Here is a 110,599-nt window from a genome sequence, read left to right on the forward strand (position 1 = left end):
TGGTCGTGGTCGTGGTCGTGGTCGTGGTCGTGGTCGTGGTCGTGAGCATGATCCTCGCCGTGGTCATGGGCGGCGAAGGTCGCCCCCTGGCGAAAGTCATGACGGACCAGCCCCGGCGCATCGAGCAGCTCGATCGTGGTCGCGTCGGCGGCCAGGGTGCTCAGCGATTTCGCCAGCCAGGGCGTCAACGCATCGCCGACCCAGAACACCACGTCGGCCCGGTCCAGCGTCGCGGCCTCCGAAGGGCGCATGGAATAGCCGTGAGGTGACGCACCGGGCTGGATGACCGGCATCGGCGTGCCGAGATCACCCATGACCTGGGCGACCAGCGACTGGACGGGCGGAATGTCCACCGCGACGCGGGGAACATCGGCGGCCGCGAAGCCCGGGACGGCCAGCAACGAGAGAAGCCAGGGACGGCGATTCAGGGGCATGGGGATCTCCTTTCAGGTCTCTTTCAGGTCACGAATGAAATGTTATATCATAACGTTTTTAGCAAGTCCCCTGTCGAGGCTGCCCCTGGCGGAGCAACGACGACCTGATGGAGCCGCCATGCCCCTACTGAGCCTGAGCGACGTCGGCGTCACCCGACGTGGCCATACCATCCTGGACGGCATCGACCTGTCCCTGGAAAGGAACGAGATCGTCACCATCGTCGGGCCGAACGGGTCCGGCAAGACCACGCTGCTACGCGTGATCATCGGCGCCCTGGCACCGAGCCGGGGTCGGGTATCCCACGACGCCTCGCTGACCATCGGCTACGTGCCGCAGCGCCTGCACATCGATCCCACCCTGCCCATGACCGTGTCGCGCTTCATGGCCCTGCCCCGGCGCCACTCCAACGACGCCGTGCGGCGCGCGCTGGAACGGGCCGATGCGGCCGGGCTTGCCGACAGGCAGATGAGCGGCCTGTCGGGTGGTCAGTTCCAGCGCGTGCTGCTGGCTCGGGCTCTGCTGACCTCTCCGGACCTGCTGATCCTCGACGAGGCCAATCAGGGGCTCGATCACCGCGGCACCGCGGAGTTCTACCGCCAGCTCGCACGGGTGAAGCGGGAGCTGGGCTGCGGGGTGCTGATGGTCAGCCATGAGCTGCATGTGGTCATGCGTGCGTCGGATCGAGTGGTGTGCCTGAACGGGCGGATCTGCTGCCAGGGACCTCCCGACACGGTGGCCGGCTCATCGGCCTATCGCGATCTGCTCGGCGTCGACGAACGCGATGCCGTCGCCTTCTATCGCCACGATCACGCGCCCGAGGAGGCGCTTTCCTGATGCTCGATGACTTCCTCGTTCGCGCCGCGCTGGGCGGCACCGGCGTCGCCCTGGCGGCCGCACCGCTCGGCTGCTTCGTGGTGTGGCGGCGCATGGCCTATTTCGGCGATGCCACCGCCCACGCGGCCATCCTCGGCGTCGCCCTTTCCCTGGTCCTGTCCACCTCCCTGTTCGCCGGGGTGCTGACGGTCTCGCTGCTGATGGCGCTGGCCGTGTCGCTGCTGAGTGGCCGGGGCTATGCCATGGATACGCTGCTCGGCGTCACTGCCCATGCGGCACTGGCCTTCGGGCTGGTGGCGGTGTCCTTCGTCTCCGGCGTGCGCATCGACCTGATGGGCTATCTGGTCGGCGACATCCTCGCCGTGAGCCGTCAGGATCTCGCCATTATCTGGGGCGGCGCGCTGATGGTGCTGGGACTGCTGAGCTGGCGCTGGCCGGCGCTGCTGACCTCGACCCTGAACCCGGACCTCGCCCATGCCGCCGGGATGGACCCGAAGCGCGAGCAGCTGGTGCTGACGCTGTCACTGGCACTGGTGGTGGCCGTCGCCATCAAGGTGGTGGGCGTGCTGCTGATCGCCGCGCTGCTGGTCATCCCCGCGGCCACTGCCCGGCCGTTCAGCCGCACGCCGGAGCGGATGGCGATCGCGGCGGCGGCGGTCGGCATCTTCTCGGCCAACGGCGGCCTCATGGCCGCCTATCGCTTCGACACCCCTACCGGCCCCACCATCGTCTGCGTCACCACGCTGCTGTTCCTGTGCGCGAGCCTGGCCAGTGCGTGTCGCTTCCGCTCCCGGTCGGCACGGTCCGACCACTAGGCCCGCACCCCGGGGAGGACCTCAGCCCTCGACCTCGGGCCAGTTCCACTGGCTGCGCGCCACGGCGTCGTGGGCATGCAGGCTCTCGGCGTGCACCACCCGCAGACGAAAGCCGGCCACGCCGGGCTGCTCGCGCAGGGTCCGATCCAGGCGCCGGGCGGCGTCCTCGCAGAACATCAGGTTCTGGCCGTTGGCCAGAGCGAAGGCCTGCTCGTCGACGCGCTTGACCGCCGTCTGCAGCGCAGTGCCGAGGCTGGCTTCCGCCCGTTCGATGACCTCGACCACCGGCAGGGCCTCGAGCCCGCCATCGAGGCGCAGCTCGAGATGCGCGCGACTGCGCTGGCTGTGCGGCGTGGCGACGATGCCCTGTTCGCTGCCGAGCCAGCGGCGCACCGCCTTGTGGTCGAGCGCCGTCTCGTCCTCGAAGTCGCGGTCGAACCGCTCCTGGATCAGCTGTCGCGCCAGCCCCGCCGAGCAGGGGCAGGTCGAGGAATAGCCGATCTCGAGCGACAGCCTCAGCGCGAAGCCGTCGGGCCCGAGCCGGCCGCGCAGCGCGAAGGGATAAGCCTTCCACCCCGCCAGCGGGCTGACCAGCGCCGGTCGGCGCAGCATGGCCTCGCCCTCCAGGTCAAGAAAGGCCTCGCGCGAGAGGTCATGATGGCTGTCGAGGAAGTGTGCCAGCACCTCCTGAAGCCGCCCGGGGGTGATCTCCCGGTCGACCAGACGCTCGAGGGCCAGATAGAGCCGGGACATGTGAATGCCTCGCGCCTCGGCGGCGTCCAGGCTGACGCCGGCATGAGCGCGCGCCTGGACCGGCCGACCCGCCAGGGTCAGCGGCAGATCGATGCCCTCCATGCCGACCCAGGACAGCCGCCCCGGCTGATCGGCGGCGCCGTCGGCGATATCCATCAGCGGCGTTGTCATCAGGCCTCCTCGGCATCGAGCTCGGCGGGCGCGAAGTCGGCGAAGGGATCGGGCAGCGCGCGCCAGAACTCGTGCCCGGCCAGCAGGGTCTCGTCATCGAGCAGGCAGCCGTCCAGGGCCTCGCGCATGCGCGCCTCGTGCATGCCCTGGCCGATGAACACCAGCTCCTGGCGCATGTCGCCGAAGGGCTCCTCCCAGACCTGCTCGATCGCCTCGAGATAGCCGGGATCCGTCGGCCAGTCGACCTCGGGCACGGCCTTCCAGAACAGGCCCGCGAAGCCGTAGTGGGCGACGCCGCCGGCCTGGCTCCACTGCCCGGCGAGGCGCGGGCGCGAGGCCAGCCAGAAGAACCCCTTGGAGCGCAGCAGCCGTTCGCCGAACCAGTCGGCGTGCAGCAGCTCGAAAAACTTCTGCGGATGGAAAGGCCGCCGCGCCCGGTAGGTGAAGCTGGCGATGCCGTATTCCTCGGTCTCCGGCACGTGCTCGCCGCGCATCTCCCTGAGCCAGCCCGGTGCCCGCTGGGCCCGCTCGAAGCTGAAACGGCCGGTATCCAGCACCTCTTCCAACGGGACCGCCCCCTGGGCCATGGCCAGGATCCGCGCCTCGGGATTGAGGCTTCGCAGCACCGCCTCGAGCTCGGCGCGCTGGCGCTCGTCGATCAGATCGGCCTTGCTGATCAGCAGCACGTCGCAGAACTCGATCTGGTCGACCAGCAGGTCGGCGACGTTGCGCTCGTCGTCCTCGCCCAGGCTCTCTCCGGCCTCGGTCAACGACCGGGCCTCACGATACTGGGTGAGGAAGTTGGCACCGTCGACCACGGTGACCAGGGTATCCAGGCGCGCCAGCCGCGACAGGCTCTCGCCGTTGTCGTCCTCGAAGGTGAAGGTTTCGGCCACCGGCAGCGGCTCGGAGATGCCCGTGGACTCGATGACCAGCTGGTCGAAGCGTCCCTCGCGGGCCAGGCGGGCCACCTCGATCAGCAGATCCTCGCGCAGCGTGCAGCAGATGCAGCCGTTGCTCATCTCGACCAGGCGCTGCTCGGCGCGGTTGACCGCGACGTCGGGGACGGGACCGCCGTTGCCCTCGTCCTGCCGCAGCAGGGCCGCGTCGATGTTGACCTCGCTCATGTCGTTGACGATGACCGCCACCCGACGCCCCTCGCGATTGGCCAGGATATGGTTGAGCAGGGTCGTCTTGCCGGCGCCGAGAAACCCGGACAGCACGGTCACGGGCAGGGGATGAGGTTCACTCATCGGTCTCTCCTTGTTGCCTGTTGGTCACGGTCATCGCCCGCCCTCGAGAGAGCGTGGCTTTCAAGGGCAGAAAAGATACGTTATAACGTAACAAATTGGCAAGACGCCCAAGCCCGCTAACCGCCTCATGACGGAGACTTTCATGCCGCACCCCACGCCCCTGCCCTGCCCCGACTTCGCCGCCTCGGCACCACGCCCGCTCTCGACGCCTCACTGGGCGGAAGGCGGCGGCATCGAGGTACTGCCGCGCATCTTCGAGGACGCCATCACGCTGGCCGTGATGCGTCGCCCGGTCGGCAGCGACCTGCTGGCTGGTGCCCTGGCCCAGGTGGAAGCCGGGCGTCCGCTGTCGTTCAACTGGCGCGGTGCGCCCGGCGTCGAGCTGCGCACCGCGCTGTTCGAGACCCTGGCCGCGCCCGCGGCGTCCGTCGCCCTGGTGGAGGATGTCGTGATCCTGGCCGAGGCCATGGCCTTCCTGTTCGACACCGACACGGTGGGCCTGCGGCTGAGGCTGATGGACGCGCCCATGTGCCCGCGCTTCCACTGCGACAATCTGCCGGTGAGGATGATCACGACCTATCTGGGCCCGGGCAGCGAATGGCTACCCGAAGCGGCGGTGAATCGCGCCGGACTCGGGGCACCGAGCGCCGCCAAGCCGGAGATCGTGCGCGACGACGGCGCCATCCGCCGGCTGGAGTCCGGCGATGTGGCGCTGCTCAAGGGCAGCGGCTGGATCGGCAACGAGTCGCACGGCCTGGTGCACCGCAGCCCGGCCCTGGCGGAGAGTCAGCCGCGGCTGCTGCTGACCATCGATCCCGGTTGAGGCGGATAAGAGGGCCTATTCGAACATCCAACGCGCCACCAGACGCACGACACGCGGCATGACCACGTAGATCACCAGTGCCACGACGGTGGCCGCGATGAGGCCATGCCGTATTCCCCAGGTAGCGAGCACCGGCTGAACGGCAAACAGCGGCTGCCAGAACAGCGGCACCAGCATGGTGAGCGGCCAGATCACGGCAGTGGTCACCAGCCACTGCTTCCAGCGCACCGGCTGCTTGGCCTTCGAGGTCGACGGCGTGAACCAGTAGTCGATACCGCTGTGGATCTCGACCGTTTCCTTGCGCTGCAGGGAGGGCAGGATCTCGTCAAGCAGCCGGCGACGCTCGTCCGAGTGTCGCCAGTGATCGGCTTGCTCCTCGGAAGCGAAACGCACCGCGATCTCGTAGTCGCAGCCATCCGCCGTAGGCCTAAGCACGTGCACGCCCTGATGACCGCAGTATCGCCCGGCCACTTCGATGATGCGACGCAGCCAGCCCTCGTAGTGATCTCTCGCCTCCGGCCGCACGCGATGCTGAATGCGAATGGTGACGCTAGCGCCCGACGGGGTCTCGGTCATGGGACTGCCTTCTACTGAAGAGTGACACGGGGCCAATCAGGCCTTCCAGGGCAGCGGCGGCGGCATCAGCCGCTCACCATCGTAGTCGGGAATGCTGCCGAAACGCTCGCTGCCGGCCTCCCAGTCGCGCTGGGCCTCGGCGATCTCGGCCTTGCCGTGGCCGACGAAGTTCCACCAGATCAGGATCTCCTCGCCCAGCGGCTCGCCGCCGATCAGAATGGCTCGGCCGTCGGCGGGCAGCGTCAGGGTGACGGCGTCGCGCCCACGCCCCAGGTAGGCCAGCTCATTGGCCGCGAACGCCTCGCCCTCGATGTCGATCTCGCCTTCCAGGGACAGCACGCCGTACTCGAAGTCCTCACGCAACGGGAGTTCGACGGTATTCGCCTCTCGGCTGGCAAGGTCCAGTCCGACCAGTTCGGAAAAGGCCAGCGTCGGCGCGCGGCGTCCGGCGAACTCGCCAATGAGCAGCGTGAAGGCGACGCCCTGCGCTTCCCAGCCCGGCAGATCGGGATAGTGATCGAAGCGCGGATCGGTGCGCCGATCGGCCTCGGGCAGGGCGATCCACAGCTGGGCGGCATGCAGATGCGTCTCGCCGGGCACCGATTCCTCGGTGTGGCTGATGCCGCGGCCGGCGGTCATCAGGTTGACCTGGCCGGGGCGGATCACCTGTTGGTTGCCGAGGCTGTCCCGGTGCAGCACCTCGCCCTCGATCATCCAGGTGAAGGTCTGCAGGCCGATATGCGGATGAGGGCCGACCCGCAGTCCGCGGGCATCCCCCTTGAAGACGCTGGGTCCCGCATGGTCGAGGAAGCACCAGGCGCCCACCAGGCGACGATGGCGAGACGGCAGCACCCGGTTGACCGGAATGCCGCCGACGTCCGCGGTGCGGGGCGGCACGTGCTGGACCCGGCGCTTGCCGTCGACGATCGGGCAGTCGAGCGAGGACTGCGGTTCAGGATCCTGGATCAGGCTGCTCATGGGCGGTCTCTCCTGCGTGGATAGCGGAACGGCTCGGCCCCGAGGCCGAGCCGCACGACTCAGCTGCGTGCCTGCTGAGCATAGCTCTGCATCAGGTTCGAGTAGGCCGGCAGATGACCGGCCAGCAAGCCGCCGAAGCCTTCGATGTCGTTGCGCCAGTCGCGATGCAGCTCGCCACCGACGGCGAACCAGGTCATCAACTGGGCGCCGGCCTGGGACATGCGATTCCAGGCGGCGTCACGGGTGATCGGGTTGAAGGTGCCCGACGCATCGGTGACCACGAACACCTCGAAGCCTTCCTCCAGGGCGGACAGCGCCGGAAAGGCCACACAGACCTCGGTGACCACGCCGGCGATCAGCAGCTGCTTCTTGCCGGTGGCCTTGACCGCGGCGACGAAGTCCTCGTTGTCCCAGGCATTGATCTGGCCGGGGCGCGCGAAGTACGGCGCATCCGGAAACGCCTCCTTGAGCTCCGGCACCATGGGCCCGTTGGGGCCATCCTCGAAGCTGGTGGTGAGGATGGTGGGAATGTCGAAGAACTTGGCGATGTCAGCCAGCGCCAGAACGTTGTTCTTGAAGTCATCCGGGCTGAAGTCACGCACCAGGGACAGCAGGCCGGCCTGGTGGTCGACCATCAGCAGCGCCACGTCGTCCTTGTCCAGGCGGTTATAGGTGAAGGACATGATCGCTCTCCTTTTGCATCAGGGGGAAATCCGGTGGCCTTGGCCACCGGGGACGAACGCCAGCGGATATCCGCCCGCTAGCCGTTCAAGGCGCCGTACTTCCCGTTCTGGAAGTCGACGAAAGCTTGCTGGAGCTCCTCTTCACGGTTCATCACGAAGGGGCCATATCCAGCCACCGGTTCGTCGATGGGCTCGCCGCTGAGCAGCAGCAGCTTGGCGTCGTTGTTGGCCTCCAGGTACAACTCCTGGCCTCGACGCTCGAAGGCCACCACGGCCTCATCGCGCACGATGGTCTCGCCATTGACCTGGACGGTGCCCTCCAGCACCGCCAGCAGAGTGGTATGACCGTCCGGCACCGGCAGCACCGCGTCCCCGCCCGAAGCGAGACGCACGTCCCACAGATTGATCGGCGTAAAGGTGCGAGCCGGTCCCTCGTGTCCAAGATAGCTTCCTGCCACGACCCGCACATGGCCTGCATTGTCGTCTAACGACACGATGGGAATATCCGCATTGAGTAGCGTCTGATAGGCGGCCGGAGTCTCCTTGTCATCAGCCGGCAGGTTGACCCACAGCTGCACCATTTCCAGACGACCACCCCGCTCGGTGAAGGCTCGAGAGTGGAACTCCTCGTGAACGATGCCGGCCCCGGCGGTCATCCATTGCACGTCTCCCTCACCGATCCTGCCGCCGCTGCCGGTGGAATCACGGTGCTCCAGCTCTCCTTCGTAGACCAGGGTCACCGTCTCGAAGCCACGGTGCGGATGCTGCCCCACGCCCCGTGGTTTTCGGGCCGGCTTGAAGGTATGGGGACCGGCGTGATCCAGCATCAGGAAAGGGCTGAGATGCTCGGCGCCCATGCGGTCGTAGGTGAACAGGGAACGTACCGGGAAGCCGTCGCCGACCCAGTGACCGTGGGGGGCACCGTATATGGCTTGGATCTGCTTCATCGTCAGGCTCCTGCTGGCAGGGAGGGCACGCTGGCCCCGTTGCAGAAAGCCTATGAGAGGAACGCTGGATCGGCTAGGTGGTAGAATCCGCACACTGCGTTCCCCATACAGGACGATAGAATGCGAGACCTCAATGACCTCTACTACTTCGTCCAGGTGGTGGACCACGCGGGATTCGCGCCCGCGGGCCGCGCCCTGGGCATTCCCAAGTCGAAGCTGAGCCGACGCATCGCTCAGCTGGAAGAACGCCTGGGAACGCGCCTGGTGAACCGCTCCACACGCCACTTCTCGGTGACCGAACTGGGCCAGGCCTACTACCGGCACTGCCTGGCCATGCTGGTGGAGGCCGAAGCCGCCGACGAGCTGATCGAGCGCCATCGCGCGGAACCCCAGGGCAACGTGCGCCTCAGCTGCTCCCCCAGCGTGCTGCACTACCTGATCACGCCGCTGCTGGTACGCTTCATGGCCCAGTGTCCCAAGGTCAACGTCCAGGTGGAGGCCACCAGCCGACGCGTCGACGTGGTCAAGGAGGGCTTCGACCTGGCTATCCGCGTTCGCTTCCCGCCGCTGGAGGACAGCGACCTGACCATGAAAGTCCTGGCCCAGAGTCCTCAGCGGCTGATGGCCGCCCCCGAGCTGTTCGAGACCCATCCCCGGCCGAGGGTGCCCGCCGACCTGCCCCGCCTGCCGAGCCTGGACTTCGAGCAGTACGCCGGGCAGCACTGCTGGGACCTGGTCGGCCCGGACGGGGCGAGCGCCCGGATCCAGCACCGCCCGCGCCTGGTGACCGACAGTGCCGAGACGCTGCACGAGGCGACCCTGGCGGGCATGGGCGTGGTCAAGCTGGCACTGCTGGTCGGCGGCTGCGACCTGGCCGATGGTCGGCTGATCGACGTGCTGCCGGGCTGGGCGCCGCGCGGCGGCATTCTCCACGCGGTTTTCCCCTCACGGCGCGGGCTGCTGCCCTCGGTGCGGGCCCTGCTGGACTTTCTCGATGCCAATATCGCCACGCAAGACGTGACGAATCGCTTCCCCGAGCTGAACGACGGGCGGCAGAACCGGACGCCCTGATGCCAGCCTTGTCGGCTCAGCCAAACGCGCGGATATGCGCGGCCAGTTCGGCCAGCGCACTATCGTCGGCGCGTCGGTAATCGTGGGACGAGAGATATCCCTCGTAGCGGTCGAAGTACTTGTCGACCCGTGACTCCACGGGCTGGAAGGCCGAGTCACTGCCGGTGCCGTGCATGGGAAACAGCTTGGCGTGCAGGTGATCGACGCCGTAGCCCTCGAAGAACATGCCGGTGCGGGCGACGCCCTCGAGCGAGGCGTCGAGCAGCCGCGCGACCCGCTTGGTGGCCAGCATCAGTCCGGTCAACACCTCGTCCGGCTGGTCGAAGGCGTAGCTGGGGTGGTGGGCCTTGGGAATGACGACCGAAAAGCCCGGCGTATTGGGGAAGATGGACAGAAACGCCAGGTGTGCCTCGTCCTCCCAGATGACATGACACGGCGCCCGGCCGGCGACGATCTCGCAGAAGATGCAGCTCACGTTCGATGCCTCCCTGTTGACGACGACGCGCCGGAAAACGCCGGCCGCAACGGTTCCTCGGCGCCGGCGGCATGCTATTCTCCCCGCTCGTTCAGAGCCTATCCCATCCGCGAAGGAGATTCCCATGACTCAGGCCACCGCCCGCCATATCCTCGTGCCCAGCGAAGAACAGTGCCTGGCCCTCAAGGCCGAGATCGAAGGCGGTCGCGACTTCGCCGAGGTCGCCCGTGAACACTCCCAGTGCCCGTCCGGCCGCCAGGGCGGCGAGCTCGGCAGCTTCGGTCCGGGCCAGATGGTGCCCGAGTTCGACAAGGTGGTGTTCTCCGCCGACCTGAACCAGGTCCAGGGCCCGGTGAAGACCCAGTTCGGCTACCACCTGCTGGAAGTCACCAGCCGCGGCTGAGTGGCTGCAGAGGTAGACAAGGGCCGCGTCGGATATCGACGCGGCCTTTTTCATGACACGCCCTGCTCGGCCATCGGCCCGGCGTCACGCGCGTCGAACACCACCCGCACGCGATGGCCCGTCGCCTCGGGCAGGTTCTCGTAGGGCCAGCCCAGCCGCTGCGTCAGCTGCGCGGTGAGCCGCAGCCCCAGGCCGAAGCCGACCTCGCCCGGCGCCTCATCGGCCTCGGCCGTCTTCGGTGACGCCTGGTGGTTGTCGATGCGCACTTCCGAGCCGCGCTGGCGGATCACCACCCGCCCCTCCCAGGTATGCACGAAGGCGTTGCGAATCAGATTGCCCAGCACGATCCGGGTCGGCGCCTCCGGCAGGGTCAGGTGACACGGCGCGGTATCGAGCTCGACGTCGACCGCCTTGTCGCGCAGCAGGTAGCGCAGCTCGGCGACCTGGGCATCGAGCAAGGCCTCGAGATCGACGCGGACGCCAGGGGGCGCAGGGCCCTCCTCACGGCTCAGCCACAGCAGGGTCTCGGTCAGGTGCTTCATGGTGGTACCGGCCCGCTCCATGCGCGCGAATACCTGGCGATGACGCGGGCTCCAGGTCTCGTCATGCGCCTGCTGGAAGCGCCGCAGCAGCTCGAGATTGTGGCGCAGCACGGTGATCGGCGTACGCAGCTCGTGGCTGGCATGGGCCAGGAAGCGCTGCTCTCGCGCCAGGCCCTCATGGGCCGAGCACAGGCTCTCGCGCAGCAGGCCGGCCAGCTCGTTGAGCTCGGGATAGCCGAAATCCGGCGTCGGCTCGGCCAGGCGCTGCGCATCGAGGCCGCGTGCCCAGTCGCCCAGGGCATTCACCGGGCGTGAGACGTGGCGCAGCCACCACAGCAGTGCACCCAGCAGCCCCACGGCGATGATCATTCCCAGCCCGAGCAGCGTCATCAGGCTGTTCAGCGACTCGTTGGCCGGCGAGATGGCGGGAGGCGACGAGGCGATCACGTCGGCCACGAACAGCGATCCCTCAGGGGTCGGATGGCGCATGGCGACATAGAAGGTCTGCGGCCGCTGGAGCCCGTTGCCGTCGTCCTGCTTGTAGAGCCGCCCGGGCTCGCCGGGCGCATCGCGGAAGACACGTCGGACGGCCTCGGGCATGGCCTGCCAGTCACCGCTCAGATGGTAGCCGGCCACCTTGCGCAGGTCTTCCGGTAACGCGCCGCCCTGCCGGCCGGCGACGTCGTCGGCGACCCGGGCCATGTGCGCCCGCGTCATGTTGTCCATGCCGCGCAGGAAGTAGTGGGCGCTGAGCACGGAGTAGCCGACCGCCAGCAGCAGGCCTACCACCAATCCGCCCAGGATCAGCTGCCCCTTGAGGGTATCGGGTCGCCTCACGTCGCGGGCCTCAGCGCCACGCCATGGCCGGGCACGGTCTGCACGAGGGGGAACTCGAAAGGCACGTCCACGGCCTGGCGCAGGTGATAGAGATGGACCTTGAGGCTGTTGCTGTCGGGCACGTCCTCGCCCCACAGCGTGGTCTCCAGCGCCGCGCGCGACACCACGTTCGGCGAGGCTCGCAGCAGCGCCTCGAGCAGCCGCCAGCCGGTGGGCGAGAGATGGATCGGCCGCCCCGCACGCGTGACACGTCGCTCCCCCAGGTGCATCTCCAGGTCGGCACAGCCGAGGCGCTGGGACTGGCCGCTGCGGCGCCTGGCCAAGGCATGGACCCGCGCCGCCAGCTCGCGCAGCTCGAAAGGCTTGACCAGATAGTCGTCGGTGCCGGCCGCGAAGCCGGCCAGCTTGTCGTCCAGGGCATCACGGGCGGTGAGCATCAGCACCGGGATGTCGCGCCCGGCCTCGCGCAGGCGCTCGCAGACCCGCAGGCCGTCCAGCCGCGGCAGGTGCAGGTCGAGCAGCACCAGGTCGGGCGGCTGGCGCTCGACCAGCTCGAGGCCCGCCACGCCGTTGGCGGCGTGGTCGCAACGCATGCCCTCGAGCGCCAGATAGTCGATCAGCGTCTCGGCCAGGTCGATGTCGTCCTCGATCAGCAGCACGCTCAGCATCGGCTCTCCTCGCTCGATTCACGCCCGTGCCGTCGCAGCATGTCCCGGCATGGGTTCAGGAAAATGAGCAGAATATGATGCCACAACCCGGCGCGACCGAGTCGACCGACGACGACGCCCGGCCCCCCTCGACGCCCGGAACCATGGCGGCGGCGATGGGAGACAAGCACCACGCCCGGCGACGACCGGGACCATAAAAAAACCGCCCGGTACGGGCGGTTTGAAGAAGAACAGGGAATATCGCCTCAGTGAGACCCAGGCAGCTTGTACCCGAAGGGGTTAGGGAAGCGTTAAGGTATGGCCTCAGAGACGCCGACTCGACGAGGGGTGTCGCCGGCAGGCCAGCGGCAGGATCCGAACAGCCAGGGAGGTACGGGAAGGTGAGTGAACAAAGCGTGATCCGCGTCGAGGCGCTGTCGAAGACCTACGACAGCGGCTTCGAGGCCCTCAAGGGGGTGGACCTCGAGATCCGACGCGGCGAGATCTTCGCCCTGCTCGGCCCCAACGGCGCCGGCAAGACCACCCTGATCAGCGTGATCTGCGGGCTGGTCAACGCCTCCGCGGGTCGCGTGCTGGTGGCCGGTCACGACAATGTCATTGACTATCGCCAGGCGCGCCAGCTGATCGGCCTGGTGCCCCAGGAGCTGACCAGCGAGGCCTTCTCCACGGTGTGGGACACGGTGAGCTTCAGCCGCGGGCTGTTCGGCAAGCCGAAGGATCCGGCCCACATCGAGCGGGTGCTGAAATCGCTGTCGCTGTGGGACAAGCGCCGCAATCGCCTGATCACGCTATCCGGCGGCATGAAGCGCCGGGTGCTGATCGCCAAGGCGCTGGCTCACGAGCCTCAGATCCTGTTCCTCGACGAGCCCACCGCCGGCGTCGACGTGGCGCTGCGCCGCGACATGTGGGAGGTCGTGCGCCAGCTGCGCGACAGCGGCGTGACCATCATCCTCACCACCCACTACATCGAGGAGGCCGAGGAGATGGCCGACCGCATCGGCGTGATCCGCTCAGGCGAGCTGGTGCTGGTCGAGGACAAGCGCGAGCTGATGCGAAAGCTCGGCCGCAAGGAGCTGACCCTGCAGCTCCACGAGCCCCTCGAGCGCCTGCCCGGGGAACTGGACGCACATGGCCTGGAGATCGCCGAGGACGGCCAGGCACTGATCTACACCTACGACGGCCGCACCGACGGCGACGACTCGAGCGGCATCGCCGAGCTGCTCGCCGATCTGGACGCCGCCGGCATCCGCTTCAAGGACCTCCACACCCGACAGAGCTCGCTGGAGGACATCTTCGTCAGCCTCGTCAGGGAGGACGCATGAACCTCGAATCCGTGAAGACCCTCTACGTGGCCGAGATGTCGCGCAGCCTGCGCACCGTGTTGCAGAGCATCGTCTCGCCGGTGATCTCCACCTCGCTCTACTTCGTGGTCTTCGGCGCCGCCATCGGCACCCGCATCAGCGAGGTCGAGGGCGTCAGCTACGGCGCCTTCATCGTGCCCGGGCTGATCATGCTGATGCTGCTGACCCAGAGCGTCTCCAACGCTTCCTTCGGCATCTTCTTCCCGCGCTTCTCGGGCTCGATCTACGAGATCCTCTCGGCGCCGGTCTCCTACTTCGAGGTGGTGCTGGGCTTCGTCGGCGCGGCGGCCACCAAATCGGTGATCCTGGGGCTGATCGTGCTCGGCACCGCGAGCCTGTTCGTGCCCTTCACCATCGCCCACCCGCTGGTGATGCTGCTGTTCCTGGTGCTCACCGCCCTGACCTTCAGCCTGCTCGGCTTCATCATCGGCATCTGGGCCGACGGCTTCGAGAAGCTGCAGCTGGTGCCGCTGCTGGTGATCACCCCGCTGACCTTCCTCGGTGGCACCTTCTATTCCATCGACATGCTGCCGCCACTGTGGCAGGCGGTGACGCTGGCCAACCCGGTGGTCTATCTGGTCAGCGGCTTCCGCTGGAGCTTCTACGGCCTGGGCGACGTCAGCATCTGGGCCAGCCTGGCGGTGATCGGGCTTTTCCTGGCGGTGGCGCTCGCCGTGGTCAGCTGGATCTTCCGCAGCGGCTACCGGCTCAAGCCCTGACCGTCCCGCCAGGATACCCGCCGCGCTATCGCCGCCGCGCCGCGGCGGGTATCATCGCCAGCCCCGATCACCGAGGCCGAGGGAGGTCCCCATGCCGATCCTGCACAGCATCATCCACCGCATCGACAAGGGCGACGGCGAGACCCCGGCCCGCCTGGTGCCCGCCGAGGCCCCGCTCGCGGCGTCCACGGCCCTCGACGACCTGGTCTCGGGGCTCAACGACGCCTATCACGGCAAGGCCAAGAACTGGGGCCGCTTCTCCGACGACGAACCGGCCGCCTTTCCCGCAGCGCTGAGCGCCTTCCTCGACGGCGAGCGCGACTTCCCCAGCCTGACCCGGGCGCTGGCCGAACAGATCGTGCCACTGGTCGACGACCACCTGCCCGTGGGCGGCCACCTGCTGATCGTCGACCATCGCCAGGGCGAGGCCCGCTACCTGATTCTCGCGCTGCTGCATCACCGCGACGGCTTCGGCATCGACGATGCCCTCGGCGTGGTGCCCGCCCGCCAGCTCAATCTGGCCCAGATGACGCTGGCCGCGCGCCTCGACGTCAACCAGTGGCAGAACGGCTCGGCCTCGCATCCGTATCTCTCCTGGACCCGCGACCGCGGCGGCAAGAAGCTGTCCGAGGCCTTCGCCGAGGCGCTGGGCGCCCGCGAGCAGCGCGACGCCGGCGAGGAGACCCGCACCCTGCTCAAGGCCTTCAGCGACTTCGTCGAGAACGAGGACCTGCCGGAAGAAGCCAGCCGCGAGAAGACCGACGCCCTGGTCGACTACGCCAGCGACCAGGCCAAGCTCGGCGAGCCCATCACCCTCGAGGACCTCTCCGAGCTGGTCGACGAGGAGCGGCCCAAGGCCTTCTATGAACACATCCGCAACAGCGACTACGGGCTGAACCCCGAGATCCCGCCGGACAAGCGCACCCTCAACCAGTTCCGGCGCTTCACCGGCCGCGCCGCCGGCGTCTCGATCAGCTTCGACTCCCACCTGCTGGGCGCCGCCGTGGAGTACGACGAGGACGGCGACCGGCTGATCATCAAGAAGGTGCCGAACGGGCTGCGCGACCAGCTCAAGCAGCGCCAGGGCGACTGACCCCAGCCGCCCCGAGCGTCATCGTCTCTCAGCCCAGCTGCGCCGCCAGCCACTGGCGCAGCTGCGGCCCCTGCAGCAGCCCCGGCTGGCGGGCCGCCTCCTGGCCGTTCTTGAACAGGATCAGCGTCGGGATACTGCGGATGCCGAAGCGGCCGGCCAGAGCCTGCTCGGCCTCGGTGTCCAGCTTGGCGAAGCGCAGGCGCGGCTCCAGCTCGCGGGCCGCCTCGGCGAAGATCGGTGCCATCGCCTTGCACGGCCCGCACCAGCTGGCCCAGAAGTCGACCACCACCGGCAGCGAACTGCGCGCCACCAGCGACGCGAAGTTGGCACCGGTCAACGTCAGCGGCTCACCGGTGAACATCGGCTGTTGGCACTTGCCGCAGCGCGGGCCGGCGGACAAGCGATCGGGGCGAACCCGGTTCATGGCATGACAGTGGGCACAGCCCAGCAGCAGGGCATCGGACATGATGGGACTCCAGAGGGGGGAAGACCCGAGAAACTATGTCGCCTGATGCCGGCGCCATCAAGCGCGCCGCGACGATCGGACACGGCGAAGAGAGTCGGGCTCAGAACAGCCCGAGCTGACGGTCGATCAGGGTCGCGAAGTCGTCTCCCACGAACGGCAGGATGGCATCCGCCACCGGCTGCAGCTGACGGGTCAGGTAGTGATCGGTGTCGATGGCCGAACACTGCTGTTCCAGCGGCTCCGGCCCCGCCACCGTCATCACGTAGCGAATCCATCCGCCGTGCTGATAACGGCGCGGCCGACCGAGCCGGTCGCTGGCCTCGTCGGCGAGCCGCGCCGCCCGCACATGGGGCGGCACGTTGCGCCGATAGTCGTCCAGGGAACGACGCAGCCGCTTGCGATACACCAGCCGATCATCGAAGTCGCCGGCCAGGGTGCGACGCACATAGTCGCGGATGAAATCCCGATAGGGGTCGCCGTTGAAGATGCGCCGATAGAGCTCCTGCTGGAAGTCCTTGGCCAGGTCCGTCCAGTCGCTGCGCACGCTCTCCAACCCCTTGAAGACCATCCGCTCGTCCCCGGACGCGTCGCGCACCAGTCCGGCATAGCGTTTCTTGCTGCCCGCTTCGGCCCCGCGAATGGTCGGCATCAGAAAGCGTCGGTAATGGGTCTCGAACTGCAGCTCCAGCGCGCTCGCGAGGCCATGTTCCCGGGCCAGGTGGTCACGCCACCAGGCATTGACGTGTGCCACCAGGCGCCGGCCGATCGCCTCCGCCTGCTGCTCGGGATGCTCGCGGCCGAGCCACACGAAGGTGGAGTCGGTGTCGCCGTAGATGACGGTATAGCCTTCGGCCTCGACCAGCTCGCGCGTGCGTCGCATGATCTCGTGCCCGCGCATCGTGATCGACGAGGCCAGGCGTGCATCGAAGAAGCGGCAGCCCTTCGATCCCAGCACGCCATAGAAGCTGTTCATGATGATCTTCAACGCCTGGGAAAGCGGCGCGTTGCCCGCGCGCTTGGCGGCCTCACGCCCTTCCCAGACCCGCGCCACGATAGCCGGCAGCGCGTGCTGAGTCCGCGAGAAGCGGGCCCCGCGAAATCCCGGCACCGAGGCCGCGTCCGTGGGATCGGCGAGCCCCTCCACCAGGCCCGCCGGGTCGATCAGGAAGCTGCGGATGATCGAGGGATACAGGCTCTTGAAGTCCAGCACCAGCACCGAGTCGTAGAGGCCGGGGCGGGAATCCATCACGAAGCCGCCGGGGCTCTCGGCGGCTTCTGCCTCGCCGAGATTCGGCGCCACGAATCCCAGGCGGTGCAGGCGTGGCAGGTAGAGATGGGTGAAGGCCGCCACCGACCCGCCGCTGCGGTCGGCGGACAGCCCGGTCACCGTGGCCCGCTCCAGCAGAAAGCCGAGGAGCTCGGTCTCGGCGAAGATCCGCGTCACCAGCTCGCAGTCCTTGAGGTTGTAGCGCGCCAGCGCCGGCTTGTCCTCCACGAACATGCGCAGGATGTCATCCAGCCGCTGGTAGGGGTTGTCGATGGCCTTGCCCTCGCCTAGCAGCGCCTGGGCCACGTGCTCCAGGGAAAAGGAAGAGAAGTGCCAGGTGGCCGAGCGCAGTGCCTCGATGCCGTCGATGATCAGCCGCCCCGCCGCCGAGGCGACGAAACGATTGGCCTGATGGCCATGGGCACGCCACTCCATCACGGCACCGCCGCGCCCCAGTCGCAGGGCAACGCCGAGCCGCCGCGCATGTTCGTGGAGGATGCGCAGGTCGAACTGCACGAGATTCCAGCCGATGATGGCATCCGGGTCGTGCTCGGCGAACCATCGGTTGAGCCGCTCCAGCAGGTCCGAGCGGCTATCGCAGTATTCGAGGGAGAAATCGAGCCCATCGGCCACACCGTTGGGCGGGCCCAGCATCAGTACCCGGCGTTCTTCCCCGCTTTCCAGGGCAATGGAATACAGCTCGCCGCTCCCGCTGGTCTCGATGTCCAGCGACACCACCTTGAGTCGTGGACGATAGTCCGGCGCCGGCCTGAGCCGCGTCGCCATCAAGCCGCCCGCGCCGTCGGGCTCTCCCTCGACGCTCACCGGCGCGGTGATGAAACGCTCCATCAGATAGCGTTCCGGCGGCCGGATATCGGCCTCGTAGACCTCCACGCCGGCGTGCGTCAGGCGCCGTTCCAGGGCCGTCAGGCGGTGATGCGGCCGACAGTAGAGTCCCAGCACGGGGCGTCGATGAAAGTCGCGCAGCGCCAGGGAGCGCAGCTCGACGTCGCGCTCGCCATGCAGCACGGCCTCGGCGTGTCGGCACTGCTCCACCGGGATAAAGGCCACCGACGGCCGCGGCGGCACGCGCACGCGCAGCGGCCCCTCGTCGGTCGCCAGCCAGAACTCGCCCTGGGGGCCTTCGGACGTCTCCTGCCAATCTCGAGTCAGGATGAACCCCTGCCGCACCACTACCGTCGCTCCTCGCTTGCCCATGAGGCTCCATCATATCGCGGCGGCAAGACACTCACGGGTCACGGACATAAAAAAAGCCTCCCCGAAGGGAGGCCAGTTGGAGCACGCCAGCTCACTCGTCGGGTCGGTCGTCTCACTGCGACGCAATGACGACCGGCAGACAATCGGAGCAAAGCCCAGACAGGAAAGGCTCCGACCGCCGACACCCATATCAAAGCAATATACAGGCCAAAAAATAAATAGCTCTTTAAAATCAATTAAATAATAAAATATAGCGCCGTGTCGGAACGAGACCGCGTGGAACGGCCACGCTGCGGCGCACCATCATGAACCGCCTAATGGATGCGATGCGTCACTTCGGAGCACCGGACGCCGGTCGCGACGCCCGGCGGCACTTGATGGAAATCCCTTCCATCGCGCATTCTGATGCTTATCTTCATTGCCACCGGAGCATCGCCATGCCCTCTCCCCGCCTCGGCTTCATCGGCATCGGCCTGATGGGCGACCCCATGACCCGCCGTCTGCTGGCGGCCGGCTTCGAGGTGACGGCCTGGAACCGCTCGCCGGACAAGACCGCCGGCGTGGCCGAGGCCGGTGCCCGCGTGGCCGGCTCGATCGGCGAGCTGGTCGCGGCCTCGGACGTCATCCTGCTGTGCCTGGCCAACACCGCCGTGGTCGAGGCCGTGGTGTTCGGCGAGGACGGCGTGGCTGCCCATGTGCGCCCCGGCCAGCGCCTGCTCGATCTCTCCAGCAGCGACCCCGACGCCACGCGCGACATGGCTGCGCGGCTCGCGGACGCCTGCGGCGTCGCCTGGGTCGATGCCCCGGTCTCCGGCGGCGTGGCCGGCGCCGAGGCCGGCGAGCTGGCGGTGATGTGCGGCGGCACCGACGCGGACGTCGACGCGCTGCGCCCGGTGCTCGCCCCGCTGGCCGCCCGGGTGACGCACATGGGTCCGGTGGGCAGCGGCCAGGTGACCAAGGTCTGCAACCAGATGATCGTCGGCTGCCAGGCGGCGGTGATCGCCGAGACGGTCGCCCTGGCGGAAGCCAGCGGCGTGGACGCCACCCGGCTGACCGAGGCGCTGGCCGGCGGCTTCGCCGACTCCAGGCCGTTTCGCATCCTCGCCCCGCGCATGGCCGAGCGCGACTTCGCCGCCCCGCCCTGGCACCTGCGCACCCTGCTCAAGGACCTGGACATGGCGGTGGCCCAGAGCGGCCGCGCCACCAGCGCCACGCCGATGAGCGCCCTGGCCGCCCAGCTGATGCGCGGTCATGCCGCTCGCGGGCACGGCGAGGCGGATCCGGCCACCCTGGTCGAGGCCTATCGCTCGCCGGGCTCGGGCGAGGCGTGAGGCGTGAGGCGTGAGGCGCCCAGATATAGCCATATGAGGCTATTACATTGAAAAATAGCCTCGAGAATCTATCCTGAGGCATGACCGCCGTCCTCGGGAGCCCCCATGGCCACACGCCTCGCCGTCATCACCGGAGACATCATCGACTCGCGCCGCCTCGAAGAGGGCCCACGCCTCCACCGAGTGCTCGAGACGACCCTGGCGGGCCTCGCCGAGCGCCACGAGGGCGACTATCAGCGCTATCGCGGCGACGGCTTCCAGCTCGCCATCGCCCGGGCCGAGGCGGCCCTGGACGCGGCCGTGGCGCTGCGTGCCGCCCTGATCGCGCACTCCGAGACCGGACACCGCTGGGATGCCCGGCTCGCCGTCGCGGTGGGGCACGACGACTGGCGGCCCGGCGAGGCGCTGGCCTCCGCCGATGGCCCGGTCTTCGTCGCCTCCGGCCAGGCACTGGACGCGCTGAATGCGTCGGAGACGCACCTCGCCCTGCGGCATACCGACGTCGATGAGGGCTCCTGCGAGGCACTGCTGATCCGCCATCTGGATGCCCTGCTGGCCGACTGGTCGCCCCGCGCCGCCGAGGCGGTCGGCCTGCGTCTGACCGAGGATCTCACCCAGCAGGCGCTGGCCGAGCGGCTGGGCATTCGCCAGCCCAGCGTCCACAAGCGGCTGCGCGCCGCGCGCTGGGCCCTGCTGGCCGACACCCTGACACATGTCCGCGCCTCGCTCGCCGATGAGGAGGCGACGCCATGACCGCCACGGCCCTGACGACGCTGTTCGCCCTGATCATCGCTCACCTGGTGGGGGACTTCCTGCTCCAGCCGCGGCGCTGGGTCGAGGCGCGCCAGCGCGACAAGGCCCGTGCCGGCGTGCTCTACCTGCATGCCGGGATCCATGGGCTGCTGGCCCTAGCGGTGCTGGTCGTCGCCGGCATTGATCCGCTCGCCGCCGTGGCCTGGTCGGTGACCATCGCCGCCAGCCACGCGCTGATCGACCTGGGCAAGGCGCATCTGGACCCGCGGCGACTGTGCTGGTTTCTGGTCGATCAGGCCCTGCACCTGGCCGTGCTGGTCGGCGTCTGGCTGGCCTCGCTGGGCAGCCTGGCGCCGCTCGCCGCGGCGGCCGACTGGCTGGCCCGACCCGAGGTGATGGCTCACGGTCTCGCCTACCTGCTGGTCACCCGTCCCATGGCCATCGCCATCGCGCTGGCCATGCGCCCCTGGAGCGAGGAGGTCACCGACCCCGGCACCCTGGTCGCCGCCGGGGCACGCATCGGCATGCTCGAACGGCTGCTGGTGCTGACCCTGGTGCTGCTCGACGAACTGACCGCGGTGGGCTTTCTGCTCACCGCCAAGTCGGTGCTGCGCTTCGGCGATCTGAGAGCCCGCCGCGACCGCAAGCTCACCGAGTACGTGCTACTGGGCACCCTGCTCAGCGTCACCGCCACCCTGGCGCTGGGGCTGGCGGTGCGGCAGCTGCCCTGGACGGCCTGAACCATGCGATCCATGACACTGTTCTACATTTCGCTCGCCCTGCTGCTGGGCGGCTGCGCCGGCGGCGAACGCCTCGTCGAGTCCACCGGCGTGGCGATCGACGACAGCCATTCGTCCCGCGCCCACTCCAGCCGGGTACGCTTTCTGGTGCTGCACTACACCGACGAGGACGAGGCGACCTCGCTCGAGATTCTCACCGGGCCCCGCGTCAGCGCCCACTATCTGGTGGCGCGCCATCCCGACCGGGAACTCGGCGCGCCGCGCGTCTATCGCCTGGTCGACGAATCGCGCCGCGCCTGGCACGCCGGTGCCAGCGCCTGGGCGGGCCGCACCCACCTCAACGACAGCTCGCTGGGCATCGAGCTGGTCAACGCCGGGCCGGATCGCCCGTCCATCGAGACCGCCTCGAAGGTGAGCTGGGCGCCCTTCCCCGACGACCAGATCACGGCGCTGATCGTCCTGCTCAAGGACCTGATCGCGCGCCACGACATCGCCCCCACCGATCTGCTCGGCCACGCCGAGATCGCGCCCACGCGCAAGATCGATCCGGGACCGGCCTTCCCCTGGCGGCGCCTGTATGCGGCCGGCATCGGCACCTGGCCGCTGGAAGCCGACCTGGCCCGCTACCGTCGGCTCTTCGCCGCGGGTCCGCCGCCGCTCGCCACCCTGCAGCGGGCGCTGGCGGCCTGGGGCTATGCGGTCACACCGAGCGGCAAACTCGATGGCGCGACCCGAGGCGCGCTGCGAGCCTTCCAGATGCGCTATCGGCCAGCCGACCATCGCGGCCGTCCGGACGCCGACACTGCCGCTCGGCTGTGGGCGCTGCTCGCTCGCTACCGCCCCGAGGCGCTGTCCGATCCCAAGCTGGCCTCGCCAATCCCGTCGCCCGGAGAGACACCAGAACCGCGGGGATAGTGGATGACGTCGTGGAAGCGCGCCGCCCCCTGGCCCGGGTTGCGATAGGCGTGGGGCCGATCGGCGGCGAAGCGCAGCCCCTCGCCCGCCGTCAGACGCCGCCAGACGCCGTCCACCCGCACCTCCAGCTCGCCCTCGACCACCACCAGATGCTCCACCACGCCCGGCGCGTGGGGCGCCGACTCGCTGACCGCGCCCGCGGCCAGGGTCACCACCAGCAGCTCGAAGTCGAGCGCGGGGTCGAAGGGAAACAGCGGCACGGCCGCCATGCCGGCGGCATCGCCCTCGGAGGCCGGCGCGGCCTGACGCGCGGCGCCGGTCGCGTCATCACCCTCGCCGACGGCCTCGGGTTCGAACAGGCTCGAGAACGGCACGCGGAAGCCGCTGGCGATCTTCCACAGCGTCGCCACCGTGGGGCTTGATTCACCGCGCTCGATCTGGCCCAGCATGGCCTTGCTGACGCCGGTCTCCCGAGCGGTGCGATCGAGGCTCCAGGCCTCGGCGCGGCGCAGCGTCCTGAGCCGCTCGGCAATGTGCTGCGAGATCTCCTGCATCGGCCTCTCCCGGTCGCGTTCGGACAGTTCTAATAGATCGTTCTGATAGATCGTTCGAATGGATGGAAAGGCGCCATTGTAGCGCGGCCGCCGTGGCGTGCCTGCCCATTTGTGCGTTATAGCGCACGGTGCTAGGGTGACGCCATCGTACGTTATAGCGCACACGTTTCCGGAGCCCCAGTCATGTCCACGCCAAGCCGGCCGACGCCGAGCCCCGCCACCGCCGAGCGTTCCTCGCTGTGGCGCGACAGCAGCCTGTCGACCCTCACCGCCGGCTTCATCGCGGTGCTGATCGGCTATTCCAGCTCGGCGGCGATCATCGTCCAGGCCGCCGAGGCGGCCGGCGCCAGCCAGGCCGAGATCGGCTCCTGGCTGTGGGCGCTGGGCATCGGCTCCGGCGTCACCACCCTGGTCTTCTCGCTGCGCTACCGCATGCCGCTGCTCACCGCCTGGTCGACCCCGGGCGCGGCGCTGCTCGCCACCAGCCTGCCGGGGCTACCCATGAGCGAGGCGATCGGCGCCTTCCTGTTCTCGTCGCTGCTGATCACCCTGTGCGGCGTGACCGGGCTGTTCGAACGCCTGATGCACCGCCTGCCGCGGGCACTGGCCTCGGCCATGCTGGCCGGCGTGCTGCTGCGCTTCGGGCTCGACCTGGTGATGACCGTGGAACACCGGCTGGTGCTGCCGCTGGCGATGGGGCTGACCTATCTGGTGGCCAAGCGGCTGTGGCCGCGCTATGCCATCCCGCTGGTGCTGGCCGTGGGCGGCCTGGTGGCCCAGGCTCAGGGCCTGCTGGATCTGGGCGCCATCACCCCGGCGCTGGCGGTGCCGGCGTATACGGCGCCGAGCTTCGACCTCGGCACGCTGATCGGCGTCGGCATCCCGCTGTTCGTGGTCACCATGGCCTCCCAGAACCTGCCCGGCGTGGCCGCCCTGCGCGCCGCCGGCTACCAGCCACCGATCTCGCCGCTGGTCGGCGGCACCGGGCTGGCCGGCCTGGCGCTGGCCCACTTCGGCGGCTTCGCGCTCAATCTGGCGGCGATCAGCGCCGCGGTCTGCCAGGGCCCGGAGGCGCATCACGACCCGCGGCGACGCTACGCCGCCGGGGTCGCGGCGGGCGGCTTCTACCTGCTGCTGGGGCTGTTTGGCGCCACCGTGAGCTCGCTGTTCGCCGCGCTGCCCGGCGAGCTGGTGGTCGCCATCGCCGGCCTGGCACTGCTGCCGACCCTCGGCGCGTCGCTGGCCGACGCCCTGGGCGATGTCAGCCAGCGCGATGCCGCCCTGCTCACCTTCCTGGTCACCGCCTCGGGTATCGCGCCGGGCGGCATCGGTTCGGCCTTCTGGGGCCTCGTGGCCGGCCTGGTCGCCCTGGCCATCGGTCGCTGGCGCGCCGCGGGCAACGTCGCCTGAGCCATGTCGCGCTCGGCACCGCTGGCGTCGCCGCCGCACTGCGTCAGCCCGGGCGCATCTGCTAGGGTGCCGCGACCCAATAACAATTTTCCTCCCTGGAGCAAGCCCATGGCGAACCCGACCCTATCCATCTGCCGGGGACGCGACATCACCCCGCACCTGCCGGCCCTGGCCCAGCTGCGCATCCGGGTCTTCCGTGACTTCCCCTATCTCTACGACGGCGACGCGGCCTACGAGGCCAGCTACCTCGAGCGCTATGCCGCCAACCCGGAAAGCTTCTTCGTGCTGGCCTTCGACGGCGACACCCTGGTCGGCGCGGCCACCGGCCAGCCGCTGGACGACGAGGTCGACGACTTCCGCGCACCCTTCGAGGCCGCCGGCTACCGCCCCGAAGGCGTCTTCTACTACGGCGAGTCGGTGCTGCTGCCCGAATACCGCGGCCGCGGCATCGGCAAGGCCTTCATGGAGGCCCGCGAGAGCCACGCCGAAAGCGAGGGCTTCGGCCATGCGGCCTTCTGTGCCGTGGAGCGTCCGGTCGACCATCCGCTCAAGCCGGACGACTATCGACCGCTGCACGACTTCTGGAACGCCTGGGGCTATCGCCGCACGCCGTCGCTATCGACCACCTTCAGCTGGAAGGACATCGATGCCGACGAGGAGACCGCCAAGCCGATGATCTTCTGGCTCAAGGCCCTGGATTCATGAGCGAGAACCACCGCCCGACGGTGACCGTGGCAACCGCTCAGTACCCCATCGACCGCTTCGCCACCTTCGCCGATTTCCAGGCCAAGGCGGCACGCTGGGTGCATGACGCCGCCAACCGCGGCGCCGAGCTGCTGGTGTTTCCCGAGTACGGCGCCATGGAGCTGGCCTCGCTGCTGCCCGAAACCGAGCAGGGCGACCTGGCGGCCCAGCTGCACGGCCTGCAGCCTTGGCGCGATGCCGTCGTCGAGACCTGGCGTGAGCTTGCCCGCGAGCATGGCGTGACCCTGCTCGCGCCCTCGCTGCCCTGGCGGCTCGATGACGGCCGCTTCGTCAATCGCGCCTGGCTGTGCGGCCCGGACGGCGACCTGGGCCATCAGGACAAGCAGGTGATGACGCGCTTCGAGAACGACGAATGGGGCGTCGAGGCCGGCCACGGCCTCAAGGTCTTCGACACCCCGGCCGGGCGGCTGGGCGTGCTGATCTGCTACGACAGCGAGTTCCCGCTGCTGGCCCGGGCGCTGGTGGACGCCGGCGCCGAGCTGCTGCTGGTACCAAGCTGCACCGACACCGAGGCCGGCTATCAGCGGGTGCGGCTCAGCGCCCAGGCCCGCGCCATCGAGCAGCAGGTGGCGATCGTGCAGTCACCCACGGTGGGAGAGGCGCTGTGGTCGCCGGCGGTGGACATCAACGTCGGTCGCGCTGGCATCTACACGCCCTGCGACCACGGCTTTCCGCCCGATGGCGTGCTGACCCGGGCCGCGGATGCCACCCCGGGCTGGCAGATCGCCCGCCTCGATCTGGCCGCGATCCGCGCCCTGCGCGACCACGGCCAGGTCAACAACCACGCCGACTGGTCCCTGCAGGACGCCTGCCTGGCCACGGGCATCACCCAAGAGACGTTCACCTAACGTCTCAACCGCCCGCCTCGAGGCGCGGCGACAGCCGCTCGCGCCGCGCCATCAGGTCGTCGACGAAGGCGGCGACCTTGGAAGAACGCAGCCGGTGCTCCGGAAAGATCAGGTGGATGGCATCCAGCCGCCGCCACCCGGAGGCGGGATTCGCGCGCGGCGTCAGGCCGAACGCGGCTCGACCTGTTCGATTAGCGAGCGCATGTGGCCGTCACGCTGGGCGGCCACATGCCAGGACAGCGCCGATTCCAGGCAGTGCGGCGTGTGCCCGCCGCGCGCGCAGGCCCTGGCGAAGTAGTCCCGCAGTGCCGGGCGATAGCGGGGATCGGCGCAGTGCTCGATGATCACCTCGGCGCGCTCCCGCGGCGCCAGCCCCCTCAGGTCGGCCAGGCCGTGCTCGGAGACCAGGATATCGACGTCATGCTCGGTATGGTCGACGTGGCTGGCGAAGGGCACGAAGCTCGACAGGTCCCCACCCTTGGCCACCGACTTGGTGACGAACACCGACAGCTGGGCGTTGCGGGCGAAGTCGCCGGAGCCGCCGATGCCGTTCATCATCTTCGAGCCGTTCACGTGGGTGGAGTTGACGTTGCCGTAGATGTCGGCCTCCAGCGCGGTGTTGACGGCGATCACCCCGAGCCGGCGCACGATGCCGGGATGGTTGGAGAGCTCCTGGGGCCGCAGCACCAGGCGGTCGCGGTACTCGGCCAGACGCGGCCAGACGCGCTCGCCGCAGGCCTCGGAGAGGGTGATCGAGCAGCCGGAGGCGAAATCGAGCTTGCCGGCGTCCAGCAGGTCGAAGGTGGAATCCTGGAGCACCTCGGAGTACATGGTCAGGTGCTCGAAGGGGCCCTCGGCCAGGCCGCACATCACCGCGTTGGCCATGCTGCCGATGCCGGCCTGCAGCGGCAGCAGCGAGGGCGTCAGGCGCCCCGCCTCGACCTCGTCGGCGAAGAAGCCGATCAGGTGCTCGGCGATGCGCGCGGTATCGGCATCCGGCGGCAGCACGGTGGAGGGGCTGTCCTGGCCCTCGGTGACCACGATGGCGGCGATGCGTGACGGGTCGACGGGAATGGCCGTGGTGCCGATGCGCGAGTCCGGCGCCACCACCGGGATCGGCGGGCGCGTCGGGCGCATGGCCGGCGCGAAGATGTCGTGCATGCCCTCGAGCTCGGCGGGCGCGGCCAGGTTGAGCTCGACGATCACCTTGTCGGCCAGCAGCGCGTAGCTGGCCGAGTTGCCCACCGAGGTGGTCGGCACGATGCCGCCGTCCTCGGTGATCGCACAGGCCTCGACCACCGCCACGTCCAGATCGGCGAGCTGATGGTTGCGCAACAGCTCGACGGTCTCGGACAGATGCTGATCCATGAACATCACCCGCCCGTCGTTGATCGCCCGGCGCAGGGTGGTGTCCACCTGGAACGGCATGCGCCGCGCCAGCACGTTGGCCTCGGTGAGCAGGCGATCCAGGTCGTTGCCGAGCGACGCCCCGGTCATCAGGGTGATCGACAGCGGATCGCGGGCGGCCCGCTCGGCCAGCGCCAGCGGCACCGCCTTGGCCTCGCCGGCCCGGGTGAAACCGCTCATCCCGACCGTCATGCCATCCTCGATCAGCGCCGCGGCCTGTTCGGCCGAACGGAGCCTGTCATGCCATTGCGGCCAGCGGCAGCGCTGCCGGATGCGATCGTCGTCGTACACGCCTGCAATCTCCTCGTCGGTGGGGAAGGAACCGTCGGAAGTGACCGGCGGCCTGCCTTAATCATTCCACGCTAATAGATTGCCAGCTACACATGTCCGCCCGCCTTCGACCAAAGGCGTAGCCGCGCCGGCGCCTCGCGTCGCTTTTGCCGCCACTCGCGCTTGGTCGTACAATGCCGTTCAATTCGGGCCGCTCATATCCGGTCGGCCCATCCCCTCTATACGACGCTTTCGAGGATATCCGCGACCCATGCGCGCCACGCAACTGTTGATCTCCACCCTCAAGGAAACGCCCGCCGACGCCGAAGTGGTCAGCCATCAGCTGATGCTGCGTGCGGGGATGATCCGCCGCCTGACCTCGGGGCTCTACACCTGGCTGCCGCTGGGCCTTCGCACCCTGCGCAAGGTCGAGCGGATCGTCCGCGAGGAGATGGATCGCGCCGGTGGCCAGGAAGTGCTGATGCCGGCCGTGCAGCCCGCCGAGCTGTGGCAGGAATCCGGCCGTTGGGACCAGTACGGGCCCGAGCTGCTGCGCCTCAAGGACCGCCACGAGCGCGACTACTGCGTCGGGCCGACCCACGAGGAAGTGATCACCGACCTGGTGCGCCGCGAGATCGCCAGCTACAAGCAGCTGCCGTCGAACTTCTATCAGATCCAGACCAAGTTCCGCGACGAGATCCGCCCACGCTTCGGCGTGATGCGCTCCCGCGAGTTCGTGATGAAGGACGCCTACTCCTTCCACATCGACGAAGCCTCGCTGATGGACACCTATCAGGTGATGTACGACACCTACGTGCGCATCTTCACCCGCCTGGGGCTCGACTTCCGCCCGGTGATCGCCGACAACGGCTCCATCGGCGGCACCGGCTCCCACGAGTTCCACGTGCTGGCCGACTCCGGCGAGGACGACATCGTGTTCTCCACCGAGTCCGACTACGCCGCCAACATGGAGAAGGCCGAAGCGCTGGCGCCCCAGGGCGAGCGCGCCGCCCCCGCCGAGGAGCTGCGCCTGGTCGACACGCCGGACGCCAAGACCATCGCCGCGCTGGTCGAGCAGCACGGCCTGCCGATCGAGAAGACCATCAAGACGCTGATGGTGCACGCCACCGAGGGCGGCCTGATCGCGCTGCTGGTGCGCGGCGACCACGAGCTCAACGAGGTCAAGGCCGAGAACCTGCCCGAGGTGGCGAGCCCGCTGACCATGGGCACCGAGGAAGAGATCCGCGCGGCGGCCGGCGCCGGCCCCGGCTCGCTGGGCCCGGTGAACCTCGACATGCCGGTCGTGATCGACCGCAGCGTGGCGATGATGAGCGACTTCGGCGCCGGCGCCAACGTCGACGGCAAGCACTACTTCGGCATCAACTGGGAGCGCGACCTGCCGCTGCCCAAGGTCGCCGACCTGCGCAACGTGGTCGAGGGCGATCCTTCCCCGGACGGCCAGGGCACGCTGTCGATCAAGCGCGGCATCGAGGTCGGGCACGTCTTCCAGCTGGGCCAGAAGTACAGCGAAGCGATGAATGCCACCGTACTGGACGCCAACGGCAAGGCCGCGCACCCCTGGATGGGCTGTTACGGTATCGGGGTGAGCCGGGTCGTGGCCGCCGCCATCGAGCAGAACCATGACGACGGCGGCATCATCTGGCCGGACGCCATCGCGCCCTTCCACGTCACCGTGGTGCCGATGAACGCTCACAAGTCGCAGCGCGTGCGCGAGGAAAGCGAGCGTCTCTATCAGGAGCTCAGCGCCGCCGGCTTCGACGTGCTGCTCGACGATCGCGACCTGCGCCCCGGCGTGCGTTTCGCCGACCAGGAACTGATGGGCATTCCCCATCGCCTGGTGGTCGGCGACCGCGGGCTGGACAAGGGTGAACTGGAGTACAAGGGACGCCGTGACAGCGACGCCACCATGGTCCCCGCCGGGGACATCCTCGCCTTCCTGCGCGAGAAGATCGACGCCCGGTAAGCGGTACCTGACGGCCGCCCTGGCGGCGGCCGCCTCCCTGCTGCTGGCGACGCCGCTCGTCGCCCAGCCGCTCGAGGACCAAACGGGCAGCGACTTCCTCGATGCCCTCTCCGTGCGCCCGGTCCTGGACCGGGCGCCGGTGGTTCAGGCCCTGCCGCCGCCCCCCGCCACGCTGCGCCCGACCCTGGACGGCGCCCGGCAGACGCCGCGCTCGCCCGCCGAAGTGTGGGCGGCCCGCCAGTGGATCAACGACATGGCACCGCGCCTGGCGCGCTACGTGCCCGATGCCGATCGTCGCCAGACGCTGCTGGCCCGCATCCATCAGGAAGCGAGCCTGGCCGGCCTTCCGCCTTCGCTGGTGCTGTCGGTCATTCAGGTCGAGAGCGCCTTCCGCGCCGAGGCGGTATCCTCAGCCGGCGCCGTGGGGCTGATGCAGATCATGCCGTTCTGGATCCGGGAGCTCGGGCTGCCCGCCGACGACCTCAAGGACCCCATCCGCAACCTGCGCTACGGCTGCACGATACTGGCCCACTACCTGGCGGTGGAGGACGGCGATCTCACCCGCGCCCTGGCCCGCTACAACGGCAGCCTGGGCAAGACCTGGTATCCCGAGCGAGTGATGCGCGCCCTGGCCCGACGCTGGACGCCCGCGGCGCCCGGCCTGCCGGAACGCCTGACCGCCGACCGTTGAGCAAGCCTCTCCCCGGACGACGCACAAAAAAAAGCCGGCCCCGAAGGGTCGGCCTAGTGGGGGGAATCCCCCCTCCCCTGACGACGGTGGAACGGTGGATCAGCGCTTCTTGTTGCGACGATGGTGGTCGCGGATGACGAAGGCGATCCAGCCGCCCATGAAGGCGATCATCATGCCGACGGTGGCAAGCCCGAAGATCACGGCATCATCCCAGTACATGGTGCTTGCCTCCCGTCGCGATGTGATGACTCCACTCTAGCGGCACGTCCCGGGCGATACGCTGATCTGCGTCAAGTGCGCCGCCCGGTGCGCACCTGCCGGCCGCACGGGCTTGATCCAGGTCAGTTCCACGACCGCACGACGCGCCCGAGGAAAGATCATCGGCCCCGGAAACGGTGCCGCATCGCGCTGAAGGGCAGCAAGAAGGGAGGACGGGAGGAAGGAAGACAGGAAGAAAGGGCGGAAAAGAAAGACAGGGCGGGAGAGAAAGAGAGGGGACACGCGGCCACGCCGATGAGGACGCGGCCGGCGCTCTCGGGTCCAACGCTCAGATCACCTTCTTGTCTTCCACCTGGTCCGGCGTGGTGCCTGGCGGCAGCGGATGGCCCTTGGCCAGCTCGGCACGAGTGGCCTCGCGCACCTCCAGTACCTCAAGCCGATAGTGCAGGGTGCGTCCGGCCAGCGGATGATTGGTATCGATCCGCACGCCGTCGTCGCGCACCTCGAGCACGGTGACGATCTCCGGGCCGTCGTCGCCACGGGTCTGGAAGCGCATGCCCGGGGCAAGGTCGGGCACCGGGAAGGCATCGCGGCCGACCTCGCGCACCAGCGCCTCGTCGCGCCGACCGTAGGCCTCGTCGGGAGACAGCGTCACCTCGAGCTCGGCGCCGGCCTCGCTGCCGGCCAGGGCGCGCTCCAGCCCGGCCATCAGGTTATCGTGGCCGTGCAGGTATTCGAGCGGTTTCTGACGGGCACGGGAATCGTCGAGGATCTGGCCGTCCTCGTCGCTCAGCACGTAGTGCAGGATCACGACCCGCTGGGGGGCGATGGTCATGGGACCTCCGGTACGGGGAAATGAAAGGAAGGGGGAATCGTATCAGTCGCGGCGGCGCAGCCGGGAGACGGGCATTTCCAGGCGCTGCTGCTGATGCAGCATGTTGAGCAGCACGATGGCGCGCTCCTCGCCCTTGTGACTGGCGAAGACCGCCTGGAGGTCCTTGAACGGCCCCTCGGTGATCTCCACCGTCTCGCCGGCGCGGAAATAGACGTGAGCGACGTCGTCGTCATCCTGGCTGGCCTGGCGGCGCAGAGCCTCGATCAGCCCGTCACCGACCGCCACCGGCATCTCGCCGCCGAAGGTCACGAGCTTGAGCACGCCCCGCGTCGAGCGGATCGGTCGCCAGTTGCTGACCAGCCGGTCGAGGCGGATGAACAGGTAATAGGGGAAGAGCGGCTCGCTCACCCATTCGAGCTTGCCTCGGCGCTTCTTCTGCACTTCTAGAACAGGATGGAAGACCTCGTAGCCCTGGTTGCCCAGATGCTCGGCGGCCCGGAAGGACTCGCCGCCCTTGCACTGGATCGCATACCAGCGCGGCACCGCGTCCTCGGCGCCCTCGAGAGAAAGGTCGTCATCTCGCATGTCGTCGATCGTCTCTGGCTGGTGTCGGCGCCGGGGCTCTGCAACAATCGGCGGCGCGCGCCGCCGGCGTCACCGAGCCCCGTCGTGAGCGACATCTTAGCATCGATGGCCCGGCGCGTGACCTGACCCATCGCAAGGAGAGCCCCGCCATGCCGACCCCCACCGCGCACCGCAGCTGGCGCAGCGCCCTGTCGGTCTATCTGCGCGCCCCGGTACTGACCATGCTGTTCCTGGGCTTCTCGGCGGGCCTGCCCTTCCTGCTGGTGTTCTCCACCCTCTCGGCCTGGCTGCGCAGCGACGGCGTCGAGGTGGCGGCGATCGGCTTCTTCGCCTGGATCGGCATCCTTTACTCGATCAAGTTCTTCTGGGCGCCGGTGGTCGACCGCCTGGCGCTGCCCGGCCTGACCCGCTGGCTCGGCCAGCGCCGCGGCTGGATGCTGCTGGCCCAGGCGATGATCGCCATGGGCCTGGTGGGGCTTTCCAGCCTCGACCCGCCCAGCCAGCTGCCGCTGGTGGCGCTGTTCGCGCTGCTGGTAGCCTTCGGTTCGGCGACCCAGGACATCTCTATCGACGCCTTTCGCATCGAGTCGGCGCCGGAGGATCTGCAGGCGGCCATGGCCTCGACCTACATCATCGGCTATCGCGGCGGGCTGATCGCCGCCGGCGCCGGGGCGCTCTACCTGGCCTCGCTGGCGTCCTGGCACGTCGCTTATCTGGCGATGGCGGCACTGATGGCAGTGGGCATGCTGACGGTGCTGGTGCGCCCGGAACCCGAACGCCAGGCGCTCGCCACCCAGCTGATCCACGAGCCACGGGTACGGGCCTTCCTGCGTGCCAGCCGCGGCCGGCCGGCCTGGCTGCGCCGCCTGGGCGCCTGGGTGATCGGCGCGGTAGTCTGCCCGTTCACCGACTTCTTCGGCCGGCACGGGCTCAAGGCACTATGGCTGCTGGCCTTCGTGGCGGTATTCCGGATCAGCGACCTGGCCATGGCCTCCATGGCCAACCCGCTCTACATCGATCTGGGCTTCAGCCTCGAGGCCATCGCCAACGTGACCAACGTGTTCGGCATCGCCATGAGCATCGGCGGCGGTCTGCTGGGCGGCCTGCTGGTGGCACGCTACGGCGTGGGGCCGATCCTGATCCTCGGCGCCACCGCCACCGCCCTGACCAACCTGCTGTTCGTGGCCCTCTCGCTGGCCGGCGACAGCCTGCCGATGCTGGTGGTCACCATCGTCGGCGACAACCTCTCCAACGGGCTGGCCAGCGCGGTGTTCATCGCCTTCCTCTCGGGACTGACCTCACGCGCCTACACCGCCACCCAGTACGCACTGTTCTCCTCGCTGATGACCCTGCCCGGCAAGTTCCTGAGCGGCTTCGGCGGCCTGGTGGTCGAAGCCCACGGCTATGCGGACTTCTTCCTGGCGGCCTCGGTGCTGGGTCTGCCGGCCATCGCGCTGGCGGTCTGGGTCAGCCGAGACCGTCGTCTGGCGCCGGCACCGACGACGGCCTGAGGCCGCCCCTCTCGGCCCCGCCGCTCAGTCCAGCCGACCGGCGAGCCATTCCAGCGCGCCCGGGGTGGCGCGCCACTGGTCACGCATCAGGGTACGGTACTGCCAGGCCTCGGCCCGCGAACCGGGTGCCGCGGTGCCGTCGCCCGACGGGCTGGGCGGACGCGGGTTCTCGGCGCACAGCAGCGCCAGGGCGTGCCCGTTATGGCGCCGAGACTCGCTCAGCGCCTCGATGGCCTCGTCGACGCGATCCAGGCGGTACAATGCCAGCACGCGCCCCATCAGCAGCCCCAGCACCGCCTCGTCCTCGGACGGCTTGGCCAGCGCCGACTCGCTGAGCGCGAGGGCCTCGGTATCGCGACCCTCGCGCAGCAGCTGGTCGAGCACCAGTTCGCGCAGCCCCAGGCTGTCACGGTCGTCCAGCTCGAGCAGCCGCTCGGCCAGGTGCCGGGAGCGCTGCCGTGCACCGCGTTCCATGCCCACCACCAGCGCCAGGCCGGTGCGCAACAACACCGCGTTGTCGGCGGCGTCCCAGCCCAGTGCCGCCTCGCCGGCGGACTGCTGGCTCGCCTCTCGAGCCTGCTCCAGCCAGTCCTCCAGGCGCGCGGACAGCGGCTCGAACAGGCTCGGCGCCATCCAGGGCAGGCTGCCGAAGCGGCTCGTCATCGCCAGCGCCAGCGACTGCACCACCGCCGGCGAATCGAGCCACTCGGGATGGGCGCACAGCGCCGGCAGCCACTCTCCGGCGGCCTGCCAGGGATCGTCGTCGAAGCCCAGCGGCGCCTCGTTCTCGACCTCGGCGGGGAACACCGCGCGGAAGGCGGCATAAAGGGTGTCTTCCCGGGCACTGCGGTGATAGGCCAGCTGGCCCTCCTCGACGCGCAGATCCAGCGTCGGCGCACCGTCCAGCGACTCGAGCAACGCCTGCAGCGCCACCAGCGGCTCGGCCAGGTCCTCCTCGGCGTTGAGCAGCTGCTCGGCCAGGGTGGCGCCGGGATTGTCGGCCAGGTCGGAGAGGAACTGCAGCTGGTCGGGGGCGAGCTCACCCTGGCGGGACAGGCGGCGGAACCAGAAGCTCGAACGTTCCCGGGCCTCTTCCTCGTGCCCTTCGTGCAGCAGCAGCATGGCCTCGATGTAGGCCAGGGTCGGCGAGTCCGGCAGCGCCTGCTGGGCGCGCACGAAGGCGGCCCGGGCGCTGTCCAGGTCGTCGTTGTCCAGATGCATCAGGCACAGTCGCTCCAGGGCCACGCCGCGCAGGAACAGCGGGCCGCGATCGAGCACCGCATCGAGCAGCGCCTCGCGCTTGCGATGGAAACCGCGCTCCTGATAGAGATCGACCAGGATCTCGAAGGCCGGCTCGGCCTGCTCGGGCAGGCGCGACCAGTCGGCGGTCTCGAACAGCGACTCGAGGATCTGCTGGGCACGACCGCGCTGGCCGGATTCGGCGGCGATCAGCCCGGCCTCGAGCAGCGCCTGGGCAGGCGCCTTGCCGCTGGCCAGCGCGGCCTTGAGGGTATCGCCCTTCCACTCGCGCAGCGACAGCATCCACATCAGGTGATCGGGCACCTCGCCCGGCAGGCTGACGGCGCCGCAGCAGCGCTTGGTCTTGCGCCCTGAGTCGCACCAGCAGGGCTCGTTGCGCCCCGGGCGGGCCAGCGCCTCGCATTCGAAGTCCAGCCGCGCCAGCGGGGTCTGCGACCACAGCTCCGGAGCCAGCGCCTGGGCCATGGCCGGATCCCCGGTGAGCTTGGGACCTTCCTTGCGCGCCCAGGCCATCAGCGTCGGATAACGCTCGTCTTCGCGAATCGCCTTGAGGGCGCCCGAGGCGAACCCCAGCAGCTGTTCTACCCATACCGCCAGCATGGCCGTCTCCCCTGCCGAAAAACCGCACAGTCTACCAGCCGCGGGCCGGGCTGGCAGCCGCTCACCGCGACACCTGCGCGAAGAGGGGCCGTACCCGGGCATCCATGTCCAGCCGCGCGCCGAGGCGCACCAGGTTCCAGTAGTGGCCGTTCAGGGTGCGCGACAGCAGCAGGGTGTCCGCCGGCGGCTGCAGGCGATCCATGGCCGCCCACACCCGCGGGCTCAGCTCGCGCAGCCGGCGGTGCACGCGTACGTCGCCGAAGTCCTGGATGCCGGGGGCGAACAGCGGGCCCACGGCCTCGGCGGCCTCGCGGTAGAGCGCCAGGGGCGCGCCCTCCCCCTGGCGACCGCCCAGCTCGAGCATCGCCGCATCCATGGCCATGGGGTCCGCGGCCAGGGTGGCCTCGAGCAGACGCATCATCGCCGGCAGCCGCTCACGGGGCACCGGGATGACGGCGCCGAAGTCATAGATCACCAGCCGACCCTCGTCATCGGCGGCGAAGTTGCCGGCATGAGGATCGGCGTGCAGTTCGCCGAAGGTGAACAGTTCCTCGGTCAGCCAGTCGGCCAGGGTCGTGGCCACCCGCTGACGCACGGCGTCGTCGGCATCCTCCAGCTCGCGCAGCGGCGTGCCCGCCACGTGGCGCATCGCCAGCACATGGGGCCCGCAGAGATCGGTCAGCGGCTCGGGGATCACCAGCGAGTCGAGATGCGCATAGCGCGCCCGGTAACCCGCCAGGTGCTCGGCCTCGGCCCGGTAGTCCAGCTCGTCGCGCAGGCCGGCGGCGAGCTCCTCGAACAGCGCATCGAGGCGCGCCTGGGGCACCTTGAACCAGCGTCCCAGACGCATCAGGCGACGCAGCTGGGCGAGATCGCCCTCCAGCACCTCGGCGAGGCCGGGGTACTGCACCTTGAGCACCACCGTCTCGCCATCTCGGGTCACCGCCCGGTGCACCTGGCCCATGGAGGCACTGGCGAAGGGCGCGGTCTCGACCTCGGCGAAGACCGCCTCCAGGTCGCCGTACTGCGCCTCGAGCGTGCCCTGAATGGACTCCCAGGGCATCGGCGTGGCCTGGCGCTGCAGCCGGGCCAGCTCGTCGGCCAGCTCCGGCGGCAGCAGATCATCCCACTGGGACATCACCTGGGCCAGCTTCATGGCCGGCCCCTTGAGCTCGGAGAGCCCCTCGAACAGCGCCTCGCCGAGGGCACGCCAGTCGGCCTGCCCGCCCAGTCGGGTACGCAGCAGTGCCCCGCCGGTACGAGTGCCCAGGCCCAGCAGGCGCCGTGTGCGGCCGCGTTCGCGCATCTATCACGCCCTCCGATAAAGTGTGACAAGCATTGTACAGCGTCGCCCCATCTTACCCCTGGCGGCCCGTGGTAAATACTGTAAGAATTCCCATACTTTCTTCCATCGACCGTGATGCCGACGACGAGGACCCATGCGCCTGATCATCGCCGAGAAGCCGAGCCTGGCCCGGGCCATCGCCGACGCCCTGCCCGCCGCCGTTCGCCGCGAGGACGGCGCCCTGGTGGCCGGCGATACCACGGTCACCTGGTGCCTCGGCCACCTGCTGGAACAGGCCTCGCCCGAGGCCTACGATCCCGCCCTCAAGAGCTGGCGGCTCGATACCCTGCCGATCCTGCCCGAGCAGTGGAAGCTCGCCCCGCGGCCCAAGGCCAGGGGGCAGATCGCGGTGATCCGCCGGCTGCTCAAGCAGGCCGGCGAGGTCGTCCACGCCGGCGACCCCGACCGCGAGGGCCAGCTGCTGGTGCAGGAAGTGATCGAGCACCTGGGCTGGAAGGGGCCGGTGTCGCGGCTGCTGGTCAACGATCTCAACGCCCCGGCCGTGAAACGCGCGCTATCGCGGCTGGAGGACAACGCCCGCTACGCGCCGCTCTACCGCGCCGCCCAGGCCCGCTCCCGGGCCGACTGGCTGTACGGCATCAACCTGACCCGCGCCTGGACGCTGATCGGCCGACAGGCGGGGCACGACGGCGTGCTCTCGGTGGGCCGGGTGCAGACGCCGGTGCTGGGCCTGGTGGTACGCCGCGACGCCGAGATCCGCGACTTCACGCCCAAGCCCTTCTACGTGCTGTGGGCCGATCTGGCGGTTACCCGCGGCAGTCTGAGGGCCTGGTGGGCACCCGGCGAGGGACATCCGCTGGACGATCAGGGGCGGCTGCTAGAACGCGCCCCGGCGGCCGCGCTCGCCGAGCGCCTGCCCGGCGCCGAGGGCCGGCTGACCAAGCTCGAGCGCCGCGACAAGCGCCAGGCCGCGCCCCTGCCCTACTCGCTGTCGGCGCTGCAGGTCGACGCCGCCCGCCGCCACGGGCTCTCGGCCAAGGCGGTACTGGACATCTGTCAGCGCCTCTACGAACGCCACCAGCTGATCACCTATCCGCGCTCGGACTGCCGCTATCTGCCCGAGGAGCACTTCGCCGGGGCCCGCCGCACCCTCGAGGGCGCCTGCGCCGGCGACGACACCCTGCGCGGCTGGCTCGCCGGCGCCGACTTTGCGAAGCGCTCCAAGGCCTGGAACGACAAGCAGGTCGGCGCCCACCATGCCCTCGCGCCCACCGGCAAGACCGCCGATCCGGCGAAGCTCTCGCGCCAGGAGGCCGACGTCTTCCGGCTGATCGCGCGCAACGTGCTGGCCCAGTTCTATCCTGCGCTCTCGACCCGCGAGGTGAAGGCCGAGTTCACCATCATCGGTGAGCTGTTCCGCGCCCGCGGCCAGGAGATCCTCGATCTCGGCTGGAAGCCGCTGTTCACCACCCGCGACGAGGCCCCGCCGCTGCCGCCGCTCGACGAGGGCGAGGCGTGCCGCGTCGAGGGCGCCGGCGTGGAGGACCGCGAGACCCGCCCGCCGGAGCCCTTCACCGACGCCAGCCTGATCAAGGCGATGATGAACATCGCCCGCTACGTGGACGACCCGGCGGTGCGCCGCACGCTCAGGGACGCCGACGGCCTGGGCACCGAGGCCACCCGCGCCGGCATCCTCGAGACCCTGGAGACCCGCGGCTATCTGGTGCGCGAAGGCAAGACCCTGCGCGCCACCCGCCTGGGCGATGCCCTGATCGCCTCGCTGCCCGAGGCCGTGAGCCGCCCGGAACGCACCGCCCTGTGGGAACAGCGGCTCTCCGCCATCGCCGAGGACGGCGACGCCCCGGCGCCCTTCCTCGACGCCCTCGTCACCGATCTGCGCGAGCTGCTCGGCCGCGCCGACGCCGGCCGCCTGCGGCAGTCTCTGGCCAATGCGCGAGGCGCCGAACCGGCGGCTCGCTCGGGCAAGTCGGGTGGCAAGACACGACGCGGCAGCGGAAGCCGAAGCGCCAGCAAGGGCGGTAGCAAGGGCACCGGCCGAGGCGGCGCCGGCAAGGCCGCAAAAGGCGCCAAGGCCGGCACCGCCCGACGCAGGCGGAGCACGTCCTCATGAACACGCTGATCCTCGGGCCTGGGGCCGTCGGGCGACTGCTGGCGCTGCACCTGGCCGCCACGATGCCCGTGACGCTGGTCGGCCGCCGCGAGCTGCCGCGCCGTCAGACCCTGACCACCCCGACCGGCGAAACGCTCTCGCACGAGCTCGACAGCGTCACGCCCGCGACGCTGCCCGACGGACTCGCCGATATCGTGCACCTGACCACCAAGGCCTACGCCGCCGAGGCCGCCTTCGAGGCCATCGCCCCCGGGCTGGCCCCGGACACGCCGCTGGTGCTGTGGCAGAACGGCTACGGCGTTCAGCCGCGCCTGAGCGACCGCTGGACCGGCCCGGTGCTGTGCGCCAGCACCACCGAGGGCGCGTATCTGAATGGCGACGAGGGCGTGGTGCATGCCGGCCGCGGGCAGACCGTGATCGGCGATCTCGCCGGCCGCCACACCCGGCTGGCCGAAGACATCGCGGCAGGCCTCGACACGGCAGGGCTGACTACCGTCGCGGTGGACGATATCCGCGTGAGGCTGTGGCACAAGCTCGCCGTCAATGCCGCCATCAACCCGCTGGTCGCCCGCTTCCGGATCCGCAACGGCCAGCTGCGTGATCGCCCCTTCCGGCCCATGGTCGAGGCCGTGATCGAGGAAGTCTCGGCGGTAATGGCCGCCGAGGCCATTCCGGCCCCGGCGGCCGGCTGGTCGGCGCAGGTGTGGTCGGTGGTGTCGTCGACCGCCAACAATCGCGCCTCGATGCTGCAGGACGTGCAGGCCGGCCGGCCCACCGAGCACGAGGCCATTCTCGGCCCGCTGCTGGCGGCCGGGCGCCACCACGGCCTGGCGACGCCGGCGCTGGCGGGACTCCACGCCCGGCTGGCCGAGACCGATTCCGTGTCCGGCTCCGTCGCCCGACAGTGACGCATCGCCTGGCCGTCTCGGGTGTCACCTGCTAGCCTCAATCTGGTAACGATACCCGACGGGCACCCTCTCCAGGCCTGAGCGATGAAGATCCCGAGTCCATGGCGGTCGATGCTGATCGCCCTGCTGCTGCTCCCCACCCTGAGCGCCACCCCTGCGCTGGCAGGCGCCGACGAGCCCGCCTACGCGGGTGACGACACCGCCCTCGCTCGCCTAGACAACGGGGTGCAGCTGCTGGGCGGCAACGTCCAGAGCCCCGATGGCGTGACATCGGGCTTCCGTCTCACCGCCGGCCTGTCGCCACACGACCTGCCGAGCTTCGACTTCGGCGCCGAGATCCGCTATCGGGAAAGCAACGACGTCCCCGTGACCAGTGCGACCCGCGACACCCTGCTCGATACCACCAGCCTCGGCGGCAGCCTGCTGGCCGGCGTGCGCTTCGGTGCCTTCGGTCTCTACGCCAAGTCGGGCCTCGCCGGCTGGCAGGGCAAGGCGGCCAGCGGCCACGCCCCCGAGCTCTCCCAGGGCGGCATGACGCGCGTCAACGGCTTCGGTGCACGGCTCGACTTCGACAACGACTGGGTCAGCCGCCTGGAGGTCGAGCGCGTCGACGACCCCGCGCTCGAACACCTCAACATGGTCACCGCCTCGGTGCATCTGCCCTTCTAGCCTGTTCCACCAGGCCTCCACGCCGCAGACCGGGGGCGCCTCACCGCTTGCATCAGACGAAAAACCCCGAAGGCCAAGGGCCTTCGGGGTGCTCTGTCGCTCGGCGCGCCTCGCACGGCGCCGGGGATCAGCCGGTGTTGCGCAGCCCGGCGGCGATGCCGGCCATGGTCACCATCAGCGCCCGGGACAGGTCGCCGCTGATCGCGCCATCGGCGTCGCGGTTACGCTGCAGGAGCTCGGCCTGAAGGCCGTGAAGCGGGTCGATGTAGGGGTTGCGCACCTCTACTGCCTGACGGATCAGCGGCGTGCTCTCGAGCAGCTCGTCCTGATCCAGGATCGAGAGCACCGCACCGTTGAGACGACCGAAGCGCTCGCGCAACCGCTCGCCGAGGGCCTGCAGGGCCGGCTCGTCGACCAGGCGCTGCTCATAGTAGGCCGCGATGCTGACGTCGGCCTTGGCCAGCAGCATCTCGAGCATGTCGAGGTAGGTGCCGAAGAACGGCCAGCGGTCGCGCATCTCGCGCAACACCTCGAGCCCGCCCGGCTCCTGGATGCGCTTGGCGAAGGCCTCGCCGCTGCCCAGCCAGGCCGGCAGCATCAGCCGCGTCTGGGTCCAGGCGAAGATCCAGGGAATGGCGCGCAGGGTCTCGACGCCGCCGTCCTGGCGCCGCTTGGCGGGGCGCGAACCCAGCGGCAGCCGACCCAGCGCCGTCTCCGGCGTCACCGAGCGGAAGTAGGGCACGAAGTCGGGGTCCTCGCGCACCACGCCCACGTAGGCCTGGTGGGCCACGCCGGCGAGGCGGTCCATCTCCTCGCGCCAGGCCGGTTCGGGGGCCGGCGGCGGCAGCAGCGAGGCCTCGAGCACCGCACAGGCGTAGATCTCCATGGAGCGCAGCGCGATGTCGGGCTGGCCGAACTTGAAGCGGATCATCTCGCCCTGCTCGGTCACCCTGAGGCTGCCGTTCACCGATCCCGGCGGCTGGGACAGGATGGCCGCATGGGCTGGACCGCCGCCGCGACCCACCGTGCCGCCGCGGCCGTGGAACAGCGTCAGGTCGACGTCGTGGCGCCGGCAGACCTCCACCAGGGTCTCCTGGGCCCGGTACTGGGCCCAGGCCGCGGCCAGCTGGCCGGCATCCTTGGCCGAGTCCGAGTAGCCGATCATCACTTCCTGACGATCCCCGATCAGCCGTCGATAGCCCGGCAGCGCCAGCAGCCGGTCGATGACGTCGCCGGCGCGGTTGAGGTCGTCCAGGGTCTCGAACAGCGGCGCGATCGGCAGCGTGGCCTCGCCGCCCACTTCCTTCATCAGCAGCGCCACCGCCAGCACGTCGGAGGGCTGGCCGGCCATGGAGATGATGTAGGTGCCCAGCGCCTCGACGTGCTCGGAGCCGATCACGCGGAAGGTATCGATCACCTCGCGGGTCTCGGCGGAGCACTCCCAGCGACGCGGAATCAGCGGCCGGCGGGAAGACAGCTCGTCGAGCAGGAATTCCTGGCGCTGCTCCTCGCTCCAGTCGCGATAGTGGCCGAGCCCCAGGCTGTCGGTGAGCTCTTCCATCACCTGCTCGTGGCGTGTGGATTCCTGACGCAGGTCGAGCTTGGTGAGGGTGACGCCGAACACCGAGACCCGGCGCAGGGTATCGAGCAGCACACCGTTGGCGATGGTGTCGAGGCCCACGTCGCACAGCGAGCGGTAGCAGGCCAGCAGCGGCGCATAGAGCTGGTCGCGGGTCTCGATGATCGGCCCGCCGTCGTAGTTGACGCCGTCGAGCTGGGCCTGGGCCCAGTCGCGGGTGGCCTCGACCTTGCTCAGCAGGCGCTTGATCAGCTCGCGATACGGCTCGGCGACGTCGCCCACCTCGGCCTTGAGCGCGCTGTTGGCCTTCCACATGGAGAGCTCGGCCTTGAGCTGCTCGAGGTCGCGCGAGTAGAGGTCCGCCGCCATCCAGCGGCCCAGCAGCAGCACCTCGCGGGTGACCTTGGCGGTGACATTGGGGTTGCCGTCGCGGTCGCCACCCATCCAGGAGGCGAAGCGGATCGGCGCGGCGTCCAGCGGCAGCCGCTCGCCGGCGGTATCGAGCAGCAGATTGTCGAGGTCGCGGTGGAAGTCCGGCACCGCCTGCCACAGCGAGTTCTCGATCACCGCGAAGCCCCAGCGGGCCTCGTCCACCGGCGTCGGGCGCTCGTGGCGAATCTCGTCGGTGTGCCAGGCCTGGCTGATCAGCTCCTCGAGGCGGCCGTGGGCGCGGGCGGCGCGCTCGGGATAGTCGGCGGAAGATTCGATGATGGTCAGGCAGTCATCGATGGCGTCGTACTTCTGGATCAGCGTCCGGCGGATGACCTCGGTGGGGTGAGCGGTCAGCACCAGCTCGACGCGCATGCCGGCCAGCGCCTCGACCAGCTTGCGCGGCGTGTGGCCCTCGCTGCGCGCGCGTTCGAGCAGCTCGCCGAGCACCGGCTGGGCGCCGGGCTTGTAGTCCTCGACTCGGCGGAAGCGGGCGCGATAGTGCTGCTCGGCCATGTTGGCCAGGTTGAGGAACTGGTTGAAGGCACGGGTCACCGGCAGCAGATCGTTGTCCGGCAGGCCACGCAGGTAGTCGATCAGCTGGCGATTGCTGTCGGCCTCGCGCTGGCGACCCTGCTTGGCGAGGCCGCGGATGGTCTCGATGCGATCGACGAAGTCCTTGCCGAGATCATCGGCAATGGTACGCCCCAGACTGTCGCCCAGGATGCGGACGTTGTCCCGCAGCGATTCGTGCAGGTCGTGGCTCATGTCCAGGATTCTCCTTCACTCGTGGGTGGGGGGAATATCGTTGTGGTTATCGTGTCGCTTCGCCGCCTGCCAGTGCCGCTCCATGCGCTCGAGCCCCGCCTCCGCCGGCGTCACGCCCTCTTCCTGAAGAGCGGCCTCCAGCCGGCGGAAACGGCGCTCGAACTTGCCGTTGGTGCCGCGCAGGCAGCGTTCCGGATCGGCGTCCAGGGTGCGCGCCAGGTTGACGGCGGCGAACAGCAGGTCGCCGACCTCCTCCCGAGCGTGGTCATGATCGCCCTCGGCCAGCGCCTCTTCCACTTCGGCGAGTTCCTCGCGCAGCTTGGCGATCACGCCGCGGCTGTCCGGCCAGTCGAAGCCGACCCGGGCGGCGCGCTTGGACAGCTTGGCCGCCCGGGACAGCGCCGGCAGGTTGCGCGGCACGTCGTCCAGCACCGAGGCCGTGGCCGCTTCCTCGGCCTTGAGCGACTCCCAGCGCGAGTGTACCTGCTGCGTTTCCACCTCGGCGGCGCTCGCGTCCTCTCGTCGCGAGGCCAGGGTGCCGTCGGGAAAGACGTGCGGATGACGGTGCAGCATCTTGGCGGTCAGGACGTGGACCACCTCATGGAAGTCGAAGCGACCCTCCTCGGCGGCGAACTGACTGTAGTAGACCACCTGGAACAGCAGATCGCCCAGCTCGCCCGGCAGCTCGTCGTAGGCGCGACGCTCGATGGCGTCGGCGACCTCGTAGGCCTCCTCCAGGGTGTGGGGCACGATGCTGTCCCAGTCCTGCTTCACGTCCCAGGGGCAGCCCTGCTCGGGGTCGCGCAGCACCGCCATCAGCGTCAGCAGGTCGTCGAGATCGAAGCGGCGCTCGCTCATTTCTTCTTGCCCTTCTTCTTGTTCTTGCCCTTGCCGCCGGCCCGCAGGCGACGCACCTCGATGACGTTGGACAGCTGCTGGATGCGCGAGAACAGCCGGCCGAGGGTCTCCAGGCCGTCCACTTCCAGGGTGATCTGCATCCGCGCGATGCCGTCGTCGGTATCGGTGAGCGTGTTCACCGACAGCACGTTGACCTTCTCGTGGCTGAGTACGGCGGTCACGTCGCGCAGCAGCCCCGAGCGGTCCCAGGCCTGGATCTCGATGTCCACCGGATACTGGGTGCGGGCCCGCTCGCCCCACTCCACCTCGATCACCCGCTGGGGCTCGTCGAGGCGCAGCTGCAGGATGTTGGGGCAGTCCTCGCGATGCACGGTGACGCCGCGCCCCTGGGTGATGAAGCCGACGATCGACTCGCCGGGCACCGGATGGCAGCAGTTGGCCATGCTGGTCTTGAGGTTGCCGACCCCGAGCACCGTGATGCCGTCGCCCTCCGGCTTGTCGGCGGCCTTGCGCGGCTTGGCCAGCAGCTTGTCGAGCTGCTCCTGGTCGTCGCTCTCGCCGAACAGCTGCTGGGCCTGGTGCAGCACCTGGCCGATGCGCAGGTCGCCGGCCCCCAGCGCGGCGTACATGTCCTCGGGGCCGGCATAGTTGACCTGGTTGGCCAGCCGGGTGAGATCCATGTCGCCGACGTCCAGGCGTTTCATCTCGCGCTCGAAGAGGACGCGCCCCTCCTCGAGGTTGCGGTCCCGCGCCTGGTGCTTGAACCAGGATTGGATCTTGGCCCGCGCCCGGGAGGTGCAGACGTAACCGAGGTTGGGGTTGAGCCAGTCGCGGCTCGGCCCGCCCTTGCTGGCAGTGAGGATCTCGACCTGCTGGCCGGTGCCGAGCCGGTAGGTCAACGGCACGATGCGCCCGTTGACCTTGGCTCCGCGACAGCGGTGACCGACCTCGGTGTGCACCCGGTAGGCGAAGTCGATGGGCGTGGCTTCCCGCGGCAGATCGATGACGTGGCCGTCGGGGGTGAAGACGTAGATGCGGTCCGGCGCCACGTCGCTGGACAGGCCCTCGCGGATGTCGCCGAAGTCGCCGACTTCCTCCTGCCACTCGAGCACCTGGCGCAGCCAGGCGATCTTGTCCTCGTAGCTGGCGCTTCTGGCGTTGGTGTCGTGGCCCTTGTAGCGCCAGTGGGCGCAGACCCCGAGCTCGGCCTCCTCGTGCATCGAGAAGGTGCGGATCTGGATCTCCAGCACCTTGCCCTCGGGGCCGAACACCGCCGTGTGCAGGGACTGATAGCCGTTCTTCTTGGGGTTGGCGATGTAGTCGTCGAACTCCGTGGGCACGTGGTGCCAGCGCGAGTGGACGATGCCGAGCACGGTGTAGCAGTCGGTGATCTCGGGGACCAGGATGCGCACCGCGCGGATATCGTGGACCTGGGAGAAGTCGATGGCCTTGCGCTTCATCTTCCGCCAGATCGAATAGATGTGCTTGGCGCGGCCGTCCACCTGGTACTGATGGATGCCCTGGGCCTCCATCAACCCCTTGAGGGTGGCCACCACGTCCTCGATGTAGCGGTTGCGGTCGAGACGCTTCTCGGCCAGCTGGCGGGCGATGGTCTTGTAGTCCTCCTCGTGCAGGTAGCGGAAGGACAGGTCCTCCAGCTCCCACTTGAGGTGGCCGATGCCCAGCCGGTGAGCCAGCGGTGCGTAGATGTCGAACACCTCGCGGGCCACCTGCAGGCGCTTCTCGCGGGGCGCGTCGCGCACCTGGCGCAGCGCGCAGGTACGCTCGGCGATCTTGATCAGCGCCACCCGCACGTCGTCGATCATGTTGACCAGCATCTTGCGCAGATTGTCCTGCTGATCGTGCTGGCTCAGTCCTTGGCAGGGCATCTGGGACGTGCTGATGGCGGCCATCTGCAGCACGCCGTCGATCAGCCCGGCCACCTCCCGGCCGAAGCGCTTGGTGACCTCGGCCAGGTCGATCAGCCCCTCGCGCACCGCGCGATAGAGCACCGCGGCCTCGAGGGCCGGCTGGTCCAGGCGCAGCTCGCCGAGGATATCGGCCATCTCCAGGCCCATGCGGAAGCTCGATCCGTCCTTGAGCCAGGCCTTGTGGGGCCGGTCGGACTCCTGCTCGAGACGATCGGCCAGCTCGCAGGCCACGCGCATCTCCTCGGCATCGCGCAGCTTGACGTCGTCCTGCAGGCGCGCGACCCAACGAGGAATGTCCACCGTTCCCCGCTCGGTCAGGGGCTGATCTTCCCGCACTTTAACCATCGCTTGACGCTCCTTCGCCCCGCTGCCCGGCGTCCGGGTGCTCGAGCAGCAGCATGGATTCCAGATGAGCGGTGTGAGCGAACATGTCGGCCACCGCCCACCGCTGGATGACGTAGCCCGCCCGCACCAGATGCGCGGCATCCCGCGCCAGGGTCGCCGGATCGCAGGACACATAGAGCACCCGCGGCACCGGCCGCTCGGCCAGCGCTCGGCACACGGCCTCGGCGCCGTCGCGGGGCGGATCGAGCAGCACCTGGCGCAGCCCGGGCACATCGAGCAGCGTGCCCAGCGCCTCGGCGCGGCTGAGATCGGCCTGCCGGGCCGTCAGCTCGAGCGCGTTGCGCCGGGCGTTGTCGGCCAGCCGCTCGACCATCGCCGGACTGCCCTCCACCGCCGTCACCTCGGCGCCCAGGGCCGCCAGCGGCAGGCTGAAGTTGCCGACCCCGGCGAACAGGTCGAGCACCCGCTCGCCGGGCGCCAGGGGCGAGAGCCACGCCAGCGCCTCGGTCACCATGCGCTGGTTGACCGCCTCGTTGGCCTGAAGGAAATCGCCGGGGGCGAAACCCAGCCGCAGCGAGCGTTCATCGACCGCCAGATGGGCGTGAAGGTCCGGCGCCGGCGTCAGCCACTCGAAGGCCGGCGATTCGCGGCCCACCCAGCGTGCCAGATGCAAGCCCCGGGCCAGCGCGAACTCGCGCCAGCGACGGGTATCGCCGTCGTGCTCGCGCAGCTGGCGGACCACCAGGGTCACGCCGGCGTCGCTCGAGGACAGCTCCAGATGGCCGACCTGACGCGGCGCCTCCAGTTCGGCCAGATGTCGGTGCAGCGGCGCCAGCAGGGCGGCCAGTGCCGGCACCAGAATGGGGCAGTCGTCGAGGTCCACCAGCCGGTGGCTGTGCCGGGCGCGGAAGCCCAGGTGCACCCGGCCGTCGGCATCGACCTTGACGCCGAGGCGCGCCCGACGCCGATAGCCTTCGCCGGCCTCGGCCAGCAGCTCGGGCTCGCCGTCCGGGGCGATGCCCTGGCGGGCCAGCAGCTCGCGCAGCACCGCCTGCTTGTGGCGACGCTGTCCGTCCAGGGTCAGGTGCTGCAGGTCGCAGCCGCCGCAGGTGCCGTAGTGGGCACAGGGCGGCGCGATGCGCTCGGGCGAGGCCTCGACCACCTCGCGCACGTGGGCCTCGTCGAAGCGCTGGCGGGTCCGATGCACGGCGATCTCGACGCGCTCGCCCGGCAGGGCACCGTCGACGAACACCGTCTTGCCGTCGCCCAGGCGCCCCACGCCGCGGCCGTCATGGGCCAGGCCGTCGATCGTCAGGATGGCGCCCTGATCGCCGCCGCCGTTGGCGGCCTTCTGGCCGCGTTTCGCCGTCTGAAGCCCCGAGACGCCGGCACTCTTGCGCGCGGGCCGTCGTTGTCCCAGCCCCACCTCAGGACTCCGGGGCGAACAGGCCGGTGGACAGGTAGCGGTCGCCGCGGTCGCAGACGATGAACACGATCACCGCGTTCTCGACCTCCTCGGCGATGCGCAGGGCGCCGGCGAGCGCCCCGCCGGACGACACGCCGGACAGGATCCCCTCCTCCCGGGCCAGGCGACGCATGTGCTCCTCGGCCTCGGCCTGGCCGATGTCGAGCACCCGATCGACCCGGGCAGGCTCGAAGATGCCCGGCAGGTAGGCCTCGGGCCAGCGGCGAATGCCGGCGATGCTGGCGCCGTCTTCCGGCTGCAGGCCGACGATGCGTACCTCGGGGCTCTGCTCCTTGAGGTAGCGGGAGACACCCATGATGGTGCCGGTGGTGCCCATGGAGCTGACGAAATGGGTGATGGTGCCGCCGGTCTGCTCCCACAGCTCGGGACCGGTGCCCCGATAGTGCGCCAGCGGATTGTCGGGGTTGGCGAACTGGTCGAGCGGCTTGCCCTCGCCCCGGGCGATCATGCTTTCGGCCAGGTCGCGGGCCGCCTCCATGCCACCCTCGCGGCTGACCTCGATCAGCTCGGCGCCGTAGGCGGCCATGGCCTGCTTGCGCTCGCTGGAGGCGTTCTCCGGCATGATCAGGATCAGTCGATAGCCCTTGATCGCCGCGGCCATGGCCAGGGCGATGCCGGTATTGCCCGAGGTCGCCTCGACGAGGGTGTCGCCCGGAGAGATGGTGCCCCGCGCCTCGGCCTGCTCGAGCATGGACAGCGCCGGACGGTCCTTGACCGACCCGGCAGGATTGTTGCCCTCGAGCTTGGCGAGCAGGGTGTTGTTGCGCCCGGCCGTGATGCGCTTCAGGCGGACCAGCGGCGTGTGGCCGATGGTCTCCTCCAGGGTGGGGAAATGCATGCAACCGTCCTTCTGGAAACGTCTTTTCGGCATTATATCCTCGGGCACCGACACTGGACAGGCATCCCGGCCGGCTGTGGCATACTGGGGCACGACACCCCAGCCGACGAGCCCTCCCGATGTCATTGAAGACCCGCCTGATGCTGGCCATCCTCGCCCTGCCACTGGTGCTGATCGCCCTGCTGGTGGTGGCGGTCACGGAGCTGGACGATCGCCATCATCGGCTGCAGCTGCGCGAGCGCCTGACACAGGCCGCCGATCTGCTGACCCCCAGCCTGGGCCAGGCGCTGGCGGCCGGCGACGCGGCCGAACTGGAGGCCCTGGCCGGTCGCCTGCTCGAGCTGGAGGACGTGCGCGCCCTGCGAATCCTGGACGCCGACGGCGAACGTCGCCTGGAGCTCGGCCGACTGCGCCAGGCCAGCGATCTTGCACCCCCCCAGGGTCCGGCGCTGATCGAGGACGGTCGACATTGGCGGCTGCAGGCGGCGCTGCCCGGGGCGCCCGGCGCCTGGCTGACGCTGGACATCGACGCCTCGACGCTGCCCCTCACCTACTATCGTCACCTGGCCAGCGGCGGGCTGCTGCTGCTGATCGTGGGCCTGCTGCTGTTCCTGGTGGCCTACGGCCTGAGCCGGCGACTGACCCAGCCGCTGGAAGACGTCACCCGCTCGCTGGAATGGCTGACCGCCGGCGGCGCCCCGCAGCCGCTATCGGTGCCGAAGGAGGCCGAGCTGGCCCGCCTCGCCCAGCGGCTCAACGCCCTGGGCGAGCACCTGGCCTCGGCCCGCGACGACCTGCAGGCCCAGATCGAGCAGGCCACCGGCGAACTGCAGGAATCCATGGAGACCATCGAGGTCCAGAACATCGAGCTGGACCTGGCGCACCGCCGCGCCCTGGAAGCCAACCGCGCCAAGTCGGAATTCCTGGCCAACATGAGCCACGAGATCCGCACCCCGCTCAACGGCATCATCGGCTTCTGCCGCCTGCTGCATCGCACCGAGATGGCGCCCCGGCAGCGCGAATGGCTCGACCACGTGCAGCGCGCCTGCGACAACCTGCTGATGCTGGTCAACGACGTGCTCGACTTCTCCAAGATCGAGGCCGGTCGTCTGGAACTCGAACACACCGAGCTGGACATGGTGGCCCTGGTCGACGAGGTGCTCGGGCTGCAGGCGCCCCAGGCTCAGGCCAAGGGCATCCAGGTGCTCGGCCTGGTCTACGACGACGTGCCGGAGACCCTCAGCGGCGACCCGCTGCGCATCCGCCAGGTGCTGACCAACCTGGTCGGCAACGCCGTGAAGTTCACCGAGCACGGCGAGGTCATCGTACGGGTCATGGTCGAGCAACGTGCCGCCGGGCACGTGGTGCTGCGGGTGGCGGTCAGCGATACCGGCATCGGCATGAGCGACGAGGCCCAGCGCCGGCTGTTCCAGGCCTTCCGGCAGGCCGATGCCAGCCACCAGCGCGAGTTCGGCGGCACCGGCCTGGGGCTGGCGATCAGCCGCCAGCTGGTGGAACAGATGGGCGGCGAGATCAGCGTCGAGAGCACCCCGGACGAGGGTTCGACCTTCGCCTTCAGCCTGCCGCTGGCGTGCCCGCCGGAGACCCCGGAAGAGCGCGAACCCGAGATGACCCTCGACGGCAAGTGCGTGGTGCTGGAGGAGCCCCACGGCCCGACCCGCTCCGCCCTGCGTCACCTGCTGGGGCGCTGGGGAGCCCGCGTGATCGGAGAGCGGCAGGCGCTCGGCCACGAGACGGCGCTGGCCGTGTTCGGCCTGACCGACGCGGACCTGTCGCCGTCGGGGCAGACGGCCCTGCAGCAGCGCCTGGAGCGCCTGGAGTGTCCGGCGATGCTGCTGGTCAATGCCAGCCCGCCCGATCTGCCGGCGCTGCCGCTGCCCCAAGGCGGCGAGGTGCTGAGCAAGCCGCTGTCGCGGCGCACCCTGGTGGAATCGATCAGCCGCGCTCTGACGCGAGTCCGTCGCGACCGGCTGCCGGCCCGCCAGACGACGGCGCCCCGCGGCCCGCTGAGCCTGCTGGTGGTGGACGACACCGAATCCAACCGCCTGCTGCTCCAGGAGCTGATCAGCGGCCCGCAGCTGGAGGTGGGACTCGCCGCCAGCGGCGAGGAGGCCCTGGCCATGGCCCAGGAGAGACGCTTCGACGTGGTGCTGATGGACATCCGCATGCGCGGCATGGATGGCGTGGAAACGACCCGCGCGCTGCGCGAGCTGGGCGGGCACTGGCGCCATGTACCGATCATCGCCGTCACCGCCCACGTGCAGAGCGAACAGCGGCGCCAGCTGCTGCAAAGCGGCCTCGACGGCGTGCTCGAGAAACCGCTGGACACCGCCCAGCTGTCGAGCCTGCTGCGTCATCACCTGGGCGTGGGCCTGGCGCTCGAGGAAGCCGGCGAGGCGCCGGAGGCCGACCCGGCCACCGATGGCGAGCTGGCCTCGGTGGACCTGGCCCTGGGCACCCAGCTGGCCGGCGGCCGCGAGGCGCTGGCCCGCAAGCTGCTGGGCCAGCTGATCGATTCGCTGGACGAGAGCGAAGCCCAGGTTCGCCAGGCCATGGAAGTCGGCGATGCCGAGGCGCTGCTCGACGCCATTCACGCCCTCAACGGCGCCTGCCGCTACTGCGGCGTGCCGCGCCTGGGGCTGCTGGCCGAGACCCTGGAAACCCGGCTGCGCTCCCGCGGGCTGGAAGCGGTGACACCGCTGCTGCCGGACCTCTACGCGGCCATGACCGCGCTGCGCGACTGGCAGGCGGCTCAGCCCGCCTCGACGTCGACGTCCGGCGCCTGATCCGATGAGGTGCCGGGACGCCCCGGCACCCCGCCTCAGGCCTCGAGCACCACGAAGGCCACGGCGAAGGCCGCCTCGTCGGACAGCGACAGGTGAAGGTTCCTGACGCCTTCGGCCTCGGCCAGCTCCCGGGCACGCCCGGACAGCACCAGCGCCGGACGCCCGAGGGCATCGTTGACCACTTGGATCTCGCTCCAGCGCATGCCGTGACGCAGCCCGGTGCCCAGCGCCTTGACGAAGGCCTCCTTGGCGGCGAAACGCTTGGCCAGGAAGGCGGCCGGCTGACCGCGCTCCCGATACCCCGCCAGCTCGTCGTCGCCCAGCACCCGCCGGGCGAAGCGCTCGCCGTGACGCGCCTGGGCGGTCTCGAAGCGCGCCACCCGGGCAATGTCGGTGCCGACCCCGAGGATCATCCGCAGCAGCTGCCGTCGGCCTGATGGTCATGATCATGCTCGTGATCGTGCTCATCGAGCGCCGCCACGAATCCCGCCTCCTGGCCGGCGATGGCCAGGCGCTTCATCTCCGCCACCGCCTCCTTGAGACCGACGAACAGCGACCGCGCGATGATGGCGTGGCCGATGTTGAGTTCGTGCAGCCCCGGGATGGCGGCGATGGCCTCGACGTTATGGTAGTGCAGGCCGTGCCCGGCGTTGACGGTCAGCCCCAGCTCGCCGGCCATCTCCGCGGCGGCGACTAGACGGGCGTGCTCGGCGGCCGCCTCCGCGCCCTTGGCCTCGGCATAGGCCCCGGTGTGCAGCTCGATCACCGGCGCCCCGGCCTTGGCCGCCGCCTCGATCTGCGCCGGCTCCGGGTCGATGAACAGCGACACTTCCGAGCCCGCCGCGGCGAGACGGCGGCAGGCCGCCTCGATCGCCTCGAAGCCGCCGACCACATCCAGGCCACCCTCGGTGGTCAGTTCCTCGCGCTTCTCCGGCACCAGGCACACGTGGGCCGGGCGAATCTCCTCGGCCAGCGCCAGCATCGCCTCGGTGACCGCCATTTCCAGGTTCATGCGCGTGTTGAGCACCTCGGCCAGCAGCCGCACGTCACGCTCCTGGATGTGCCGGCGGTCCTCGCGCAGGTGGACGGTGATGCCGTCGGCCCCGGCCTCCTCGGCCAGCAGCGCCGCCTGGACGGGATCGGGATAGCGAGTGCCGCGCGCCTGACGCAGGGTGGCGATATGGTCGATGTTGACGCCGAGCAGGATGCGGGGAGGATGCATGGGAAACTCTCCAGGTCCGGAATACGAGGGAAACAGGGTCACAAGGATAAGGGTAAGCGGACGGTCGCCCAAGCGCCCTGGCCCGCCGTCCGGAACATACCGTTCAGGCCGGGCCGTTCAGCCGCGGGCGGCGCTCTCGCCGGTCCGGCGCCGCGCCACCAGCTGCTGCATCCACTCCCGGGAGCGCAGCGGCCGGCTGCCCAGCAGCGGCGCCAGCGCCGCCCGGGTCACCGCCTTGGCCGGACCGGCGAGCCCCGGTTCGCGCCAGTCGCCACCGGACAGCAGCTTGAGCGTACGCCCGTCGATGCCGGTCTCGGCGGGCAGGAAGGCGCGGGAATCGACGTCGAAGCGATAGCGCGTCTGGGGGTCGAGGGACTCGCCGCCCGGGGTGCAGAAGCGCGGCTCGGCGTCCAGCGCCTCGAGCAGCGACAGCTCCAGGCGACGCAGGGCCCCGGCCCGGCCGTCGGGGCGCGACAGCGCCTCCAGGGCGGCGGCGTAGAAGGCGAAGACATCAGCCACCGGCAGCTCCACCGGCAGCAGCCGGGTCAGCAGCTCGTTGGCGTAGAGGCCGCACAGCAGCCCCTCCCCCACCAGCATCGCCGCCGGCGCACGGCTCTCCATCAGCGACAGGCGCTTGAGCTCGCCCTGACCGCTCCAGGTGATGTGCAGCGGCGCGAAGGGCTGAAGGGTCGCCCGGGTACGACTGCCCGGGCGCTGCACGCCTCGTGCCACGGCCCGCACGCGCCCGTGATCGAGCGTCAGAAGCTCGACCAGGGCGCTGGTCTCGCGGTAGGGGCGCTTGTGCAGCAGATAGGCCGGCTGGGGGATCATAAGACGCCGTTCAAGAGAATCGAAGCTCGAAGCTCGAAGCTTGAAGCTCGAAGCTCGAAGCTCGAAGCTCGAAGCTCGAAGCTCGAAATCAGTCTAAATCGTAGCCCAGGCTCTTCAAGGCCCGCTCGTCGTCGGACCAGCCGCTCTTGACCTTGACCCAGAGGTTGAGCATGACCTTGGCGTCCAGCGCCCGTTCCATGTCGAGGCGCGCCTCGCGGCCGATCTTCTTGATCCGCTCGCCGCGCTCGCCGATCAGGATCTTCTTCTGCCCGTGGCGCTCGACCATGATCAGGGCGCTGATGTGCACCACCCGACCCTCGTCGCGGAACTCCTCGATCTCGACGGTCATCTGGTAGGGCAGCTCGTCGCCGAGCTGGCGCATGACCTTTTCGCGCACCAGTTCCGCGGCCAGGAAACGCTGGCTCTTGTCGGTGACCTGATCCTCGGGGAAGTAGTGGATGCTCTCGGGGAGGTGCTTGGCGACCTCGGCCTCGAGCGCCTCCACGTGCGTGCCGTGCTTGGCGGCGATCGGCACGATGGCGGCGAAGTCCCGCCGCGCACCGACCGATTCCAGCCAGGGCAGCAGTTCCTTCTTGTCCTTGAGGCGATCGACCTTGTTGACCGCCAGGATCACCGGCACCTCGACCTTGGCCAGGCGGTCGAGCACCACCTGATCTTCCTGGGTCCAGCGCGTGCGGTCGATGATGAAGACCACTGCATCCACGTCACGCAGGGCCTGGGTGGCGGCCTGGTTCATGAAGCGATTGATGGCCTTGTCACGATCCTTCTCGAGGATGTGAATGCCCGGGGTGTCGACGTAGATGAACTGGTCGTCGCCCTCGGTCTTGATGCCCATCACCTGATGGCGCGTGGTCTGCGGGCGCCGCGAGGTGATGGAGATCTTCTGACCGAGAATGCGGTTCATCAGCGTCGACTTGCCGACGTTGGGGCGGCCGACGATGGCCACGAAACCACAGCGTTGTGTCATGAGCGACCTCCATGGCCTTCGAGGCGGGACAGGGCCATCTCGGCGGCCTGCTGTTCGGCGTGGCGGCGGCTGGATCCGATCCCCCGGGTATGCTCCTCGAGCATCTCCACGTGGCATTCGACGGTGAAGGTCTGGGCATGGGCCTCGCCCTCCACCGAGATCACCTCGTAGCGCGGCAGCGCCGACTGACGCGACTGCAGGAACTCCTGCAGCCGGGTCTTGGGATCCTTCTGGGTGTCCTGCAGGTTGATGGCCTCCAGGCGCTCGGCGTACCAGGCCAGCACGCGGGCCCGGGCGGTTTCCATGCCGGCGTCCAGATAGATGGCACCGATCACCGCCTCGACCGCATCGGCGAGGATCGAGTCGCGGCGATGGCCGCCGCTCTTCATCTCGCCGGAGCCCAGCCGCAGGTGGCCACCGAACTCCATCTCACGGGCCAGCTCGGCCAGGGTCTGGCCCTTGACGAGGCGTGCACGCAGGCGCGACAGCTGTCCTTCCCGCGCCTGCGGGAAGCGCTGGAAGAGGTCCTCGGCGATGACGAAGTTGACGATGGAGTCGCCGAGGAACTCCAGGCGTTCGTTGTTGCGGCCGCCGTAGCTGCGGTGGGTCAGGGCCAGCTCGAGCAGGTCGGGCTGCGCGAAGTCATGGCCGATGCGGCGGCTGAATTGGGTCAGGGAATTGCTCACGAAGCTCCTGCTATGTCATGCAAGGAATGCCGCTCCCGGCATTCATTGGATACGGCGTACACTAGTAAAATTCGGCAGCCCGCCATTCCAGTGCATCCAGACGGCGAAGGCCTTGCCCACGATGTTCTGCTCCGGCACGAAGCCCCAGTAGCGGCTGTCGTTGGAGTGATCGCGGTTGTCCCCCATGGTGAAGTAGTGACCGGGGGGCACCGTGATCTCGCGCATCTGCGGGCCGGGATCGCGTGGATTATTGTAGATAGGGTGCGGCGCCTCGCCCAGCTGCTCTTCCAGCAGCCGTTCGCCGGGCGCCGACTCGGGGCCGTTCTCGAGCAGCGTCTTGGGCACCGGTTCGCCGTTGACGAACAGCTGCTTGCCCTCGTAGCGGATGCGGTCGCCCGGCAGGCCGACCACGCGCTTGATGAAGTCGACCGAGGGATCGTTGGGGAAGCGGAACACCATGACGTCGCCGCGCTCGGGCTCGCCCACGTCGACGACCTTGGTGTCCAGCACCGGCAGGCGCAGGCCATAGGCAAACTTGTTGACCAGGATGAAGTCCCCCACCTCGAGGGTCGGGCGCATCGAGCCCGACGGGATCTGGAAGGGCTCTACCACGAAACTGCGCAGCACCAGCACCACCAGCAGCACCGGGAAGAAGGAGCGTGCGTACTCCACCGGCCAGGGCTCCTTGAGCGCCTTCTCGCGGGCGGCGGGGTCGGCGCCCTCGGTGGTGCCGGCCTCGACGCTGGCCGTCAGGCGGCCCCGGCGCGCCGGCCGCCACCAGATCAGCTCGAGCAGCCAGATCGCGCCGGTGACCAGCACGGCCACCGTCAGCAGGAGTGTGAAGTCCATCGGTCGTTGCCTTCCCTAGTCGTCGTTGACCTTGAGCACGGCGAGGAAGGCATCCTGGGGGATTTCCACCCGGCCGACCTGCTTCATGCGTTTCTTGCCCGCCTTCTGCTTCTCGAGCAGCTTCTTCTTGCGCGAGGCGTCGCCGCCGTAGCACTTGGCGGTCACGTTCTTGCGCATCGCCTTGACGGTGGAACGTGCCACCACCTGGCCGCCGATCGCCGCCTGGATGGCCACGTCGAACATCTGGCGCGGGATCAGCTCCTTCATTTTCTCGACCAGCGCCCGGCCACGGGAATGGGCATGGTCGCGGTGGATGATGATGGCCAGGGCATCGACCCGGTCGCCGTTGATCAGCACGTCAAGACGCACCAGCTGGGCGGCCTCGAAACGCTCGAAGTTGTATTCAAGCGAGGCGTAGCCCTTGGAGATCGACTTCAGGCGATCGAAGAAGTCCATCACCACCTCGGCCATGGGCAGCTCGTAGGTGAGCTGGATCTGGCTGCCGAGGAACAGCATGTCGAGCTGGGTGCCGCGACGCTGCTCGCACTCGGCGATGACGTTGCCGACGAACTCCTGGGGCACCAGGATGCTGGCCCGCACCACCGGCTCGCGCATCTCCTCGACGTCGGCCATGTCCGGCAGCTTGGACGGGTTGGAGACGTAGCGGACCTCGCCGTCCTTCATCAGCAGCTCATAGATCACCGTCGGCGCGGTGGTCAGCAGGTCGAGATTGTACTCGCGCTCCAGCCGCTCCTGGATGATCTCCATGTGCAGGGTGCCGAGGAAGCCGACCCGGAAGCCGAAGCCCAGGGCGTCGGAGTTCTCCGGCTCGTAGTCCAGCGAGGCATCGTTGAGCGCCAGCTTCTCCAGGGCGTCGCGGAACTCCTCGTAGTCATCGGAGGAGACCGGGAACATGCCGGCATAGACCTGCGGCTTGACCTTCTGGAAGCCCGGCAGGCGCTTGACGTCCGGCGTCTTGGCATGGGTGATGGTGTCACCCACCGGCGCACCGTGGATGTCCTTGATACCGGCGACCACGAAACCGACCTCGCCGGCGCGCAGGACGCCGGTCTCGCGGCGCAGCGGCGTGAAGATGCCGACCTCGTTGGCCTGCCAGTCGCGGCCAGTGGAGGTCATGCGGATCTTGTCGCCTTTCTTCAGCGTGCCGTCGAAGATCCGCACCAGCGACACCACGCCCAGGTAGTTATCGAACCAGGAGTCGATGATCAGCGCCTGCAGCGGCGCCTCGGGGTCGCCCTTGGGCGGCGGGATGTCGCGCACCAGGCGCTCGAGCAGCGCGTCGATGCCGAGCCCGCTCTTGGCCGAGACCTGGCAGGCGTCGGTGGCGTCCAGGCCGATGATCTCCTCGATCTCGGTGGACACCTTGTCCGGGTCGGCCTGGGGCAGGTCCATCTTGTTGAGCACCGGCAGCACCTCGAGACCCTGCTCGATGGCGGTGTAGCAGTTGGCTACCGACTGGGCCTCGACGCCCTGGCCGGCATCGACCACCAGCAGGGCACCCTCGCAGGCGTACAGCGAGCGCGAGACCTCGTAGGAGAAGTCCACGTGCCCCGGGGTGTCGATGAAGTTCAACTGATAGGTATTGCCGTCCGCGGCCTGATAATCCAGCGTCACCGACTGGGCCTTGATGGTGATGCCGCGCTCACGCTCCAGGTCCATGGAATCGAGGACCTGCTCCTTGAGCTCGCGTTCGGTGAGCCCGCCACAGGTCTGGATCAGGCGGTCGGCCAGGGTCGACTTGCCATGATCGATGTGGGCGATAATGGAGAAGTTCCGTATCCCATTGATTACTTTGCGGTTATCGCTTTCTGACATTCGAAAAGATCCGGTTCGTGTACACAACCCTATACTGACTACAGGCTTGCCGCCCTCTTCGGGTGCGTCGAGTGAGATGGCGGCATTGTAGCGGGATGCGCCTTCCAGATACAGCGACCCGACGGCGCGGGCCGTCGGGTCGCGGGTCACGACGAGAGCGGGTCAGGCTCAGTCGTCGGCCAGACGCAGGGCCACGTAGTAGGAACGGCCGTCGCGATACAGCCGTACCGGCACCGCGCTGCCGGCCGGCAGCTCGGCGACCAGCTCGGCGAGCTGCGCGGGGCTCTCCACCGCCTGGTGGGCGATGCTGACCAGCACGTCGCCGGTACGGATGCCGGCAGCCGCGGCGATGCCGTCGGGATCGACCCGAGTGACCTGGACACCGTGATCGAGCTCCATCTTGCTGCGCTGGGTCTCGTCGAGGGACTGGACCACCACGCCGAGGCGGGCGGGCGAAGCATCGCCGTCGCTGCTGTCCCCGGCTTTCTGGCTGTCCGGCCACTCGCCGACCTCGACGTCCAGGGTCTGGCGCTCGCCGTCACGCAGCACCGTGATCGCCACATCGCCGCCCGGCGAGACGTGGCCGATCAGGCGCGGCAGCTTGCTGGAACGATCGACGGTCTCGCCGTCGACCGAGAGGATGACGTCGCCGGCCTGGAGCCCGCCCTGGGCCGCCGGCCCCTCGGGGTCGAGATCGGCGATCAGCGCGCCTTCCGGATTGTCCATGCCGAAGGATTCGGCCAGCTCCCGTGACACCGGCTGGATCATCACGCCGAGCCAGCCGCGCTCGACGGAGCCGCTGGACCTGAGCTGGTCGGCCACATCCATCGCCACGTTGATGGGAATCGCGAAGGACAGCCCCATGAAGCCGCCGCTGCGGGTGAAGATCTGGGAGTTGATGCCGACCACTTCGCCGTCGAGGTTGAACAGCGGACCGCCGGAATTGCCGGGGTTGATGGCCACGTCGGTCTGGATGAAGGGCACGTAGGCATCCCGCGGCAGAGTGCGGTTGATGGCGCTGACGATGCCGGAGGTCACCGAGTGGTCGAAGCCGAACGGCGAACCGATGGCCGCCACCCATTCGCCCACCTCGAGCCGGTCGGAGTCGCCGAGCTCCAGGGTCGGCAGGTCGCTGGCCTCGACCTTGAGCACCGCCACGTCGGTCTTCTCGTCGGCCCCCACCAGCTCGGCCTCGAGTTCGCGGCGGTCGTTGAGCCGCACCAGGATCTGATCGGCGCCATCGACCACGTGGGCATTGGTCATGATGTAGCCGTCTTCACTGATGATGAAGCCCGATCCCAGCGACTGGCGCTCCTCGCTGTGGCTGCGTCCCGGCCCTTGGCCACGCGGCATCGGCAGCTGGTCGCCGAAGAAGTGACGGAAGATCTCGGGGATCTCCTGATTGCCGAAGCCGCGGAAGGGCGAGTCGGGACGCTCGACCATGCGCGAGGTGGAGATATTGACGACCCCCGGGGCGGCATCCTTCACCAGCTCGGTGAAGTCCGGCAACTCGCGGGCCATGGCGGACTGCGCGGCGAACAGCCCCACGACCAGCAGCACCCAGAGGGATAGCGTGCGCGTCATGCGTGTCATGAATGACTCCTGTGACAAGGTGCAATGGATGGCAAGGACATCTGCCCTACCCCTTAACCCCGGAGCGGGCAAAAGGTTCAGCACGGCCGTTCGAGCCGGGGTGGCCCGATGCCGGGTTCGTTTCGGAGGAAGGGTGAATCTCAGCGCGCGTCATCGCCGTCCGGCTCCGCCTGCTCCGCCGTCGTCTCGTCGGGGGCATCGGCCATTTCGCCACCCTCGCTGTCCTCGACCCAGACCACGGACTCGACGACCCGACGCAGCACGTCGGCGGGCAGCTCCCCCATGGCGACGACCTGCCGCGGACGATCGCCCAGCTCCCGGTGCAGCACCGCCGCATGGGAGACGCCCAGGCGATGAAGACCGGGCATCAGGAGGTCGCGATCCTCGAGGGGCTCGACGAACAGGCTCAGGGTCGAGAGGCCGTCGCCATAGATACGGTGACGGGGGCTAGGGTGGCGCTCGCCCTGTGGCGCCACGGGCTGGGACACGAACCCCTCGGGTAACCAGCCAGGACGCCAGGGCACGTCGGGAGGCGGCGCGGCCGACACCAGCTCGATGCCTCCGCGATGGAGGCCGGGAGCATGCAGCTCGGTGATCTGGAAGGTCTCGAGCACCCGCCCCCGCTCGTCGAGCAGGATCTTCTTCAGCGGCAGGCCCGTGGCGGCATCGAGCCACAGGCGATGACCATAGCGATGATCATCGAGGGGTTCGATGTCCAGGCGCACGCTGGCGCGACCCGCGATGCGATCCGCGCCGGAAAGCTGGAGCCGATAGAGGCTGTCGAGGTGCTCGACGAGGGTATGGGGCGGAGTCGCCTGGGCCCGGGCGTCGGCGCTGGCCAGGCCACCGGGACGCGCGATGCGCCCCTCGCGCTCGAAGGCCACGGCCGGGCCATCCAGGAAACGGGCCCGCTCGCGCTCCACGCCGTCCTTGACCTCGTGAGACAGGGCCAGGGTGCGCACCCCGTCGCTGCCGATGCGCACGGCCCTGGCCCGGAAGTCGTAGCAGTGGCTGGCCCAGAGACTGCGCTCGTACCAGGCCTGCGCCGAGTCGGGTTCGTCCTGCTCGGCGAGCCGGGCACAGTCGATGCCGGTCGACGCCTGGGCGACGGGAGCCAGGGCGGCGACCATGCAAGCGGCGCTGACCAGCCGCCACGCCCGCAGGCGCACCGACCGCCTTCGCCGGGACGCCATCAGCGCTGCCCCAGCGACTCGCTTCCCGAGGCCCGCAGCAGGGGCATCCAGGAATCGCCCCCGGTGGCCGCCGCACCCTCGGCATGACGATCCAGGTAGGACTGCAACAGCAGCGCCTGCTGGCGATCCATCCGCAGCGACTGACGCTGGGCGGGCGACAGCACCATGGGCGCGCCGGCACCGACGGTCATCAGCCCCTGTTCGCCGGCGCTGCCGCCCGGGAACATCGGCATGTCGACCAGCGACGCCCCCTGGCCGAAGGTCGCGTTACCGCCGCCCAGCGCCTCCAGCCCGGAAGAGGCGCGGGTCGCGGCGGCGGTGGCACCGGCGCCGGAAACCCCGGCGTTGGTCGCCACCGGCGCCTCGCCACCGCCCAGCGGGGAAGCGCCGTTGTAGAACTGCACCCCGGTGATCACCATCAGCGACACCGCCGCGGCGATGCCGGCGCTGCGCCCCAGCGGCAGGGAGCGACGCGCGGCCTTCGACGGCTCGGCCATGGGTGCCGGCTCGTCCTCCAGGGCAGCCATGACGCCCGCCGAGAGATCCACCGAGGTATCGGCCTCATTCTCGCGCTGCATCAGACTGCGCATCAGATGGTAGCGGCGCCAGGCATCCGCCGCATCGGGCTCGTCATCCAGCGACTTGAGAACGCGCCGCAGCTCCAGCTCGTCCCCCTCGTTGTCCATTAGCGCAGAAAGCGATTCCCGTGCGTTCTGACTCATGTCTCTACACCCTCACAATCGTCAAGGCGACACTGCCTTGCAGCCTGTTGGAAGCCCGGATTCCCGACCACACTGGCCGTCATGCCGGCCATGTCGAGAGGCCCCTGCCTCATCGTGTACGGATCGGTCACCGCATATGACGTCACTGTCGCCCGACAGTTCAGCCAATCGGCAAAAACGGTGAAAATTCGGCTCATTCGGTGACCGTTTCCTGGTTGCGCGACGTGGCGACCAGCGGCCGGATGTGCTGATCCACGGCCTCCCGGGCCCGAAAGATGCGCGAGCGCACCGTGCCGACGGGGCAATCCATGATGTTGGCGATGTCCTCGTAGGACAGCCCGTCGAGCTCGCGCAGGGTGATTGCCGTGCGCAGGTCATCGGGCAACGCCTCGATGGCCTCGAACACGGCCGTCTGCAGTTCGTCCCGCGCCATCGCCGCTTCCGGCGTCTCGATGTCGGCCAGCCGGCCGCTATGGTCGACCACCTCGGCATCGACGATGTCCATGTCGCTGCCCGGCGGACGGCGCCCCTTGGAGACCAGATGGTTCTTGGCGGTGTTGATGGCGATGCGGTACATCCAGGTATAGAAGGCACTCTCGGCGCGAAACTTGCCCAGCGCCCGGTAGGCCTTGATGAATGCCTCCTGGGCCACGTCCTGAACCTCGGCGTGGTCGTGCACGTAGCGACCGATCAGGCCGATGATCTTGTGCTGGTACTTCTTCACCAGCAGGTCGAAGGCGCGGGTATCTCCCTTCTGTGCGCGCTCGACGAGTTGCTGGTCGGTTTCCCGGTGGCTCATTCAGCGCCTCCCCGTGGCGGGAGCTTGCCGCGGCGCCTCGAGAGGGCGTCGCGATGAGACGGGTGTCGCTTCCATATGTATCAACCTAGACCCTGGGGTGAGCGTGCGCCGTTCTCGGCGGGAGACCAAGTGTTCCTGTTTCGCCGGTCGGCATCAAGCCTGGACGCCACCACAGGCGCCCGTCCGGGCGAGGCGACCCATGGGACCGCCAGCGGGGCGATGTGACAGCTCAAGCGCCCGGGGAGTTCCGTCTTCGATTGAATTTGGCCGTCACGCGGGCGATAGTAGTCGCTTGATACCGCATCAGCGCTGACACGATACAGGTAGCAGAATTCCATGTCCGAGCAACAGGTCAACAACCTCAACGTCCTGGCCGAGGACGTCCTCCTCCCGCCGGCCGACCTCAAGCGGGACATCCCGCTCTCCGAGGAGGCCGAGCGCACGGTGATCGAGGGCCGTCAGGTCATCCAGAACATCCTCGACGGCCGCGACCCCCGCCTGCTGATGGTGGTCGGCCCCTGCTCGATCCACGACGTCGATGCCGCCCTCGACTATGCGCGCCGCCTGCGCCGTCTGGCCGACGAGGTCAAGGACAGCCTCTATATCGTGATGCGCGTCTACTTCGAGAAGCCGCGCACCACCGTGGGCTGGAAGGGGCTGATCAACGACCCGCATCTCAACGGCTCGTTCGAGATCGAGGAAGGCCTGCACATCGCACGGCGCCTGCTGGTCGAACTCGCCGAGATGGGCCTGCCGCTGGCCACCGAGGCCCTGGACCCGATCTCTCCCCAGTACCTGCAGGATTGCATCAGCTGGTCGGCTATCGGTGCGCGCACCACCGAGTCCCAGACCCACCGCGAGATGGCCTCCGGCCTGTCCGGCCCAGTGGGCTTCAAGAACGGCACCGACGGCAGCCTCGACGTGGCCGTCAACGCCCTGCAGTCGGTCGCCCATCCGCACAATTTCCTGGGCATCGACCAGGCCGGCAAGGTGGCGATCATCCGCACCCGTGGCAACCGCTACGGCCACGTGGTGCTGCGCGGCGGCAACGGCAAGCCCAACTACGACAGCGTCAGCGTGGCGCTGGCCGAGCAGGAGCTGCAGAAGGCCGGGGTGACGCCCAACATCATGATCGACTGCTCCCACGCCAACTCCAACAAGGACCCGAGCCTGCAGCCGCTGGTGCTGGAGAACGTCACCAACCAGATCCTTGAAGGCAACCGTTCGATCATCGGCCTGATGGTCGAGTCCAACATCGGCTGGGGCAACCAGAAGGTCCCCGAGGACCTGAGCCAGCTGACCTACGGCGTCTCCATCACCGATGCCTGCATCGACTGGGACGCCACCGAACAGGCCTTCAAGACCATGAACGACAAGCTGGCCCCGGCGCTGGCCAAGCGCTGCCAGGCCGCCTGACCTGCGCCTGACACGACAAGGGCCCGCCATTCGGCGGGCCCTCTGCGTTGTATCACCCTGAACGGGCATCCTGCTCCAGCGCACCGTGTTCGCGGATCAACTCCCGCGCCCAGGGGATCGCCTCGGGATACTGATCGGCGTCCAGCACGAATTCCTGCCCTCGCGCCACGGCCTGCAGCGCGACCTCGTCGCCGCGCCTTTCCCAGCGCCCGGGGTCGGCATGATAGGTCAGCGGCGCCCGCCCCTCGTCGGGATGCCACCAGCCCGGCAGGCGCCACTGCGATACCGTCTCGGCGTCCGGCGCGGTCAGCCGCTGCCGGGGCGTTTCCCCGGGAAAGATCCCTGCCCCAGGCAGTCCGCCGCCTTCACCGTCCGGCAGCGCCAGTGCGTGACGCGCGATATAGAGCGCATTGCGCGGCTCGCCGAGCCGCTGGCAGTGCGGATGCTCGCGCGCCCACTCGAGCCCCGCCGGCAGGTGGTCGCCCAACGTCAGCGCCTCGCTCACCTGCAGCCAGCCCCATAACAGGTGACGCGGCCGCGCCTCGGGCACGAAGCGCCAGCCACCGTCGACGCGCTCGACGGGCCGAAACAGCCCGAAGAACAGGAACAGGTCGCCCGCCCCCACGCCCTGGTTGCGCAGATGGCTCTGGGCCGCGCCCCGCTGTCCGAACAGTGGCATCCAGCCTGCCGGGCGCGGATGCTGATCGGCCCGCAGATCGGGATCCAGATGCGCCCCGTCACCCGGCGAGACACGCCACCGGGTCAGATCCTGCACCAGCGGCCCGAGCGGCTCGCCCTGCTGCGTGATCGCCTCATAGGGCATCACCGACTGCGCATCGGGAATCGGCAGCGCCAGCAGCCGGCCGTCGGGCAGGATCGGATTGGGCACCCCGCCGGCGGAGGTATCGAAGCCCTTGCGGCTCAGGATCAGTTTCATCGGGTCTCCTGTCGGTAGGCGCGATCCACGAGCGCGGGATGGTGACCAACGCTGGCACGGGTTTCAAGCGTCGACACGATCGTGGAGCGGCCCGTTTGCCGGCCCGGCATGCCTCGGCTAGCTTGAGGCGAAAGGCGCCGCCCGCCACGAGGAGCCCGGATGCCCGAGTCGACGGAACCTTCGATCCTCGCGACCGCGCTGCACTGGCTCGCGCCCTGGGAATTCGAGCCGCTATGGGGGCTGGCCTGCCTGGCGGCGCTCGGCCTCTACTGGCGCGGCGCGCGTCATCTGCGTGCGCTCGACCCGGACGTCTCGCCACTGGGGTGGCTGCGACCCGCGACCTTCCTGATCGGCCTGACGCTGATCTACGTCGTGAGCCAGACCCGCTACGACTACCTCGCCCAGTACATGTTCTTTCCCCACCGGGCTCAGCATCTGGTGCTGCACCACGCGGCGCCCTTCCTGCTGGTGCTGGCCGCGCCGCCCCGGGTGCTGGCCGCCGGGCTGCCGGCCTGGGCGTCCTCGGCGCACCGCCTCGCCCGCCCGCTGCTGGATCTACTGCAGCATCCGCTCATCGCACCGCTGCTGTTCGTCGGCCTGATCTACTTCTGGCTGATCCCGTCGGTGCACTTCGACGCCATGCTCAGCCGTCATCTCTACCAGCTGATGAACTGGAGCATGCTGCTCGACGGCCTGCTGTTCTGGTGGCTGGTGCTGACGCCTCATGGCCGACTAGGCCCCGGGAAGCGCATCCTGCTGCTGCTGGTGGTGATTCCGCCGCAGATCCTGCTCGGCGCCTACCTGACCTTCAGCCCCACGGTGCTGTTCGACGTCTACGAGGTGTGCGGGCGCGCCTGGCCGCTGGCACCGCTGGTCGACCAGCAGATCGGCGGGCTGATCACCTGGATTCCGGCCACCATGATGAGCGTGATCGGCACCCTGATCGTGCTGCGACAGCTGCGCCGTGGCGACCAGGCGACAGACCACACGCCATCGCCGACCCGGCCCCAGGCCCATTGAAAGGAGATGCCATGCCCCCCGCCCCGCCTCGTTGCTGCGCGCCACTCCTCCTTCTCGCCCTGCTGGTCATGGCCGGCTGCGGCGAGCCGGAGTGGCGGACCAAGGACATCGCCTCGCTGATGCCGCCGCTCGCCTTCACGCTGGTCGACGAACGCGGCGAGACGGTCGAGGCCGACCGCTATCGGGGTGGCGTCGCCCTGCTGTTCTTCGGCTACACGCACTGCCCCGACGTCTGCCCGATCACCCTGGCCCGGCTCGCCGGCCAGGTGCGAGACCTCCCCCCCGAGGCCCGTGACGATATGCAGATCCTGTTCGTCTCGGTCGACCCGGCCAGGGACGACCCCGAGCGGCTGGCGGCCTACACCGAGGCCTTCGGGTCGGCCATCGTCGGGCTGACCGGCAGCCGGGCGCAGCTCGACGCCCTTACCAAGCGCTATCGGGTGACCTACGGCTATGGAGAGAAGGACGCCGCCGGCGGCTATGCCGTTTCCCATCCGAGCGGCGTCTTCGCCTTCGACCGGGACGGCGAGGCGCGGCTATTGATCCGCGACGGCGACGCCCCCGAGGCCGTGCGACACGACCTCGAGCGGCTGCTCGCCGAGGAAGGGTGATCTTACAAGAGTGTAAAAGCCGGCGAGCGAAGACGCCCCGTTACTGGCCGTCGATTTCGCGCACGAAGGGCGGCAGCGCATCCAGCAGCGCGCGGCCGTAGCGGCGGGTCAGCACGCGGCGGTCGAGCAGCGTGATGCGACCGCGATCGGCCTCCTTGCGGATCAGCCGGCCGCAGGCCTGGACCAGCTTGATGGAGGCGTCGGGCACGCTGATGCGCATGAACGGGTTACCGCCCTGGCGCTCGATCCATTCGGCCAGCGTGGCGCCCACCGGGTCGTCGGGCACCGCGAACGGCAGCCGGGTGATGATCACATGGGTCAGATAGTCGCCGGGCAGATCGATGCCCTCGGCGAAACTCGCCAGGCCGAACAGGATGTTGCCCTCGCCCTTGTCGATCTTCGCCCGGTGACGCTCCACCAGCTCGCGCTTGGGCAGCCTGCCCTGGGCCAGCACCCGCTCCCGCGTGCCTTCCGAGAGCGCGCGTTCCACGGCACGCAGCTGGGCGCGGGAGGAAAACAGCGCCAGCACCGCCTCGTCTTTTCCGAGCGCCTCGACGAAGTCGACGATGGCGCGCTCGTGGCCCTCGCGGTCGGACGGGTCGGCCGCCTCGCGGGGCACGCTGAGCACCGCCCGGGAGTAGTCGAAGGGGCTCGGCAGGCTCTGGTAGCGATAGCGATTGGCCAGTCCGGCTCGCTCCTGCAGCCGCTCGAAACGGCCCAGGGCGGTGAGGGTCGCCGAGGTCACCACGGCGCCGAAGCAGCGCCCCCACAGCGACTTCGCCAGGGTATGGGCGGCGGACACCGGGCTCGCCGAGAAGGTCAGCTCCGGGTCGCCGCCGAAGCGCTCCAGCGTCAGCCAGCGGGCGCGGGGCGGCTCGCCTTCCGGATCGGTCTCGGCGAAGGCCTGCCACAGGGCATGCGCCTCCAGCGCGCGGCCGTGGAGCAGCGCCACCAGCGGCAGCCAGGGCTCGGCCTGCTCCTTGGGCAGTCCGGTGGACTTCTCCGGGTCCAGGCTCTCGCGCAGGATATCGGCCATCGACTCCAGGGTCCGCGACAGCTCGGCGAACATCGTCACCAGGCCGTCGGCCTGTTCGCGCAGCGCGTCGGGGGTTCGGCCCATCTCGAAGCGATGCTGGGCGCTGTCTTCGCCATCGCCCAGGCCTTCGGGACGCCCGGCCAGCTGATGGCCCAGCGAGAAGGCGTCGCCGAGGCGCGGCTCAAGCCCCTCGAACAGCGGCGGCAGGCTCGAGAGCAGGCGCGCCAGCGTGGGCTGCACGGCCAGCGCCTGGTTGAGCTCGGTGAGCGACTTCTTGAGCGTGCTCAGCCAGCGCAGGCCATGGCCCACGGCGAAGCGATGAGTGAAGTGGTTGAGCGCCTTGTCCGGCAGGTGGTGGCCCTCGTCGAAGACGTAGATGCAGTCGCCGGGGTCCGGCAGCACCACACCACCGCCCAGGGCCAGGTCGGCCAGCACCAGGTCGTGGTTGGCGACGATCACCTCGGCGCTGTCCAGCTCGCGCCGTGCGCGAAAGAAGGCACAGGCACCGTAGTGTCCGCAGCGGCGATTGGTGCACTGACGATGATCGACGGTCAGCTTGCGCCAGTGGGCGTCGTCGATGCCCTCCGGCCAGCTGTCGCGATCGCCGGCCCAGCGGCCGTTGCCGTAGGCCTCGCCGAGGGACTGGACGAGCTCTTGGAAATCGTCGCCGCCGCTGTCCAGGGCCTGCTCGAACAGCGACAGGGTGGGATTGTCGTCCTCGCCCCCGTCCATGGCCTGGTCGAGGCGCGCCACGCAGACGTAGCGACCGCGGCCCTTGGCCAGGGAGAAGTTGAAGGAGAGCCCGCTGTGGGCCTTGAGCGCCGGCAGGTCCTGGTGCAGCACCTGCTCCTGCAGGGCCACCGTGGCAGTGGCCACCACCAGCCGCTTGCCATGGGCCTTGGCCACCGGCAGCGCGGCGAGCAGATAGGCCAGGGTCTTGCCGGTGCCGGTGCCGGCCTCGAGCACGCAGACGTGCTCGTGGCTGGTGCGCTGGCCGGCGTCATCGGCCTCGATGCCGCCCAGGGTGCGGGCGATCTCGGCGATCATCAGCCGCTGGCCGTAGCGTGGGGTGAGGTCGAGGCCGTCGAGCACCTTGCGATAGGCGCCCTGGATCTCGCCCTTCAGGGCCTCGTCTAGCATAAAAATCCTAGCTGGAAGCCAGAAGCTGGAAGCTGGAAGCTGGAAGCTGGAAGCTGGAAGTCACCCCAACGCCACTCGGAGAAAGCGCTGGCGCCCGGCACAGCCGGAGTGTTTCTCTTCCAGCTTCAAGCTTAAAGCTAAGAGCTTACAGCAGCCCTTCCGGCGGATGCTCGCAGGGCAGCTTGTCGTTGATGAAGCGCTCGATCTCCGGCAGCGAGAAGGCGTCTTCCTCGCCCACGAAGCTGATCGAGACACCCTTGGCGCCGGCGCGGCCGGTGCGGCCGATACGGTGGACGTAGTCCTCCGGATCTTCGGGCAGGGTGTAGTTGATGACGTGGCTGACGTCCTCGATGTGGATGCCACGGCCGGCCACGTCGGTGGCGACCAGCACCTGGATCTCGCCCTCGCGGAACTTCTCGAGGGTGCTGATGCGCTGGTTCTGGGGCACGTCGCCGGAGATCATGGCGGCATTGATGCCGGCGTCCTTGAGCAGGCCGTCAAGCTTGCGCACCAGGTCACGGCGGTTGCCGAACACCATCACCCGGTCGAAGCTCTCCTGCTGCAGCAGCTTCACCAGCAGCTTCGCCTTGTCCTCGTCGCCGACCAGATAGACACGCTGATCGATATCGGCGGCGTTATCGACGGTGACCGCGATGTCCACGTGGGCCGGATCGCGGGTCCACTGGCTGGCCAGATTGAGGATGTCCTCGGTGAAGGTCGCCGAGAACAGGAAGGTCTGGCGCTCCTCGGGCTTGGGCGTATGGCGGATGATGCGCTTCACGTCGGGGATGAAGCCCATGGAGAGCATCCGATCTGCCTCGTCGAGCACCAGCACCTCGACCTGGGTCAGATCGACGTCACGCTTCTGATGGAAGTCCAGCAGCCGGCCCGGGGTGGCCACCAGGATGTCGAGCTGCTGGCCGAGGCCCTCGAGCTGCTTCTGGTAGTCCATCCCGCCGACCACGCTGGCCACGTTGAGCTTGGTGAAGCGGGCCAGGGCCTTGGCGTCCTTCTCGATCTGCAGCGCCAGTTCACGGGTCGGGGCCACGATCAGCGCCCGCGGCGCGCCCGGCTTCTGGCCGTCCGGGGCCTCTTCCTCGAGGAAGTAGGCGAGGATCGAGATCAGGAAGGCGGCGGTCTTGCCGGTGCCGGTCTGGGCCTTGCCGACCACGTCGCCACCGAGCAGCGTGTGGGTCAGCGCCTCGGCCTGGATCGGCGTGCAGTACTCGAAGCCCTGGGCATGGATGGCACGCATCAGCGGCAGCGGCAGGTCGAAATCGTGGAAGCGCCACTTGCCCGCCACGGCGGGGACCTGGAACTGGCGCAGATCCCAGTTCGACTGGCGGCGACGCGGCTTGCGGCGGCGACGCTTGGGCTTGCGGTTCTCGGTCTGGGCCGGTGCTGTGGTCTGTTCCGACTCGCTCATAGGCTGTGCTGTCTCGTCCATGTTCGTGGATGGAGGTGCATCGATCAGCGATGCGTGACGCAAACGCGCATTGTACCAGTCTCGGGCGCCGAGGGCGCGTCCGCTGTCGAAGGGAAGCGTCCGACTGCTAGAATGGCGCCCATCGAAAGAGGAGCCGTGTCATGACACGCAGGAAGAAGAGCCGTTCCATCGCCGACAAGGTGACCATCCGCACCGGTCGGCGCAAGGACTACAAGCAGTGGCGCCACGAGAACCCCGACGAGGTCACCTCGTCGCGGCGCTACACCGACAAGAAGCGCCAGCAGCGCAAGCTGCAGGCGGAGCGCAAGCTGGCCCGCCAGGAAAGCGGCCAGAAGATCGCCATCCATCCCGACAAGCCCGAGCAGAAGGACGACTGACCGATGCGCCTGGTGTCATTCAACATCAACGGCATTCGCGCCCGGCTGCATCAGCTGGAGGCGTTGGTCGCCGCACATCGTCCGGCGGTGATCGGCCTGCAGGAGACCAAGGTCCTGGACAGCGAGTTCCCGGTCGAGGCCGTCGAGGCGTTGGGCTACAGCGTTTACTTTCACGGCCAGAAGGGTCACTACGGCGTGGCGCTGATGATCTGCAACGAGCAGTGCCCGGACGGCCCGGAAGCGATCCATCGCGGCTTTCCCGATGACGGCGAACAGGCCCAGCGCCGGCTGATCGGCGCGCGACTGCGCATCGACGGCGGCGAGCCGCTGACGGTGTGGAACGGCTACTTTCCCCAGGGCGAAAGCGTCGACCATCCGGTGAAATTCCCGCACAAGCGTGAGTTCTACGCCCAGCTGTCGCGCCTGCTCAACGAGCATCACGCCCCGGACGAGCGCCTGGCGATCATGGGCGACTTCAACATCTCGCCCGAGGACATCGACATCGGCATCGGCGAGCCCAACCGCAAGCGCTGGCTGCGCGAGGGCAAGACCAGCTTCCAGCCGGTGGAACGCGAGTGGCTCGCGGGCATCAAGGCCTGGGGCCTCGCCGACAGCTACCGGCTCTGCCATCCGCAGGTGGACGACCGCTTCAGCTGGTTCGACTACCGCTCCAAGGGCTTCGACCGCGACCCGAAGCGCGGCCTGCGCATCGACTACATCCTGGTGACGGAGCCGCTGGCCGGCCGGGTGCGCGACGCCGGCATCGACTACGAGCTGCGCGGCATGGAGAAGCCGTCCGACCACGCCCCCGTGTGGACCGAATTCGAGGCGTAATCATCTCGCGAAGCGCTTGCCCGGCGGCAAGCCTCGGGGTGCCGGACCATCACGAGGCGCTGTAAACCCTTCCCTGGGCGCTACTTTTGCCCTTCAGCACTCTCGCATCCTGCTCCGCTTGAAGGACCGGTGCTGGCCATCCATGGCCAGCCCGTTCGGCGAGGATCGCCTCACCCTTGGCAAAAACCCTCGCTACGCCTTGCCCCCGGCATTCACCGCCTCATCCTCGGTCCCGCCTGTTGCCTCACCGCCTTCCTGCTCCGGCAGGCTCGACAGCCAGTCTTCCGCCTCGGACTCACCCAGATCACGCGCCTTCGCCAGCGCCTCGCCGGCGATGTCCCACTCGCCCCAGCCGTAGGCCAGCTCGCCCAGCCGCAGCCAGTCGTCGCCGGCCCCGCTGCGCTCGACGACGTCGCGCCAGGCAGCCAACGCCTCGTCGTGATCGCGCGCGGCCTGCCAGGCACGCGCCAGCAGGCGGCGATGCTCGAGATCGTCCGGCAGCGACTGCTCCTCGAGAGCAACAGTCAGCAGCTCGGCGGCCCGCGCCGGCGTGCCGCCGGCCAGGTGCAGACGGATGCGCTGGTGCAGGTCCTCGGCGCCCGACAGCACGCCGCGGCGCCAGCCGGCCTCCCAGATCGCCGCAGCCCGACCCGGATCGCCCAGGCGCTGGGCCAGGCTGGCCGCCCGGCGCCAGGTTTCGGCATCGCCGTCGGCGCCCTGGAGACGCCGCTCGATCAGCGCCAGCGCGCCGCCCTCGTCGCCGGCACGCTGCAGCACGGTGGCGGCCAGCGTCGCACGCGCCTCGCTCGGCTCGCCGCCACTCAGGGCGCGATTCACCCAGCGCGCCGCGTCGTCCCAGTCGGCCTCGGCGGCCAGCAGCTGGACCATCAGCCAGTGATCCTCGCGGGTGCCGGCGTGACGCTGGAACCAGTCGCCGAGCAGCGCCCTCACCCGCTCGGGCTGATCGCCCCGCAGGCGCAGTCCCGCCTCCTGGCGCAGCCAGCGATCCGCCTGGGCGCGCTCGACGCCACGGATGCCACGCGCCTCGGCCAGATGACCGGCGGCGGCCAGCGGATCGTCGAGACGCGCCGCAGCGCTGGCGGCGAGCTGCAGGTAGAGGGCGCGGGCCCAGCGGTCCGAGGCATTGCCGCCCGCCAGGCGATCGGCCTGGCTCAGGGCGCGTTCGCGCACGGCGGCATACTCGGACTGCCCCAGGCGCTGCTCGAGGCCCTGAAGGTCGTCGATGCGCGCCCCGGACAGGGTCGGCGCCGCCAGGGCGGGCGGGGACAGCAGCAGCCAGGCGAGCAGGCACAGCGGGCGTGTCGGCGTCATGATCGTCATCTCAGCTGGAACTCCAGGCGCTGGCGGGCCCGACGGCGCTGATCGGCGGACGCGAACTGCCAGCCGGCGATGGCGCGGCGAGCGACGCGGTCGAAGACGCGACGCGGGCTGGCCTCCACCACCTGGATGCTGTCGCGTTCGACGCTGCCGTCGCGGCGAATGATGAACTGCACCACCACGTGGCCCTCGAGACCGCGACGGCGGGCCCGCGAGGGATACTCGGGCGGCACGCGACGCGTGGCCTGGGCGGAGGCCCCGACGTCCACCGGCTCGTTGGAGGCCGCCTGACTCGCGGCCGGGGCCGACGACGACGTGCTCGCCGTGGCCTGGCTCGGAGCAGGGTCCGGTGCCGGCGCGGGTTCCGGCTGCGGTTCGGGTTGCGGTTCGGGCCGGGGCTCTGGCTTCGGTTCGGGTGGCGTCTCGGTGAGCTCCGGCAAGGCCTCGTCCACCGGCGTCTCCGGCGCTTCCATGGGCGGCAGCTCCGGCTCCGGCAGGGAAATGGCGCTGTCGACCTGGGGCGCCGGCGCCGGCTGTGGCGGCGGCGTCGGAGCACTGGGCGGCGGCGGTGGCGCCGCGCTGGCCGCCGTGGCCGGCTCGGGCGCCATCTCGGCCGGCGCTTCGGCCAGCGTCATCATGATCTCCTGCTGCGGCTCGGGCTCGGCCTCGGGCGGTGCCACCAGCAAGGCCAGCAGCGCGAACAGCGCCAGGGTCAGGGCCGCCCCGGCCAGCAGCGAAACCGGTAGCCGCATCAGTCACCGCTCCGCTGGGCGGCCACCGCCACGTTGTCGACGTCGGCCTCGCGCAGGCGATCCATGACCTCGATCAACACGCCGGTGGTGGCATCGCGATCGGCCTGGATCACCACCGAGCCGTCGTCGCTGATCAGGCCGGCCACGCGCGGACCGACCCGGTGCAGGTCCACGGGCTCGCCGTCGACCCACACCGCGCCCTCGGGGGTGATCGCCACCAGCACCTGAACGTCCGGCCGCGGCGAGGCCGCGCTGGACTCGGGCCGTTCGATCTCCACCCCGCTCTCCTTGATGAAGCTGGTGGTCACGATGAAGAAGATCAGCATGATGAAGACCACGTCCAGCATCGGGGTCAGGTTGACCTCGCTGCTCTCCTCAGCGGCCGCCGCCAGTCGACGTCTACGCATGTGCGTCCTCCGCGGCGCGTGCCAGGCGGTCGTGCAGCCGCTGATCCTCGCGCCGGATGATGTGTTCGAGACGAGCGATGAACAAGAGCCCCACCACCGAGACCGCCATGCCGCTCAGGGTCGGCAGGGTGGCGCGGGCCACGCCGTCGGCCATGGCACGAGCCTGATTGACCTCGCTCACCGACAGGCTGTCGAAGACGGTGATCATGCCGGTCACCGTGCCGAGCAGGCCGAACAGCGGGCAGATCACCACCAGCAGCTTGAGCCAGGGCAGCGGCGCGCGCAGCCGGGTGATCAGCTCGCGGGCCCAGATCTCGCGCAGGGTCAGCGCACTCCAGCTGGCGTGATCCTCGCGGGCCACCCAGCGCGCCACCAGGGCGTGGCGCGCCGGACGATAGTGGAAGCGGAAGAACCACCAGCGCTCCAGGCCCAGCGAGAACAGCAGCACCGCCACGCCGATGATGACCACCAGCACCGGGCCGCCGGCCTCGACCAGCCAGGCCAGGGGATCAAGCCAGAGCATCGGCATGGCGCGGCGTCACGCTCGGGGAAGCGGCGTCGCGGCCGGCTTCCAGGGTGTCGGCGAGCACGGCACTGGCGCGCCCTTCGAGGGTACCGATCAGCGAACGGCTGCGGCTGGAGAGCGCCGTCTGGGCGAACAGCAGCGGCACCGCGGTGATCAGGCCCAGCACCGTGGTCACCAGCGCCTGACTGATGCCGCCGGCCATCAGCTGCGGGTCGCCGGTGCCGAACACGGTGATCGACTGGAAGGTCACGATCATGCCGGTGACGGTGCCGAGCAGGCCCATCAGTGGCGCCACGGCGGCGAGCATCTTGACCAGCCCCTGGCCGCGCTCGAGCTTCGGCTGCTCGGCGAGCAGCGCCTCGTCGAGGCGGGCCTCCAGCGCCTCGGGCGCGTGGCCCGGGCCGAGGGCATGGAAACGCTTGAGCACGCGTCCCAGCGGATTGTCGTCGCGCAGCCGGTCGAGATCACCGAGCTGACGACGCAGCCGCACCGTCACCCGCGTCAGATAGAGGTACTGCACCAGCGCCACCAGCAGGCCGACGACGCCCAGCGCCACGACCACATAGCCCACGGCACCGCCCTGCTGGAAGCGCTCCCAGAGGCTCGGCGTCTGCGCCATGGCCGCGACGACCTGCCCGTCGGCCGGATCGAAGGCCAGGGTGTCGCCCTCGCCGTTGCGGAAGGCCGCCAAGGTGTCGGCGATCGCCCCGGGCGTCGTCGGCAGCACCGCCAGGCGCCCGTCCTCACCGGAACGCTCGAGCAGCTGACCGTCGTCGGTCGCCGCCAGCAGATCGCCCACGCGTAGCACCGAGCGCTCGGCCACCTCGCCATCGGCGCCAGCCACCGGCGCCTCGAACTCCGCCACCCGAGCGGTCTCGCGCGTCAGCGCCATCAGGCTGTCGGCGAGGCCGGCCACCTGATCGGCGCCGAGGATGCCGTCGGCCTCGAGGCGCGGCGGCAGCTCGGCCTGACCGCCGAGAGTCAGCCAGCTGGCGGCGAGATCGTCACGCAGCTCGCCGCTGACGCCGGCCACCTCATCGAACAGGGCCTGCAGATCACCGCCTTGTTCCTGGCGACGGGCGTTAAGCTCCTCGAGCGCCTCGCGCTGGGACTGCTCCCGGGCGTCGAGGGATTCGCGTCGCTCGCGAGCGGCGGCCAGGGCGTCCTGAGCCTCGGTCAGCGCCTCATCCAGCGCCGCTTCGTCATCGACCAGCTCGGCCAGGCGAGCGTTGTCACGGGCCTCGGCGGCCTCGCGTTCGGCACGCAGGGTCGAGAGCGCGGCCTCGTCGTCCGGCGCGACCGCCGGCTGGGCCTGGCCCAGCAGGGGGAAGCCGGCCAGCCACAGGCCCATCAGCGCGGCGCGCATTGCCGTCGGCAGGTGCATCAGGCGTCCTCCCCGGCAGGTGTCTCTGACGCAGACACGGGTTGAGAAACGGGCAGCTCCAGCAGCGCGGGGGCGCGCCGCTCGCGGGCGATGGCCAGCCCCTTGCGGACCTCGGTCAGAGCCGCGCCGTCCAGCGGCTGCCAGCCGCCCTGCTCGGCCTTCCACACGCCACCGCGATGGCCGTCGGGCGTCAAGTAGTACCAGCCGACCCGGCCCAGGCGCAGGAAATCCACCTCGCGCGGGACATCGCCGGCCAGTTCACCACGCCAGGCATCGATCTCCCGGCCGTAGTCGAGCTCGGCGCGCCAGGCGGCCAGCATCCGCGCCAGCTTCTCGTCGCGGCTCGTCTCGGGATCGGCCAGCAGGCGCTCGAGGTTCTCGACCCGGGCCAGACGCTCGTCCTCCAGGAAAGGCATGTCGCGCTCCACCCAGGCACGCAGACGCTCGACCATGTCACGCATCAGGCCCGGCAGGGCCTCGCGGGTCTCGGACAGGGTGGAAAGCGCCTCGTCACGGCGGGCCAGGGTATCGGCCTGACGCTCGACCAGCGGCGCCAGCTCGGCGTTGTAGTCGTTCAGACGCCGCGTTTCCTCGCGCGCCTGACGCAGTGCCTGGAGCTTGTCGCGCACGGCGTCGTCGGCGTTGTCGATACGCGCCTGGAGTTCGGCCTGGGTACGCTGGGCGTCCAGCGCCTCATCGCGCACCGTCGACTGGGCGGCCGCCGAACCGACCATGAGCAGGGCAACGCCTGCCACGGCGAGGCGGCGCCGGGATTGGTGGTAGGACACGCTTGTCTCCGAAAGGTCCGACATATCCCCTAAACCCTACTTTGAACAAGAATAATTATCAATGCCTGACGCAGCCGCAAACGAGACCCAGCACCGAGAGGTTGACAGCTCGCGGGCGCCCATAAAGAATGAGAATTACTATCAAAGGAGCCGCCGCCCATGTCGGCCGACACATCACAGCTGCATTACACCTGCATCTTCCTTTCGGTCTCCTTCCGGGCGCTTCGCGATGACCTGGACAAGCCGTCGCGAGCCCCGTCCCACCCCTGCTGGCTGGACGCCGGCCTGGTCGAGATGCTCACCGGCGAACTGAGACGCTGCCGTGATGCCGCCGTTCGTCATCCGGCGGCCTGGCAGTCCCTCGATGCCGCCCTCGCCCACGCCAGCCTGCTGCTGGCCCAATGCCCCGGCGGCCTGGGTCGCGATCGCTGCGCGCGCCAGCTCGACGCCATCGTGTCGCCGCTGCAGGAGGCTGCCGCCTGGCTGGCCGGCCGTCGCCCCTCCGAGGCACAGGAAAGCCAGTGGCAGGCCATGGCCCGACGGCTGGGCGGCTGGCTTCGCCGCTAAACCGCCCTCCTCGCCACCTCTTCAGCATCGACGACGCACCAACGCAAACGGGCCGACCTCTCCGTGGAGAGGCCGGCCCGTTTTCTAGCTGACGGCAGAGAGTGTTACAGCTTGCTCTCGAGCTCCGGCAGGATCTCGAACAGATCCCCGACGAGACCACGGGTCATCGAGAGCGCCACCTGGAAGATCCCGATCTTCGCCTTACAGCTTGCTCTCGAGCTCCGGCAGGATCTCGAACAGATCCCCGACGAGACCATAGTCCGCGACCTGGAAGATCGGCGCCTCGTCGTCCTTGTTGATGGCGACGATCACCCGGGAATCCTTCATCCCTGCCAGGTGCTGGATGGCACCGCTGATGCCCACCGCGATGTACAGCTCCGGCGCCACGATCTTGCCGGTCTGGCCGACCTGCATGTCGTTGGGCACGTAGCCGGCGTCGACCGCCGCACGGGAGGCGCCGATGGCCGCGCCCAGCTTGTCGGCGATGCCGTCGAGCAGCTTGAAGTTTTCGCCACTGCCCATGCCGCGGCCGCCGGAGATCACCACCTTGGCGCCGCCGAGCTCGGGGCGGTCGCTCTGCTCGAGCCGCTCGTCGACGAACGAGGACAGGGCGTTGTCGATGCCGCTCTCGACGGCCTCGACGCTCGCGCTTCCGCTCTCACCGACGGCATCGAAGGCGGTGGGACGCACGGTGATCACCTTCAGTGCGTCCTCGCTCTGCACGGTGGCGATGGCGTTGCCGGCATAGATCGGGCGCTTGAAGGTATCGGCGCCGACCACCTCGATGATCTCGGAGATCTGGCTGACGTCCTTGAGCGCGGCGAGTCGCGGCAGCACGTTCTTGCCATTGGTGGTGGCGGCAGCCAGCACGTGGCCATAGTCGTCGGACAGCGCGACCAGCAGGTCGCCGACCGGCTCGGCCAGCTGGTGGGCATAGACCGCGGCGTCGGCGACGCGCACCCGGCTCACGCCGTCGAGCTTGGCGGCGGCCTCGGCGACGGCACCGACGTTCTCGCCGGCAACCAGCACGTCAACGTCGCCACCGATTTTCCTTGCGGCGGCGACCACGTGCGCGGTGATCTCGGCCAGCTGGCCGTCGTGATGTTCGGCAAGGACCAGGATACTCATGAAATCACCTTCGCTTCATTCTTCAGCTTGTCGACCAGCTCGTCCACGGAGCCCACCTTGACGCCGCCCTGACGCTCGGCCGGCGGCTCGACGGAAACCAGCTTGAGGCCGGAGGCCACCGCGACGCCGAGTGCCTCGGGCGTCTTGGTGTCCAGCGGCTTCTTCTTGGCCTTCATGATGTCGGGCAGCTTGGCGTAACGCGGCTCGTTGAGGCGCAGGTCGGTGGTGACGATGGCCGGCAGCTGCAGGGCCACGGTCTGCAGGCCGCCGTCGATCTCGCGGGTGACCTTCAGGGTCTCGCCCTCGACGGCGACCTCGGAGGCGAAGGTGCCCTGGGGACGACCGGTCAGTGCGGCGAGCATCTGCCCCACCTGATTGTTGTCGCTGTCGATGGCCTGCTTGCCGAGGATGGTCAGCTGCGGCTGCTCCTCCTCGACGACCCTGGCCAGCAGCTTGGCCGCGGCCAGCGACTCGACGGGCGCCTCGGTCTGCACGTGCACGGCGCGATCGGCGCCCAGCGCCAGCGCGGTGCGGAGCTGTTCCTGGGCGGCCTTGGGGCCCACGGTGACGGCGACCACTTCGGTGGCCACACCGGCTTCCTTGAGCCGCACCGCCTCTTCCACGGCAATCTCGCAGAAGGGATTCATGGCCATCTTGACGTTGGTGAGATCGACGTCGCTGTTGTCCGGCTTGACCCGAATCTTGACGTTGTAGTCGATGACGCGTTTGACCGCGACGAGTACCTTCATAATGTCCTCGCTGGGTTCTGTCTCGGAACCTGGGAAACGGAGCTCGGCGACTCGCTGAGGGAACGCGACACCGGCCCATAGAACTGGCCGATATGCTTTTATGCGTTTCAGACGAGCGTTTGATAGGCGCCTTGCCGAAAAACCCCCTAAATGTGCCACAGCCCGGTCCACTCCAACAATCCCCGGCATGCCGGGAATGGGGCTTTCCGGGGTTTGGCCATCGTAAGGGGGGGCCAATCCGGCTATCATGCGGACCATGGGACACCCCCGGAAGCAAACGACCGTTTTAACACCCTGACGATGCCGAGACCGCTTCGGCCAGGACGTCGTCGGGATGGGAGGAGAAGGATCCAATGACAGAACAGATCGAGCGCGACGCCATGGAGTTCGACGTGGTCATCGTCGGCGGCGGCCCCTCCGGGCTGGCCGCCGCCTGCCGCCTGATGCAGCAGGCCAACGAGGCCGAACAAGAGCTGACGGTGTGCCTGGTCGAGAAAGGCTCCGAGGTCGGCGCTCATATCCTCTCCGGCGCCGTCTTCGAACCCCGCGCCCTGCAGGAACTGTTCCCCGACTGGCAGGAGCGCGGCGCGCCACTGACCACGCCGGCGATTCGCGACGAGCTCTATCTGCTCAAGGACGCCGAGAAGGCCCAGAAGCTGCCCAATGCCCTGGTGCCGAAGACCATGCATAACACCGGCGGCGACCTCACCCGTTATGTGATCAGCGCCGGCAACCTGTGCCGCTGGCTGGCCGAACAGGCCGAGGAGCTCGGCGTCGAGGTGTTCCCGGGCTTCGCCGCCCAGGAGGCCATCGTCGAGGACGGCGTGGTCAAGGGCATCCTGGTCGGCGACATGGGCGTGGGCGCCGACGGCCAGCCCAAGGACGGCCACATGCCGGGCATGGAGCTGCGCGCCAAGTACACCCTGTTCGCCGAGGGCGCCCGCGGCCACCTGGGCAAGGGACTGATCGAGCGCTTCGAGCTCGATGCCGGTAAGGATCCGCAGCACTACGGCATCGGCCTCAAGGAGCTGTGGGACGTGCCCGCCGACAAGCACGAGCCGGGCCTGGTGCTGCACGGCTCCGGCTGGCCGCTGGACAAGTCGACCCACGGCGGCTGGTTCCTCTATCACGCCGAGAATCAGCAGGTGGTGGTCGGCCTGATCCTCGACCTGTCCTACCAGAATCCGTACCTGTCGCCCTTCGACGAGTTCCAGCGCATGAAGCACCACCCGGTGCTCAAGCAGTACCTGGAGGGCGGCTCGCGGGTGGCCTACGGCGCCCGGGCCATCGCCAAGGGCGGCCTCAACTGCCTGCCGAAGATGACCTTCCCCGGCGGGCTCTTGATCGGCTGCGACGCCGGCACCCTGAACTTCGCCAAGATCAAGGGCCTGCACACCGCCATGAAGTCCGGCATGGTGGCCGCCGAGAGCGTCTTCGAGGCCATCGCGGCCGGTGACGAGGGCGGCGCCGATCTCACCGCCTTCGAGGCCAAGTGGCAGGCCAGCTGGGCCTACCGGGAGCTCGACGAGAGCCGCAGCTTCGGCCCGGCGATCCACAAGTACGGCACCGTGGGCGGCGGCGCCTACAACTTCCTCGACCAGCTCACCGGCGGCAAGCTGCCGACGGTCCACGACACCACCCCGGACCACGCCACCCTCAAGCCGGCGGCCGAGTGCGAGAAGATCGACTATCCCAAGCCGGACGGCGTGATCTCGTTCGACAAGTCCTCCTCGGTGTTCCTCTCGAACACCAACCACGAGGAAGACCAGCCCTGCCACCTGCGCCTCAAGGACCCGGAACTGCCGATCCGCGACAACCTGCCGACCTACGCCGAGCCCGCGCAGCGCTACTGCCCGGCCGGGGTCTACGAGGTGGTCGAGGACGACGACGGCAAGCCCGCGTTCCAGATCAACTTCCAGAACTGCGTACACTGCAAGACCTGTGACATCAAGGACCCGGCCCAGAACATCACCTGGGTCGCGCCGGAAGGGGGAGGCGGGCCGAACTACCCCAACATGTAAGGGAGGCCTGAGTCAAAAAGGCAAAAAACGCCCCGCAGGCATACAGCCTGCGGGGCGTTTGTCTTCAGACTTCCAGGCGCGAAGCGCCGCTCTTCCCTCTTACCTCTCCGGGCGCTGCCCAGGCTCAGTCGCCGGTGGCGATGGGCCGGTCGGCGTCGGTGATCCAGTCGCTCCAGGAGCCGACGTAGAGCCGCGGCAGCGGGCGGCCGGCGATCGCGTAGGCGAGGATGTCGTGGCAGGCGGTGACGCCGGAGCCGCAGTAGGCGATCACCGGGTCCGCGTCCGGCAGCTCGGCGTCGAGCGTCTCGGGGGACTTGAAGCGACCGTGCGCATCGAGGTTCTCGGCGCTCGGCCGCGAGCGTGCGCCGGGGATATGCCCGGCCATGGCATCGACGGACTCGGCCTCGCCGCGGAAGCGCTCGGCGGGGCGCGCATCGAGCTTCAGCGCTCGACCGGAGAACACCTCGTCGGCCTGTACCAGCACATCGTCGCGGTAGTCGGGCACCCAGTCGCTCGGCGCGGGCGCCGGCTCGCGCCCCAGCGGCAGCTCGCCGCCGGCGGCCTGCCAGGCGCCGAGTCCACCGTTCAGCAGCCGCACGTCGGGATGCCCGGCCCAGCGGGCGATCATCCACCAGGCCCGGGCCGCGGCCAGCTGACCGCCCACGTCGTCGTAGACCACCACCGGCCGCCCGGGGGTGACGCCGAGGCGACGCAGCGTCGCCGTGAAGGCCTCGCGGTTCGGCAGCGGATGGCGGCCGCCCGCGCCGTTCTCACGGGCCGGGGCGGCCAGGTCGCGATCCATGTCCAGGTGCTGGCTGCCCGGCACATGGCCTTCGCGCCACAGCCGCTCGCCGGCCTCGGGATCGCCGAGCCGCGCCCGGCAGTCCAGCACCAGCGGCGGCATATCGCCCGCGAGCGCCTCGGCCAGCGCGGTGGCTTCGATCAACACGTTCATGCGCCTTCTCCTTCCAGCCATTCGATGGGGGCCCGCCGGGCAATCAGTCGCCTGCGGCCGGCCTGACGGAATCGCACCTCGATCACCGGATTCGCCGGATCGCCTTCCACCACGCTGATCTCGCCCTCGCCGAAGACGGCATGGTTGAGGCGCTGGCCGACCCGGTAGTCGGCCGCGCTATCGGCGACCTGCCCCGTCTGCGCCGCGGCGGCCTCGACGGGCAGCGGCCGGCCCAGGCGCTCGAGATAGCGCTGCACCAGCGCCGGTCGGGAGACCCGCAGCGGCGCCGGCGGTTCATCGATGCCCTCGGCGACCAGCCGCTCGGCCACCCGCTGGCCGTCCTGCCAGGCGGTCTCGCCGAGGAAGCGGCTGGGCCGGTGATCGCCGCCGTCGTGCAGCATCACCAACCGCTCGCAGGCGCGGGTGATCGCCACGTAGAACAGCCGCCGCTCCTCCTCGAGACGCGGCGGACTCAGCGGGTTGTCGCGGGTGTAGTGCGGGAAGTCTTCCTCGTTGACGCCGCCGAGCATCACCAGCGGCCACTCCAGCCCCTTGGCGCCGTGCACGGTGGTGATCAGCACGCCGTCGTCGCGGTTCTCCACCGGGCGGCGCAGCAGCTCGATGAAGGCCGCGAGATCGGAGGCCTCCTTGGCCTGCTCCACCAGCACGTCGAGCAGGCGCACGTCCTCCTCGCCCTTGTCGCGGCGCGCCGCGGCGCGCTTGAGCACCTTCTCGGCCTCGACCTCCTCGACCACGTGCTCGAGCAGCTTCGCCGGCGACCAGCCGCCGCGTTTCGGCAGCTCGCAGAGCAGCGCCCAGCGACGCTTGAGGGTACGCCGCTGGTGTGGCTTGAGCGAGGCCAGCAGCGGGTCCTGGCGCTCCGGCCAGCGCTGGGTCTCGGCCAGCCGGGCGGCCAGCGCCGAGAGCCGTTCGCGGGGCACGAAGGGCGTCGGCTGGGAGAGCAGCAGCAGCAGATGGCCGGGGTCGCGCAACAGCTGGCCGTCGAGCGCCAGCGCCAGGTAGCCGGCCAGCGCCTCGACCAGCGGCAGGCGGAACACGAAACGGTCCTCCCGCGACAGCCGGAAGGGCACGCCCTCGCGCAGCAGCGCCAGCTGCAGCGGCACCGACAGCGCCCAGCTGCGCACCAGCAGGCAGGCCTCGTCGAGACGGCGGCCGTCGCGCTGCCAGCCGGCCAGCTCGTCGAGCAACGCCTGGCTGCCCTGCCCCACCGCCAGCCGGGTGTCGGGATTGTCCGGCGCGGCCAGGCACAGCTGGTCCGGACGGCGCCGGTTGGCCTCGATGGCGTGATTGGCGGCCAGCGCCAGGGCGTGGCCGTGGCGGAAGGTGGTGGAGAGCGGGTAGTCGCGGGCCTCGCCGAAGATGGCGGTGAAGTCCTCGAGCATGGTGTCGGGGTGGGCGCCACGCCATTCGTAGATGCACTGGTTGGCGTCGCCCACCGCCATCACCGCCGCCTGGCGCCCGGCCAGCACCGCCAGCAGGCGCTGCTGGGTAGGATTGATGTCCTGGTACTCGTCGATGATCACCTGGTCGAGGAAGCCCTGGACCCGGGCGCGCAGCGCGGGGTCGGCCTCCAGCGCCCGGACCGGCCGGTACAGCAGGTCGGCATAGGTCATCAGGCCCTGATCGGCGAGCAGTGTCTCGGCGTGTTCGAAAGCGGCGACGAAGTGATCGGTGTCCTCGCCGAAGTCGAGCCGGGCGTAGAGCTCGGCGGGCTCGGCCATCTCGGCCTTCACCAGGCCGCTGAAGTGGGCCAGAGCCTCGAGCTTCTCGGCTTCCAGGGCGCGCTCGCCGGCCTCGGGGAAGGCCTCCAGCGCCTGCTGGGTGGCCTGGCGCAGCAGCCGCTCGAGCTGCCAGTCGGCGGTCAGCAGCCGACGGTTCTCCAGCACGCCCCAGCGGGTCAGGCTCTGGGTCAGGCGATGACCCAGCGAGTGAAAGGTGCGCACGTCGGGCAGCGCCTGGCCGGCGGGTGCCGCCGCGGCCAGCCGGGCCTGGAAGTCCTCCCGGGCCGAGCGGTTGAACATCAGCACCAGGATGCGCCCGGGCGCCATGCCGCGCTCGAGCAGGTGCAGCACCCGCGCCACCAGGGTGGTGGTCTTGCCCGCCCCGGCCACGGCGGCGACCCGGGCATGGCCCTCGGGGTGGCCGACCACGGCGTGCTGTTCCGACGTCAGCCTCATGATGCCTCGTCGTCCCAGCGGCCCAGCGAGTGCCAGGCCCCGCCGCTCTCGAGCCCCAGCTCGTCGTCGCGGCACTCGGCGGCGTCGGCGAGGCGATAGAAGACGTTGCGCCCGAGGCGCGCGGCCAGCCCGAAGCGCACCGGCACCTCCGGCACGGCCTCGCCGCGGGGCGTGTCGCTGACCGTCAGCCGGTGCGCGTCGTCGAGCCTCACGCGATCGCCGGCATTGGTGACGAGTTGCCAGTCGCCGGCGGCATCGCGTTCGGCATCGACGATCAGCAGCGGGCGATCCTCGACGCGGATACGCCATTTCTCGGCCGGCGCTACCAGGTAATACTCGCCGTCGTCCTCGCGGCGCAGCACGCTCGCCAGCAGCCGCACCAGCGCAGGACGCGCGATGACGCCCCCCTCGTGGAGCCAGCGACCGTCGGCGGCGATGGTCAGATCCATGTCGCCCCGGCACTCGGGATGCCAGCGCTCCAGCGGCGGGATCTCGCCCTCGGGCGGTATGCCGGCCAACCAGGTGTCCAGGTTCATGACGCCTCCTTTGCGCGCCGGATCAGGATCAGACCACCAGGCCGGCGCTCGACAGCGCCTCGCGGACTTCCGCCGACGCCTCGGGCACGGCCGCCTTGAACAGCCGATAGAAGTTGGCAGTGGTCTGCATGGCCACCTCCCCGACGCTGATGCCGCGCTCCTCGGCGATGCACTCGGCGACCTCGACCACCCAGGCCGGCTCGTTGGGCTTGCCGCGATGCGGCACCGGCGCCAGGTAGGGGCTGTCGGTCTCGATCAGCAGGCGGTCCAGCGGCACCTTGCGGGCCAGCTCGCGCACCGACTCGGCGTTGCGGAAGGTGACGATACCCGACAGCGAGACCATGAACCCGTGGGCCACCGCCTCGCGGGCCATGTCCAGGTCCTCGGTGAAGCAGTGAAGTACGCCACCGACCCGCGGATCGACGTGCTCGCGGATCAGCGCCAGGGTGTCCTCGCGCGCGGCACGGGTGTGGATGATCACCGGCAGCTCGAGTTCGGTGGCGGCGATCAGGTGGCGGCGGAAGCGCTCGTGCTGCACCTCGCGGGAGACACCGTCGTAGTGATAGTCGAGGCCGGTCTCGCCGATCGCCACCGCCTCATGGCGCTCCGCGCATTCCTTGATGGCCTCGACGCTCGGCTCTTCCGGCACCTCATGCAGCGGATGCACGCCGGCGGAGATCACCACGTCGTCATGCTCGCGGGCGATGGCGGCGATACCGGGCACTTCTTCCAGGGTGACCGCGATGGCCAGGAACTGGCGCACGTCGCGGGCGCGGGCGGCGTCCAGGGCGGCGGCGACGTCGCCGTCGTGGGTACGGGGATCGAGGCGATCGAGATGGCAGTGGGAATCGACAAACATCGGCAGGTTCACACGAAAAAGGGATACGTTCGGAAGCTCGACGCGGGTCAGAGCGTGTAGGTCGGCGCGGCCTTGTCCAGCTGGCCCGCCAGCAGGGTCTCGATATGGTCGCGCACGGCCTGGTCCTCGAGGCCGAAGTGCACGCCGATGCCCGGCACGCGTCGCCCGGAGACGCCTTCGGGCGAGACCCAGACCACTCGGCCGGTGATCGGCAGGCGCTCGCTCTGCTCGGGCAGGGTCAGCAGCACGAAGACCTCCTGGCCGAGCTCGTAGCGCTCCCGGGTCGGCACGAAGATGCCACCCCGCTCCAGCGACGGCATGTAGGCCATGAGCAGCGTGGGGATATCCCGGATGGTCAGGGAGAGGGCCTTCTGGGCGGACATCGGCGAGCCTCCTCGGGCAGTGTCTTCAGGAGCGCAGCAGCGCGGACCAGCGCACCAGCCAGGCCTCCAGCACCAGCTGCGGGTTGGGATTGCCCCCCGCGCCGAGCAGGCGGCGCTGTTCGCGAGCATAGTCCAGCAGGCGGAACCAGTCGCGCACCCGGCCGTTCTTCACCGCCTGGCGATAGAGCGGCAGCAGGTCGGGATTGCGCAGCGTCGCGCTCTCGCCGGACAGCCCCAGCCGGATCAGATCCTCGAGCCAGGCGATACCGTACCACAGGATGGCGTCGAGGGACTGGCGGTCCAGCCGCGCGGCCTCGGCCACCGGCTCGGCACCGCGCACCAGGGCGTCGAAGGTCTCGTGGAGCTGCTGACGCAGCGCCCGGGCGTCGGGCTCGGCGAGCTCGAGGGCCCGCAGCGGCAGTCCGCCGGCGGCCTGATACCAGAAGCGGGCATCCTCGCGGCCGCCGAGCCGTTCGGCCAGCCAGTCGAGGCAGTCGGCCTCGTCCGGCGCGGTCAGGCTCCAGTGCTGGCAGCGCGAGCGGATGGTCGGCAGCAGGTGAGAAGGGATGTCCGAGAGCAGCAGAAACAGGGTCCGGCCGCCGGGCTCCTCCAGGCTCTTGAGCAGGGCGTTGGAGGCGGCCACGTTCATCGCCTCGGCCGGGGAGATGACGATCACCCGGTAGCCGCCCTGCTGGGCGGTCTGGGAGACGAAGCCGTTGATCTCGCGGATGGCATCGATGCGAATCTGGCGCTTGCCCTCGTCCGGCGACACCCGCATCAGGTCCGGGTGATAGCCCGACGCCAGCATCTGGCAGGCGTGGCAGCGGCCACAGGCGACCTCCCCCGGCGCCTGGCACAGGGTGCGGGCGATCAGCGCCTCGGCCAGCGATGGCTTGCCGACACCGTGGGGACCGGAGAACAGCAGCGCATGGGGCAGACGGCCGGCCTCGGCCAGCGCGATCAGCTCCCGCCAGCGTGGCTCGAGCCAGGGCAGCGGCCGGACGGGCTCGCTCATGACGCCTCCAGGTGCGCGTCCAGCCGGCGGCCGAGCTCGGCCTGCACGTCCGCCAGGGCACGATCGGCGTCGACCACGGCGATGCGCTCGGGCGCCGCGGCGGCGCGGGCCAGATAGGCCTGACGCACGGCCTCGAAGAACTCGCCGCGCTCGCGCTCGAAACGGTCGCGCTGGCCACCGCTGTGCTCCAGACGCCCCTCGAGCCGGCGCTGCGCCGCGGCCATCGGCATGTCGAGCAGCAGCGTCAGGTCCGGCTGCAACCCCTGCTGGACGAAGGCCTCCAGCTCGGCGATGCGCTCGGCCGGAATCCCGCGCCCGCCGCCCTGGTAGGCGAAAGTGGCATCGGTGAAGCGGTCGCAGACCACCCAGGCGCCCCGTTCGAGGGCCGGCCGCACCACCCGTGCCAGGTGCTGTGCGCGAGCGGCGAACACCAGCAGCAGCTCGGCGTCGGCGTCCAGCGGCTCGTCGGACGCGGGGTCGAGCAGCAGGCCGCGGATCGCCTCGGCGCGCGGCGTGCCGCCCGGCTCGCGGGTGCGCACCACCTCGAGGCCGCGGTCCTCCAGATGCGCGGCGACCCAGGCCAGATTGGTGGACTTGCCCACCCCTTCGCCGCCTTCCAGGGTGATGAAGCGTCCTCGGCGTTGCATGGCCCCTCCGATGCTCAGCGGTTGCGGATGTAGCGATTGACGGCGTTGTTGTGCTCGCGCAGCGAGCGCGAGAAGTGGTGGGTGCCGTCGCCCCGGGCCACGAAATAGAGCGCCTCGCCCTCGGCGGGCTGCACCGCCGCCTGCAGCGCCGCCCGTCCCGGCAGGGCGATGGGCGTCGGCGGCAGGCCGTCGATCACGTAGGTGTTGTAAGGCGTGGGCTCACGCAGGTCGGCGCGGGTGATGTTGCCGTCGTAGTCGTCGCCCATGCCGTAGATCACGGTGGGGTCGGTCTGCAGGCGCATGCCCCGCTCCAGGCGACGCACGAAGACGCCGGCGATGCGCTCACGCTCCTCGGGGGCACCGGTCTCGCGCTCGATCAACGAGGCCAGTATCAGCGCCTGATAGGGCGTATCGATGGGCAGATCGTCGTCGCGTGATGCCCAGGCCTCGGACAGCAGCTCGTCCATGCGTACCATCGACTGGCGCAGGATCTCCAGATCGCTGATGCCCTTGCGATAGCGGTAGGTGTCGGGGAAGAAGCGCCCCTCCGGCAGCTCGTCCTCGCGACCCAGCTCGGCCATGATCTCGGCGTCGGACCACTCGGCGGTGCGATGCTCGAGCTTGGGCGCGGCGTCCAGCGCGGCGCGCATCTGAACGAAGGTCCAGCCCTCGGGGATCGTCAGCGGGTAGGTGACCACCTCGTGACGATCCAGCAGCCCGAGCAGCTCACGGCCGCTCATGCCGGGCGTCAGGCGATACTCGCCGGGGCGCAGGTCGGGCAGCGCCTCGGGCTCGAGACGGCTCAGCAGACGATAGGCCCAGCCGTCGGACAGGATGCCGCGCGCGTCGAGCTCACGGATCACCCGATGGAAGCCGGCGCCGGCCGGCACCTCGTAGAGCGTCGGCGTCTCGAGGGCCAGCGGGGCCTCGAGACGGCTCTGCCAGTAGCGATACCCCGCACCCAGCACCAGTGCCGCCAGGATCAGCAGCAGCGGCAACAGCTTGGCCACTCGCCTCATGGGAAGTCCTCGTTCAGTCGTGGGGATAGCCGAGCCGCGCATGGGCCTCGGCCTGCAGGGCGCGATGGTGATCGCCGATGTCCCAGCGCGCCTGACGGCGGCCGTCGGCGTCATCGAGCCGGGTCACCGGCCACAGGCCCTGCACGGAGTTGGCCAGGCATACCGCCTCGGCCGTCGCCAGCGCTTCGGGGGAGGTGTCGCCCTCATGGATCACGCCGTCGGCGAGCAGCGCCTGGCGCAGGGTGCCGGCCACGCCACAGCGGTCGAGCCGCGGCGTGTACCAGGCATCGTCCTGCCACCAGAAGAGATTCATGCAGGTGGCCTCGACCAGCCGCCCCTCGGCGTCGCCGAGCAGCCCCTCGGCGATCTCGGGATCGGACCATTCGGCCCGGGCCAGGACGTTCTCCAGGCGATTGAGGTGCTTGAGGCCGGCCAGCGCCGGCTGGATGCCCAGCCGCAGCCGGCAGTGGCGAACCCGCACGCCGTCGCGCCAGCGCGCCCGGGCCGGGGCGAAGGGCACGGCCTGCCAGCGCAGCCGCGGCTCGGGCTCGGCGGGCGCGAGGTAACCGCGCCCGCCGGAGCCGCGGGTCAGCATCAGCTTGAGCACCGCGAGCCCCTCGCCGGCCCGTGCCGGCAAGGCGTCGAGCGCGGCCCGACCCGGCAGCGGAATGCCGAGGGTCTCGGCACCACGGGCCAGCCGGCCCAGATGCTCGGCCCACAGCAGCGGCTCGCCGTCGCGCACCAGCACGGTCTCGAACAGGCCGTCGCCGTAGGCCAGGCCGCGGTCGTCGAAGGGCACGCCCTCCGGCGTCAGCCTGTCGGCGTCGCCCTCGCCTGCCGTGCCGCTCACACCTTGGAGAAGACCAGCGTGCCGTTGGTGCCGCCGAAGCCGAAGGAGTTCGACAGGCTGACGTCGATCTTCATCTCACGGGCGGTATGCGGCACGTAGTCCAGCTCGCAGCCTTCCTGGGGATTGTCGAGGTTGATGGTGGGCGGCGCGACCTGATCTCGGATCGCCAGCACCGAGAACACCGCCTCGACGGCGCCGGCGGCGCCCAGCAGGTGGCCGATCATCGACTTGGTGGAGCTGACCGCCACGTCCTTCGACGCCTCGCCGAGCACACGCTGCACGGCGCGGCTCTCGGCCAGGTCGCCAGCCGCGGTGGAGGTACCGTGGGCGTTGATGTAGTCCACCTCGGCCGGATCGATCTTGGCGTCGCGAATGGCGTTCGCCATCGACAGGGCCGCCCCGCTGCCGTCTTCGGGCGGCGCGGTCATGTGGTGGGCGTCGTCGCTCATGCCGAAGCCGGTCAGCTCGGCGTAGATGGTCGCGCCACGGGCCTTGGCGTGCTCGTATTCCTCGAGCACCATCACGCCGGCGCCGTCGGACAGCACGAAGCCGTCGCGATCGCGATCCCAGGGGCGGCTGGCCGCGGCCGGATCGTCGTTGCGGGTCGACAGCGCCCGGGCGGCGGAGAAGCCGCCCAGGCCCAGCGGCGTGGTGGCCATCTCGGCGCCGCCGCAGACCATCACGTCGGCGTCGCCGTAGGCGATGGTGCGGGCGCTGTAGCCGATGTTGTGGGTGCCGGTGGTGCAGGCGGTGGTGATGGCGATGTTGGGGCCGCGGAAACCGTGCTGGATCGCCAGGTTGCCGGAGATCATGTTGATGATCGAGCCCGGCACGAAGAACGGCGAGATGCGGCGAGCGCCGCCCTTCTGGAGGGCGTTGTGGTTATGCTCGATCATCGGCAGGCCGCCGATGCCGGAACCGATCGCCACGCCGATGCGGTGGGCGTTTTCCTCGGTGCACTCGATGGCGGCGTCGCTGATCGCCTGCCCACCCGCGGCCACGCCGTACTGGATGAACAGGTCCATCTTGCGGGCGTCCTTGGGGTTCAGGTACGGGCTGATGTCGAAGTCCTTGACCGACCCGCCGAACCGCGTGTTGAAGCCGCTGGCATCGAAGTGCTCGATGGGGGCGATACCGCTCTTGCCGGCCAGGATGTTGCCCCAGCTCTCGTCCACGGTATTGCCGACTGGCGTGACCAGGCCGAGCCCCGTCACCACAACCCTTCTACGAGCCATCCGCTCTCCTCCAGATCCAGATAGTGTCACGGCCCCGCAGGGCCGTCTTGGCGCGCATTATACCCGACTCCGCGTCCGCTGTGGTCGCGCACCGCCCCCAGACAGCACGAGAGCCGTCCTGCATGGCAGGACGGCTCTCTCACCAGGACGCGTTGTCCCGGGCACACCTCAGCAAGCGGTGTCCGACAACACCCTTACTGGTGGGCGTTGACGTAGTCGACGGCTTCCTGAACGGTGGTGATCTTCTCGGCTTCCTCGTCGGGAATCTCGGTGTCGAATTCCTCTTCGAGCGCCATCACCAGCTCGACGGTATCCAGGGAATCCGCGCCGAGGTCCTCGGTGAAAGAAGAAGAGTTCTGGATGTCCTCTTCCTTGACGTTCAGGCGCTCGGCCACAACCTTCTTCACGCGCTCTTCGATGGTGCTCATTATGAAGTACTCCAGTCGTTCACGTTAAGCGACTGCTAACCAGCCGTTTCAGATCCGCAAGCCAATAAGCTGCGGGGTAGTTTATAGACCGCTCAAGGACAACGCAACCGCCGCATGGCGCGGCTTCAGCGCATGTTCATGCCGCCGTTGACGTGCAGCGTCTCGCCGGTGATGTAGCCGGCCGGCTCGCTGGTCAGGAAACCCACCGCTGCCGCGATTTCCTCGGGCTGACCGAGACGCGTCAGCGGAATCTGGCCCAGCAGCGCGTCCTTCTGCGCCTCGGGCAGGGCCTCGGTCATGTCGGTGGCGATGAAGCCAGGCGCCACGGCGTTGACGGTGATGGCGCGAGAGGCCACCTCACGGGCCAGCGCCCGGGTGAAACCTTCCATGCCGGCCTTGGCGGCAGCGTAGTTGGTCTGGCCGAGGTTGCCCATGGTGGCGACCACGGAGCTGACCGAGACGATGCGACCGAAACGCGCCTTGGTCATGCCGCGCAGACAGGCCTTGCTGACGCGATACACGGACTTGAGGTTGGCGTCGATCACCGCATCCCACTCATCTTCCTTCATCCGCATCAACAGGTTGTCGCGGGTGATGCCGGCGTTGTTGACCAGGATAGTCGGCGCGCCGAACTCCTCGTTGATGGCCTGGATCAGGCCGTCGACGCTGGCCTGGTCGGTGACGTCGAGGCGGCGACCCGCACCCTCGAACCCGTGGGCCTTGAGGTCGGCATCGATGCGCTCGGCGCCGGCATCGCTGGTGGCAGTACCGATCACGATGCGGCCCTGGCGGCCGAGCTCGTGGGCGATGGCGCGGCCGATGCCGCGGCTGGCCCCGGTGATCAGGGCAACTCTAGACTCGCTTGACATGGTCTCTTCCGTTCTCGTCCAGGAGAGGGGGTCAGCCGTTGGCCGACGGCGACTGGCCGGCCGCCTCGCGGGCCAGCTCGAGGGCCGCCGAAAGGCTGTCGGGATCGTTGACCGCCAGCCCGCGGCTGCCCCGTGCGATTCGCTTGTTCAGGCCGGTGAGCACCTTGCCCGGCCCGCATTCGATGAACACCTCAGCGCCCTGGCCGACCATGTTCTCGACACAGGAGGTCCAGCGCACCGGCTGATAGAGCTGCTCGATCAGGCGCGTGCGCAGGGTCTCGACATCGGCATGCGCCTGGGCGTCGACGTTCTGCACCACGGTGTAACGCGGCGCGCGCAGCGAGATATCATCCATCGCCGCGGCCAGGCGCTCGGCGGCCGGGCGCATCAGGTCGCAGTGCGACGGCACCGACACCGGCAGCGGCATGGCCCGCTTGGCACCGGCCTCCTGACAGGCGGCGATGGCACGTTCGACGGCACCCTTGGCGCCGGCGATGACCACCTGACCGGGTGCATTGTAGTTCACCGCGGACACCACTTCGCCCTCGGCAGCCTGGGCACAGGCCTGCTCGACGGCAGCATCGTCCAGCCCGAGGATCGCGGCCATGGCGCCCTGCCCCATGGGCACGGCGTCCTGCATGGCCTCGCCGCGCAGCTTGACCAGCCGCACGCCGTCGGCGAAAGACAGCGCGCCGGCACACACCATGGCGCTGTACTCGCCCAGGCTGTGACCGGCCATGGCGCCTGGGCGCGGCCCTTCGAGCTCCTGCCAGACACGCCAGATGGCGACGCTGGCGGTCAGCAACGCCGGCTGGGTGCAGGCGGTGGCGTTGAGCGACTCGGCGGGCCCTTCCTGGACCACCTGCCAGAGATCGTAGCCCAGCGCGTCGGCGGCCTCCTCGAAGGTCGTGCGTACCACGCTGTAGCGCTCCGCCAGCTCGCGCAGCATGCCGATCTGCTGGGAGCCCTGCCCGGGAAAGATGAGGGCAAGGGGTTGTGTCATGTCGATCACCTTTGCACTTGTTGACGGATTCCGGCGCTGTCGCTATCCGTGGCGGCGACGCCGGAAGTCCTGGATCCGCTGTCGGTTCGGTCGCCGCCGGCGGCCGAATCGACGACAGACCGCCGAAGACCTAGTTCGTCGGCCAGCCGCTCGGGCAGGCCATGCTGCACTTCCTGCGCCGCACGGGCCACGGCGTAGTGGAAACCCGCGGCATCGGCACCGCCATGGCTCTTGATGACGATGCCGTTGAGGCCCAGCAGGCTGGCGCCATTGTAACGCACCGGATCCAGCTCACGGCGCAGGCGACCCAGCGCCGGTCGCGCCAGCACGCCTACCAGGCGGCTGGTCCAGTGCGCCTCGAAGGTCGCCTGGACCCGTCGCACCAGCATCTTGGCCAACCCCTCGCTGGCCTTGAGCACGGCGTTGCCGACGAAGCCATCACAGACCACCACGTCGGCCTCCCCGGCGAAGATGCCGTCACCCTCGACGAAGCCCACATAGTCGAGGTCGTCGCGCTCGCGCAGCAGCTCGTCGGCCCGCTGCACGCTCGCCGACCCCTTGGTGCCCTCGACGCCGACGTTGAGCAGCGCCACCCGCGGACGCGCAAGGCCATCCACATGGCGCGCCATGACGTCGCCCATCAGCGCGAAGTCGAGCAGTCGCTCGGCCTCGACGTCGACGTTGGCGCCGAGATCGAGCAGGTAGCAGCGCCCTTCCCGATCGATGGGAATCGCCGTGCTGATCGCCGGTCGCGCCACGCCGGCGACGGTACCGAGTGCGCGGCGCGACAGCGCCATCAGCGCCCCGGTGTTGCCGGCACTGACCCCGGCCTGCGCCTCGCCCCGAGCCAGACAGGCCAGCATGGCGGCCATGCTGGAACCCTGACCGCGGCGCAACGCCTCGGCGGGACGCTGATCCTGACGGATCTCCCCGGGGGCATTCTCGATCTCCAGATGCGACGACGCCGCGGCGAGAGGCCGCGGCAGCCGACGGAGCTCTTCCTCCAGCCGGGCGGCAGGGCCGAACAGCCGGATATCGAGCTCGGGATCGGCCATGACGGCGCTGGCGGCGCCTGCCACGGTAGCGCGGGGACCGAGATCCCCACCCATGGCATCGACGGCAATCCGCATGTCAGCGGGCGTCAGGCGTCATGGCGATCGATAGGACGCGTCGCCTCAGGCGTCGACGACCTTGCGACCCTTGTAGAAGCCGTCCGGAGAGACGTGGTGACGCAGGTGCGTGGTACCGGTCTCCTTGTCCTGGGACAGGGCCTTGTTGTCAACCAGGGCGTCGTGGCTGCGACGCATGCCGCGCTTGGAACGGGTCTTGCGGTTCTGTTGAACTGCCATGAGATATCACTCCAGAGTGAATCGATGAGGTAATCAGGTTTTGCCTTTGAGCTGCTTGAGCACCTCAAAGGGATTCTCCGCGGGCGAGTCCGAGACCGACTCGGCGCTCTCCCCACTGCTCAGCTGGTCGCGCGAGACCGCGCAGTCGGCCTCGTCGTGGTAAACCACCTGGGGCAGACTGAGGATCAGCTCGTCCTCGATCATCGCCAGCAGGTTCAGCTGTTCGTCTTCCACCAGCACCGGCTCATGGGTGCTCGGCAGAGAGGCCGCCAGGGCGTCGCTGGAGACCATTCCCAGCAGGAACTCGCTCTCGACCGACTGCGGCATGGGCGAGAGGCAGCGCCGACACAGCAGCTGCAGCTCGGCCGTCAGACGACCGCGGATTTCTCGACGCCCCTGGGCGTCGATGGCGAAGTCCAGCCATACCTCGGCATCACCGTTTTGCACACCGGCTTCATCGGCGAGACGGGGCATATCGCCCAGCGCCACCAGGCCTTCGAGATGTTCGGCATGCGCGGCGAGCTTGTAAGGCTCGACCCTGCCAGGGAGTCTTGAGGTCAACATAGGCGCGCAATGATAGGCACTCCCCTCCCCCCTGTCAAAGCCCGCACGCTTCGGGGTTACAATGCCCGTCTGTTGCAGCAGAGACCGCCCCACCGTGTCACACGAGGACCCCACCATGCCACGTTTGGTACTCGCCTCGAGCTCTCGCTTTCGCCGCCAGCTGCTCGACCGCCTGGAACTTCCCTACGCCTGGGACAGTCCGGACATCGACGAGACACCCCGCCCCGGCGAATCGCCCCGCGCACTGGTGCATCGCCTGTCGCTGGCCAAGGCCGAGCGGCTGGCCGACGACTGGCCGGACCACCTGATCATCGGCTCCGACCAGGTCGCGGTCTTCGAAGGCGAGGCACTGGGCAAACCTGCCGACGAGGCCGCCGCACGCGCCCAGCTGGCCCGTTTCTCGGGCCATCGGGTGAGTTTCCTGACCGGACTGGCGCTGATCGACACCCGCCATGCCAGCCACCGGGTCTGCCACGAGCGCTACGACGTGGTGTTCCGCCAGCTCGGCGACACCGAGATCGCCCGCTACGTCGAGCGGGAGCGGCCACTGGACAGCGCCGGTAGCTTCCGCATGGAAGGCCTCGGCATCACCCTGTTCGAGCGCCTGGAGGGCGACGATCCCAACACCCTGATCGGGCTGCCGCTGATTCGCCTCTGCCAGCTGCTGCGCGAGGCAGGCATGGACCCGCTGGGCAGCCCCTGAGCACCCTTCAACGCGAACCGCCCCGGCCGGGGCCACGGGGCGGCAGATGACGACGAATCGTCAGACGGGCACGAGCCCGGGCACAGGACTAGGGCGCGAGCTGATAGCGTAGCGGCGAGGCCGCCTGGGGCACGCCCGCCCACTCGGCGGCGACCCGGCCGAAGCGCCGGGTCAGGCGCTCGAACGGATCCAGCGGCGGCGTGTAATCCCGGGTGCGCGGCGTCTCCAGCCGCTCCCGCGCGAGGGTGTCGATACTGCCCAGCTTATCCACCAGCCCCAGCTCCAGCGCCTGCTCGCCGGTCCAGATCAGGCCGCTGAACAGCCGCTCGTCGTCGGCCAGCCGATCACCACGCCCGGCCTTCACGTCGTCGATGAACTGGCGGTGAGTGGTGGAAAGCACCCGCTGCCAGAAGTCGCGCTGCTCCGGCGAGATATCCGAGAACGGATCGAGGAAGGCCTTGTTCTCGCCGGCGGCGAACACCCGACGCTCGACGCCGAGACGCTCGATCGCCTCCTCGAAACCGAAGCCGGCGTTGATGACGCCGATCGAGCCCACCAGGCTGGCCGGCGCGGCCACAATCTCGCCGGCGCCCGAGGCGATGTAGTAGGCGCCGCTGGCACCGATGTCCTCGACCACGGCGATGATCGGCTTGTCACCCTGCTCGCGCAGGCGCATCAGCTCGTCATGGATGCGCTGCGACTGCACCGGACTGCCACCGGGACTGTCGATATGCAGCACGACCGCCTCGGCGTCCGGCGCCTCCCAGGCCCGTTGCACGCCCTCGATGACACGCTCGGCGCTGGCCCGGGAGTCGCCATCGATCACGCCCTTCACCTCGACGACTCCCAGGTGCGGACCGGCCACATCGGTCGCTCCGGGCGCCACGAAGAGCCCATAGAGCGTGGTGGAAAGCGACGCCAGGATCAAAAAGGCGAACAGGAAGCGGAAGAACAGCTTCCAGCGCCGCGAGCGCCGCTGCTCGACCAGCACGCCATCGATCCAGCGATCGAGCATGTCCTGCTGGGCCAGGCGGCGACGCTCGCGAAGCGTCTCGGCATCCTCGCCATCCGCCACTGAAGACGCCTCGTCGGCGGCCTCGCGGCGCCGTTTCTCCTCGCGCGCCTGCTGGGCACTGAGCTCGGGCCCCTGGGTCCAGTCGTCGCGTCGCTCGTCGTCCATAACGCCACCTCCTGTCTATCGAGGATAAAAGCCGTGATCAGGCGTGCAGCCAATCGATGAGTGCCGGGAAGGCCTCGGCGGTGTACACCGGACGACTGGCCGCCAGCCGTTCCGGCGCGTGCACGCCGTAGGTCACGGCGACACGATCCATACCCAGCGCCCGAGCCATCTCCAGGTCGTACTCGGTATCGCCGACCATCACCGCCTCCTCGACCGGCACCCCGAGCTCGTCGAGCAGCTCCTGCAGCATCCGCGGATGCGGCTTGGAAAGGGTCTCGTCGGCGGTGCGACTGGCATGAAACCAGTGGCCGCAATCGCTCTCGCGGAAGATGCGATCGAGCCCGCGGCGGCTCTTGCCGGTGGCCACCGCCAGCCGGCTGCCGTCGTCGGCACGCAGCCGCGCCAGTCCCTCGACCACGCCGGGATAGAAGGCCATCGGCGTGACGTCGCCTTCCACGAAATGGTAGGCATAGCGCTGGCGCAGGGCCTCGGCCTGTTCGGGACCGATCCCCGGGCACAGCTTGGCAATGGCCTCGGGCAACCCCAGGCCGATGATATCGCGAACCGCCTCCTCGGACAGCTCGCCACAGCCGACGTCGCGCGAGGCCGCCTGCATGCAGGCCACGATGCGCGCCAGCGAGTCCATCAGGGTGCCGTCCCAGTCGAAGATCATCAGTCGGTAACGCATGCGGGCTCCGGATCAGCGGGCGTTGCGGGCGCTTTCCAGCACGCCGTCGAGGGTCTCGCCCAGCGGCGCGCGGATCTTCACCGGCTTGCCGCTGGTCGGTTCGGGGAAGGTCAGGGACGCCGCATGCAGAAACAGCCGCGACAGCCCCAGCCGGGCGGCGACGCGCCCCGCCTCGCGGGTGCCGTACTTGTCGTCGCCGAGCAGAGGATGGCCGGCATGGGCGGCGTGCACGCGAATCTGGTGGGTGCGCCCGGTGATCGGCTCGGCCTCGATCAGGGTGGCACGGGCGAAGGCCTCGCGCACCGCGAAGCGCGTACGTGCCACCTTGCCGCCGCTGTCCACGCGCACCCGGCGCTCGCCGTTGCCGGCGTCGAAGCGATCCAGGCGCGCGCTGACGAAGTCCCGGCGCGCCGGCCAGCGCCCGGCCACCAGCGCCAGATACTGCTTGTTCATCTCGTGCCGCTTGAGCGACTCGTTGAGGCTCAACAGCGCCGGGCGCGACTTGGCCAGCAGCAGGCATCCGGAGGTGTCACGGTCCAGGCGATGCACCAGTTCGAGGAAGTCGAGATCCTCACGCACCTGGCGCAGGGCCTCGATCAGGCCGATCTTGACCCCGCTGCCGCCGTGCACGGCGAGCCCGGAGGGCTTGTTGAGCACCATCCAGTCCCGCCCTTCCAGCAGCACGCTGCCGGCCAGCAGGTTACGCAGGTTGTCGCTGACCTCGCGAACCGCCTCACGCGGCGCGAGCTTGAGCGGCGGAATGCGCACCACGTCGCCCAGCGCCAGGCGGGTATCGGCCTTGACGCGCTTCTTGTTCACCCGCACCTCGCCCTTGCGCACGATGCGATAGATGAGCGCCCGCGGCGCTCCCTTGATGCGCGTCATCAGGAAGTTGTCGACCCGCTGACCCACCTGGCCCTCGGTCACTTCCACCCACTGAACCTCGCGGCCGTCGGTCATCCCGCTCTCCACTTGCCACCGTCGTAAAGGCCGCATTCTACCGCACTGTGCGCCGTCCTGCCGCCAATTGCTGGGCACCCCCTTTACTGTTATATTGCCGAGGCGTTCCAATGGACAGAACCGTCCGCTTGGCGCCTGCACGACAGACACGCAGGCCGGAACGACGAAATCAGGCCGCGACGACGCTCCCCCATGAGGTCCCGCCGCCGACAGAAAGCGATATGACGCCACGCCCGCCCCGCCTCGCTCCCGACGAGCAAGCGGCGACCACGGGATACGTATAACACCGTGCCGGAGGCCGGCGTTGGCGAATCGATGAATGCCAGGTGTTGGCGGTGACCGCAGGACCGGATGGGCAATACGACGACCCGCCGAGAACATGTCCTGCCTCCGCCCCGTACTCAACATGATCCTGCCGTGCCGGCCCGCCACCGCTAACAGGCCCCGACACGGCCGGGCGCAGTTCCGCTTCCGCGACATGCGCTGAGCACAAGCACGCAGCACCCAGCGGTTCGCCTTCGTCGTTGCCCATGGGCGCCCACCGGCGCGTCCATTTTGCGAGACGACATGAAACGGATGCTCATCAACGCGACCCAGCCCGAAGAGCTGCGCGTCGCCCTGGTCGATGGACAACGCCTGTACGACCTGGACATCGAATCCGGTGCCCGGGAACAGAAGAAAGCCAACATCTACCGCGGCAAGATCACCCGCGTGGAACCCTCCCTCGAAGCCGCCTTCGTCGACTTCGGTGCCGAACGCCACGGCTTTTTGCCCCTCAAGGAAATCTCCCGCGAGTACTTCCTCAAGGAACCCTCGGGCCGCCCCAGCATCAAGGAAGTGCTCAAGGAAGGCCAGGAAGTCATCGTCCAGGTCGACAAGGAAGAGCGTGGCAACAAGGGCGCGGCCCTGACCACCTTCATCAGCCTGGCCGGCCGTTTCCTGGTACTGATGCCCAACAACCCCCGCGCCGGCGGCATCTCGCGGCGCATCGAGGGCGAGGAACGCGCACAGCTCAAGGAGGCCATGAGCCACCTGACCGTGCCCGACAAGATGGGCCTGATCGTGCGCACCGCCGGCATCGGCCGCAATCCCGAAGAGCTGCAGTGGGACCTCGACTACCTGACCCAGGTCTGGGAGTCGATCACCGAGGAAGCCGGCAAGCGCGCCGCGCCCTTCCTGATCTACCGCGAGTCCAACGTCATCATTCGCGCCATGCGCGACTACCTGCGCCAGGACATCGGCGAGGTGCTGATCGACAGCGAACAGGTCCACCAGGAGGCGCTGGGCTTCATCCGCCAGGTGATGCCTTCCTACCAGCAGAAGATCAAGCGCTACGCCGATGAAGTGCCGCTGTTCTCGCGCTTCCAGATCGAGTCCCAGATCGAGACCGCCTACGAGCGCGACGTGAAGCTGCCCTCAGGCGGCTCCATCGTGATCGACCACACCGAGGCGCTGGTCTCCATCGACATCAACTCGGCGCGCGCCACCCGCGGCAGCGACATCGAGGAAACGGCGCTGCAGACCAATCTCGAGGCCGCCGACGAGATCGCCCGCCAGCTGCGCCTGCGCGACATTGGCGGCCTGGTGGTCATCGACTTCATCGACATGTCGCCGGCGCGCAACCAGCGCGAGGTCGAGAACCGGGTCCGCGACGCCCTGAAGATCGACCGCGCCCGGGTACAGATCGGTCGCATCTCGCGCTTCGGCCTGATGGAAATGTCCCGCCAGCGCCTGCGCCCGTCCCTCGGCGAGACCAGCGGCGTGGTCTGCCCGCGCTGCGACGGCCAGGGCACCATCCGCGACGTGCGCTCCATCTCGCTGTCGATCATGCGCCTGATCGAGGAAGAGGCGATGAAGGAGCGCAGCGCCCAGATCCGCGCCATCCTGCCGGTCCCGGTCGCCACCTACCTGCTCAACGAGAAGCGGGCGATGCTGGCCGACATCGAGCGCCGCCAGGGCGTGCGCGTGGTGCTGCTGCCCAACCCCGAGATGGACACGCCCCACTACGACGTGCAGCGCCTGCGCGACGACCACGTCGACGAGGAAGGCACCTCTCACCTGCCCAGCCACGAGCTGCCCACCGAGACCGAGGTCGGCAAGGAGCCGGAGGCCGCCTTCGGCAAACCGGTCAAGCGCGACGAGGCCGCGGTCAAGACCGTAGTGCACCACGAGCCCGCCCCGGCCTCCCTGCAGGAAGAGCCCGCCGAACCGGCGAAGCCCAAGCCGAAGCCCGCCGAAAAGCCGACGCAGCAGCGGCCCGCCCAGAAGCCCGCCGCCAAACCGGCCCCGGCGGCAAAACCCGCTGCCGCTCCCGCCGCTCGCGATGGCGTGCTGAGCCGCCTGGTCAAGGGCTTCTCTCGCCTGCTGAGCGGTGAAGAGACCCCCCCGTCCAGCCAGCAGCGTCAGTCCGAGGGCAGTGGCCAGCGTCAGGCCGGCACCGCCCGCAACGACGAGCGCAGCCAGCAGCGTGGCGAAAGCGGCAAGAGCGGCGACAACCGCTCCGGTGGCGGTAACGGCCGCCAGCGCAACAATCGTCGCGGCGGCCAGCGCCAGGACCAGCGTCAGGAGCGCGGTGACAATCGCGACGAGACGCGCAGCGCCAAGCCGCAACGTCAGGGCGAGGACAAGGCCCGTAGCGACCGCTCCGAGAAAGGCGAGAAGGCCGACAAGAGCGGGAGCCAGAACCGCGGCGGTCGCGGTCGCAACCAGCGCCAGGACGACAACCGTCCACAGTCCGAGGGCCGCAAGTCTCAGGAAGGCAAGAGCCAGGACAACAAGGGACAGGAGCGCAAGGACAAGGACCAGGGCGGCCGCAAGCCCCAGGAACCCAAGTCCCAGGACGACAAGTCTCAAGACACCAAGCGCCAGAGCGACAAGCCTCAGGACACCAAGCCCCAGAAGGCCAAGGGCGACGCCGAAGCGACGCCTGCCAAGGATGACGGCCAGGCCGAGGCGGACGGCAAGCCCAAGCGCACCCGCAACAACCCGCGCCAGCGTCGTCGCCAGCACGCCCTGAACCCGGAGTCCGTGGCCGAACAGCAGCGCCTGCAGGCCGAAGCCGCCAAGGCAGAAGCACAGCCGGAAGAGGCGAAGACCGAAGCCAAGGCCGAGCAGTCCAAGGCCGAAGAGCCGAAGGCCGACGCCAAGGCGGAACAGCCCAAGGCCGATGCCAAGGCGGAAGAGCCCAAGGCCGACGCCAAGGCGGAAGAGCCGAAGGCCGATGCCAAGGCGAAAGAGCCCAAGGCCGACGCCAAGGCGGAAGAGCCGAAGGCCGATGCCAAGGCGAAAGAGCCCAAGGCCGACGCCAAGGCGGAACAGCCCAAGGCCGAGACCAAGGCGGAAGAGCCCAAGGCCGAAACCAAGGCAGAACAGCCGAAGGCCGAGACCAAGGCTGAAGCGCCCAAGGCCGAGGCCAAGGCGGAAGAGCCGAAGGCCGAGACCAAGCCCGAGCAGCCGAAGGCCGAGACCAAGCCCGAGCAACCCAAGGCCGAGACCAAGGCGGAACAGCCGAAGGCCGAAGCCAAGTCCGAAGAGCCGAAGGCCGGGACCAAGGCAGACGCCAAGGCCGAAACCAAGGCTGAAGCGCCCAAGGCCGACGCCAAGGCGGAAGAGCCGAAGGCCGAGACCAAGCCCGAGCAGCCCAAGGCCGAGACCAAGCCCGAGCAGCCCAAGGCCGACGCCAAGGCGGAACAGCCGAAGGCCGACGCCAAGGCGGAGCAGCCCAAGGCCGAGACCAAGGCGGAAGCGCCGAAGGCCGACGCCAAGGCGGAACAGCCCAAGGCCGAGACCAAGGCGGAACAGCCCAAGGCCGAGACCAAGGCGGAACAGCCCAAGGCCGAAGCCAAGGCGGAAGCGCCCAAGGCAGACGCTAAAGCCGAAGCGCCCAAGGCGGACGCCAAGGCCGAGACGCCGCGTCGTCGCCGCCGCGCCCATAACGACCCGCGGGAAATCCGCCGTCGTGAACAGGAGGCCAAGCGCCAGGACAGCCAGCAAGGCTGACCCGACGCCCGCCCCTGAAAGACAACGCCCGTGGCCATTGGCCACGGGCGTTTTCGTTGGCGTCTACCGAAGGCGCCGGAAGCGCCGATGTCCCTATTCTGTCGCCAGCCGCGGCTCACGCTCCAGCGTCACGCCGAAGCGCCGCTCCACCGTCTCGGCGACCCGCGCGGCGAAGGCCAGCAGCCCGGGCGCATCGCCGCCGCCGTGGTGCACCAGCACCAGGGCCTGGCGGTCGTGGACGCCGAAGGGGCCATCGCGCCAGCCCTTGAGGCCGCAACGATCGATCAGCCAGCCGGCGGCCAGCTTGGTGCGGCCATCCGCCAGCGGAAAGCTCGGCATGTCGGGATACGCCTCGCGCAGCGACGCCGCGCATTCCGACGACACCACCGGGTTCTTGAAGAAGCTGCCGGCATTGCCGAGCACCGCCGGATCCGGCAGTTTCTCGCGCCGCACCGCACAGACGGCCTCGGCCACCTCCAGCGGCGTGGGGGTCTCCCCGACACGACTGGCCAGGTCGCCGTAGCCCAGGCGCGGCTCGGCCTTGCGCGAGACACGCAGCACCAGCCGGGTGATCGCCACCCGCCCCGCCAGGGCGCGCTTGAAGACGCTGTCTCGATAGCCAAAGGCGCACTCGTCGGGCCCCAGCACCGCTTCGCGGCCGTCGTCCAGATGCACCAGATGCACGGCCTCGAGGCGTTCGGCGAGCTCGACGCCGTAGGCGCCGATGTTCTGGATCGGCGCCGCCCCGCAGTGCCCGGGAATCAGCGCCAGGTTCTCGAGCCCCCAGAGGCCGCGGGCGGCCAGGGCCATGACCAGCTCGTGCCAGACCACGCCGGCCTCGGCGTGCACCCGCACGCTCCCGTCACCGGTCTCTTCCAGCCACCAGTCGTTCATGGCCATCCGGATGACCAGCCCCGGCTGAAAGGCGGGCAGAATCAGGTTGCTGCCGCCGCCCAGCACCAGGGTCGGCCAGCCGGCTTCCCGGGCCAGCGACAGCGCCCCGCCGAGCTCGGCGGCATTGTCCGGCGCGACGAAGCGCTCGGCGCGACAGCCAAGCCCCAGGGTATTGGCGGCGGTCAGGTCGTGGTCGGCGAGGATGTCCAGGCTCAAGCGCCCTCCTCCAGTCGCCGACGCACGTCCTCGACGAGACCGCGCGAGGCCGCCTCGACCAGGTCCAGCACCTCCTCGAAGCCGTCGTCGCCGCCGTAGTAGGGATCGGGCACGGCGCGATCGGGCAATCCGGCGAAGGACAGGAACAGGCCGACATGGGCATCACTGTCGGCCGGCCGCCGCGCTTCCAGCGCCGCCAGGTTGTCGTGGTCCATGGCCAGCAGGTAGTCGAAGCGGCCGAAGTCGTCGTCGTCGAGCTGACGGGCCCGTAGGCCGGAGAGATCGAGCCCGCGCGCGGCGGCCGCGGCCTGGGCGCGGGCGTCGGGCGCCTTGCCCGCGTGCCAGGGGCCGATGCCGCAGGAGTCGACCTCGACGCGGCCGGCGAGACCGGCCTCGTCGAGGTGGCGGCGGAACATGCCCTCGGCGGTGGGCGAACGGCAGATATTGCCCAGGCAGACGAACAGCACCCGCATCAGCGCTCCCCCTCGTCGTCGCGGCCTTCCTCCTGCCCCAGGATCTGTCGCACCCGGGCGAGATCCTCGGCGGTGTCCACGCCCGCCGGGTGCGGCTCGCGGGACAGCGCGACCTGGATGGCATGGCCGTGATGCAGCGCCCGCAGCTGCTCGAGCTGCTCGAGCTGCTCCAGCGGCGACGGCGTCCAGTGGCGATACTCGTCGAGGAAGCTCGCCCGGTAAGCATAGAGGCCGATATGGCGCAGCCAGGCATCGGTCTCGAGCAGCTCGGGCCGCGCGGCGAAGGCCTCGCGATCCCAGGGAATCGGCGCACGGGAAAAGTAGAGGGCCCGCCCCGAGATCGCACGCACCACCTTGACCACATTGGGATTGAACAGCGTCTCGACGTCGCCGATCGGCTCGGCCAGCGTGGCGATGGAAGCGCCGGGATCGTCCATCAGGCGCACCGCCACCTGGTCGATCAGGGTCGCCGGCAGCAGCGGCTCGTCACCCTGCACGTTGACCAGCACGGCGTCATCGGCGAGGCCCAGCGTATCGGCCACCTCGGCCAGCCGATCGGTGCCGGAGGGATGATCGTCGCGGGTCATCACCACCTCGGCGCCCAGCGGCGCCATGGCGTCACGAATGCGCGCATCGTCGGTGGCGACCACCACCCGTCCGGCGGCGCTGGCCGAGGCCCGGCGCCAGACGTGGGCCACCATCGGCTCGCCGGCGATGTCGAGCAGCGGCTTGCCCGGCAGCCGGGTCGAGGCGAAGCGCGCCGGAATCACGGCGATGAAGTCCTGCATCTTGCCTCCTCAGCCCTCGGCGCCGGTCGACGGCGGCAGCTTCTCGTCCACGTCGATGGCCCGCGCCTCGTCGGGCAGCATCACCGGGATGCCGTCGCGCACGGGATAGGCCAGGCCGTCATAGCGGCACACCAGCTCGCCGGCCTCACGATCGAAGGCCAGCTTGCCCTTGCACAGCGGGCAGACCAGCATCGCCAGCAGTTGCTTGTCCATCTCTCACGCCTCCAGGGTCAGCATCGGCGACCGCACGCAGGCGGCCGCCAGGAATTCACAGGGTCGCCAGGCGTGCGTCCAGCCAGGCGACGAAATCGGGATCGGGGACGGCCTCCACCTCCAGTACCCAGGCATCGTCCGCGTCCAGACCGCGGCACTTCACCGCATCCTTGGCGGTCATCACCCGTGGGCGGCCGTCGGCGAAGGCCAGATCCTCGGCGGTGAAGCGGTGGTGATCGGCGAAGGGGTGCGTCCAGTGGGCGATACCCAGGCCTTCGAGGGTCTCGAAGAAGCGCGCCGGGCGACCGATACCGGCCACGGCATGCACCGGTTCGACGAAGGGCGCCGGCGCCACCGCCCGGCGCTGGCCGCCGCCCAGCGGGCGCCAGCCGGCGGGCGCCAGGGTCATGCGATAGTGATCGGCCAGCGCCGCGTCGCGTGGTTCGCCGTTGACCAGCACGGCATCCACGGTCTCGAGCCGCTCGGCAGGCTCGCGCAGCGGCCCGGCCGGCAGGCAGCGCCGATTGCCGAGCCCGCGATGGCCGTCCACCACCACCAGCTCCAGGTCGCGCCCCAGCGGCAGGTGCTGCAGGCCATCGTCGGCGAGCAGGATGTCGCAGCCTTCCTCCAGCAGCCGCCGGGCGCCTCGCGGGCGGTCCGGGTCGACCACCACCGGCACGCCGGTCTGGTCGGCCAGCATGCGAGGCTCGTCACCGCAGGCCGAGGCCGGAGTATCGGCCTCGACCCGCAACGGATAGCGATCGGCGCGGCCGCCGTAGCCACGGGACAGGATACCGGGCCGCCAGCCGGCCTCGCCCAGGTGGCGCGCCAGCCAGGCCACCAACGGCGACTTGCCGGTACCGCCGAGGGTGATGTTGCCGACCACGACCACCGGCACCGGGGCCTGCCAGGCCTGGCGCCGCCCCTCGGCGAAGGCTCGGGCGCGGCGCGCGATCACCCGGCGGTAGAGCGCCTCGAGCGGGCGCAGCGGCCACAGCCACAGCGAACCGGCATAGGCCCCTTCGAGCCAGCGCTCGCCGACGCCACCGCTCATGCCGTCTCGGCGTCCTGGAACTGCAGGCGATGCAGGGCCGCATAGGCGCCCTCGCGGGCCAGCAGCTCGGCGTGGCTGCCCTGCTCGACGATCTCGCCGCCCTCCATCACCAGGATGCGGTCGGCGCGTTCGATGGTGGAGAGCCGGTGGGCGATGACGAAGGTCGTGCGATCGCGGCACACCTCTTCGAGCGCCGCCTGGATGTAGCGCTCGGACTCGGTGTCCAGCGCCGAGGTCGCCTCGTCGAGGATCAGCAGCGGCGCATCCTTGAAGATCGCCCGGGCGATGGCCAGGCGCTGGCGCTGACCACCGGAAAGCATCACCCCGTTCTCGCCGACCACGGTGGCGTAGCCGTCGGGCAGGCGCTCGATGAACTCGTGGGCATGGGCCGCCCGGGCCGCGGCCTCGACCGCCTGCGGATCGGGATCGTCGATGCCGTAGGCGATGTTGTCGGCGATGGTGGCGTTGAACAGCGTCACCTGCTGCGAGACCAGGGCGATGCTGCGCCGCAACGGCAGCAGCTTGAAATCTTCGAGCGGCACGCCATCGAGGCAGATCCGTCCCGCGGTGGGCCGGTAGAAGCGCGGCATCAGCCCCATCAGCGTCGACTTGCCGCTGCCGGAGCGGCCCACGATGGCGATCATCTCGCCGGGGGCCACGTCCAGGTCGATGCCCTTGAGCACCTCAGGCTGGTCGGGGCCGTAGGCGAAGCGCACGCTCTCCAGGGTCACGCGGCCCTCGAGACGGCCCGGTTCGCGGGTGCCGCTGTCCTCCTCGGGCGGCACGTCGAGCAGCCCGAACAGCTCGCCGGCGGCGGCGATGCCCTTCTGCACGGTGGCATTGATCTCGGTGAGCTGTCGCACCGGCTTGGCCATCAGCGAGGCCGCAGTGATGAAGGCCACGAACTCGCCGGGGGTCATGTCGTCCAGCATCGCCGGCGACATGGCGAGCCACACCAGCAGCGCCAGCGACAGCGCCACCAGCAGCTGGATCACCGGCGTGCTGGTGGCCTTGGTCAGCGCCTCCTTCATGCTCTGGCGCCGGTTGACCTCGCTGGCCTCGGCGAAACGGGCCTTTTCATATCCCTCGGCACCATGGGTACGCACCACCCGGTAGCCGGACAGCGCCTCGGAGGCCACATGGGTGACGTCGCCCATGGAATGCTGGATGCGCCTGGAGATGCGCCGGAAACGCTTGCTGGCGTAGCTGACCACGCCGCCGATCAGCGGCGTCACGGCCAGGAACAGCAGGGTCAGCATCCAGTTGGTCCACAGCAGGTAGACCACCAGCCCGATCACGAACAGCCCCTCGCGCAGCAGGATGGTGATCGCCTTGGTGCCGGCCCCGGTGACCTGCTCGACGTGGTAGGTGACCCGCGACACCATATGTCCCGAGGAATGCTCGTCGAAGAAGCGCCCCGGCAGGTGCAGCATGTGATTGAAGACATCGCAGCGCAGCGCGTGGACCAGGTTGCGGGCCACGTTGCTCATGAAATAGGTGCCGAGGAAGGTGCCCAGCCCGCGAGCGGCGAACATGCCCACCACGAACAGCGGCAGCATCAGGCGAAAGGCGGCATCCGGATTCTGGATGCCGTCGATCAGCCGCTTCATCATCTCGGCCAGCGCCGTGCTGGACGCCGCGTAGATGGCGTAGCCGACGACGGCCAGGGCGAAGGCCTTCCAATGGGGCTTCACATAGCCCAGCAGACGCTTGTAGAGGGTCCAGCCCGAATGTTCGCTCACGGTGTCTCCGCTTCAGAATGTGTTGCCTTGGCGGTGGCGATGCGCACCCGCCGAATGTCCAGAGCGCCGGCCCGGTCGAGCACCCGCACCACGTCGGCGTGGGCGGCGCGGCCGTCGGCCTCGACCACCAGGCCGTGCTCGCGGGCGCGCGGCGCCGCCTGGGCCAGCGCCGCTTCCAGCGCGCCTGGCGCCAGGGCGCGATCGCCCAGGCGATACGCACCCTCGGGGGTGACCACCACGGTGACCGGCGAGGCCTCGGCGGCCACGCCGGTCTCGCTCTCGGGCAGCACCAGTTCGAGCGCCTGCCGGGTCTCGAAGGTCGTGGACACCATGAAGAAGATCAGCAGCAGGAACACCACGTCGATCAGCGGGGTCAGGTTGACTTCCACCGCCTCGCGTCGCCTGCGAGGTACCCTCATGGGCGCCCGGCTCCCGCCAGCGGATCCGGGTCCGCGGTCCGGGAGTCCGCCGTCGCCTCATGGCGCTCGGCCAGGGTCAGTTCGCCGTCGTGATGGGCCAGGAACTCCACCACCTGGCCGGCCTGTTGCTCGATGCACACCGTGATGTCCTCGACCCGCCGCTGGAAGTAGCGGTGGAACATCAGCGCGGGAATCGCCACCGTCAGGCCCGCCGCGGTGGTCACCAGCGCCCGGGAGATGCCGCCGGCCAGATCCGCGGTGCGTTCGCCGCCATCGTTCGACACGAGCACCGCGAACACCTCGATCATGCCCACCACGGTGCCCAGCAGGCCGAGCAGCGGCGTGATCGACGCGATGGTGCCGAGCGGGCTGAGGAAGCGTTCCATGTCGTGGACCACCGCGGTGGCGGCCTCCTGGAAACGCGCCCGGACCTGCTCGTGGCCGAGCCGGGCGTTACGCAGCCCGGCCGCCAGTACGCCGCCCAGCGGCGAATGGCTCTCCAGCCAGTAGAGGTTGACCTGGCCGCGAGCCACCAGCGTGCAGACTTCCTCGCCGAGCCCCCTCGGCGCGATGCGCGAGGCGCGCAGCGCCCACAGGCGCTCGACGACGATCACCACCGCCACCAGCGAACAGCCGAGCAGCGGCAGCATCAGCCAGCCCCCGGCGATCAGGGCCTCCATCAGGGTCATGGGGTCACCTCCCTCGAGCAGTCACCGGCGCCTCCGGCGTCATTGCAGGCGATTCTAACGCAAGGCACCCGCGTCCGACACCGCCGCGCCGCCAGGCCGCCGGGCGCGCGGGCTCGACCCGCCCCTCCCCGCCCAGCCACAGGGTCACGGCACCGTCCTGGGCCGTGTTCCACAGACAGCTGCCGAGTCGCCGAAAGCGACGCACCACCGACGCCGAGGGGTGGCCGAAACGGTTGTCCCGGCCCGCGCTGAAGATCACCTGCCGTGGCCTGACGGCGGCCAGGAAACCGGGGCTGGAACTGGTCGCGCTGCCGTGATGCCCGGCCACCAGCGCCTCGATGGGCCCCTCGAGCCACGCCAAGAGCTCATGTTCCACCCGCACACCGGCATCGCCGGTGATCAACAGCCGCTGCTGGCCCGCGGTGATCAGCAGCACGCAGGAGCCATCGTTGGCGGACAGCCCCGCGGCCCCCGCGGGCGGCCAGAGCACGCGAAAATCCACCCCGTCACGCTGCCAGGCCAGCCCCGCCACGCAGGGCTCCGTCGCCACCGGCAGCGCGCTGCCCGGCGGCGCCAGGTAGCGCCCGACGGAATGCTCCATCATCAGCGCCTCGACGCCGCCGGCATGATCGAGATCGGCATGGCTGACGATGACATCGTCGAAGCGTTGCCCCTCGGGCCACAGCGTCGACAGGGGCATGAAGCCGGAGGGGAAGCGCGGCCCCGTGTCGATCAGCGCCCGGTAGCGGGCGGTGCGCAGGGCCACCAGCTGCCCCTGCCCCACGTCATGGACGCGCACCCGCACCTCACCGGGCGCTGGCGAGGATGGCGACAACCCGAGCGTACCGCAGGCCAGCAGCAGCGCGGTGCCGGCCAGGCGCAATCGCCCGGCGAGGCCCGGTAGCCCCCACAGCAGGCCGATCAGGACCAGCGCCACGCCCAACGCCTGAGCCACGGCCGGCGCCGGCTCCTGCAGCGGCGCGAGGCGTGCCGCTGTCTCGAGCCCGAGGGCTAGCCCCTCCGCCAGCGTGCCGAACGCGGACCAGGCGAGATCCGCCAGCAGCGGCACCCAGGCCAGGGCCCAGCCCGCCAGCCCCAGCGGTACCATGACGCTGCCGACGAGCGGTACGGCCACCAGGTTGACCAGCGGCGCCGCCGGCGCGAACCGGTCGAAGGCCAGCAACACCGCCCCCGCCATCACCGGCGCCAGCAGCAGCTGGCTGCGCACCAGGGCCCACAGCCAGCCGCGCCACCCTATGGGGCGAGGCCGCCCCTGCCAGATCAGGATCAGCCAGGCCACGGCGCCGAACGACAGCCAGCCGCCGGGGCGCCAGACCGCCAGCGGATCGAGGATCACCACCAGGGCCAGCGCCAGCCACCAGGCCTGCCAGGGCCCGGGCGCATGTCGCCCGCTGGCCACCCAGAGCCCGACCAGGGCCATGATCATCGCCCGCAGCGCGGGCGGCTCGAGCCCCGCCAGCCAGGCGTAGGCCGCCGCCGCCACCCCGGCGGCCCACCAGGGCCAGATCGCCATCCGCCAGCGACCCGGGGCGACGAGCCGCGACACCCCGCGCGACAGCCACAGGGCCACGCCGGCCACCAGGCCGACATGCAACCCGGAAATGACCATCAGATGGGTAGTGCCACTGGCATTGAGCAGCGCCCAGTCGTCATCGCTCAGCCGTTCGCCGACGCCCAGGGTCAGCGCCGCCAGCCAGCGCGTCGTGCGCGGGGAAAGATCACGCTCATCGAGCCGGGCGAGGGCCCATCGACGAATCGAGCCGCCGGCCGCCTCGAGACGCGCCGGTGGCGGCGCCTCGCGCACGTAGCCGGTGGCGTGGATACCCTCACGACGCAGCCAGGTGCGATAGTCGAAGGCATCCGGATTGGCGAAACCCGCGGGCGGACGCAGCCGGACGGTCAGGCGCCAACGCTCGCCGACGCTCATGACCGGCGCGTCGAAGGCATTGAGCCGCACCCGCGACAGCCGATCGCAGCGCGGCAGGCCCGCGGCCAGCGGCTCACAGTCGCTCACCGCCAGGGTCAGTCGCGTCAGGACACCCTCCCGGACCACCGACGTCAGTCGCCCCTCCACGGCCAGGTCCTGGCGTGTCAGCCCATCGGGCAGCTCGCCGCCGCGCAACACGCTCAGCTGGCCGGCGACCAGCGCGACCATCGACAGCAGCAGCACCAAGCGCCAGCGGCAAGCCGCCAGCCCGACCAGCAGCGACAGGCCCACGGCCTGAGGCCAGGCGGTGAAGGCGCCCTGGTCGGCGAGGGCACCGATCAGCGTGCCGAGGAGGGCCGCCAGCGCGAGAGGCAGGGCCAGTCCGGTTGCCATGGGCATCATCAT

At 69.5% G+C, this 110,599-nt stretch carries 105 protein-coding genes; 31 read left to right on the top strand and 74 right to left on the bottom strand.

Annotation, left to right across the window (positions count from 1 at the left end):
- Positions 1 to 434: metal ABC transporter solute-binding protein, Zn/Mn family (locus C9J49_RS12765; protein WP_181454300.1), on the bottom strand; the 434-nt coding region annotated here is incomplete at its 3' end.
- Positions 435 to 552: 118 nt separating this feature from the next.
- Here C9J49_RS12765 and C9J49_RS12770 point away from each other — a divergent pair.
- Together C9J49_RS12770 and C9J49_RS12775 are read left to right on the top strand one after the other, a co-directional pair.
- Complete coding sequence (locus C9J49_RS12770; protein WP_046079611.1) at positions 553 to 1,269, top strand: metal ABC transporter ATP-binding protein; 717 nt, start codon at positions 553 to 555, stop codon at positions 1,267 to 1,269.
- Positions 1,269 to 2,084 carry a metal ABC transporter permease gene (locus C9J49_RS12775; protein ID WP_107182341.1) on the top strand — a complete coding sequence of 272 codons (816 nt, stop codon included), beginning with the start codon at positions 1,269 to 1,271 and terminating at the stop codon, positions 2,082 to 2,084. The genes C9J49_RS12770 and C9J49_RS12775 overlap by 1 nt, the downstream gene beginning before the upstream one ends.
- A 21-nt stretch (positions 2,085 to 2,105) precedes the next feature.
- Here the strand turns inward: C9J49_RS12775 and folE2 are convergent, their stop codons facing one another.
- Positions 2,106 to 3,008: a GTP cyclohydrolase FolE2 gene (folE2, locus tag C9J49_RS12780; RefSeq protein ID WP_107182342.1), complete on the bottom strand. Its 903-nt coding sequence runs from the start codon at positions 3,006 to 3,008 to the stop codon at positions 2,106 to 2,108.
- Complete coding sequence (zigA, locus tag C9J49_RS12785; RefSeq protein WP_107182343.1) at positions 3,008 to 4,261, bottom strand: zinc metallochaperone GTPase ZigA; 1,254 nt, start codon at positions 4,259 to 4,261, stop codon at positions 3,008 to 3,010. The genes folE2 and zigA overlap by 1 nt, the downstream gene beginning before the upstream one ends.
- 142 nt (positions 4,262 to 4,403) lie before the next feature.
- On the opposite strand from zigA, the gene C9J49_RS12790 reads away from it, so the two are divergent.
- Positions 4,404 to 5,084, top strand: coding sequence for a DUF1826 domain-containing protein (locus tag C9J49_RS12790; RefSeq protein ID WP_107182344.1), 681 nt, complete (start codon positions 4,404 to 4,406; stop codon positions 5,082 to 5,084).
- Positions 5,085 to 5,099: 15 nt separating this feature from the next.
- On the opposite strand, the gene C9J49_RS12795 is transcribed toward C9J49_RS12790, so the two are convergent.
- The 4 genes from C9J49_RS12795 to C9J49_RS12810 all read right to left on the bottom strand — a co-directional run bounded on the left by C9J49_RS12795 (position 5,100) and on the right by C9J49_RS12810 (position 8,268).
- Entirely contained in the window at positions 5,100 to 5,660 is a 561-nt protein-coding gene (locus C9J49_RS12795; protein ID WP_107182345.1) for an antibiotic biosynthesis monooxygenase, read from the bottom strand.
- A gap of 36 nt (positions 5,661 to 5,696) precedes the next feature.
- On the bottom strand, positions 5,697 to 6,638 hold the full coding sequence (locus tag C9J49_RS12800; RefSeq protein WP_107182346.1) for a pirin family protein: 942 nt from the start codon (positions 6,636 to 6,638) through the stop codon (positions 5,697 to 5,699).
- 59 nt (positions 6,639 to 6,697) lie between these two features.
- Positions 6,698 to 7,321 carry an isochorismate family cysteine hydrolase YcaC gene (ycaC, locus tag C9J49_RS12805; protein ID WP_046079617.1) on the bottom strand — a complete coding sequence of 208 codons (624 nt, stop codon included), beginning with the start codon at positions 7,319 to 7,321 and terminating at the stop codon, positions 6,698 to 6,700.
- 77 nt (positions 7,322 to 7,398) lie between these two features.
- The gene (locus C9J49_RS12810) at positions 7,399 to 8,268 is read right to left on the bottom strand and encodes a pirin family protein (RefSeq protein ID WP_046079618.1); all 870 of its coding nucleotides are present in this window, start codon (positions 8,266 to 8,268) and stop codon (positions 7,399 to 7,401) included.
- Between the two features lie 120 nt (positions 8,269 to 8,388).
- Between C9J49_RS12810 and C9J49_RS12815 the strand changes: the two genes are divergently transcribed.
- Positions 8,389 to 9,339 carry a LysR substrate-binding domain-containing protein gene (locus C9J49_RS12815; protein ID WP_046079619.1) on the top strand — a complete coding sequence of 317 codons (951 nt, stop codon included), beginning with the start codon at positions 8,389 to 8,391 and terminating at the stop codon, positions 9,337 to 9,339.
- 16 nt (positions 9,340 to 9,355) lie between these two features.
- Here C9J49_RS12815 and C9J49_RS12820 read toward each other — a convergent pair whose 3' ends face one another.
- Positions 9,356 to 9,814 carry an HIT family protein gene (locus C9J49_RS12820; RefSeq protein ID WP_046079620.1) on the bottom strand — a complete coding sequence of 153 codons (459 nt, stop codon included), beginning with the start codon at positions 9,812 to 9,814 and terminating at the stop codon, positions 9,356 to 9,358.
- 124 nt (positions 9,815 to 9,938) lie between these two features.
- On the opposite strand from C9J49_RS12820, the gene C9J49_RS12825 reads away from it, so the two are divergent.
- Positions 9,939 to 10,217 carry a peptidylprolyl isomerase gene (locus C9J49_RS12825; protein ID WP_016855385.1) on the top strand — a complete coding sequence of 93 codons (279 nt, stop codon included), beginning with the start codon at positions 9,939 to 9,941 and terminating at the stop codon, positions 10,215 to 10,217.
- Between the two features lie 50 nt (positions 10,218 to 10,267).
- Here C9J49_RS12825 and C9J49_RS12830 read toward each other — a convergent pair whose 3' ends face one another.
- Complete coding sequence (locus tag C9J49_RS12830; RefSeq protein WP_107182348.1) at positions 10,268 to 11,596, bottom strand: HAMP domain-containing sensor histidine kinase; 1,329 nt, start codon at positions 11,594 to 11,596, stop codon at positions 10,268 to 10,270.
- On the bottom strand, positions 11,593 to 12,261 hold the full coding sequence (locus C9J49_RS12835; RefSeq protein ID WP_202020720.1) for a response regulator transcription factor: 669 nt from the start codon (positions 12,259 to 12,261) through the stop codon (positions 11,593 to 11,595). Before C9J49_RS12835 ends, C9J49_RS12830 begins: the two co-directional genes overlap by 4 nt.
- A 383-nt stretch (positions 12,262 to 12,644) precedes the next feature.
- Here C9J49_RS12835 and C9J49_RS12840 point away from each other — a divergent pair, with 383 nt between their 5' ends.
- The 3 genes from C9J49_RS12840 to C9J49_RS12850 all read left to right on the top strand — a co-directional run bounded on the left by C9J49_RS12840 (position 12,645) and on the right by C9J49_RS12850 (position 15,437).
- Complete coding sequence (locus C9J49_RS12840; protein WP_046079623.1) at positions 12,645 to 13,586, top strand: ABC transporter ATP-binding protein; 942 nt, start codon at positions 12,645 to 12,647, stop codon at positions 13,584 to 13,586.
- Positions 13,583 to 14,344 carry an ABC transporter permease gene (locus C9J49_RS12845; protein WP_046079624.1) on the top strand — a complete coding sequence of 254 codons (762 nt, stop codon included), beginning with the start codon at positions 13,583 to 13,585 and terminating at the stop codon, positions 14,342 to 14,344. The genes C9J49_RS12840 and C9J49_RS12845 overlap by 4 nt, the downstream gene beginning before the upstream one ends.
- 91 nt (positions 14,345 to 14,435) lie before the next feature.
- A complete protein-coding gene (locus C9J49_RS12850; protein ID WP_107182349.1) occupies positions 14,436 to 15,437 on the top strand; it encodes a nucleoid-associated protein in 1,002 nt (333 codons plus the stop codon).
- A gap of 28 nt (positions 15,438 to 15,465) precedes the next feature.
- On the opposite strand, the gene trxC is transcribed toward C9J49_RS12850, so the two are convergent.
- Both trxC and C9J49_RS12860 read right to left on the bottom strand, forming a co-directional pair.
- Positions 15,466 to 15,903 carry a thioredoxin TrxC gene (gene trxC, locus C9J49_RS12855; protein ID WP_107182350.1) on the bottom strand — a complete coding sequence of 146 codons (438 nt, stop codon included), beginning with the start codon at positions 15,901 to 15,903 and terminating at the stop codon, positions 15,466 to 15,468.
- Positions 15,904 to 16,003: 100 nt separating this feature from the next.
- Complete coding sequence (locus C9J49_RS12860) at positions 16,004 to 18,388, bottom strand: DNA polymerase II (RefSeq protein ID WP_107182351.1); 2,385 nt, start codon at positions 18,386 to 18,388, stop codon at positions 16,004 to 16,006.
- Positions 18,389 to 18,825: 437 nt separating this feature from the next.
- Here C9J49_RS12860 and C9J49_RS12865 point away from each other — a divergent pair, with 437 nt between their 5' ends.
- The 4 genes from C9J49_RS12865 to C9J49_RS12880 all read left to right on the top strand — a co-directional run bounded on the left by C9J49_RS12865 (position 18,826) and on the right by C9J49_RS12880 (position 22,127).
- Positions 18,826 to 19,719: an NAD(P)-dependent oxidoreductase gene (locus C9J49_RS12865; protein ID WP_107182352.1), complete on the top strand. Its 894-nt coding sequence runs from the start codon at positions 18,826 to 18,828 to the stop codon at positions 19,717 to 19,719.
- A 105-nt stretch (positions 19,720 to 19,824) separates the two neighbouring features.
- Positions 19,825 to 20,472, top strand: coding sequence for a hypothetical protein (locus C9J49_RS12870; protein WP_107182353.1), 648 nt, complete (start codon positions 19,825 to 19,827; stop codon positions 20,470 to 20,472).
- Positions 20,469 to 21,212: a DUF3307 domain-containing protein gene (locus tag C9J49_RS12875; protein ID WP_107182354.1), complete on the top strand. Its 744-nt coding sequence runs from the start codon at positions 20,469 to 20,471 to the stop codon at positions 21,210 to 21,212. The genes C9J49_RS12870 and C9J49_RS12875 overlap by 4 nt, the downstream gene beginning before the upstream one ends.
- Positions 21,213 to 21,215: 3 nt before the next feature.
- Positions 21,216 to 22,127 (top strand): N-acetylmuramoyl-L-alanine amidase, encoded by a 912-nt coding sequence (locus C9J49_RS12880; RefSeq protein ID WP_107182355.1) that lies wholly within the window; start codon positions 21,216 to 21,218, stop codon positions 22,125 to 22,127.
- On the opposite strand, the gene C9J49_RS12885 is transcribed toward C9J49_RS12880, so the two are convergent.
- Positions 22,046 to 22,681, bottom strand: a complete 636-nt coding sequence (locus C9J49_RS12885) for a helix-turn-helix domain-containing protein (RefSeq protein ID WP_107182356.1) — start codon at positions 22,679 to 22,681, stop codon at positions 22,046 to 22,048. The genes C9J49_RS12880 and C9J49_RS12885 overlap by 82 nt on opposite strands.
- Before the next feature lie 183 nt (positions 22,682 to 22,864).
- On the opposite strand from C9J49_RS12885, the gene C9J49_RS12890 reads away from it, so the two are divergent.
- From C9J49_RS12890 to C9J49_RS12900, 3 genes are all read left to right on the top strand, one after another.
- Entirely contained in the window at positions 22,865 to 24,091 is a 1,227-nt protein-coding gene (locus tag C9J49_RS12890) for a benzoate/H(+) symporter BenE family transporter (RefSeq protein WP_107182357.1), read from the top strand.
- 108 nt (positions 24,092 to 24,199) lie between these two features.
- Positions 24,200 to 24,796 (top strand): GNAT family N-acetyltransferase, encoded by a 597-nt coding sequence (locus C9J49_RS12895; protein WP_107182358.1) that lies wholly within the window; start codon positions 24,200 to 24,202, stop codon positions 24,794 to 24,796.
- Positions 24,793 to 25,704, top strand: a complete 912-nt coding sequence (locus C9J49_RS12900; RefSeq protein ID WP_107182359.1) for a carbon-nitrogen hydrolase family protein — start codon at positions 24,793 to 24,795, stop codon at positions 25,702 to 25,704. Before C9J49_RS12895 ends, C9J49_RS12900 begins: the two co-directional genes overlap by 4 nt.
- Positions 25,705 to 25,866: 162 nt before the next feature.
- On the opposite strand, the gene C9J49_RS12905 is transcribed toward C9J49_RS12900, so the two are convergent.
- Complete coding sequence (locus tag C9J49_RS12905; protein ID WP_181454301.1) at positions 25,867 to 27,402, bottom strand: acetyl-CoA hydrolase/transferase family protein; 1,536 nt, start codon at positions 27,400 to 27,402, stop codon at positions 25,867 to 25,869.
- A gap of 250 nt (positions 27,403 to 27,652) precedes the next feature.
- Between C9J49_RS12905 and C9J49_RS12910 the strand changes: the two genes are divergently transcribed.
- A complete protein-coding gene (locus C9J49_RS12910; protein WP_046079681.1) occupies positions 27,653 to 29,365 on the top strand; it encodes a proline--tRNA ligase in 1,713 nt (570 codons plus the stop codon).
- A 112-nt stretch (positions 29,366 to 29,477) separates the two neighbouring features.
- The gene (locus C9J49_RS12915) at positions 29,478 to 30,056 is read left to right on the top strand and encodes a lytic transglycosylase domain-containing protein (protein WP_046079682.1); all 579 of its coding nucleotides are present in this window, start codon (positions 29,478 to 29,480) and stop codon (positions 30,054 to 30,056) included.
- Between the two features lie 99 nt (positions 30,057 to 30,155).
- On the opposite strand, the gene ccoM is transcribed toward C9J49_RS12915, so the two are convergent.
- The 3 genes from ccoM to rfaH form a co-directional block, all read right to left on the bottom strand.
- Positions 30,156 to 30,275, bottom strand: coding sequence for a cytochrome c oxidase subunit CcoM (ccoM, locus tag C9J49_RS17420; protein ID WP_281288357.1), 120 nt, complete (start codon positions 30,273 to 30,275; stop codon positions 30,156 to 30,158).
- A gap of 328 nt (positions 30,276 to 30,603) precedes the next feature.
- Positions 30,604 to 31,110: a peptidylprolyl isomerase gene (locus tag C9J49_RS12920; RefSeq protein WP_107182360.1), complete on the bottom strand. Its 507-nt coding sequence runs from the start codon at positions 31,108 to 31,110 to the stop codon at positions 30,604 to 30,606.
- A gap of 42 nt (positions 31,111 to 31,152) precedes the next feature.
- Entirely contained in the window at positions 31,153 to 31,695 is a 543-nt protein-coding gene (gene rfaH / locus C9J49_RS12925) for a transcription/translation regulatory transformer protein RfaH (protein ID WP_035596791.1), read from the bottom strand.
- 149 nt (positions 31,696 to 31,844) lie between these two features.
- Here rfaH and C9J49_RS12930 point away from each other — a divergent pair, with 149 nt between their 5' ends.
- Positions 31,845 to 33,206, top strand: coding sequence for an MFS transporter (locus C9J49_RS12930; protein ID WP_035596787.1), 1,362 nt, complete (start codon positions 31,845 to 31,847; stop codon positions 33,204 to 33,206).
- A 24-nt stretch (positions 33,207 to 33,230) separates the two neighbouring features.
- Here C9J49_RS12930 and C9J49_RS12935 read toward each other — a convergent pair whose 3' ends face one another.
- Entirely contained in the window at positions 33,231 to 35,066 is a 1,836-nt protein-coding gene (locus C9J49_RS12935) for an SEC-C domain-containing protein (protein WP_107182361.1), read from the bottom strand.
- Positions 35,067 to 35,127: 61 nt separating this feature from the next.
- Complete coding sequence (locus C9J49_RS12940) at positions 35,128 to 36,372, bottom strand: AarF/ABC1/UbiB kinase family protein (RefSeq protein WP_107182362.1); 1,245 nt, start codon at positions 36,370 to 36,372, stop codon at positions 35,128 to 35,130.
- Positions 36,373 to 36,505: 133 nt separating this feature from the next.
- Between C9J49_RS12940 and C9J49_RS12945 the strand changes: the two genes are divergently transcribed.
- From C9J49_RS12945 to C9J49_RS12955, 3 genes are all read left to right on the top strand, one after another.
- Positions 36,506 to 38,503, top strand: coding sequence for a DNA topoisomerase III (locus tag C9J49_RS12945; RefSeq protein ID WP_107182363.1), 1,998 nt, complete (start codon positions 36,506 to 36,508; stop codon positions 38,501 to 38,503).
- On the top strand, positions 38,500 to 39,411 hold the full coding sequence (locus C9J49_RS12950) for a ketopantoate reductase family protein (RefSeq protein ID WP_107182364.1): 912 nt from the start codon (positions 38,500 to 38,502) through the stop codon (positions 39,409 to 39,411). Before C9J49_RS12945 ends, C9J49_RS12950 begins: the two co-directional genes overlap by 4 nt.
- A gap of 111 nt (positions 39,412 to 39,522) precedes the next feature.
- The gene (locus tag C9J49_RS12955; RefSeq protein WP_237022368.1) at positions 39,523 to 40,080 is read left to right on the top strand and encodes a hypothetical protein; all 558 of its coding nucleotides are present in this window, start codon (positions 39,523 to 39,525) and stop codon (positions 40,078 to 40,080) included.
- 127 nt (positions 40,081 to 40,207) lie between these two features.
- Here C9J49_RS12955 and ppc read toward each other — a convergent pair whose 3' ends face one another.
- From ppc to cysM, 5 genes are read right to left on the bottom strand one after another with little or no spacing between them, the layout of a single operon-like run.
- Positions 40,208 to 42,856, bottom strand: coding sequence for a phosphoenolpyruvate carboxylase (gene ppc / locus C9J49_RS12960; RefSeq protein ID WP_107182365.1), 2,649 nt, complete (start codon positions 42,854 to 42,856; stop codon positions 40,208 to 40,210).
- Positions 42,857 to 42,871: 15 nt separating this feature from the next.
- Positions 42,872 to 43,714, bottom strand: coding sequence for a nucleoside triphosphate pyrophosphohydrolase (mazG, locus tag C9J49_RS12965; protein ID WP_107182366.1), 843 nt, complete (start codon positions 43,712 to 43,714; stop codon positions 42,872 to 42,874).
- Positions 43,711 to 45,990 (bottom strand): GTP diphosphokinase, encoded by a 2,280-nt coding sequence (gene relA / locus C9J49_RS12970; protein ID WP_107182367.1) that lies wholly within the window; start codon positions 45,988 to 45,990, stop codon positions 43,711 to 43,713. The genes mazG and relA overlap by 4 nt, the downstream gene beginning before the upstream one ends.
- Positions 45,983 to 47,416: a TRAM domain-containing protein gene (locus tag C9J49_RS12975; RefSeq protein WP_107182368.1), complete on the bottom strand. Its 1,434-nt coding sequence runs from the start codon at positions 47,414 to 47,416 to the stop codon at positions 45,983 to 45,985. Before C9J49_RS12975 ends, relA begins: the two co-directional genes overlap by 8 nt.
- Before the next feature lies 1 nt (position 47,417).
- Entirely contained in the window at positions 47,418 to 48,314 is an 897-nt protein-coding gene (gene cysM, locus C9J49_RS12980; protein WP_035596759.1) for a cysteine synthase CysM, read from the bottom strand.
- A 119-nt stretch (positions 48,315 to 48,433) separates the two neighbouring features.
- On the opposite strand from cysM, the gene C9J49_RS12985 reads away from it, so the two are divergent.
- Positions 48,434 to 51,121, top strand: coding sequence for an ATP-binding protein (locus tag C9J49_RS12985; protein ID WP_107182369.1), 2,688 nt, complete (start codon positions 48,434 to 48,436; stop codon positions 51,119 to 51,121).
- A 35-nt stretch (positions 51,122 to 51,156) separates the two neighbouring features.
- Here C9J49_RS12985 and acpS read toward each other — a convergent pair whose 3' ends face one another.
- The 11 genes from acpS to rpoE form a co-directional block, all read right to left on the bottom strand.
- Positions 51,157 to 51,534 carry a holo-ACP synthase gene (gene acpS, locus C9J49_RS12990; protein ID WP_046079695.1) on the bottom strand — a complete coding sequence of 126 codons (378 nt, stop codon included), beginning with the start codon at positions 51,532 to 51,534 and terminating at the stop codon, positions 51,157 to 51,159.
- Positions 51,531 to 52,343 carry a pyridoxine 5'-phosphate synthase gene (gene pdxJ / locus C9J49_RS12995; protein WP_046079696.1) on the bottom strand — a complete coding sequence of 271 codons (813 nt, stop codon included), beginning with the start codon at positions 52,341 to 52,343 and terminating at the stop codon, positions 51,531 to 51,533. Before pdxJ ends, acpS begins: the two co-directional genes overlap by 4 nt.
- Positions 52,344 to 52,460: 117 nt before the next feature.
- Positions 52,461 to 53,174: a DNA repair protein RecO gene (recO, locus tag C9J49_RS13000; protein ID WP_111382313.1), complete on the bottom strand. Its 714-nt coding sequence runs from the start codon at positions 53,172 to 53,174 to the stop codon at positions 52,461 to 52,463.
- Positions 53,175 to 53,262: 88 nt separating this feature from the next.
- On the bottom strand, positions 53,263 to 54,162 hold the full coding sequence (gene era / locus C9J49_RS13005) for a GTPase Era (protein ID WP_035596747.1): 900 nt from the start codon (positions 54,160 to 54,162) through the stop codon (positions 53,263 to 53,265).
- Positions 54,159 to 54,848: a ribonuclease III gene (gene rnc, locus C9J49_RS13010; protein WP_046079698.1), complete on the bottom strand. Its 690-nt coding sequence runs from the start codon at positions 54,846 to 54,848 to the stop codon at positions 54,159 to 54,161. Before rnc ends, era begins: the two co-directional genes overlap by 4 nt.
- A gap of 42 nt (positions 54,849 to 54,890) precedes the next feature.
- The gene (gene lepB, locus C9J49_RS13015; protein ID WP_107182372.1) at positions 54,891 to 55,697 is read right to left on the bottom strand and encodes a signal peptidase I; all 807 of its coding nucleotides are present in this window, start codon (positions 55,695 to 55,697) and stop codon (positions 54,891 to 54,893) included.
- A gap of 15 nt (positions 55,698 to 55,712) precedes the next feature.
- Complete coding sequence (lepA, locus tag C9J49_RS13020) at positions 55,713 to 57,533, bottom strand: translation elongation factor 4 (protein WP_046079700.1); 1,821 nt, start codon at positions 57,531 to 57,533, stop codon at positions 55,713 to 55,715.
- Between the two features lie 168 nt (positions 57,534 to 57,701).
- Positions 57,702 to 59,126, bottom strand: coding sequence for a DegQ family serine endoprotease (locus C9J49_RS13025; RefSeq protein WP_046079701.1), 1,425 nt, complete (start codon positions 59,124 to 59,126; stop codon positions 57,702 to 57,704).
- Positions 59,127 to 59,266: 140 nt separating this feature from the next.
- Positions 59,267 to 60,295: a MucB/RseB C-terminal domain-containing protein gene (locus C9J49_RS13030; RefSeq protein ID WP_082090923.1), complete on the bottom strand. Its 1,029-nt coding sequence runs from the start codon at positions 60,293 to 60,295 to the stop codon at positions 59,267 to 59,269.
- 23 nt (positions 60,296 to 60,318) lie between these two features.
- Positions 60,319 to 61,041 carry a sigma-E factor negative regulatory protein gene (locus tag C9J49_RS13035; protein ID WP_046079703.1) on the bottom strand — a complete coding sequence of 241 codons (723 nt, stop codon included), beginning with the start codon at positions 61,039 to 61,041 and terminating at the stop codon, positions 60,319 to 60,321.
- A gap of 193 nt (positions 61,042 to 61,234) precedes the next feature.
- Positions 61,235 to 61,840: an RNA polymerase sigma factor RpoE gene (gene rpoE, locus C9J49_RS13040; RefSeq protein ID WP_035596730.1), complete on the bottom strand. Its 606-nt coding sequence runs from the start codon at positions 61,838 to 61,840 to the stop codon at positions 61,235 to 61,237.
- A gap of 336 nt (positions 61,841 to 62,176) precedes the next feature.
- On the opposite strand from rpoE, the gene C9J49_RS13045 reads away from it, so the two are divergent.
- Positions 62,177 to 63,256, top strand: coding sequence for a 3-deoxy-7-phosphoheptulonate synthase (locus tag C9J49_RS13045; protein ID WP_035596727.1), 1,080 nt, complete (start codon positions 62,177 to 62,179; stop codon positions 63,254 to 63,256).
- A 52-nt stretch (positions 63,257 to 63,308) separates the two neighbouring features.
- On the opposite strand, the gene C9J49_RS13050 is transcribed toward C9J49_RS13045, so the two are convergent.
- Positions 63,309 to 64,193 carry a hypothetical protein gene (locus C9J49_RS13050; RefSeq protein WP_107182373.1) on the bottom strand — a complete coding sequence of 295 codons (885 nt, stop codon included), beginning with the start codon at positions 64,191 to 64,193 and terminating at the stop codon, positions 63,309 to 63,311.
- 159 nt (positions 64,194 to 64,352) lie between these two features.
- Between C9J49_RS13050 and C9J49_RS13055 the strand changes: the two genes are divergently transcribed.
- Both C9J49_RS13055 and C9J49_RS13060 read left to right on the top strand, forming a co-directional pair.
- Positions 64,353 to 65,213 carry a cytochrome c oxidase assembly protein gene (locus C9J49_RS13055; RefSeq protein ID WP_107182374.1) on the top strand — a complete coding sequence of 287 codons (861 nt, stop codon included), beginning with the start codon at positions 64,353 to 64,355 and terminating at the stop codon, positions 65,211 to 65,213.
- Between the two features lie 11 nt (positions 65,214 to 65,224).
- Positions 65,225 to 65,824, top strand: coding sequence for an SCO family protein (locus C9J49_RS13060; RefSeq protein ID WP_107182375.1), 600 nt, complete (start codon positions 65,225 to 65,227; stop codon positions 65,822 to 65,824).
- A 40-nt stretch (positions 65,825 to 65,864) separates the two neighbouring features.
- Here the strand turns inward: C9J49_RS13060 and dinG are convergent, their stop codons facing one another.
- Both dinG and C9J49_RS13070 read right to left on the bottom strand, forming a co-directional pair.
- Positions 65,865 to 68,000, bottom strand: coding sequence for an ATP-dependent DNA helicase DinG (gene dinG / locus C9J49_RS13065; RefSeq protein WP_046079708.1), 2,136 nt, complete (start codon positions 67,998 to 68,000; stop codon positions 65,865 to 65,867).
- A gap of 145 nt (positions 68,001 to 68,145) precedes the next feature.
- Entirely contained in the window at positions 68,146 to 69,426 is a 1,281-nt protein-coding gene (locus tag C9J49_RS13070; protein WP_046079709.1) for a DEAD/DEAH box helicase, read from the bottom strand.
- Positions 69,427 to 69,587: 161 nt separating this feature from the next.
- On the opposite strand from C9J49_RS13070, the gene C9J49_RS13075 reads away from it, so the two are divergent.
- Together C9J49_RS13075 and xthA are read left to right on the top strand one after the other, a co-directional pair.
- Entirely contained in the window at positions 69,588 to 69,824 is a 237-nt protein-coding gene (locus C9J49_RS13075; RefSeq protein ID WP_035596714.1) for a hypothetical protein, read from the top strand.
- 3 nt (positions 69,825 to 69,827) lie between these two features.
- Complete coding sequence (xthA, locus tag C9J49_RS13080; RefSeq protein WP_107182376.1) at positions 69,828 to 70,658, top strand: exodeoxyribonuclease III; 831 nt, start codon at positions 69,828 to 69,830, stop codon at positions 70,656 to 70,658.
- Between the two features lie 192 nt (positions 70,659 to 70,850).
- On the opposite strand, the gene C9J49_RS13085 is transcribed toward xthA, so the two are convergent.
- Genes C9J49_RS13085 through C9J49_RS13110 form a run of 6 tightly spaced genes read right to left on the bottom strand, consistent with a single transcriptional unit; the run spans position 70,851 to position 75,853 of the window.
- Entirely contained in the window at positions 70,851 to 71,990 is a 1,140-nt protein-coding gene (locus C9J49_RS13085; protein ID WP_258394060.1) for a hypothetical protein, read from the bottom strand.
- A 5-nt stretch (positions 71,991 to 71,995) separates the two neighbouring features.
- Positions 71,996 to 72,748 (bottom strand): energy transducer TonB, encoded by a 753-nt coding sequence (locus C9J49_RS13090; RefSeq protein ID WP_107182378.1) that lies wholly within the window; start codon positions 72,746 to 72,748, stop codon positions 71,996 to 71,998.
- Positions 72,748 to 73,155, bottom strand: a complete 408-nt coding sequence (locus C9J49_RS13095; RefSeq protein ID WP_046079713.1) for a biopolymer transporter ExbD — start codon at positions 73,153 to 73,155, stop codon at positions 72,748 to 72,750. The genes C9J49_RS13090 and C9J49_RS13095 overlap by 1 nt, the downstream gene beginning before the upstream one ends.
- On the bottom strand, positions 73,148 to 73,684 hold the full coding sequence (locus tag C9J49_RS13100) for a MotA/TolQ/ExbB proton channel family protein (protein WP_046079714.1): 537 nt from the start codon (positions 73,682 to 73,684) through the stop codon (positions 73,148 to 73,150). The genes C9J49_RS13095 and C9J49_RS13100 overlap by 8 nt, the downstream gene beginning before the upstream one ends.
- Complete coding sequence (locus C9J49_RS13105; RefSeq protein WP_258394062.1) at positions 73,665 to 75,065, bottom strand: MotA/TolQ/ExbB proton channel family protein; 1,401 nt, start codon at positions 75,063 to 75,065, stop codon at positions 73,665 to 73,667. The genes C9J49_RS13100 and C9J49_RS13105 overlap by 20 nt, the downstream gene beginning before the upstream one ends.
- The gene (locus C9J49_RS13110) at positions 75,065 to 75,853 is read right to left on the bottom strand and encodes a DUF3450 domain-containing protein (protein WP_082090926.1); all 789 of its coding nucleotides are present in this window, start codon (positions 75,851 to 75,853) and stop codon (positions 75,065 to 75,067) included. Before C9J49_RS13110 ends, C9J49_RS13105 begins: the two co-directional genes overlap by 1 nt.
- Positions 75,854 to 76,012: 159 nt before the next feature.
- Between C9J49_RS13110 and C9J49_RS13115 the strand changes: the two genes are divergently transcribed.
- The gene (locus tag C9J49_RS13115) at positions 76,013 to 76,420 is read left to right on the top strand and encodes a hypothetical protein (RefSeq protein WP_046079715.1); all 408 of its coding nucleotides are present in this window, start codon (positions 76,013 to 76,015) and stop codon (positions 76,418 to 76,420) included.
- 201 nt (positions 76,421 to 76,621) lie between these two features.
- Here the strand turns inward: C9J49_RS13115 and C9J49_RS13120 are convergent, their stop codons facing one another.
- Entirely contained in the window at positions 76,622 to 77,548 is a 927-nt protein-coding gene (locus C9J49_RS13120; protein WP_046079716.1) for an electron transfer flavoprotein subunit alpha/FixB family protein, read from the bottom strand.
- Positions 77,545 to 78,297 (bottom strand): electron transfer flavoprotein subunit beta/FixA family protein, encoded by a 753-nt coding sequence (locus tag C9J49_RS13125; RefSeq protein WP_107182379.1) that lies wholly within the window; start codon positions 78,295 to 78,297, stop codon positions 77,545 to 77,547. Before C9J49_RS13125 ends, C9J49_RS13120 begins: the two co-directional genes overlap by 4 nt.
- Before the next feature lie 353 nt (positions 78,298 to 78,650).
- On the opposite strand from C9J49_RS13125, the gene C9J49_RS13130 reads away from it, so the two are divergent.
- A complete protein-coding gene (locus C9J49_RS13130) occupies positions 78,651 to 80,318 on the top strand; it encodes an electron transfer flavoprotein-ubiquinone oxidoreductase (protein WP_107182380.1) in 1,668 nt (555 codons plus the stop codon).
- A 124-nt stretch (positions 80,319 to 80,442) separates the two neighbouring features.
- Here C9J49_RS13130 and C9J49_RS13135 read toward each other — a convergent pair whose 3' ends face one another.
- From C9J49_RS13135 to C9J49_RS13210, 16 genes are all read right to left on the bottom strand, one after another.
- Positions 80,443 to 81,273 carry a sulfurtransferase gene (locus C9J49_RS13135; RefSeq protein WP_107182381.1) on the bottom strand — a complete coding sequence of 277 codons (831 nt, stop codon included), beginning with the start codon at positions 81,271 to 81,273 and terminating at the stop codon, positions 80,443 to 80,445.
- On the bottom strand, positions 81,270 to 83,471 hold the full coding sequence (locus tag C9J49_RS13140; RefSeq protein WP_107182382.1) for an ATP-dependent helicase: 2,202 nt from the start codon (positions 83,469 to 83,471) through the stop codon (positions 81,270 to 81,272). The genes C9J49_RS13135 and C9J49_RS13140 overlap by 4 nt, the downstream gene beginning before the upstream one ends.
- Entirely contained in the window at positions 83,468 to 84,007 is a 540-nt protein-coding gene (locus tag C9J49_RS13145; protein ID WP_107182383.1) for a DUF1285 domain-containing protein, read from the bottom strand. The genes C9J49_RS13140 and C9J49_RS13145 overlap by 4 nt, the downstream gene beginning before the upstream one ends.
- A 28-nt stretch (positions 84,008 to 84,035) precedes the next feature.
- Positions 84,036 to 84,866 (bottom strand): TatD family hydrolase, encoded by an 831-nt coding sequence (locus C9J49_RS13150; protein WP_107182384.1) that lies wholly within the window; start codon positions 84,864 to 84,866, stop codon positions 84,036 to 84,038.
- Positions 84,867 to 84,913: 47 nt separating this feature from the next.
- Positions 84,914 to 85,249, bottom strand: coding sequence for a PilZ domain-containing protein (locus C9J49_RS13155; protein ID WP_046079721.1), 336 nt, complete (start codon positions 85,247 to 85,249; stop codon positions 84,914 to 84,916).
- 25 nt (positions 85,250 to 85,274) lie between these two features.
- Positions 85,275 to 86,264, bottom strand: a complete 990-nt coding sequence (locus C9J49_RS13160; protein ID WP_046079722.1) for a DNA polymerase III subunit delta' — start codon at positions 86,262 to 86,264, stop codon at positions 85,275 to 85,277.
- The gene (tmk, locus tag C9J49_RS13165) at positions 86,261 to 86,911 is read right to left on the bottom strand and encodes a dTMP kinase (RefSeq protein ID WP_046079723.1); all 651 of its coding nucleotides are present in this window, start codon (positions 86,909 to 86,911) and stop codon (positions 86,261 to 86,263) included. Before tmk ends, C9J49_RS13160 begins: the two co-directional genes overlap by 4 nt.
- A gap of 14 nt (positions 86,912 to 86,925) precedes the next feature.
- Positions 86,926 to 87,930 (bottom strand): endolytic transglycosylase MltG, encoded by a 1,005-nt coding sequence (mltG, locus tag C9J49_RS13170; protein ID WP_107182385.1) that lies wholly within the window; start codon positions 87,928 to 87,930, stop codon positions 86,926 to 86,928.
- Between the two features lie 13 nt (positions 87,931 to 87,943).
- Positions 87,944 to 88,780 (bottom strand): aminodeoxychorismate lyase, encoded by an 837-nt coding sequence (gene pabC / locus C9J49_RS13175; protein ID WP_237022365.1) that lies wholly within the window; start codon positions 88,778 to 88,780, stop codon positions 87,944 to 87,946.
- A complete protein-coding gene (gene fabF, locus C9J49_RS13180; RefSeq protein ID WP_107182386.1) occupies positions 88,777 to 90,015 on the bottom strand; it encodes a beta-ketoacyl-ACP synthase II in 1,239 nt (412 codons plus the stop codon). The genes pabC and fabF overlap by 4 nt, the downstream gene beginning before the upstream one ends.
- A 194-nt stretch (positions 90,016 to 90,209) precedes the next feature.
- On the bottom strand, positions 90,210 to 90,443 hold the full coding sequence (acpP, locus tag C9J49_RS13185; RefSeq protein ID WP_016854353.1) for an acyl carrier protein: 234 nt from the start codon (positions 90,441 to 90,443) through the stop codon (positions 90,210 to 90,212).
- A 125-nt stretch (positions 90,444 to 90,568) separates the two neighbouring features.
- Entirely contained in the window at positions 90,569 to 91,312 is a 744-nt protein-coding gene (gene fabG / locus C9J49_RS13190; protein ID WP_046079726.1) for a 3-oxoacyl-ACP reductase FabG, read from the bottom strand.
- Between the two features lie 31 nt (positions 91,313 to 91,343).
- Entirely contained in the window at positions 91,344 to 92,315 is a 972-nt protein-coding gene (gene fabD, locus C9J49_RS13195) for an ACP S-malonyltransferase (RefSeq protein WP_035599061.1), read from the bottom strand.
- Positions 92,316 to 92,320: 5 nt separating this feature from the next.
- The gene (plsX, locus tag C9J49_RS13200; protein ID WP_107182387.1) at positions 92,321 to 93,445 is read right to left on the bottom strand and encodes a phosphate acyltransferase PlsX; all 1,125 of its coding nucleotides are present in this window, start codon (positions 93,443 to 93,445) and stop codon (positions 92,321 to 92,323) included.
- Positions 93,446 to 93,490: 45 nt separating this feature from the next.
- Entirely contained in the window at positions 93,491 to 93,664 is a 174-nt protein-coding gene (gene rpmF, locus C9J49_RS13205; RefSeq protein ID WP_035599067.1) for a 50S ribosomal protein L32, read from the bottom strand.
- A 33-nt stretch (positions 93,665 to 93,697) separates the two neighbouring features.
- Positions 93,698 to 94,228, bottom strand: a complete 531-nt coding sequence (locus C9J49_RS13210) for a YceD family protein (RefSeq protein WP_035599068.1) — start codon at positions 94,226 to 94,228, stop codon at positions 93,698 to 93,700.
- Positions 94,229 to 94,343: 115 nt separating this feature from the next.
- Here C9J49_RS13210 and C9J49_RS13215 point away from each other — a divergent pair, with 115 nt between their 5' ends.
- Positions 94,344 to 94,931, top strand: coding sequence for a nucleoside triphosphate pyrophosphatase (locus C9J49_RS13215; protein WP_046079729.1), 588 nt, complete (start codon positions 94,344 to 94,346; stop codon positions 94,929 to 94,931).
- 88 nt (positions 94,932 to 95,019) lie between these two features.
- Here the strand turns inward: C9J49_RS13215 and sppA are convergent, their stop codons facing one another.
- From sppA to C9J49_RS13230, 3 genes are read right to left on the bottom strand one after another with little or no spacing between them, the layout of a single operon-like run.
- Complete coding sequence (sppA, locus tag C9J49_RS13220; protein ID WP_107182388.1) at positions 95,020 to 96,111, bottom strand: signal peptide peptidase SppA; 1,092 nt, start codon at positions 96,109 to 96,111, stop codon at positions 95,020 to 95,022.
- Positions 96,112 to 96,148: 37 nt separating this feature from the next.
- Positions 96,149 to 96,799, bottom strand: a complete 651-nt coding sequence (locus tag C9J49_RS13225; protein WP_107182389.1) for an HAD family hydrolase — start codon at positions 96,797 to 96,799, stop codon at positions 96,149 to 96,151.
- 12 nt (positions 96,800 to 96,811) lie between these two features.
- Positions 96,812 to 97,759: an RluA family pseudouridine synthase gene (locus tag C9J49_RS13230; protein WP_107182390.1), complete on the bottom strand. Its 948-nt coding sequence runs from the start codon at positions 97,757 to 97,759 to the stop codon at positions 96,812 to 96,814.
- A 567-nt stretch (positions 97,760 to 98,326) separates the two neighbouring features.
- Here C9J49_RS13230 and rne point away from each other — a divergent pair.
- On the top strand, positions 98,327 to 101,758 hold the full coding sequence (rne, locus tag C9J49_RS13235; RefSeq protein ID WP_107182391.1) for a ribonuclease E: 3,432 nt from the start codon (positions 98,327 to 98,329) through the stop codon (positions 101,756 to 101,758).
- Between the two features lie 93 nt (positions 101,759 to 101,851).
- Here the strand turns inward: rne and murB are convergent, their stop codons facing one another.
- From murB to C9J49_RS13280, 9 genes are read right to left on the bottom strand one after another with little or no spacing between them, the layout of a single operon-like run.
- Complete coding sequence (murB, locus tag C9J49_RS13240; protein ID WP_107182392.1) at positions 101,852 to 102,868, bottom strand: UDP-N-acetylmuramate dehydrogenase; 1,017 nt, start codon at positions 102,866 to 102,868, stop codon at positions 101,852 to 101,854.
- Complete coding sequence (locus tag C9J49_RS13245; RefSeq protein ID WP_046079735.1) at positions 102,865 to 103,341, bottom strand: low molecular weight protein-tyrosine-phosphatase; 477 nt, start codon at positions 103,339 to 103,341, stop codon at positions 102,865 to 102,867. Before C9J49_RS13245 ends, murB begins: the two co-directional genes overlap by 4 nt.
- Positions 103,341 to 104,129 carry a 3-deoxy-manno-octulosonate cytidylyltransferase gene (gene kdsB / locus C9J49_RS13250; protein ID WP_107182393.1) on the bottom strand — a complete coding sequence of 263 codons (789 nt, stop codon included), beginning with the start codon at positions 104,127 to 104,129 and terminating at the stop codon, positions 103,341 to 103,343. The genes C9J49_RS13245 and kdsB overlap by 1 nt, the downstream gene beginning before the upstream one ends.
- A 9-nt stretch (positions 104,130 to 104,138) precedes the next feature.
- Positions 104,139 to 104,342, bottom strand: coding sequence for a Trm112 family protein (locus tag C9J49_RS13255; RefSeq protein ID WP_016854367.1), 204 nt, complete (start codon positions 104,340 to 104,342; stop codon positions 104,139 to 104,141).
- 55 nt (positions 104,343 to 104,397) lie between these two features.
- The gene (gene lpxK, locus C9J49_RS13260; RefSeq protein WP_107182394.1) at positions 104,398 to 105,396 is read right to left on the bottom strand and encodes a tetraacyldisaccharide 4'-kinase; all 999 of its coding nucleotides are present in this window, start codon (positions 105,394 to 105,396) and stop codon (positions 104,398 to 104,400) included.
- Positions 105,393 to 107,138 (bottom strand): lipid A export permease/ATP-binding protein MsbA, encoded by a 1,746-nt coding sequence (gene msbA / locus C9J49_RS13265; protein WP_107182395.1) that lies wholly within the window; start codon positions 107,136 to 107,138, stop codon positions 105,393 to 105,395. The genes lpxK and msbA overlap by 4 nt, the downstream gene beginning before the upstream one ends.
- Positions 107,135 to 107,557 carry a biopolymer transporter ExbD gene (locus C9J49_RS13270; RefSeq protein WP_035599426.1) on the bottom strand — a complete coding sequence of 141 codons (423 nt, stop codon included), beginning with the start codon at positions 107,555 to 107,557 and terminating at the stop codon, positions 107,135 to 107,137. Before C9J49_RS13270 ends, msbA begins: the two co-directional genes overlap by 4 nt.
- Positions 107,554 to 108,246 carry a MotA/TolQ/ExbB proton channel family protein gene (locus C9J49_RS13275; protein WP_107182396.1) on the bottom strand — a complete coding sequence of 231 codons (693 nt, stop codon included), beginning with the start codon at positions 108,244 to 108,246 and terminating at the stop codon, positions 107,554 to 107,556. Before C9J49_RS13275 ends, C9J49_RS13270 begins: the two co-directional genes overlap by 4 nt.
- A gap of 4 nt (positions 108,247 to 108,250) precedes the next feature.
- The gene (locus C9J49_RS13280; RefSeq protein ID WP_107182413.1) at positions 108,251 to 110,587 is read right to left on the bottom strand and encodes a DNA internalization-related competence protein ComEC/Rec2; all 2,337 of its coding nucleotides are present in this window, start codon (positions 110,585 to 110,587) and stop codon (positions 108,251 to 108,253) included.
- Between the last annotated feature and the right edge of the window lie 12 nt (positions 110,588 to 110,599).

The sequence above is a fragment of the Halomonas sp. SL1 genome, assembly GCF_003030865.2.
GTDB classification, from domain to species: domain Bacteria; phylum Pseudomonadota; class Gammaproteobacteria; order Pseudomonadales; family Halomonadaceae; genus Halomonas; species Halomonas halophila.

Excerpts from the sequence above, each read along its gene's own strand:
- C9J49_RS12825 (WP_016855385.1), top strand. The coding sequence starts at position 9,939 with ATGACTCAGGCCACCGCCCGCCATATCCTCGTGCCCAGCGAAGAACAG.
- C9J49_RS13075 (WP_035596714.1), top strand. The coding sequence starts at position 69,588 with ATGACACGCAGGAAGAAGAGCCGTTCCATCGCCGACAAGGTGACCATC.
- C9J49_RS12950 (WP_107182364.1), top strand. The coding sequence starts at position 38,500 with ATGAACACGCTGATCCTCGGGCCTGGGGCCGTCGGGCGACTGCTGGCG.
- pdxJ (WP_046079696.1), bottom strand. The coding sequence starts at position 52,343 with ATGCATCCTCCCCGCATCCTGCTCGGCGTCAACATCGACCATATCGCC.
- C9J49_RS12890 (WP_107182357.1), top strand. The coding sequence starts at position 22,865 with ATGTCCACGCCAAGCCGGCCGACGCCGAGCCCCGCCACCGCCGAGCGT.
- C9J49_RS13090 (WP_107182378.1), bottom strand. The coding sequence starts at position 72,748 with ATGCGGCTACCGGTTTCGCTGCTGGCCGGGGCGGCCCTGACCCTGGCG.
- C9J49_RS12845 (WP_046079624.1), top strand. The coding sequence starts at position 13,583 with ATGAACCTCGAATCCGTGAAGACCCTCTACGTGGCCGAGATGTCGCGC.
- rpoE (WP_035596730.1), bottom strand. The coding sequence starts at position 61,840 with ATGAGCCACCGGGAAACCGACCAGCAACTCGTCGAGCGCGCACAGAAG.
- dinG (WP_046079708.1), bottom strand. The coding sequence starts at position 68,000 with ATGCTAGACGAGGCCCTGAAGGGCGAGATCCAGGGCGCCTATCGCAAG.
- C9J49_RS13230 (WP_107182390.1), bottom strand. The coding sequence starts at position 97,759 with ATGACCGACGGCCGCGAGGTTCAGTGGGTGGAAGTGACCGAGGGCCAG.
- C9J49_RS13050 (WP_107182373.1), bottom strand. The coding sequence starts at position 64,193 with ATGAAACTGATCCTGAGCCGCAAGGGCTTCGATACCTCCGCCGGCGGG.
- C9J49_RS12790 (WP_107182344.1), top strand. The coding sequence starts at position 4,404 with ATGCCGCACCCCACGCCCCTGCCCTGCCCCGACTTCGCCGCCTCGGCA.
- C9J49_RS13035 (WP_046079703.1), bottom strand. The coding sequence starts at position 61,041 with ATGAGTCAGAACGCACGGGAATCGCTTTCTGCGCTAATGGACAACGAG.
- recO (WP_111382313.1), bottom strand. The coding sequence starts at position 53,174 with ATGATCCCCCAGCCGGCCTATCTGCTGCACAAGCGCCCCTACCGCGAG.
- C9J49_RS12900 (WP_107182359.1), top strand. The coding sequence starts at position 24,793 with ATGAGCGAGAACCACCGCCCGACGGTGACCGTGGCAACCGCTCAGTAC.
- C9J49_RS12770 (WP_046079611.1), top strand. The coding sequence starts at position 553 with ATGCCCCTACTGAGCCTGAGCGACGTCGGCGTCACCCGACGTGGCCAT.
- trxC (WP_107182350.1), bottom strand. The coding sequence starts at position 15,903 with ATGTCCGATGCCCTGCTGCTGGGCTGTGCCCACTGTCATGCCATGAAC.
- relA (WP_107182367.1), bottom strand. The coding sequence starts at position 45,990 with ATGGTTAAAGTGCGGGAAGATCAGCCCCTGACCGAGCGGGGAACGGTG.
- C9J49_RS12895 (WP_107182358.1), top strand. The coding sequence starts at position 24,200 with ATGGCGAACCCGACCCTATCCATCTGCCGGGGACGCGACATCACCCCG.
- C9J49_RS13070 (WP_046079709.1), bottom strand. The coding sequence starts at position 69,426 with ATGAGCGAGTCGGAACAGACCACAGCACCGGCCCAGACCGAGAACCGC.
- C9J49_RS13275 (WP_107182396.1), bottom strand. The coding sequence starts at position 108,246 with ATGACCCTGATGGAGGCCCTGATCGCCGGGGGCTGGCTGATGCTGCCG.
- C9J49_RS13270 (WP_035599426.1), bottom strand. The coding sequence starts at position 107,557 with ATGAGGGTACCTCGCAGGCGACGCGAGGCGGTGGAAGTCAACCTGACC.
- rne (WP_107182391.1), top strand. The coding sequence starts at position 98,327 with ATGAAACGGATGCTCATCAACGCGACCCAGCCCGAAGAGCTGCGCGTC.
- C9J49_RS12800 (WP_107182346.1), bottom strand. The coding sequence starts at position 6,638 with ATGAGCAGCCTGATCCAGGATCCTGAACCGCAGTCCTCGCTCGACTGC.
- fabG (WP_046079726.1), bottom strand. The coding sequence starts at position 91,312 with ATGTCAAGCGAGTCTAGAGTTGCCCTGATCACCGGGGCCAGCCGCGGC.
- tmk (WP_046079723.1), bottom strand. The coding sequence starts at position 86,911 with ATGCAACGCCGAGGACGCTTCATCACCCTGGAAGGCGGCGAAGGGGTG.
- folE2 (WP_107182342.1), bottom strand. The coding sequence starts at position 3,008 with ATGACAACGCCGCTGATGGATATCGCCGACGGCGCCGCCGATCAGCCG.
- rpmF (WP_035599067.1), bottom strand. The coding sequence starts at position 93,664 with ATGGCAGTTCAACAGAACCGCAAGACCCGTTCCAAGCGCGGCATGCGT.
- acpS (WP_046079695.1), bottom strand. The coding sequence starts at position 51,534 with ATGATCCTCGGGGTCGGCACCGACATTGCCCGGGTGGCGCGCTTCGAG.
- kdsB (WP_107182393.1), bottom strand. The coding sequence starts at position 104,129 with ATGCAGGACTTCATCGCCGTGATTCCGGCGCGCTTCGCCTCGACCCGG.
- C9J49_RS13105 (WP_258394062.1), bottom strand. The coding sequence starts at position 75,065 with ATGCACCTGCCGACGGCAATGCGCGCCGCGCTGATGGGCCTGTGGCTG.
- lepA (WP_046079700.1), bottom strand. The coding sequence starts at position 57,533 with ATGTCAGAAAGCGATAACCGCAAAGTAATCAATGGGATACGGAACTTC.
- C9J49_RS12775 (WP_107182341.1), top strand. The coding sequence starts at position 1,269 with ATGCTCGATGACTTCCTCGTTCGCGCCGCGCTGGGCGGCACCGGCGTC.
- C9J49_RS12955 (WP_237022368.1), top strand. The coding sequence starts at position 39,523 with ATGCTGATCGCCCTGCTGCTGCTCCCCACCCTGAGCGCCACCCCTGCG.
- C9J49_RS13115 (WP_046079715.1), top strand. The coding sequence starts at position 76,013 with ATGTCGGCCGACACATCACAGCTGCATTACACCTGCATCTTCCTTTCG.
- rfaH (WP_035596791.1), bottom strand. The coding sequence starts at position 31,695 with ATGCGAGATGACGACCTTTCTCTCGAGGGCGCCGAGGACGCGGTGCCG.
- C9J49_RS12810 (WP_046079618.1), bottom strand. The coding sequence starts at position 8,268 with ATGAAGCAGATCCAAGCCATATACGGTGCCCCCCACGGTCACTGGGTC.
- lepB (WP_107182372.1), bottom strand. The coding sequence starts at position 55,697 with ATGGACTTCACACTCCTGCTGACGGTGGCCGTGCTGGTCACCGGCGCG.
- C9J49_RS13045 (WP_035596727.1), top strand. The coding sequence starts at position 62,177 with ATGTCCGAGCAACAGGTCAACAACCTCAACGTCCTGGCCGAGGACGTC.
- era (WP_035596747.1), bottom strand. The coding sequence starts at position 54,162 with ATGACACAACGCTGTGGTTTCGTGGCCATCGTCGGCCGCCCCAACGTC.
- C9J49_RS12815 (WP_046079619.1), top strand. The coding sequence starts at position 8,389 with ATGCGAGACCTCAATGACCTCTACTACTTCGTCCAGGTGGTGGACCAC.
- C9J49_RS12910 (WP_046079681.1), top strand. The coding sequence starts at position 27,653 with ATGCGCGCCACGCAACTGTTGATCTCCACCCTCAAGGAAACGCCCGCC.
- C9J49_RS12885 (WP_107182356.1), bottom strand. The coding sequence starts at position 22,681 with ATGCAGGAGATCTCGCAGCACATTGCCGAGCGGCTCAGGACGCTGCGC.
- C9J49_RS13150 (WP_107182384.1), bottom strand. The coding sequence starts at position 84,866 with ATGTTTGTCGATTCCCACTGCCATCTCGATCGCCTCGATCCCCGTACC.
- xthA (WP_107182376.1), top strand. The coding sequence starts at position 69,828 with ATGCGCCTGGTGTCATTCAACATCAACGGCATTCGCGCCCGGCTGCAT.
- C9J49_RS12850 (WP_107182349.1), top strand. The coding sequence starts at position 14,436 with ATGCCGATCCTGCACAGCATCATCCACCGCATCGACAAGGGCGACGGC.
- mazG (WP_107182366.1), bottom strand. The coding sequence starts at position 43,714 with ATGAGCGAGCGCCGCTTCGATCTCGACGACCTGCTGACGCTGATGGCG.
- C9J49_RS13025 (WP_046079701.1), bottom strand. The coding sequence starts at position 59,126 with ATGACACGCATGACGCGCACGCTATCCCTCTGGGTGCTGCTGGTCGTG.
- acpP (WP_016854353.1), bottom strand. The coding sequence starts at position 90,443 with ATGAGCACCATCGAAGAGCGCGTGAAGAAGGTTGTGGCCGAGCGCCTG.
- C9J49_RS12920 (WP_107182360.1), bottom strand. The coding sequence starts at position 31,110 with ATGACCATCGCCCCCCAGCGGGTCGTGATCCTGCACTACGTGCTGAGC.
- ppc (WP_107182365.1), bottom strand. The coding sequence starts at position 42,856 with ATGAGCCACGACCTGCACGAATCGCTGCGGGACAACGTCCGCATCCTG.
- C9J49_RS12985 (WP_107182369.1), top strand. The coding sequence starts at position 48,434 with ATGTCATTGAAGACCCGCCTGATGCTGGCCATCCTCGCCCTGCCACTG.
- mltG (WP_107182385.1), bottom strand. The coding sequence starts at position 87,930 with ATGAGGCGAGTGGCCAAGCTGTTGCCGCTGCTGCTGATCCTGGCGGCA.
- C9J49_RS12870 (WP_107182353.1), top strand. The coding sequence starts at position 19,825 with ATGGCCACACGCCTCGCCGTCATCACCGGAGACATCATCGACTCGCGC.
- C9J49_RS13120 (WP_046079716.1), bottom strand. The coding sequence starts at position 77,548 with ATGAGTATCCTGGTCCTTGCCGAACATCACGACGGCCAGCTGGCCGAG.
- C9J49_RS12795 (WP_107182345.1), bottom strand. The coding sequence starts at position 5,660 with ATGACCGAGACCCCGTCGGGCGCTAGCGTCACCATTCGCATTCAGCAT.
- C9J49_RS13245 (WP_046079735.1), bottom strand. The coding sequence starts at position 103,341 with ATGCGGGTGCTGTTCGTCTGCCTGGGCAATATCTGCCGTTCGCCCACC.
- C9J49_RS13060 (WP_107182375.1), top strand. The coding sequence starts at position 65,225 with ATGCCCCCCGCCCCGCCTCGTTGCTGCGCGCCACTCCTCCTTCTCGCC.
- C9J49_RS12875 (WP_107182354.1), top strand. The coding sequence starts at position 20,469 with ATGACCGCCACGGCCCTGACGACGCTGTTCGCCCTGATCATCGCTCAC.
- C9J49_RS13125 (WP_107182379.1), bottom strand. The coding sequence starts at position 78,297 with ATGAAGGTACTCGTCGCGGTCAAACGCGTCATCGACTACAACGTCAAG.
- C9J49_RS12865 (WP_107182352.1), top strand. The coding sequence starts at position 18,826 with ATGCCCTCTCCCCGCCTCGGCTTCATCGGCATCGGCCTGATGGGCGAC.
- C9J49_RS12930 (WP_035596787.1), top strand. The coding sequence starts at position 31,845 with ATGCCGACCCCCACCGCGCACCGCAGCTGGCGCAGCGCCCTGTCGGTC.
- C9J49_RS13100 (WP_046079714.1), bottom strand. The coding sequence starts at position 73,684 with ATGCCGATGCTCTGGCTTGATCCCCTGGCCTGGCTGGTCGAGGCCGGC.
- C9J49_RS13135 (WP_107182381.1), bottom strand. The coding sequence starts at position 81,273 with ATGAACGTGTTGATCGAAGCCACCGCGCTGGCCGAGGCGCTCGCGGGC.
- zigA (WP_107182343.1), bottom strand. The coding sequence starts at position 4,261 with ATGAGTGAACCTCATCCCCTGCCCGTGACCGTGCTGTCCGGGTTTCTC.
- C9J49_RS13280 (WP_107182413.1), bottom strand. The coding sequence starts at position 110,587 with ATGGCAACCGGACTGGCCCTGCCTCTCGCGCTGGCGGCCCTCCTCGGC.
- C9J49_RS13210 (WP_035599068.1), bottom strand. The coding sequence starts at position 94,228 with ATGTTGACCTCAAGACTCCCTGGCAGGGTCGAGCCTTACAAGCTCGCC.
- C9J49_RS12880 (WP_107182355.1), top strand. The coding sequence starts at position 21,216 with ATGCGATCCATGACACTGTTCTACATTTCGCTCGCCCTGCTGCTGGGC.
- C9J49_RS13140 (WP_107182382.1), bottom strand. The coding sequence starts at position 83,471 with ATGAGGCTGACGTCGGAACAGCACGCCGTGGTCGGCCACCCCGAGGGC.
- plsX (WP_107182387.1), bottom strand. The coding sequence starts at position 93,445 with ATGCGGATTGCCGTCGATGCCATGGGTGGGGATCTCGGTCCCCGCGCT.
- sppA (WP_107182388.1), bottom strand. The coding sequence starts at position 96,111 with ATGGACGACGAGCGACGCGACGACTGGACCCAGGGGCCCGAGCTCAGT.
- fabD (WP_035599061.1), bottom strand. The coding sequence starts at position 92,315 with ATGACACAACCCCTTGCCCTCATCTTTCCCGGGCAGGGCTCCCAGCAG.
- lpxK (WP_107182394.1), bottom strand. The coding sequence starts at position 105,396 with ATGAGCGGTGGCGTCGGCGAGCGCTGGCTCGAAGGGGCCTATGCCGGT.
- cysM (WP_035596759.1), bottom strand. The coding sequence starts at position 48,314 with ATGCATTTCCCCACCCTGGAGGAGACCATCGGCCACACGCCGCTGGTC.
- C9J49_RS12935 (WP_107182361.1), bottom strand. The coding sequence starts at position 35,066 with ATGCTGGCGGTATGGGTAGAACAGCTGCTGGGGTTCGCCTCGGGCGCC.
- C9J49_RS13095 (WP_046079713.1), bottom strand. The coding sequence starts at position 73,155 with ATGCGTAGACGTCGACTGGCGGCGGCCGCTGAGGAGAGCAGCGAGGTC.
- C9J49_RS13085 (WP_258394060.1), bottom strand. The coding sequence starts at position 71,990 with ATGACGCCGACACGCCCGCTGTGCCTGCTCGCCTGGCTGCTGCTGTCC.
- C9J49_RS12940 (WP_107182362.1), bottom strand. The coding sequence starts at position 36,372 with ATGCGCGAACGCGGCCGCACACGGCGCCTGCTGGGCCTGGGCACTCGT.
- C9J49_RS13055 (WP_107182374.1), top strand. The coding sequence starts at position 64,353 with ATGCCCGAGTCGACGGAACCTTCGATCCTCGCGACCGCGCTGCACTGG.
- C9J49_RS13130 (WP_107182380.1), top strand. The coding sequence starts at position 78,651 with ATGACAGAACAGATCGAGCGCGACGCCATGGAGTTCGACGTGGTCATC.
- C9J49_RS13215 (WP_046079729.1), top strand. The coding sequence starts at position 94,344 with ATGCCACGTTTGGTACTCGCCTCGAGCTCTCGCTTTCGCCGCCAGCTG.
- C9J49_RS12860 (WP_107182351.1), bottom strand. The coding sequence starts at position 18,388 with ATGGGCAAGCGAGGAGCGACGGTAGTGGTGCGGCAGGGGTTCATCCTG.
- fabF (WP_107182386.1), bottom strand. The coding sequence starts at position 90,015 with ATGGCTCGTAGAAGGGTTGTGGTGACGGGGCTCGGCCTGGTCACGCCA.
- C9J49_RS13160 (WP_046079722.1), bottom strand. The coding sequence starts at position 86,264 with ATGAGCGAGCCCGTCCGGCCGCTGCCCTGGCTCGAGCCACGCTGGCGG.
- C9J49_RS13155 (WP_046079721.1), bottom strand. The coding sequence starts at position 85,249 with ATGTCCGCCCAGAAGGCCCTCTCCCTGACCATCCGGGATATCCCCACG.
- ccoM (WP_281288357.1), bottom strand. The coding sequence starts at position 30,275 with ATGTACTGGGATGATGCCGTGATCTTCGGGCTTGCCACCGTCGGCATG.
- C9J49_RS13255 (WP_016854367.1), bottom strand. The coding sequence starts at position 104,342 with ATGGACAAGCAACTGCTGGCGATGCTGGTCTGCCCGCTGTGCAAGGGC.
- ycaC (WP_046079617.1), bottom strand. The coding sequence starts at position 7,321 with ATGTCCTTCACCTATAACCGCCTGGACAAGGACGACGTGGCGCTGCTG.
- C9J49_RS13145 (WP_107182383.1), bottom strand. The coding sequence starts at position 84,007 with ATGAACCTGGACACCTGGTTGGCCGGCATACCGCCCGAGGGCGAGATC.
- C9J49_RS12945 (WP_107182363.1), top strand. The coding sequence starts at position 36,506 with ATGCGCCTGATCATCGCCGAGAAGCCGAGCCTGGCCCGGGCCATCGCC.
- C9J49_RS13225 (WP_107182389.1), bottom strand. The coding sequence starts at position 96,799 with ATGCGTTACCGACTGATGATCTTCGACTGGGACGGCACCCTGATGGAC.